Genomic DNA, 96,174 nt, shown 5'->3' on the forward strand with positions numbered 1-96,174 from the left:
CTGGCAGGCTTAATTGCGTATACCTATCAGGAGAAAAAACCCTCCTTGAACTTGGAGTGCAAAGGCTTGCCTGCACTGCCTCCGGTTGTCTTCTAACCCCGTCGAACTCACGTTCTATTAAAAGCGAGAGTGTAACTACTGTATAAGGCGTTACGGTTTTGGCAAATGACCGTAATTAAACGGATTCTACAAGTAGAGGAAAATCTCATGATCTACTTAATCCCGCCACCAGTCACCCTGGATTTTACCCATGCCTGCTCAAACTACTTCGTTGTCGGCTCTCTCCACGGCTGATTCTGCTCTTTCGATACCCTTGTTGCTTCAGCCTGAGGTCGGTGGGTTAGTTGACCCGCTAGGTGTGAATCGCCCGAATCAGTCAAGCCGATCACTGCTGTTTGTGGATGGCGGGGTCGCAGATTATCAAACCCTGGTAGCAGGAGCGTCTTCGGGCACAGAAGTGCATCTCCTGGACTCTAGCCAGGATGCTGTCACCCAAATTACCAATACGCTTCTAGGGCGAAGCGGCATTTCTAGCCTTCACATCGTCTCCCACGGCGAAGCGGGCGGACTAGACTTTGGCACTGGCAAGCTGAACCTGAGTAATTTGCCAGAATATGCGGCACAGTTGCAGGGTTGGGGCAAAGCACTAACGGACGGTGCTGACATTTTGCTATACGGCTGCAACGTAGCGCAGGGTGAACTGGGCAAAGCATTTACCAGCATCCTCGGCCAGTTGACTGGGGCGGATGTGGCAGCATCCGATGATCTGACAGGAAATGCTAGCAAGAGCGGCGATTGGACGCTGGAGGTGAACACAGGCAAGATTGAGTCGGTTAGCCCGTTCTCCTTCCAAACAACTCAGGCTTACAATGAAGTGCTGGCAATTAACGTGGCAATTGTGTCAGATGTTAGCAGTGGAGACACAACTGGCTTTATCGCAACGGTTAATCAGCTTAATGATGATACCTACTTTGACTTTAATGCAACCCTGGTTTCTTCCTCTCAAGTGGACTCCCTGGCTGAACTAAATGCCTACGATACCGTTATCATCGGTAACAATGGCAATAATGTCGTGATGAATGCTACCTTCGCTTCTGCTTTAAGAAGCTGGGTTGAAGCTGGAGGGGGGTTAGTTTCTACAGGCTGGATCATTTATGGTAGTCTCGGAAATACTGATATTGATGCAGTTGTTCCAGTCAACACTGCTGGATACCAGTACCTGACAAACACTACCGTAGTTCCTAATGGAAACTTTCACCCTATTACAACGGGAGTAAGCTCTTTTGCTTCTGCATACACTGAGGCTCCTTCAGGTGGCATTGATCCTGGAGCCACTACCCTGGCAACAGTAAGCAGTTCACCTGTGGTGGTGGTTGGTAATAAAGGTTTAGGAAAGTCGGTTTATCTCGGTCCAGACTACTCAGGTAGTTCGAATTACCCTAATCCTGGTTTACGTTCTGGCGATGCTGACCGCCTCTTGGAACAAGCCGTAAACTGGGTCGCTGCTACACAATCTGCATTCAACAATCTGCCCAGCAGTGTCACTTTCACTGAGAATAATGCTGCTCTGACGCTTGCACCGTCTCTAGCAGCGAATATGTCACCCAGTGTGGCGGCTTACTCTACAGATGGAGCTAGCATTCAATTTAATAGCGGGTTTAGCGTCGGTGACAGCCTTAGTGTTGGTGGTTCCGGGGCAACGAATGGCAGTATTAGTGGAACTTCGATTAACTGGAGCTACAACACAGGCACAGGTGCTCTGAGTTTCAGCGGCACCGATACTATTGCTAATTACATCACTGCTCTCCAACAAGTCACCTATATCCACACTGGTGAGGCTCCCAGCACAACGCCCCGCCAACTGACCTATACCATCAACCGTCAGAACAAATACTACGAATATGTCTCGACTCCATTAACTTGGACTCAAGCGCAGCAAGCTGCTGGGAGCCGAAGTTTTCTGGGATTAAAGGGTTATTTAGCAACCGTTACCTCTGCCGCTGAAAATACAACCGTTGATGCTCTCACTACTGATAGTGGCTGGATTGGAGCCAGTGATGCAGCAGTAGAAGGGCAGTGGCGTTGGGCTACAGGACCAGAAGCAAATACCCAGTTCTGGCAGGGTGGATCAGCGGGAAGTGGAGGAACGACCGTTGGTGGGCAGTATGCAAACTGGGTTTCCGTTGAGCCGAATAACTTTGGTGGAGTCGAACATTACGCGGGGCTTGATAATGCAGGGCAATGGGTTGATTTCTCCGCAAGCTCCACAAGTGGCTATTTCGTCGAGTACGGTGGGTTATCAAGTGATGCAGCCGCAACCGGTACGCTGACGATTAACCTTACGCCAGTGAATGACCTGCCCAGTGTCACTCTATCCAGTGCGGCAGTGGCTTACACAGAAAATCAACTTGCTGTGATCATCGACCCCAGTGCGACTGTTAGCGATGTGGACTCTGCCGATTTCAACATGGGTCGTCTGACCGTTAATTTTCAAGCAGGGGGGACAGCAGCCGACAGACTTGCTATCCGCAATGAAGGGGCTGGAGGTGGACAAATTGGAGTCTCTGGTAGCAATGTCGTCACCTTTGGCGGCACCACCATTGGGACGTTTACAGGTGGAGTAGGCACCACTCCTTTGGTCGTCACCTTTAACAGCAATTCTAGCCCTGCTGCTGCTCAGGCATTACTCCGCAACCTCACCTACAGCAACGCTTCAGATGCACCTTCAACTGTCGATCGCACGGTGAGCCTGGTACTTACCGACGGAGATGGTGGCACCAGCGCAATTGCTAACAAGACTATTACGGTTGTAGCCGTTAATGACGCACCCACTGTTACGGCTCCGGCTACGATCGCCGTGGCTGAAGATATCACTACCACTCTTTCAGGCATTTCGTTCGTTGATCCAGATGCTGGCAGCGGCATCGTCACTGCGACCTTAACCGTTGGGGCTGGCACTCTAAGAGCAACCACTGGTGGTGGGGTGACAGTCGGCGGTACAGCCACCGATCGCACACTCAGCGGCATTCTTGCAGCCATTAACAGCTTTATTACCGGTAACAACCTCACCTACATCACAGACCCGAATGCTACTGCCTCCCAAACACTCAGTGTCAGCATCAATGACAACGGCAGTACTGGCGGTGGGGCACTGTCTTCGGCTGTGACTAACGTGGCATTGAATGTAACAGCGGTAAACGATGCACCTACTGTTACGGCTCCGGCGGCGATCACTGTCATTGAAGACACCGTTAGCCTCCTGACAGGCATTGCGTTTGCTGATGTTGATGCGGATAGCAGTACTGTCACCGCCACCTTCACTGTTGGTGCAGGCACTCTGGCTGCGACTTCGGGAGGTGGAGTTACTGTGGGTGGCACTGCCACAAGCCGCACCCTCAGCGGCACCATCACCGCTATCAACAGCTTCATTGCAGCTAACAGTCTCACTTACATTCCAGTCCCCGACTCTGTAGCGACTCAAACGCTGAGTGTCAGCATCAATGACAACGGTAATACAGGCACAGGTGGCTCCCTGCCTTCAGGCACGACAAACATTAGTCTCAACATAACTGCTGTAAATGATGCACCCTCATTTACCAAAGGCTCTGACCAGACCATTACAGCCGGTGCGGGTGTTCAAACAATCTCCAACTGGGCAACAGGCTTCAACCCCGGACCTGCTGACGAAGTGAGTCAAACCGTGCAGGCGTATGTCGTGACCGTAGACAACACGGCGATCTTTGCCGTCCCGCCGACGATCGACAACGCTGGCAACCTCATCTACACACCTGCTACTAACCTCGCTACTGCCACGACTGCGACGATCAGCGTCAGTGTGCGTGACAGCGGTGGCACTACAAACGAGGGTACTGACACCTCCGTTGTGCAAACCTTCACGATTACCGTCAAGCCCCAGCCCACCATTAGCATTGCGGCTGTCAGTCAGAGCGAAGATACCACCCCAGGCCCCACTCCTCCTTATATCTTCACCGTCAGCCTGAACGACACCAGCACCCAGGAAGTGCGCGTGAACTATGCCACGGCTGACCGCACCGCAACGCTTGCAGATAATGACTATACAGCCGCATCCGGCACGCTCATCTTTGCCGCAGGTGAGACCAGCAAAACCTTCACTGTCAACGTCAACCCTGATGACAAGTATGAGAACACCGAAGCCTTCTTGGTGAATCTCTCAGATGCCATCAACGGCGTGATCGGTGCTGGCAGTAACAGCGTCAGCGGCACGATCGTTAACGATGACAGCATACCTGTGGCGAACATCACACCTACGCTCACCCAGGCTGAAGGCAACAGCGGTGCTACCGCTTATGGGTTCACAGTCACGCTCTCGAACTCCAGTTTTGAGGCGATCAACATCAACTACACGACTCAGGATGGCACGGCGACTGTTGCTGATGGCGACTACACCGCCGCTACGGGCACCCTCAGCTTTGCCCCTGGTGAATATAGCAAAACCATCACGGTTAATGCCACGGGTGACACTAAATTTGAGCCTGATGAAACCTTCCAACTCTCTCTAACGGGCGCGGCGACTATTTCTGGTGCCGTTAATCTTGGCAGTACATCCACTGCTAGCGGCACCATCACCAATGATGACAGCCAGCCGACCATTAGTATTGGCAACGTCAGCCAGACCGAAGGCAACAGCGGTACGAGTGCCTATAGCTTCACAGTCAGCCTTTCCAATGCCAGTACCCAAACCGTTGCCGTCAACTACACTACCGCTGATGGCACAGCTACAGTGGCTGACAGTGACTATGTTGCTGTTACTGGGACCCTCAGCTTTGCCCCTGGTGAAACCAGCAAAACCATTACCGTACTAGTCAATGGTGACACCAAGTTTGAAGCCGATCAGTCCTTTAGCGTCGCATTAAGTAATGCCAGCAATGGCACCCTTGCCAGCAATGGCGGTAGCCTTGGCAATAACATTGGCACTGGCACGATCGTCAATGACGACACCCGCCCCACGATCAGCATCAACAGCGTTAGTCAAACTGAAGGCAACATTGGCACCACACCGTATGCCTTTACTGCCAGCCTTTCTCATGCCAGCGATGAGACGGTCACCATCAACTATGCCACTGCCAACGGCACCGCAACACTTGCAGACAATGACTATACAGCCACGTCTGGCACTCTCACCTTTGCCCCCGGTACAACGAGCCAAACCATCACTGTGCTAGGCAAGGGCGACAGTCTCATTGAAGCCAACGAAACCTTCCTGGTCAATCTTACGGCTCCAACCAGTGGGACGATCGCTACAGGTACAGGCACAGGCACGATTAACAATGATGATGCTGCAAACCTGCTGTGGCGTAATGGCACCACGGGCACAGCTCCCACTGGCACAGGTGAAAATGCGATCTGGCAGCTCAATAATTTCACCCTCCAGAGCGGCTACTACATTCCCACTCTGGCTGATCTGAACTGGCAGATCATCAGCACTGCCGACTTCGATCGCGACGGCAACGCTGACCTCCTCTGGCGCAATCGCTCCACAGGCGAGAACGCGATCTGGCAAATGAACAGCACCGGACTCCAAAGCGGCTACTACCTCGCCACGATCGCCGACCTGAACTGGCGACTCCTGGGCACCGACGACTTTAACGGCGACGGTACCGCCGACCTCCTGTGGCGCAACCGGGCGACTGGCGAAAATGCCATCTGGCAGATGAGCGGCTTTAGCACCCAAACGGCTGCCCTCATTACGACCGTGGCTGATGTCAATTGGCAGATCGTCAGTACCGCCGACTTTGACAACGATGGGAAGGCTGACCTGCTGTGGCGCAACCAGGTGACGGGTGAGAACGCCATCTGGCAAATGAACGGCTTGGCCACCAAGAGTACCTTCTATATCAATGCCGCGGCCGACACCAACTGGCAGGTGGCAGGCACAGCTGATTTTGATAACGATGGTATTGCCGACATCGTGTGGCGTAATCGCGCCACAGGCGAGAACGCGATCTGGCAAATGAACAGCACGGGTTTACAAAGCGGCTACTTCGTCACAGCGGCACCAGATGTGAACTGGCAGTTAGTAGGTGTCGCTGATTTAGGCGGGGACCGGACACCCGACTTCCTCTGGCGTAATGCGACGATGGGGCAAACGGGGCTTTGGCAACTGAGTGGTTTCAGCTATGTGCAAGCGTATCAACTCCCTAACACATCCAGTGAGTGGAATGTGCGACCGTTCACGATCGCATAAAACCAACACCCCCTCAGCTAACCGATTAACCAGTGTTCTATTAACTCGGCAATCTTGCTTCCTACAGGTTTAGCCATCGTGTTTCGACTACATTCAACACACGATGGTGCAGATGCTGAGTAGCTTTTAACACTACTCAGCGTCTGCTGTTAAGGTCTCTGGCTGCCAGGTTAATAGAAGCTTGTCAGTAGCTAAGAGGTTACGACCAGTAACTAAGCGGCAAGCTAACAAAGCCTGAGTCAGAGTAAGGTAACTCTGCCTAACGAATCAACATATCTAGAAGCGATGAAAACAGTTATGCCCTACTGAAAGACTTGGTGACATAAGTAGCAGCTGGGCGTAATTATTTAGTAAGCTGCATTTCGACTATGCTCAATGCCCTTAGCCCTGTAGGTAGGCGGGTTGAGCGCAGTCGAAATCCGGTCTCTAGGTGGTGCTTAATTTAGCCTTCCTACTTAGCAGTTAGCGCTTAGGAACAATTTGAGCTGACACCAGATGCTGCTGTCATAAAGATGCAAAATGCAACCTTACTAAAAAAACTGCATCTTTACCTGTCCTAAAGATGCCTGGAGTCTAATCGTCCAACTTGTTCCGTAATAGTACTGAAGAGGTTAATTAGTCCTAAATTGTTCAGTCACTTTTTTAAGTACCAGCACGGAGTACTAGCCTTTTGTGAAAAATTATTTTGAGGGGTTTAAATGTGATCGTTAGTCTGCTTGCAAGGTAGGGCACAATCTTAGAGAACAAATTAAAGTGCAGGCATACCGGATGATCTCTGTAAGCAAGTACGACTGCCTCGCTGCCGTCTAGCCTATATCAGAGTCTGGTATTATCTTGCACTCCATCTCTGGAGCGAAAAACGATGACCTTTGAGCTTCCTCGGTTGACAACAGCTTCTGCTGATGTGCTGTCTACCGCTAATCTTGCACCAGCGTTAGCTACAACCAGTTTGACAACTGTATTGCCAGCGTTAGGACAATCCAGCCAATCTCTCTTGTTTGTTGATGGGGCGGTAGCTGACTATCAGCAGTTGATAGCGGGGGTATCTCCGGGCACCGAAGTCTATGTATTAAACTCTACCCAGGATGCCGTTACTCAAATTACTAATACACTGCTGGAACGCAGCAACGTCTCTAGCCTACAGATTGTTTCTCATGGTGAAGTAGGTGGACTAAACTTTGGCAGTGGCGTACTGAATTTGACAGACTTGCCTCAGTACGCGGCGCAGATTCAATCGTGGAGTCAGGCGCTGACAAATGATGCTGATATTTTGCTCTATGGCTGCAATACGGCGCAGGGCGAACTGGGCGAGGCGTTTGTCTCCATTCTGAGCCAGTTAACTGGAGCAGATGTTGCGGCATCAAATGACTTGACTGGAAGTAGCACCCTAGGCGGTAATTGGAGCCTGGAAGTGTCCACAGGGGAAATTGAATCTTCTTTTGCCTTACAGAGTACAGCCCTAGAAAGCTACGAGAACGTTCTAGCCCTGATTGTTGATACAACTTCAGCCTGGAATCCTCGTACTTCAGTCAATCCTTTTGGGGAGGATGGTTCAGCCACCTATGGGCAGGTCTTCGCTGTACCCATTGGAGAGACAACTGTAACCTCTTTCACCTTTTACTTGAACGATACAACTGCAGCGCCAATCAAATTCGGTGCTTACATCATGGCTTGGGACGGAGCAGGAGCAAGACCAACAGGACCCGTACTTTACGAAAGTCCTCAGCGAGCCACTACAGGACAACCTGATTTTGAGGAGTTCAAATTTACCACCGGTGGTACTAATGTCGTTGCAGGTTCGCAATATGTTGTTTTTCTAAGTGTTACAGAATACTTGGATGCTACACCTGACTTTGATTCTGGTAGCATGGGCAGTGTTGCACCCACTACTTACCCTGGTGGAGATCTTGTTTACAGCAACAGCAGAAATTTTAATGAATTAATCACAACGGCACCTTGGCTGACAACCCTTAACGTAGATGCTGCTTTCAATCTTCAATTTGGTATTTTCAGCGATCCTCCCATCGTTACTGTTTCTGACACCCCCCTCGCCTACACTGAAAATAGCCCTGCGACGCTGATCGACCCCACCGCTACTGTAACGGACGGTGATTCTCCCAACCTCAACACAGGTACTCTGACAGCAAACCTTTCCAACACAGGAACGGCTGACGATCGCCTTACCATTGTGAATCAGGGCATTGCAGCCGATCAAATTGGTGTTTCCGGTACTACCGTGACTTACGGAGGCACAGCTATTGGCACCTTTACTGGTGGTGTAGGCACAACCCCATTAGTCATCACCTTTAATAACAACTCTACCCCCACTGCAGCCCAAGCATTACTCCGAAACCTCGCCTATAGCAACGTCTCGGATGTGCCTTCAACCACCAATCGTACAGTGAGTTTTGTGCTGTCGGATGGTGCGAATGGCATCAGTACGGCTGTTAACAGAACGATTACGGTCGCTGCGGTTAACGACGCACCCACCATCGTCGCTCCTACTAGCGCCACCGTCCTAAGAAATACCCCCTCTGTCATTACAGGCATTACCTTTGCTGATGATGCAGCGGCGAATGCTGTCGTCACTGCCACCCTTAGCGTTGCGGCAGGAACCCTCACTGCTACCACTGGTAGCGGAGTTACTGTTGGTGGTACAGCCACAGCCCGCACTCTGACAGGCACCCTGGCAGCCATCAATAGCTTTATTGTCGGTAGCAACCTTACCTACACTAGCAGTCCGAATAACACCGCTGCCCAGACGTTGAGTATCAGTATCAATGACAACGGTAATACTGGCACTGGTGGACCACTGGCTTCGGCTGTGACAACCGTGACACTGAACGTAGCAGATGCAAATCTGCTGTGGCGCAGTGGAACTACAAGCGCTACTCCCGTTGGCACTGGTGAAAATGTCGTCTGGCAGTTAAAAGACTTCACTCTCCAGAACAGCTACTTCATTCCTACTGTTGATCTAAACTGGCAGATTATCAGTTCCGCTGACTTCAATCGCGATGGCAATGCCGATATTCTCTGGCGTAACCGGGCAACGGGTGAGAACGCCATCTGGCAGATGAATAGCACAGGGTTCCAAAGCGGCTACTACCTTGCTACAATTGCCGACCAGAACTGGCGACTCTTGGGCACCGACGACTTCAACGGCGACGGTACGGCTGATCTTGTGTGGCGCAACCAAGCAACGGGTCAGAATGCCATCTGGCAGATGAATGGCTTTGCCACCCAAACCGCCGCTCTCATTAACACCGTCGCGGATTTGAACTGGCAGATTGTCAGCACTGCTGACTTTGACAATGATGGTAGGGCTGACCTGCTCTGGCGCAACCGGGCAACGGGCGAGAATGCCATCTGGCAGATGAACAGCTTCACCATCAAGAGCGCGTTTCTCTTCAATCAGGTGGCAGACACTAACTGGGAAGTGGCAGGCACAGCTGATTTTAATAATGATGGGGTTGCCGACATCGTATGGCGTAACCGGGCAACGGGCGAGAATGCGCTCTGGCAAATGAACAGCACCGGCTTACAAAGTGGTACCCTATTTACTACTGTACCGGATCTGAATTGGCAGATTGCGGGTGTGTCTGACCTGGGTGGTGATAGCTCACCTGACCTCCTCTGGCGCAATACGACGACTGGGCAAGCTGGGATCTGGCAGTTCAGCGGCTTTAGCTACCTGCAAGCGTATCAGCTCCCTACTGCACCCAGTGAGTGGAGTGTGAGACCGTTCGCAGTCGCGTAAAACCAACATTGCTCAGTTAATTGGCATTTAAGTGCTGTGTCTCTGAGTGCCATACAACGGATTAAGGTGGGTGTGACGATCGCGATCGCTGCACCTACCTTATTTTTTACCCTGTAGCCAACAAGCGACAGTAGGAAAATGTACTGGGTTTGAGAAGTCAGTCAGTAGCTTTCATATTTTGTAAAGCGAGGGGTGAACTGCCACCACTCCAAAATGGCCTCTAAACCTTGCTGCTACCCATCAGGTAGAGTAGCGCCATCCGTACTGCGACACCGCTAGTGACTTGTTGTGAAATGAGGCTGAACTGGGGATCATCCATCAAGTCAGAGCTGATTTCGACACCACGATTAACGGGACCGGGATGGAGCAGTTTCACATTAGGGTGACAGAGCTTCAGACGATCGCGCGTAATGCCAAACTGCTGGTGATATTCCCGTAAGCTAGGCAACAAATGGCTAGTCATGCGCTCTTTTTGTAGCCGCAGCGTCATTACAAAATCAGCATTACGGAGAGCGGGTTCTAACGACCAATGGAGGAAGAGCTTGCGAGGAAAAGCTAAAGGATTAAGGTTGGAAGATGAATCAGGTTGCTTACTGCTAGCCTTAAGCCTTCCTTTATCCTTGTTCTCCTTGACAAAATCTGCAAAGAGCTGTGGCACTAATGTCGGTGGTCCTGCTAAATGCACTTCGGCACCGCTAGCAGTAAGACTCCAAAGGTTAGAGCGGGCAACGCGGGAGTGCAGAATATCGCCAACGATCGCAATTTTCTTATCTTTTAGCAAGGACAACTGCGGTTGATTCGGGTCTAGAAGTGTGGTGATGGTAAAGAGGTCTAAAAGCGCTTGTGATGGATGCTCATGCTGACCATCACCCGCATTAAGTACGCCAACTTTAACGCCGAGACGATCCATTTCGTTGGCGATCGCCTGAGGTACTCCAGCTTCGCGGTGACGAATCACCATCATATCGGTGCCCATTGCCAGATAGGTTTTGGCAGTATCCAGAATCGTTTCGCCTTTTGTGAGGGACGAGGAGCCGGGCGCAAAGTTGAGGGTATCGGCAGAAAGACGCTTGGCGGCTAGCTCAAAGCTGCTCCGCGTGCGGGTAGACGATTCAAAAAACAGATTGGCAACGACTTGTCCTTGCAGCGTGGGCACCTTTTTTGTCCGGCGCGACAGCACCTCGCGAAAGCTGTTGGCAGTTTGCAGTACAGTATCGTACTCGTCGGGAGTAAAATCTGCCAGAGAGAGAACGTGATGCCGATTCCAGGTGTCAGTCATAAGCGGGAACAGAGGATGTGACGGCGATCGTACTTTTGATCGCCCAAATGGGTTGAAGCCTTGCACCCGTCATTGTGGTACATCCACAGCACTTCGGTAAGCAAGGCACTCACCTTAAATTACATCCTTTAGACTTCTCACTCGATCGCAGCCATCAGGTTAAACTTGCGGTCGCTTGAGTTTTTAGCAGGACTACGGCTCATAAACCCGCTCAAGCGCTCCGATTTCTGCATGATGTAGCAGTTTCTAGGCGTTTGCCTGAAGCTCATCGAGTTTTGCCAGCACCTCAGTACTGTGAATCGCTGGATTGACCCCAGTGAACGTTGCACGGAGAATGCCTTCTGGATCAATGACATACGTGTGACGCAGGGCAACGATGCCCATCCATGACCCATAGCGTTTACTGACAGAGCCATCTGTATCAGCCAGGAGCGGAAATTTTAGCCCTTCAGAATCGCAGAATTCGGCGTGAGAATCAACTGAGTCGGCACTGATGCCAAGAATTTGGGTATTGCGATCGTCATATTTTGGCAAATCTTGCTGAAACCGACGTGCTTCCAGTGTGCAGCCAGAGGTGAAATCTTTGGGATAAAAATAGACCACAACCCATTTACCCTTATAGTCAGCCAGAGAAACCGTGCCATCGCCTGTATTGGTAGAGAGGGTAAAGGCGGGCGCGGCTTCATTAAGAGGAGGCTGTGAACCACCCATTGCAGACGCTGCCATCGCTGAACTAAAGGTGGCAAAAACAGCTAGACAAACTGTAAGCATCAGCTTGAGAAAACCACGACGAGACATGAGCGTTTTGCCTGAATCACTGCTTCATAAGAGTTTACAATAGTTGCACCAATGGCGATCGACCTACTGCCTAAGCTTTTGCAAGAAGTAAACATTCGACCAAGCAGCCCGAATGCTTAAAGAATCCGGAGCCTTTAAACTCTTTAAGGGAGTAACGTTTAACTGACGTTTGACTAATCGATGCAGTACATCAAACCACTGTTAGGGATAGGACTGATCGCGATCGCTCTCTATGTAGGCTTTGTGGGCATCTCACCCTGGATAATTCTGCTTGTAGGAATAGTATTTACAGCCGCTTACATTCAAGACAAATGGTTTCTGTGGCATGACCTGTTTCAACGGCGCGATCGAGCCTTCTATCAATCGCTGCTGATCACGTACTTGATCCAAGTTGTAGTGGTCGCCATTCTCTACCTGTTAGGTCTTGGCATCGGACGTTTGATAGGGCTGTAGTTTACCGCCTAAAAAAGGACATACCTTCAATAGTCAGCCCCATCAGCCCTAAGTGTGATTCATAGCCTCAAGCTTGGGAAGCTTTGGCACCGGGTAATAACGTTAGATAAACACCAGATTCAAGTAAGTCGATCGCCCGTTCAGCCAGCGCTGTTAAACACTTAATCAATGTTGATGGCATTGGGTGTTCGCGCCGAAGACGAGGAGCCAACAAGCGGCTTGCGGTACTCAGCGTACAGACGATCGCGCCAACTAAAGAATGGCTCAAACGTACCAACATCAGCAATACCTGGTACACCTTTGCCTTTCAAAGCGTCAGGAATTTCGAGAAAGTCTCCCGTCGGAAACTTCAGGTACATACTCATCCCAGCTACAGCAAAATCTGCAAGCGTGGGGTGGTCAGTTACCAGATAAGGCTGGTCGTGCAAAAGAAAGCAGAGCGATGTCAAATCACGTTTGATCGCTTCAGTTGCGGCTTTGATTGCATCGGGTCCAAACCCAACGCCCTGTCCCAAAATACTTAAGAACTCTCCTGGAAGCGCACCAACCAAACTCCTGACTACATCAGGGACGGAGCTAGGTAAAAAGGCAGCGCGAAAGCTCTGATCCTGGTTCAGCGCGCCAATCAACACTTTGCGAGCATTCAAGCCGATCGACTCGTCTGCCCATTGCTCCATTAATAGCGTTAAGCCACGAAGTTTGGGTTCGGTAGGAATGATCGGGCGATCAGGGTACTGCCGTTCTAAATACTCGGCGATCGCGGTTGAATCAGCAATAATCTGGCTACCGTCTTGCAATACAGGTACTTGCCGCTGCCCAGACAGACGGTATAGATCAATCTGACCAATGCCGGGTGTGACTTCCACCTTGCGGTATGCCAACCCCTTATAGTCGAGGATTAGCCGCACCTTCTCAACATAGTGGGATAGTTCAAACTGGTGTAGCTCTAACATTGCGGATCTCCTGTGGGGCTTTCGAGAAGCAGCTTGCGGTTTCAGCGACGAAACACTTGGGCTGGTTAACAGCTTTGTAAAGCTATCGTAATTTTCTTCCAAAGCCCAGGACAATACAATCTGCTGAAGGTCTCATCTAGTAGCTGGTCAAGCCCTTTAAAGGCTCTAGAGTCTGTACCGTTCACAGAGCGATCGCAATTTTATCTCTAAGCGGTTTTGCAGACTCTCTGGACTAGAGGCAATTGTCTCAGTTGGTGCACAAGCACCAGACAGCCTTGGGAATTCGATCACGCAGTTCCAGTTGTGCTGCAATGCTGGCTACCAATCGTTGATAAGGCTTCCTAGGGCTGTGACATCTAGTTGGTCGCTTGCAAACGCTCGACGCAGGAGATCGGTCGGTATGAATTCGTCATATTTTTGCAGTTTGGGTGCCTCTTCTTCGCCTAGTAGCTCGATCGCGCTGAGCCGACGATCGTTCAGAGATTTAAGTTCGTGATACAGGCTAACGGTGCTGCATTTGCCCATATTGACGACCAGAAAATAGGGCGATCGTCCCACTACACCTTTGATCTTGAGTGCATCGCGGCAATGGAGACGCAAAAAACGTTCTAGGGTGCGAACTGCGATCGTGCCAGCCCAGGGCAAAATGCAGCAGGCATTCCCTTCCAGAGGAAAGAGGTAACTACTCTCTAGTCCTTCTTTCTGAGCGAGTTTGCGTGCTGCGGCTAACCGCGCTTTGGCACCGGGCTGAAGATAGAGGTATTCAGTCTCTTCTAGTAACGCCTGTCGCATTCGTTGCAGCACACGGGTATGGATGTTGCCACTGCTGCCGCGCCAGGAAACGGTAGAAATGTCGATCGCAGGCTTCACCTGAAGCACTTTACGGCTGCTGTTTACTTCAGTCACTTCCCAGGTGCGTCCAGCAAGGGAGAGGCGATCGCCAACGGCGGGCGGCACAACAACAGTGCCCAGTTCAATGCCGTCACTCCACACGGCGTAATCTTCCGTGTCGGGGAAGATGGCGTAAAACTTGAAGCTTTTCACAATCCGTTCGGCGGTTAGCCCGATGATCAATCCGTTTTCCTTAGTGCGCTGGATGTGGTCAAGCTCGATCAGATGGCGTAGCACCTGGCGAAAATCATCCTGAGTGATGGCACGAAAGGGCGGCAAAGTAAGGACGCGCTGTGCCAGGGCTGCGGGAGAGAGTTCACCTAACGCGACTAGCGTGCTCATCGTTTGCTGATACAGAAGGCTAAAGGGATAGTGCAGTGGGGCGATCGGCTCAATCCACTTCTCTTCTAAGTAAAGCTGAATGACTGCGATGCACTGAAGCAACTGCCAGGGAATGAGTTCGGGGAGTGATTCACCACCCGTCAGCTTGTCTTCAGCGCAAACAAACCGCATATCGGCAGGGCTACCCCGCCGACCTGAGCGCCCCAATCGTTGTAGAAAACTGGCAACCGAGGGTGGTGCTTCAAGTTGAATCACGCGATCGAGTTGCCCCAAATCAATCCCCATCTCAAAGGTGACGGTTGCCGCTGTCACGGTAGGACTAGTCACATCGCGCATGGCGTTTTCTGCTGCTTCCCGTAGCGGTGCCGCAATGCTGCCGTGATGAACGTGATAGATGTCGGGAGATCCTTTTGCCTGGGCAATTTGTCGCAGTGAGGCGATGACGTTTTCGGTTTCAGACCGTCCGTTAGCAAAGATCAGGCATTTGCGACCCTGGCTTTGCTCAAAAAGGTGACGCTGATACGGGCTAAAAGCTTCATCTCGTGTATCACCGCGTGCTCGCACAACAAGGCTGGCTGTGTGGAAGTGCTCTAGCGCCAGTTGAATTTTACGTGGCACTGCTGGCAGATGGGGTGTGGTGACAAGACGATCGGTGCCTGCTCGCAACCAGTCTTCTGCCATACCGTAATCGCCTAACGTGGCAGATAGCCCAATCCGTCGTGGCTGGTTTTGCGTAATCTGAGCCAGACGAGACAACTGGCAAAGAATTTGCGCTCCGCGATCGGAGCCGATAAACGCATGAATTTCGTCAATAATGATAAAGCGCAAGTCACCAAACAGCCGATCGAGTTCGGTACTCTTGTTGATTAACAAGCTTTCTAATGATTCGGGCGTAATTTGAAGAATGCCTCTAGGCTGCCTAAGCACTTGCTTTTTCCGGCTTTGGGCAATATCACCATGCCATGCCGAAACCGGAATATCCGCTTGCTTCAAGAGATCGGAGAGGCGATCGAACTGATCGTTAATCAGCGCTTTGATCGGTCCAATGTAAATGGCACCAATACTGGTCGGTGGGTCATTATGCAACAGCGTCAGCACAGGCAAAAAGGCGGCTTCGGTCTTGCCAGAAGCGGTACCGGCTGCAATCAACAGGTGCGCGTCAGTTTCAAAGATGACGCGACACGCCTCAAGCTGCACGGGGCGCAGATCTGCCCAGCCCTGATTGTAAATATAGGCTTGAATAAAGGGCGCAAGACGGTCATAGGAGGAAGACATAGCAATTACAAGAAAGGCTCTGGTTTAAAAAGCTCATTCTAAGCTCAGAGTCTTATGACTAAGCCTGGTTATGACTAAGCCCGAGCCTCTTTACGCGCAAAGCGTCTTGAGTTTGCACGCTTTAAACTGTAAATTCAGCAAACTCACTGGTTTCGTCGATCGACGCATCTTTATGCGCTTTCGATGGCTGAAAACTGGCACTGTGTACAATCTGACTGAGTGTCATTTGCGGGTTTTGCTGCAAAATGTTTAACACCCCAATGAAATCGCGCACGACTTCGCCTGGTGTCAGGAGAGTCTCTGCACCCACGCGGTTAGTGACGGCTCCTAGAAAATCCTGAAGCTCTCGTTGGGTAAGCTGCGGCTGGCTGGTATGATGAGCCGCATAAATTTCCGTCAGGCGTTGCAGTAGTTGTAAAATATCTTCTTGCGTGAGCGGTTCTAGCCAAATAGCAGGACCAGACACATCCTCAACGCCCGCTTTGACAAAACGACTTTTGGCAGTACGACGCTGCCAAGCTGGATCGCTGTACAGCCCTCGACGTGGATCTTCCAGCAATTGCGGTGTGCCGCCGATCACTGTGCCCAGATGACCAACTCGCCCCTGCATGGCATCGTTAAACATTGCCAGCAGCTTGTCGTAGTTATTCTGGCGGGCGATCGTTGTGTTGATTTTGTACAAATGAATGGCCTCATCTAGAAAGATGAGCAAGCCTTTGTAGCCCAAATCTGACACAAAGCGAGCCACTAGCTTGATGTAGTCGTACCAGGTTTCGTCATCAATAATCACCCGTACGCCTAAAGCCGCCCGTGCTTCCGTTTTGGTTGCAAACTCGCCCCGCAACCAACGGAGTGCCGCTGTTTTCTTGCTGTCATCATCCGTGCGATAGCCCGACCAGTAGGCAATAATGACGTTGGCGAATTCAAAGCCATTCACTAAATCAGCGACATCTTTGACCACTTCGCGAATTTTTGCTTCGACCTGCCCGTCAAACCCATCATCATTTGGTTTTTTGCCCGTTTCTTGAGCTACCTGGGTCTGTATACCGGCAATCCAACGCTCTAGAATAATCGTCAGTGCGCCACCATCGGGTCTACTTTTCGTCGCCAGGTTGTGCATCAGCTCACGGTACGTAGCAAGACTGGCACCATTGCTGCCTGCTAAACGACGTTCTGGAGTAAGGTCCGCATCGGCAACGACAAAGCCTTGCTCCATCGCGTGATTGCGAAGCAACTGGAGAGTGAAGCTCTTGCCTGCACCATAGCGCCCTACCACAAAACGAAAGGCTGCTCCACCCCCTGCAATGTTGTCAAGGTCTTGCAAAAGTGCCTGTATCTCCCGCTCGCGCCCCACAGCGATGTGTTCTAGCCCAACCCGTGGCACAACACCAGCACTGAGGGCATTAATCAGCGCAGTCGAGACTCGTTTGGAAAGTTTGGGGGGTGACATGGGCGTTTATTTAGTTCATTCGTACCCGGTTCATGTGTACCAGGGCGATCGCATTATTCACCATAGTAAGACTTGAATGGCGATACGCTGCGTCTGTCTAAGCGATTCATCAGCTTGATGCCATCCTACAGGGGCGTAGAAGCTGTACCGAACTGGGAGCTACACAGTAATTTCACGGAGTTTTGTGTCTAATGTTAGCGACGGTTTGTTAACCTGTAGTGAATTGGTAGCTTTGCAAGCAATTGCTGTCCTACTTGTTGCAATAGCCTAGAGGCATTGAAGGCAGACCAGCTTTATGGGATGTCTACTTTTACGTTAAGGAGATTCCTGAGAAAGAATGTACCGCTTTTAGGGGGCAGGTTCTGCCAGAAGCTTTGCGAATAGCCGATCACGTTGGTATCAAACCTGCCCCTACGGGTATTTTGCTTGCTAGAAATCTCTTGAGCAGTGATGAGGTCTTGGGTCAATGCAGTTGCGTGTTTTAGCGTTACGCCCCTACGTTCTATCGTCTGCTAACCCGTCTTATCGTTTAAGAACGCTTTTTTGCAGTCCGTCCCTTTCTGTGCCGCCAGCCATCTTGTTACAGCGCGTATTTCCTAAGATTCGATCAGCAGTCCTAATGCCGTCAGGCGAATCGATCGCCCACTGCATTAGGTGTACCTGCTCAAGCTATGTAGAACATTGGGCATCTAAGAGATTGGCTGCTTGTAGCACCGGGATCGCAGAAGCTTCACTTTCTTTGCCCTCTTCGATTTCATTGCCTTACCTTGAGAGTCTTGCTTGCCGACTGCTCGTCGGCTAATTGTTAGGAGAGCTATGCTTCAGCCTTCAGATGTGCCGGAACAGGATGGTAAGGGCGCACCATCTCCTCCAATAACGGTGGCTCCCACAACACCAGAAGCAGCGAGGACAGGGCAGCAGCTAGCGGTAGAACTGCAAGCTGAACGATGCTTGAACCAATTAGGGCTGAAACTAAATGCCTGCGTTTCAGCCTTCCTTGCTGCTGTTACTTCCTCTCTAGAGATGATCGACTCTACTAGAGTGCATTTAGCACAGATTTTGGTGAATGAGCTGAGTGCAGCACTGGGAGAATGGTGTGCCCTTACGTTGCAGCCTACAGAAGTTTTGAGCGATCGACCGGCACCCAGCGAACCACCAGCGGCAACATTTACCGTGTGGGCGATCGCCTCTGGTGACTCTCATACAACTGCCCCACTGCCAATTGCCGTTGGTCAAACCCTGAGCGATCGCGACCTTCAGCACTGGCAAGCACAGTCTTCTGCTAGCAGTTGGCAGGTTCGCCACGGTCAGGTTGCCGTGGGCTGGCTGCTCTTAGCTCCGGTTGCTACGGCTCCTCACGAGCGCCTTAGTGAAGCAGAGTCCCATCTGGTGCAGTTGAGACCCTGGCTGCTTGAACAAAGCTGCGATCGCTTCTGTTCTGCCCTGCTCCAGGTCGAGCTAATCCAGACTCAGCGGCAGCAGCAGCAAGAATTAGTCGCTCGCAACCGAGAGCTGAACCAAACCAGCCAGCTCAAAAGCGATTTTTTGGCAAACACTAGCCATGAGATTCGTACCCCGCTTAGCTCGATTCTGGGTTTTACTCATCTCATGCGCGAACAGGGCTTTAACGCCAGTAGCAAGCGGCATCAAGAGTATCTCAATATTATTTTGAGCAGTGGTCAGCATTTACTGGCGCTGATTAACGACATTTTGGATCTCTCAAAAATTGAAGCGAATCAGCTCGATCTATTTTGCGAATCCACTGCCGTGAAAGCGGTTTGTGAAACGGCGATCACATTAGTGCGGGAGAAAGCAAGCGATAAGGGGCTAACGCTGAAACTAGAGATTGCACCACAAGTTGATACCCTCGTCGTCGACGCGCTGCGGCTGAAGCAAATGTTGTTCAATCTGTTGTCAAACGCGCTTAAGTTTACCTCTAAAGGCAGTGTGGGGCTGCAAGTCAGCGCGATCGATAGCGGTCTTTGCTTCACTGTTTGGGATACTGGCACAGGCATTTCAGAAGACCAGCAGCAACTATTGTTTCGCCCTTACTCTCAGCTCGTTAACGCTGAGGCTAATCGTGATGAGGGTACGGGTTTGGGGCTGGCGCTGACTCAAAAACTAGCGGAACTCCACGGTGGTTCGGTTGAAGTCAGTTCGACTTTGGGGTTTGGTTCACGCTTTACGATCGTCTTGCCACTGGTGCCTCCCATGCTGGCATCCGGTGAAGATAAGTCCGGTGAAGATAAGTCCGGTGAAGATAAACGCGATGAAGATAAACGCGATGAAGATAAGTCCGGTGAAGATAAACGCGATGAAGAGAAGGCAGTGGAGCGAGCGATCGCCCAGTCAAGCTCAGAAATTCATCTTGCAGTACCAGCAGCAGTGACAGGTAAAGGCTCGAAGGCGGTAGAGCGACTACAGGCTGGCAACACTTCCCAGAGCAATACTTCTCAGATCAGCTCTAAAACAACTAAAACACCGTCCCGATCGAATCATCTTCTGCTCGTCGAAGACAACTACTACAATGCCAAATTAGTGTTGACCTACCTCAGCCGTTTGGGCTATGAGGTGACATGGGTCAAGGACGGCTACGAGATGCGACAAGCCTTATTGCGTGCGCTGCCAGCATTGATTTTGATGGATGTCAACTTGCCCCATGAAGACGGGTTAGCTCTGACGCAAGAACTCAAGCGCGACGCTCGCTATCGATCGATTCCCGTTATTGCTCAAACCGCTATGGCGATGACCGGCGATCGTGACCTTTGTCTAGAAGCTGGCTCCACTGCCTACATTTCTAAGCCGATTGATTTGAAAGCCTTAGCGCAACTCCTAACCCAGCACGTCAAATTGGCTAGAGATTGATTCGTTGTGAATTGATGTGGGACGAGCAGGCATTCACCTTTTATGGGTCTCAGCCGAAGCTGTATTAATCAGGAAGCCTTTGGCTAAAGGGCACGATCGCGCTCATTTTTTGCCAATCGTGATTTCTGTCGATCGTTAGATGCTGGGCAACTGCCACTCTGCCACTTTGAAGGGAATAGATTTAACCATCCCTACAACCAGGAGAGTTTCGTGGAAATCAATCGACGCGATTTGCTGAAGGCTGTTTCGACTTCGAGCGTCGCTGCCGCAGGTGTGGTAGTAGCTGGGGGTTTGTTAAAGCCACTTTTGGCTCAAACGACTGCTACTCCCAGTTCAACGAAACAGGGCGAAATGCTGTATCGCACCCTTGGTCGCACCAACGAAAAAGTCTCGTTAATTGGTTTGGGTGGTCATCACATTGGTAGACCCAAAGAGGAGCAGGAGGGCATCAAGCTCATTCAGAGTGCGATCGATCGCGGTATTAACTTCATGGATAACTGCTGGGATTATCACAACGGTGGCAGCGAAATCCGTATGGGTAAAGCACTTCAGAATGGTTACCGCGAAAAAGTCTTTTTGATGAGCAAAATTGACGGTCGGACGAAGAAGGCGGCTGCCCAGCAAATTGATGAGTCGCTCAAACGACTGCAAACCGATCGCATTGATTTGATGCAGCATCACGAAATTATTCGGATGGAAGACCCCGATCGCATTTTTGCAGTGGGTGGTGCTCAAGAAGCAATGCTAGAGGCACAAAAAGCAGGCAAGATTCGTTATATCGGTTTTACAGGTCACAAAGACCCGGTTGTCCATCTGCGAATGCTTGAAATTGCCGCTCAGAACAACTTCCGCTTTGATGCTGTGCAAATGCCGCTTAACGTGATGGACGCTCACTTCCGCAGCTTTGAGAAGCAGGTTTTGCCCGTTTTGCTCAAGGATGGCATTGGTGTTTTGGGGATGAAAGCGCTCGGCGCTAACAGTATTCTTCAGAGTAAGACGGTAACGCCGATCGAGTGTCTGCATTACGCCATGAATCTACCCGTTTCAACGGTCATTACAGGCTTTGAAAAAATGGACATTCTCGCTCAGGCATTGGAAGCTGCGCGGACATTTAAGCCGTTAAGCCAGGAACAAGTAGCTGCATTGCGTCAGCGTACAGCCCAGGCAGCCGCTAAGGGAGAATACGAAAAATTCAAAACCAGTAGTCAGTTTGACGGCACGGCCCAAAATCCGGAGTGGTTAGGCTGACGATCGATCGCTGGCTTTAACCAAACGACTAGCCAACGAAAGGCATCAGTGTCAGCAGTAGAGAGCAGCACGGTTTTGCTAAATGCTCAGACGGTTGCCGGTTGCTCAATTTCCTTTTTCTGTCGCAGCATTTGAACTGGTATTAGACTAAAACGATCGTTGTTTACAGACGTTAAGGTAGTAATGGGGTGCTCCCTGCTGCTGTAGCGAAGGAATTTTAGCAATGTCGATCGACAAACTTGAACCACTCAAGCGCCTGTTTGCAGAAATGGAACGGGCGCTAATTGCTTACTCTGGCGGCATTGACAGTACCCTGGTCGCCAAAGTGGCTTACGATGTGCTGGGCGATCGTGCCCTTGCCATTACCGCTGTTTCACCGTCTCTCTTGCCAGAAGATCTCGAAGATGCCCGTGTGCAGGCTGCCGAGATTGGCATTGCCCATGAACTGGTGCAAACCCACGAAATGGATAATCCTAACTACACGGCGAATCCGGTCAATCGCTGCTATTTCTGCAAGAGTGAACTGCACGACACGCTAAAACCGCTGGCACTGGAGCGCGGCTATCCCTATGTGGTGGATGGTGTTAATGCCGATGACCTCACTGACTATCGACCCGGCATTCAGGCAGCCAAGGAAAGGGGTGCCCGATCGCCCCTAGCGGAACTGGGCATTACCAAAGCAGACGTGCGTGCCCTTGCCAAACATCTGGGGCTTGCCTGCTGGGATAAGCCTGCCCAACCGTGCCTCAGTTCGCGCTTTCCTTATGGCGAGGAAATTACGATCGCCAAACTACAGCGTGTGGGTCGAGCCGAAGCCTCATTGCGACGAATGGGGTTGAGCACCTTCCGAGTACGATCTGAAGGCGATACCGCTCGGATTGAGCTTCCTGCCGAGCAGCTTAAAGAGTTTGTCCTGACTACAGATTTGCCCACACTGGTCACGACCTTTCAATCCTTTGGCTTCCTCTATGTCACCCTCGACCTGGAGGGTTTTCGGAGTGGTAAGTTAAATCAGGTGCTTCCATTTGCTGTTGCCAACACGCACGGATAAGCTGCCATGACACGATCGCCTACACTCAACCAAGACAGCAGCTATCCCGACAGCGATGGGCAACCAATGGCTGACAAGACGAAGCAGTTTAACTGGATTGTTTACATTAAGCTGGGCTGTGAAGCTCTGTTCAAGCATGATCCTAACGTCTTCGTAGCAGGCGACTTACTCTGGTATCCCGTAGAGGGAAGCAAGACGATCAAAGCGGCTCCCGATACGATGGTGATTTTTGGTCATCTGAAAGGCGAATCGCCAGAGACGACGCTTTGCGAACGTGGTTCTTACCAACAATAGAAAGAAGGAAACATACCGCCCCAAGTCGCGTTTGAAATTCTTTCCCCTGGAAATACGCTCGTAGAAATGGCAAAGAAGTTCCGCTTTTACGAACGCTATGGCGTTGAGGAATATTACCTCTACGATTCAGATAAAGGTGATTTCAGCGGTTGGCTGCGTGCTGGCGATTTCCTCGAAGTGATCGAAAACCCGATCAGCTGGATCAGTCCCCGTTTGAACGTCCGCTTTGAACTGGTAGATGGCGAACTAGAAATTTATCGCCCTGATGGGAAGAAATTTGCGACCTATCTAGAACTGATAGAACAGAACCAGCAGGCTCAACAGCAGCTAGAACAGGAACGGCAACGATCGGATAAGCTATCTGCCAAGCTGAAAGAATTGGGCATCAATCCAGAGGAACTGTAACCGTTCGTTGTAGTGCATGATGCTGACCCAAGTGTTGCAGCATTCAGGCTTCTGCGAGTTCGGCTTGCTTCGTTTGATACACTGTAGAGTGCAGCACTTCAACGTTCGTCTCGCTATTGAGTAAGCGCACGGCATTTACCCTAATGCCACCATCCACATTCTCCCGCTGAAAGTCGATCGCATACTCTAGAATTGGCAGAGGCGCACAGAGCATGGCGCGGATTGCTCGATCGCTCAATTCAAAGCGAAGGCAGATTGGCATGGCAAGCGTCTGCTTAAACCGAAAATCTTTGTAGCCATAGACAACGGTGGCATCAGAGCCTAGCGGCGCGAACCGAGTGGCATCAGTATAGATATCTTGTGAATGGGGGTGGCGCTCCAGCACTTTGAGTCCAGCTTTTAAGCTTAAAACGTACAGTAGACCAGAAAGCTGGCAAAGCCCACCACCCACGTCTGCTTTGAGCTGATTTTGAATAATCGTCCGTCCTTCGAGATAGCCTTTAGCGCGGTTCGGTTCCCCGACCAAATGCCAGAAGGAAAAGATAGCTCCAGGCTGCACGACGACGTTTTGAAGACGCTGTATTGCCAACGCCAAATTATGCTTTTTATTTTCGGAAAGGGTCGTGGCAGGAATAGGTTGGGCGATCGTCACCTGTGGCGTGAATTGCTGTAACTGGCTGCCATCCATCGGGCTGAAGGGCACTAATCTTGAACGCTGCCCGGTGAAGACATCAGCGGTTGATCGCTGGATCACCTTATACTGCACTCGCCAACGGGCTGGAATCAACTGCTTCATCATAGAACGGCTTTCTAAGAGCGCTTTTTCCTCTATACAACGTTTTCGCGACTCATTTCGCAACCCGATCGCCCATTCGTCTTAACAAACGGGTGTTGTGCCAGAGGGCTTGCAGTAGCCGTTCAGGCTTGTGGTAGGAAAAAGGCAGTGACAAACAAAACCGTCATAACCAAACTCAAAATTGCCAGTAAGCCTGCAGGCATAAACTTACCAGTGGCACGAAAGCGGAGGGCAAAGACGACCAGCAACGCAAGTGCAATGACGGCTGCCAGCGCCAAACCAACTGTAGGATTTTGGAGACTGATGTACCAGGCGATTACCAGTGCAACCCCGCTACCTAAACCTGAAAGCAACGATTGCTTACTCTTTGCTTTGACGTAACCGAGCATGCCACCGATCGCCACCAGCAGTGCGTAGACTAAAATAAGCCAAATAATAGATGCCAAAGGTGTGTCTCCTTCTTGCGACATTTCACACCCTACACCCTATTCTGGTTGTTCGCTTCTCGTCGTTATAATGCTTCTTACACAGACTATTCCCGTCCTGGATTTACGCGACTTTTACGCAGACGCTCAGAAAAACGATCGTCGCCAAGCCTTTATCCACCAACTGGGCAGTGCCCTGGAAGACATCGGCTTTTTTGCTGTAACCCATCATGGGGTTGACTCAACGCTCATCCAGTCCGCTTACGAAGCCGCTCAAGCATTTTTTACGTTGCCGGAGTCTGCAAAACGTTGCTATGAAGAGCCAGCCTTGCAGGGGCAGCGTGGCTTTACAGCCTTTGGACGCGAACACGCTAAAGATCATCCTGTTCCTGATCTCAAAGAGTTTTGGCACGTTGGTCGATCGCTACCACCCGACCATCCCTTAGCGGCTCGTTATCCAGCTAATCTTTCGCCGCTGGAAGTACCGCAGTTTGCCACTGTGATGAATCAGCTTTATGCCCAACTAGAGGCGTGTGCAATGGCGTTACTGAAAGCTTGCGCCCTATATCTAGGAGAGCCAGAGTCTCTGTTGAGTGACATGATGCGAGACAGTGATACCATTCTCCGCGTAATTCACTATCCCCCGATCGCCCCAGATGCTCATCCAGCAAGCCTGCGTGCAGCAGCGCATGAAGATATTAATTTACTGACGCTCTTGTGCGAAGCAACCGACGACGGGCTGGAGTTATTGCAGCGCGATGGCACCTGGCGATCAATTCGGGCACTACCAGGACAGATCATTGTCGATAGCGGCGATATGCTCCAGCAGATTACCAACGGACGGCTCAAAAGCACGACTCATCGTGTCGTCAATCCAGTGGACGATCGACGACGGCGCTTCTCTATGCCGTTTTTCGCGCATCCACGCCCCGACGTTGACCTGACGCCACTTTCCAGTTGTATTGCTAACGGAGCACAACTATTTCCAAGCATCACTGCCGGAGCATATTTACAGCAGCGGTTACGAGAAATTGGTTTGGCGGGGTAAAGAAAGGGAAGCCAGTGGTCAGAAGGCGGAGGGAGATAGAAGGAATAGGGGAAGCAGTGGAGCAGAAGACGGACAGAAAACTCAGAACTTTCAGCCTGCATCCTTTAACCTTTATCCCTCGTTCCTCTCCTCCTCAGCCTCCAGCAGCAAACATTCCCATGACAGCAACGGAGAGAAGAATGCCGGGACTCAGCATCAGCACTAGCATCAGAAGATCATGAGTAGTCATTGTTTTTCTTTAGTAGTTGGTACAACGTGGCGATCGCAGCCACTGAGGGCTAGTGCTTTTGTGGCTGCGATCGTGACTTTAGCTTTATCCTAGTCAACCTGGCTCAACGCTCAATCACAAAAGCATTGAGAAAAGCTGAAGATTGTACTCAGCGATCGCTACTTTTCGTCTCAAGGCAGTAGTAGTGACAGCAGGGGATGCTGGTACTGTATGACAAAAATCCTACACTTGTAGAACGCTGTACACTCTTCTATGTAATCCACATAAAGGCGCTCAGTTTGTGTAGAAAGCGATTTCTGAAGTATCTTGCTTCTATGCTTGCATCAACCTTGGGTCACTTATGAGCAACTTTTCTTTTGACGACCTGTGGCGGAAAGACTTTATGAGGGGCTTCGTCCTCTGGATCGTAATTGAGGTGTTTAGTTTTTTGATCTTGCCAGGGATTGGAGCCATTCAACCGGGCGATCGACTGAAGTATTGGTTTGGTCTCAGCATTCCGCTAGGGATCGGTGGTGCGTTTTTGCTGGGTGGCAGTTCCCGCTTTGTAGCGGTGATGAATGAACGTGCTGCTAGCAGCAGCAAAACTCTGCTCAGCCTGTTGGGGCAGTTTGGCGGTTCGATTGGGATGGCAGGGATTGTTTTTCCATTTGTGATGGTGGCAGGAGAATTTCTTGCCAAGATTTTTGTGAAATAGGACTGAACTTAAGGGGTACGGAGTAGGAAATTGAGCGGGCGATGAAGGAGGGTGGCATGACGATCGCAAAGCAAAGCCTGCCAACAGTGACGTATGGGCTGAAGGAGTGGCAGGTAGCAGTGGCGGCACTGGAGCAGGGCGAGACGATTGTCCTGTTACGTAAGGGCGGGCTGCGTGAGGCGAAAGGGCAGTTTACGATCGCGCATCAACACATCTTGCTGTACCCCACCTATGAGCATCAGCAACCGCACCTAGTGAAGGCGCAGTACGCGAATGCTATCGTTCCTGTTGCATCAGGTTGGCATCCTGAAACGGTTCGGCTTGGCTCTTGGGCAACGATTACTGATAGTATTCAAGTCAGCGAAGCGGCTCCATTAGCAGCCTTGCTCCCCTTCCACATCTGGAACGAAGCCTTTGCGTCAGAACGGCTCAAGTGGAAGCCTAGCCAGCCGATCGAGGTACTGCTGCTACGAGTCTATCGGCTAGGTCAGCCGCAGATTATTCCTTACAACCCTGTCTATGGTGGTTGCAAGTCTTGGCTTGACTTGAGTGAGGCGATCGCACAGACAGACGGTTTTGCTAGTGCGTTGGCTGACAGCACGCCTGTGTTAGAGACAGCGGACTACCGCGATCAATGTGCCCATGTGCTAGCGCTTGTACAGCAGGGTTAGTTGTAATAAAATTTAACGCTTAAAATATGCAAACCCTATATCTGGTGGCATCATGAGATGCAGTAATGGGTGTCATCCCTAAATAGGTATACAGTCAGTCGTGTATGCCTGCTTGCCTAGATTCAGCTTCAGCTTCGAGCCAAGCCTATCAGCCAAATTTGTTAGATGCGTTCAGCACTAAAGTGATGCAAAGTCAGATTAAGCCGGAATTTCAGCCTTCGGAATCTCAGCTACAAGTAAGGCAACCTGCCGCGCCGCCGTTGGGTATGCCACGGTTACTTTTGGGGACTATTGTTGCTTTAAGTACGATCGTAGGAGACGCGGTTCTTTGCTCAGTGCAGGCAGCGTCGCTCACAAACTGGAGCTTTGACCCAACCGTCAATCAGCTTGAAATCACGGTCAAAGATGGCACAACGCCCCGTTACTTCCTGATGGCTCAGCCCGCCCGTATTGTGGTTGACCTGCCTGACACTGCGATCGGCAACGTGAGTGCTCAAAAAACCTATGCAGGTCCAGTACGCCAGATTCGGGTCTCTCAGTTTGAGCCAGGGCTAACCCGCATTGTGATGGAAATCTCGCCAGGGGTTTCGTTAGCACCGGGGCAGGTAGAGCTGCAAAAAGTTGGCGATCGCACGACGCAGGCAGGCAACTCGCGCTGGGTGGTGCGTCCTCTCGTCAGTAAATCGCTTTCTGCCAATGTAGCAACAGCGGTTAACCCGTCTGCTGTGAAGCCTCTGCAACCCGTTGCGCCGATTGTGCCTACGAAGCCAACGACTGTAGCACCGTCTGCTTCTGTGCCGATTGGCAATGAACCAATCCGCCAACAGCCAGCCGCGCTCGGGAGTAATCTTCCTTCGCCGCCACCCTTAGAAACCGCCAATCAATCCGCAACAACTAATGCGGCAGCGGATGGCAATGCGGCAGCAGACGCTAAGAGTGATGCTAACGACAGCAGACCTGCTGGCTTAATGAGTGCTGCACCAGCGGCTCCCATCGCTCTAGCTCCTGCGTTACCCGCTGCACCGACTCAAAACGCAGCAAAAAGAACACCTGCTTCGCTGAACCCTCTTGACTCTAATGTGGGCGTTGATACTAGCAGTGGTGTGGCGATCGCAGTGCCATCGCCTGTTGCCGATCCTTCAACAACTGTGGCACCAACAACAGCCACGCCTCAAACAGTCGCATCACCAAGTTCACCTTTAGCAGCCACATCGCCAGCTACACCAAAACCAGTAGCGAATGTCCCTACAAAGCCTGCTGCCCCAACACCACGATCGACCACCAGTATGGCATCGCGCATTCAGCCTGCTAACACCGCTCGTCCTCTGACAACTGCAAAACCAGCCCCAACTGCTACGTCAGACACAGCAGCTAATATACCCCTATCCCTAGCAGCACGACCCTTAACAGCCGTTCCTAGTGTGAGCGTTCCGCCACTGGATCGTAGGCAGAGTGATCGAATCCCGACTAATCAGAGTGTTAGACCAGCGCCGCCTTCTAATTCGATCGCGCCACCCTCTCCAACTACAACCGCTCCGGAGATGGTATCTGCCATGCCAGCTATTGCTCCAAACCAACCAAGCATCAGCGTACCTCCGCCTATTCAAGTTGGCACGCCTGCTCTAGGCTCTTCCAATGGTAGACCACGTATTGAAGCAGCGCCCTACACGCCACCTTTAAGCGCAGCGTCATCTGCCGTCAGTGTGCCACCCCTACAAAGTTCGCCTCCCCAGCAACAGCCAGTAACCCCATCTACGCCTTTACCACCAGAAGCAGGTGCGTCGTACGATGCAAATACTATCAGGCAGGCACCAACTACGCCACTACCAGGGGTGAGTCCTGCGTATGATGCCAACACAGTCAGGCAGCAACCCTCAGCTAACCTGGCACCGCCACTGGAGCTTGCACCCTTACAAGCACCTGCTATGCCAGCGATCGCCGCGCCGACTTATGATGCCAGTACCGTCAGACAGGCTCCAACAAAGCCTGCACCAACTCCGATCGTCAAATTTGGGCAACCACTGCCAGTGACCTCTAGCACCGCGAGAGTTAGCGGTCAACCGTTGGCATTGGTTAATCAATCGCCAGGGATTCGTCAGGCGCTTAGCCCTACAGCACCCAATGTTTTGCTGCCTGCTGGCACACCCTTAAACCTGCGTTATCCCGGCAAGTCAGCGCTGAGTTTGCGTACCGACAGCCCGCAGCAAGAAGTGCTGGTACTGCAAGCAGATTTGCGCGACGTCTCTGGCAATGTTCTAGCACCCGCAGGCAGTCTGGTGACAGGACGCTTTGAAACAACAACCGCAGGCAGCCAATTTGTTACGCAGGCGATCGCTTTGGCAGGTCGTACTCTGCCGCTGATAGCGCAGTCTGAAGCGTTAAATGGTAGCCGTCAGGTTGCAGGCACCGACCTAGCACGCAATTCTGGCATTGGTGTTTTAGCGGGCGGTGTGCTGGGTGCCATTAGTGGTTCAACTGGCTTGGGCGCACTCGGTGGTGCGGCAGCGGGTGCGGCAGCTACATTAATTACTGCACCTAAACCTGCCATGATCCAGCCCGATCAGTTGATTCAGGTGCGTTTGACGCAAGATCTGAGCCTCTAAGCCGCACAACATTTTGAGGCGATTTCTATAAAAAACCCGTAGGGACAGTTTCAGCGATCTGTTTAGCGGCTGAAGGTAAAAACTTTGGCAAAAGCTGCCCTTACAAAACGGTAGCTTCTTGCTTAGAATCTATTGGCTCCCAAAGTATGCAACGTAAAAAGGGACGGTAAAAGTAGACTTTAGCAGTCCAACTTCTACCGTCCCTTTCACTTTAAAGCTAGCCTTTACCCTTAAGTTTAGTACTTCTCATTTTCTGGCATAGCGGCACCGCCAGAACCAGGACTGTTCAAGAAGAAGTTTTTGGCAGCGTCGTTCTGGTAGATGCAATCAATCCGAGGTGTTCGTTCGAGTGCATCAATGAAGCCAAAAGTATTCATACGGTTTTTGCAGTCCCGCACCTGATCAGGTTTAACTAAACCCTTTTGCTCCAAAATTGACCAGTTGTTTGTACGCAAAACACAACCTGGTTGAGTGCTTGGCTGAGAGACATAAACATTCAACGGATCAAGTGTTACAAAAACACGGGTATCCATTGTAATGGCAGCGGAACCGAACTGAGCACAGAGTTCAGGGCTAGGTGCTCGCTGGCTCAAGTCAAGGGCAGTCACGATCTTACCGGAAGCCGAGCTGGAAACAGAGCTGAAGCCAAGCCCAATCCCAATGCCCAGGATAAAAACACCTGCCAGCACTGCAAGAGCAGTGGCGTTAAAGAGTGCCGCAATCGATGATTTGGCTGGTTTCTGCTTTGAGGAATCGAAATCGTCGTAGTCGCGATCGTAATCGCGGTCAACATCCCGGTCATAGCCGGAGTTCCTGGATTTACGTTTCATACTCGTCTGACCCGGTTTGGAAAGCGTTAAAAAGAGGTGTCCTTCTTCCTCAGTATGCCGCTAATTGGGAGCAGACTGCACAGATCCAACCGCTGTTCTTCCTACGGCACTCCTAGACCTTTCCTATACAGGAAATAGTTTAGTTGCCGCCTGTAGTGATGGCTTTGTTGTGGATGCCTGTGTCTGACGCTTGTTTAAAGTGCCATTTACCATCAGCATCTTGCTCGTAATTGGGCTTGAGCGAGTTCCAGGCAACCTCAGTGGCCGCATCTTCACTTAAACCATCACTGACAGCACTGTTAAAAGCGGTGACAAAAATCTGTTGTGCACCATCCACTAAGTTTTGTTGAATCTCTTGTGGAAAATCTTCAATTTTTTTAGTCATAACCATCTCCTTATCTATTACTGAAACCAGCATAAAAACACGGCAGTAAAGGTTCCTCTTCCTAGGGGCAGAGCCAGTAAACCTTTGCAGCAGCGACGCAAACTCAGGGACACTTGCTTGAAAGTGGCAGGATCAAACGTTTATGTTGGAGGGTTCTATGTTTTATAAGGGCGATCGTGTATTCTTGGACACGCATTCAAGGTGTCACAATAGACGAGTGCTATCAATCCGTTAAACTTGTGAGTCTTCAAACCCGCGTACCCTTCGGCAAGCCTACGTCCTACTCAACGCTACAGACGCTTTGGAACGACTGCATCACTGTTTTTTGGGGCGATTGGCTCGACTTGCGCGTGCGGTTAGTGCAGGTCATTGCTTCTGGGTTGGTGTCGCCTCTGATCTATATTGTGGGCTTTGGGTTGGGGCTAGGCAGTACGCTTGATTCTGCCATGAAGCCATCGGCAGGGGATAATTACTTGCAGTTTATTCTGCCAGGAATGGTGGCGCTGTCATCAATGGTGATTAGCTTCGGCGGCACAACGTTTTCTATTTGCGGCGATCGCCTCTTTACCAAAACCTTTGAGGAAATGCTGTTGATGCCGGTGCATCCGCTGGCGCTGCACGTTGGCAAGATGATGGCAGGCATTGTACGAGGGATGCTAACCGCAGGCTCGGTCATTCTGGTTGCCATTGTCTGTACGGGCAAGGTCTGGAGTTTCCTGAATCCCCTGTTTTTGCTAGTACTGGTGCTAAACTGCGCGGTCTTTTCAGCTCTGGGCGTGATTGTGGGGTTAAATGTCAAGTCGCTAGAGAGCGTCGGCATCTATAACAACTTTGTGATTGTGCCAATGTCGTTTTTGGGTGCCACGTTTTTTGACCCTACAACGCTACCGATCGCCCTCAAAGCCGTTGTGTACCTACTTCCTCTTACCTACACAAGCTTGGGGCTACGAGCGGCTGCTTACTTACCATTTGCTCAATTCCCCTGGTATGTGGTTCCCGTGCTGCTGTTCTCAGCGATCGTGCTCTCGGCGATCGGCGCACGTCAGTTTTCCCACCAGCAAGATTGAGGAGGAGCAGTCAACTGTCAGCTATCAGCGTTCAGCTTGAGAGCTAGCACTGAACACGGATGGTCAGCATGATTCCTACTCTAATCGCTGGTCGCTGATGGCTATTTCACTTCCGCATTTGGCTGGTGTGGTTGATGCGATCGCCCAGTTGCCGTAACGTTTGCGCCATGCTGGGATCACTCTCTTTAAGCTGAGAAATTTTGTCGCAGCTATACATAACAGTGGTGTGGTCTTTACCGCCGAACTCCTCACCAATCTTGGGCAGACTCAAGTCGGTGTGGTGCCGCATCAGATACATCCCAATCTGACGAGCAACGCTAATTTCTCGACGACGAGAGCTGCCTTTCAAATCTTCGACAGACACATCAAAGGTTTCGGCGATCGCCAAAATCACCGCTTCTGGCGAGGCTTCTACCTTCTCTACAGGCGGATTCAGCACTGGGGTAATATTTTCCACGGTCATAGGCAGCCCAGAGATGGAAATATACGCAACGGCTCGAATGAGCGCCCCTTCTAGTTCGCGAATGTTGTTGGTGTAGCTAGAGGCGATGTACTCAATCACATCGCGGGGCAGGCGCATATTCTCGTACTCTGCTTTTTTTTGCAGAATCGCCATCCGCGTTTCCAGATCGGGGGGTTGAATGTCGGCAATCAAGCCCATCGAAAAGCGAGAGCAGAGTCGCTCCTGAAGGCGGGGAATCTGGTTGGGTGGACGATCGGATGCCAGCACAACCTGCTTACCGGTCTCGTGCAGCGTGTTGAAGGTGTGAAAAAACTCTTCCTGTGTGTATTCTTTGCCTTCAATAAACTGAATGTCATCCACTAGCAGCACATCAACGGCACGATAACGCTCCTGAAAGCTCTGTCGACTATCTTTACGGATGGCAGTAATCAAGTCATTGGTAAATTGCTCGGTGGAGACGTAGACGATGCGCGACGAGGGGCAGATTTCCAGCCGATAGTGCCCGATCGCCTGCATGAGGTGAGTTTTGCCCAGCCCTACACCACCACAGAGAAAGAGCGGGTTAAATTCGCGTCCGGGTGATTCTGCTACTGCTAAGGACGCTGCATGTGCCATGCGGTTATTAGCACCAACGACCAGTCGCGAAAAGACATATTTGGAATTGAGAGCGCTGCGCGCACCGTTGTTTGCTGCTGCCGAGTCCGGCGGAGATGGTTCGGTAACGTTTTCGTGGGAGGGGAGGGGCCAGAACATCTCTGGGTTCTCAGAGGCATCATCGCCCTGCGTGATCGTGATGTGGATGTCAATTGGATGCCCCATCACTTCCTGCACTACTTCGGCGATCGTTTTGATGTAGTACTTTTGAAGCCAGTTACGGGCAAAGGGATTCGGTGTACGAATAACCAGACAGTTGTCATCCAACTGTTCCGCGATCGCTGTTTTGATCCAGGTTTCAAAGGTAGGGCGGCTAAGCTGAAGCTGCAAGCGTTCCAGCACCTGTATCCAAAGCGTTTCAAGCGTAATTTCGACCACGAATCGTTACCCCTTACCAGTAAATGGCGACATGAAGCAGAGTGAGCCGAGGCGATCGACTCTCTTGCTTTGGGCTGCAATCATTGCACTGCCCTACAAAGATGCACCGAAGTTAGCTTGATTGCAAGTCCAGAATGAGCAAATCAGGATGAATAAGCACAAGCAAATTTAGCAATCTGGCTCTACATATGGAGTTGAGTTCATCTAACTAGTCTACAGATAGCGTATCAGATCTCGTCCGAACGATCGTTCCAGGCTAGCACTGAACTACCTAACCCTACTTCCTAAATGTAGGCTCTCAAACCATGACGATCGTCACCTGCTAGAGGAACACTAGCTACAACATCCCTGCCAAGGCAGTAGAGAAGTAGTCTACCTGATTTTCCCTAGGCAACGGCTTGCACTTAGACCATCTTTAGATTTGAGGCGAGACGTAAGGCTTGAGAGCTGCTGCCTTAAGACTAATCACTAGCGCTTCTAAGCAACTAACAACTGTGTCTGCCTTTTGCCCTTTATCTTTTGCCTTTCCCTAGCGACTAGACAGACTCCGGTAAGCTCGCTTCCATCTTCAGGCAATTCAACCCATCGACCTGAAGCTGATATTCAACGCGATCCATTAGTCGATTAAGGATAAGCCAGCCGTAGCCCCCTTCTTGCATCAGCTCTGGCGTGGGTTCTGTATAGGTCGCCACATCATAGCCTGTCCCATGATCCCAAAGTTCAAGGGCAATATCACGCTCTTGCAATTCCAGTCGAATAAGTACAGGTAGCGCTGGCTGATCTTTATGGGCATGACGGACGACATTGGAATATGCCTCTACTAGCACCAGACGTAGACGATTGGATTGACGGGTCCAGTCAACATGATCGCCAAGTTCGACCTCCAAGCTGCCCAAGAGCCAATTTTCGACAATTGACAAAAACTTTAGGTCGCTGGGTACGTGAAGCTCAGTTCTCATTAACTACAGAACCTCCAGAGAAAGTATGGTTTGGTCGTCTTCTTGAATTGTATTGTGCGATCGAATCCGCGAAAGCAGGTGGCTCAAATCAAGGGGGGCGTGTTCTTGCATCAGCATTTGCCATAATCCAGACTGTTGCAGCATAGCAGTGACCGTCTGAGGTGTACCGACGTTACCACCTGCTGTTGCCACAGTTGCCTCTGTAATGCCATCGCTGGTCAGCAGCATCACCTCACCAGGATTGAGCGCCACATTACCGGATGCTGCCTTCCAATTGGGTAAAATGCCCAACGGCACGCCTCGGACTTTAAGGTAGAGCGGTTCGACAGCGGATGCTTCCCCAGCAGCAAGCTGTGCAGCAACATTGCGACTAGACCACACTAAGGGGTAAATATGTCCTGCGTTTGCGTAAACAAGCTGGCAGGTCGAAGGGCTGTAGCGAGCCAGCACCATCGTAATAAAACAGTTGGTACTAACCAGATCTTCAGACAAGCTGCGATTTAAGTTTTGCATGACGAGATGCGGCTCTGGTGGTGATTCTTGCGATAGCTCTCGCCGCAACACCGAGATTGCACTTGCCATAAACAGTGCTGCTGGTACACCCTTGCCAGAGACATCGCCCACTGCCAGCCAGATATCGCCCTGCGGATGAGCATATACCTCAAAAAAGTCGCCGCCAACTTCACGGGCAGGGAAGCAACACGCCTGGACTTTCATGCCATCGAGATCAGGTAGACTCTGGCGTAAGAGGTTGCCTTGAATTTGACGGGCAACGGCGAGTTCTGCCCGCATTTGTTCGGCTTGTTCTTGGGTACGCTGGTAAAGCTTTGCTTGTGAAAGAGCGAGTGCTGCCTGTTCTGCTACGCCTTGAATAAGTTCGATATCTTCAGGCGACCAGGGCTGATCGATCGCTCGACGATACAGTGACAGCACTGCCAGAGCTTCTTGCTGATAGGTGAGAGGCACCACAAGTTGAAATCCCTCTCCAGAAGGCAGAGGTGCTGTCTGAATCTGACGTTGCACAACAGCCTGCATTAAGAAATCGTCAGTGGGGTGGGGCAGAGGTGACTGCAACGCCTGGTCTTGCGTTTCCTGGTCTTGCGTTTCCTGAACACCTTGACTGCCTTCCTGATAAATGAATGCTTCTGGTAAGAGGCGATCGTCTGTTACAGGGTGCAGTGTACAACAACTGGCAGCAAACGTTCGCCCCAACGTATCGGCAGTAGTTTGCAGCATACTGTGATAATCCAGCGATTCACGAATAGCTGTGGTCATTGTGTTGAACAACGACTCTCGTCGAAGTGCCCGTCGCAGCTCGTTTGTGCGCTGTTTCAAAACCTTGTACGTTTCAGCAGCTTGCTGGATAACTCCCTTCAGTTGATCAGGGTTCCAGGGCTTTGTGATGTACTTAAACACCTTTCCTGTATTGATGGCTTCGACTAGATCCTCAACATCGGTATAGCCAGTCAGCACGATCCGAATCGTATCGGGGTAGCGATCGACCGTCTTGCTCAAAAATTCTGTTCCCAGCATTTCAGGCATCCGTTGGTCTGAAATGATGATTGCCATTTCTCCCTGTTCTTCAAGCATTTGCAGCGCTGCGATCGCGCTCTCTGCTTGCAGAACCTCAAAATCACGTCGAAACGTCCGATACAGCAGATCTAGGTTGTCGGGTTCATCATCAACAACCATCAATCTGAGTTTAGTTCCTATTCCTTGAGCCATACGAACACTCCACTGTTAAGCACAAGGTGCCCACGCTAAACCCTACGAAGTAGCCGTACGTGATTAAGCACAATCCCTGTAATTCCCCTTGCTATCAAAAACAGTGATAGCCAGAGAATCAGGTAATTGTTCACGTCTGAGTACTTAACGCCATTACTCTCCCTAGCGTAAAGTACCCTAGATACTTAGGTTGATAACATTGGGTTGATAACAAGGGAACGCTAACAAGTCAGCACCAGCAAGCGAGAGGTAAACGGTAAACGGCAGTAAAAAGCAAACACTATCAGCAAAACTGAGGACGTTTTCCTTGCTTGCCTGTCTTTATAACCCGTTCTGCTTTTCCTGATTACTTACTCTCTGCGCCGAAACTGATAAGACTCTGCCGTTGCGCCCCAGACCTGCTTACCAGCAGCATCAAAGCCACGATCCCAGGTATCCATGCCGATTGTCTGCAGTACGATATGGTTTTTGATTCTGACTGCGCCTCGAATATTAGCAGGGCAGCCATCTGCCGGAGTATTGCCAACGTAAGCATCCCCTGAAGGCTTGAGAAAGACACTACAAACGGCAGTACCAAGGTCGCGGAGCTGAATGGTGCGATCGCCCTCTGGTTTACTACAGAAATTGATCCAGGCAGTTGGTGTTGCAGGCTTGAAGGAGAGCGAGCGCACACTCTGACTATGAGCACTGGGGCTAATCTGCAAAAAGCGCTGCCGATAGGGGCTTGCCAGATTTTTTGTTAACGCCTGCTCTTGATAAAGAAAAATTGAGTTGGGTTGCTTTTCCGCCTCAGTTGCTGACAAGCGGACACGACAAGTGGTCATTCTGACATTAGGAGCTTTGGCGTTGAGGAGGGCTTGAGCCGATGTATCCATCACTCCCTCAAGGCGTGAGGCAACAGCCTCAGCCTGCTGCTCTAGCGCTAGTTGAGCCGTGTCACCAAAGGCAGGTCGGACGATCGTTATGAGGCAAAACGTTCCAACCAACGCGATCGCAGATTGATACTTCACAGCAGTGTATGAGTTAAACAGAACACGATTAATTGTGAAGATACTAGCGCGATCGTGAGATAGCAGCTAACGCCTATGCTCAAAAGCTTGGCTGCTTACCCTCCCCGTGCCAGCCGTGTATCTGCCTGGGCAAGGGCTGACTGCCAGGTTTGATAGCCAGTCGCATTCAGGTGTAGCCCATCAGTCGTCAAGTCATCGCGCAAACTGCCGTCTACATCTGCAAAAGCGGTATACAAATCAAGGAAAGTGGCACCGTCCTGTTGCGCGATCGTCGCTAAACGTTGATTAAGCCAGCCAACACGATTGCCGGGAACAGCAGCCGTACGGGTTGGTAAAATCGACTGCACTACGATCTGAGCCTGCGGATGTGCCCGTTTCAAACGACGGACAATCTGACGCAAATTCCAAAGAATTTCGTTATCGGTTGCACCTTGCTTAAGATCGTTCACACCTGCCATGACGTAAATTGCTTGGGGACGGGCACTAGCAAAGGTTGATAGTCGCCGCAGGATAGCGCTAGTATTTTCGCCAGAAATTGCCTGGTTGAGCCAGAGTTGGTTGGCGGGTAGGCGATCGCTAGGAAACCAAAGGCTGAGTGAATCTCCCACCATAATGGAGAGACGATGATCGCCCTGTCCCCTAGTTGCGGCTCTGGCTTCCATTGCAAGCAGTTGCCGCCATTGTCGATCGGTCGGGTTGCTAGTGGTCTGCTGCCAGATCTCTCGGAAACTATCGATCGGCAGGCGCGTGTAAAGACGACCCGAGCGAATGGCGGCAAAACGTTGCCAGTAGAGTTGTCCTCCCGATCGAGGCAGCACAGAAGCTGGTTGAGCAAACTCTGTAACGCTCTGGTTAGAATCAGGGCGTACGCTCGGTTTCAAAAGCGCCTTGTTTTGAGAGGTTTGCTTGGTAGCATCTGCCTCACGTAAGCGGATGGTCTGCCAATCAAAGGCGGTCAAAGATGCATTTGGCGGTGGTGGAGTCTTGAGGGCCTGTTCGGACGAAGCTTTTGCCATCACCGCAGCCAACAGGGAAAGATCAGTCATTGTCGCTGTAAGAAACCTATGCTTTCTTAGTCGCGATCGACAGGCTTCATCAGGAAAATTTTGCTCAAAATTTGTGCTACTAAATAAAATTTTCTCCCCGTTCAAGCTGCCTGAGCAACGTTAGGGGCTTTGGAACGAGCGATTAAGCTATTTGACAAACTGATCAACACTCTACCTGTAGACAAGTGATGTTGAAAGGCATCAAGGTAAAATAGAAAATGGAAAAGTTGCTGGTATCAAAGTACAAGAGTGCTGGCATTAGGCTTACGAACCCTTAAGTAGTCATAGTCAGAAACATTTTATTTTTGAGTTGGAGCAAAAAATGGCAATTAATTGTGCTGAAGCCTGTATTAATGGGTGTGTTTTGGGTGACAAATGTCCCAACCTTGAATACAAAGCCAAAGCAGCTAAGTTTATTAGCGAAACGTCGTTAGACCAGATGCTCGAGATGGCAGATAATGCCATTCGGAAGAAGCGGATGGAGCCGCCTCAGTGGGTTTTACCTGAAGAGTAAAGTACTTCGTAGCTAAACACCATTTACGCTCTGAGAATGACCTTAGGTTCTGGTAGTCTAAGGCTTGAGTCTTGCTAGTAATACAAGCTACCTAAGGTCATATCGCTCCTGTATAAAAATGGCAGCGTCATATTCTATAAATTGTTAAGCTTTGGGTTATTAACTCTCGATTCTTACAGTGTTTCCTTAATGCTTAAGGTTAAACCCAAGCAGAGCCAAGGCAGGCTTTAGGACTCTCCCCCTTGTCGCTCTTATTGCAACCAGAAACGCTATGCCAATAATTTAAAGTCGGCTAAGGCAGACATTAATGGTTACACCACTAAAGAAAGGTTAACCAAATTAAAACAGGTTCAGTCAAAGCGCGTATCACGCTTAACTAAACCTGTATGTTACTTGCAAAATCAAAATTTTAGAGAAGAATTCAGGCTAGTGGCTTCAACGTTTAAGTTCCACTTATAGCTACTAGCTAGTAACCCTTGCTTTGTCGATCGCCCCTGCTCTAGTAATCGTTAGTGTTTGTAGTCCGTGCGCTTTCAACTGCTGCTAGCTTAAGCTGCGCGGCGGGTGACCAAACCCCAGAGGAAGATAGCAATGATAGCGCCAATGACAGCAACAAAAATACCAGGAATGCTCAGACTTGCAGCAGCTAAATTAAGTGAGCCAGTATTTAGCAAGCTAAACAGAGAACCACCAACAAATGCGCCAACAATACCCAGGATCATCGTGCCGAGAATACCGCCACCTTGAGAACCAGGATAAATTGCCTTTGCGATTGCACCAGCAATCAGACCTAAAACGATCCAAGCGATAATGTTCATGTTTGTTTACCCAAAGTTTTTTGCTGACAAGTAAACAATATCAAGATGGCTTTCATTAACCAATCTGTCGAAGGATACAACACTCAATAACCGTAAGGCATAGACAAAGTTCGTAAGTCTAAAAGCGGTGACTTGTACAACTGTAAGAACTGCTACACAAAGCGAACAGACATTTGTGTTTAGGCTCGTGGCTCAACTAACGCCAAGATTTCACCTGCGTAGGTGCGGTTTACTCTATGCTTTCGTCAGCTGGCTAAGTCAATGGGAAAGAAGCTACAGCACAAGCTACGGTAAATACTTTTGAGGTAAGGGAAAGAGTTTTGCTGAAAGCTGCGCCGCTACAAAGGCTCAAACTGCTTTTGTGCTTGATCCTTAGCTGTCAATGTTGTTGCCTGGTTCGATCGTTTCACGGATGCGATAGATGGGTCGTCCTTGCGATTCGTGATAGGTACGCATCAACAGTTCTGCCAGCAAGCCGACGCTGAAAAGCTGCACACCAGCTAAGACTAGAACAACTGCCAGAATAAGTAGTGGGCGATTGCCAATGCTAACGCCATAGCCAATTTTAAGTACGGTGAGATAAAGCCCGATCGCTGTGCCGATGGCGATTGAACCGACACCAAAAAGACCAAAAACGTGCATTGGTTTCGTTAAAAACTTACGCATAAACCAAACGGTGAGCAGATCCATAATGACGCGGAAGGTGCGGTCTAACCCATATTTACTTTTACCAAAACGACGCGCATGATGACGCACAGGCAACTCAGTAATCCTGGCTCCTTCAATAAAGGCTAGCGCTGGTAGAAACCGATGTAATTCGCCATAGAGATTCATATCAGCTACCAATTCAGCCCGATATGCCTTGAGCGAACAACCATAATCATTCAGCTTGACACCTGTGACCAATCCAATAAGCCAATTCGCAATTTTTGAGGGTAATAGGCGAGTGAGAGCTGCATCCTGACGGTTTTTTCGCCAACCACTGACTAGGTCGTAGCCGTCCTCTAACTTTGCAAGCATAACGGGAATATCAGCAGGATCATTTTGCAAGTCACCGTCTAGCGTGACAATAACCTGCCCTCTAGCACAGCTAAATCCCGCTGCCATTGCTGCCGTCTGACCATAGTTACGACGCAAGATCACAGCACGTAGGTCGCTACGAGACTGGGCAAGCTGTTTCAGCAACACGGCAGAGTCATCCGTCGAACCGTCATCTACGCAAATAATTTCGTAGTGGAGGTGCGCTGCATTGAGGCTGACGGCGATCGCCTCCACTAAATGGGGTAAACTCTCGTATTCGTTATGAATCGGCACTACAACCGAAACTTCAGGTTTAATGGCAAGTCGGGACGCACTCGCCAATCCTTCAGGGTGCAATGACGTACTCATAGTCAATACCGCTAGATGTAGTAAGAGAAGACTGACAGCACTGTATCAAAAAAAGTCAGCGCAATGAGCCACAGCGAGATTGATAGCTTGCAACGACTCGCCCTGCCCCGCGCAGTTGAGCGTAGTAGGTCTGACTAACACGATCGCCTTGAGCCGACAAGCAATCAATGCCAATGCCGTTGCGTCCCTGATCTTTGCCAGAGCTGTGAAGGTAGCAGCTATCCCCTAAATACAGCCCAACATGAGTCGCTTTTTCAGGGGAACCGAAAAACACCAAGTCGCCAGGACGTAAATCTGGTAGCGCGATCGCGTGTGTAAACGCCTCTTGCTGGTATGCATCTCTGGGTAGCCAGATGCCGACTGCCGCAAAGGCTGCCTGCATTAAACCAGAACAGTCATAATTGGGTGCCACAGTGCCGCCCCAGAGATAGTGGTTGGGCTGTGCCATCGCAGCCTGAGCAAAGGCGATCGCGCCCTGCACTCTACTGCTAATGTCCCTTTCGGCAAGGACAATCGCCTGATAGGGAGTAGCAGCAAGATCCAGATGCTCTAAGTCAGCGATCGTCAGCCAGCCCGGATAATCGTCCTCACATAAACAGACTTCTACGGCACCCTGACTTGTTCCTGCTGACGCATCCGGCAACGATACAACGCGCAAATATCGTCCTGCTGCTGCCTGCGTCACTAGCCCTCGCATGGAAGCGTTGTAGAGGTTGAGATTTTGGCGACAGTAGTAGTGAGCGCGATCGCCATCAGGTAACGTTTGGTGTGCTTGCAGTTGTAGGAGAGAAACCACGGCAGGAGGTTGTTAGTTGCTAGAAAGGAATAATAAGCAGAGGTGAGAGGTGAGGCGGAGGCAGCAGGGGGAGCAGCGTGACAGGGGAAGCAGCGAAGATCACCCAAAACACTAGCCAAGAGTCAGACAGAATTAAACCTTTTAGTCTTCATCCTTTATCCTTCATCCCTTATCCCTTCTTCCCATTCTCCAATTCCCTCCGGATTTTGTGGAGCAATTCGGTATAGAGGAGTGGTAGATGCACCCTGATCATGCCCCTGGCTTCTGGCTGGGGGCATTTATTTTTTGAGGGCAGAAGCAGGCATTGTAGACGAGCGCTGGAATAAGCCGATCTGGATTAAAAGCGCTACAGAGTCCAGAATACAGGAGTTGTGCAGTTTGCTAAATGTGTGAATAACGGTTGGACGTATCGAGAGCAGATCGATCAATCAGCGCAAGGCTTAACCGTGCTCGATTACTATACTCAGCGCTATCGTCACTCTAGTCGGGCTGAGTGGGCAGACCGCATTCAGTCGGGACAAGTCTTGCTAGATGAGGTAGCAATCACGGCAGAGACTCGTCTGCTAGCAGGTCAACAACTGAGCTATCGCCGTTCTCCCTGGCAAGAGCCGGACGTGCCGCTGACGTTTGAAGTGCTTTACGAAGACGCAGATTTGATGGTGGTAGCAAAGCCGTCTGGGTTACCCGTGTTGCCAGGAGGGGGCTTTTTAGAGCATACGCTACTCTGGCAGTTGCAGCAGCGTTATCCAGCAGAGACACCACTGCCGATTCATCGGCTGGGACGGGGCACCTCTGGGCTACTGTTGCTGGCACGATCGCCTGCTGCCCGTGCTCATCTCAGTCAGCAATTGCGTGAGAACACATTGAAGCCGTTACACGATCGCCCAATGCACAAAATTTACCGAGCGCTCGTACAGGGCAACCCACCAGACGATCGCTTTACCATCACTAAGCCAATCGGCAAGCAGCCTCATCCCGTTCTGGGCTATGTCTATGCTGCGTCGCCACAAGGTGCTTTTGCTCAAAGTGATTGTCAGGTCTTGCGGCGCGACACCCAAACAGCAGTGGTTGAAGTCAGCATTTTGACAGGCAGACCGCACCAGATTCGGATTCATCTCGCTGCTGCTGGTTATCCACTGGTGGGCGATCCGCTATATGCGATCGGTGGGCAGCCCATTACCTGTACGCCATCCGACAGTGGTGTTTTGCCAGTTCCGGGCGATTGTGGCTATCATCTGCACGCACTGCACCTTACATTCGTGCATCCTCAAGGTCACTCTATGACGTTTACTTGCCCACCACCAGCACTGCTGAATGTTGAGGAAAGCTGACATTGTGGAACCATAAAGCAACATTTATACAGATTGGTGCAGGATGAATGAGTTAATAACCTAGCTGAAAAGCCGTTCTACCAAGAAGTTATGAGTTTGGGGTTCCGAATGCCACGATCGCTACACAAGCTGCAAAAATTCTGTAGCCTTGAAGATGGCTAGTCAGCACCAAAACACTAGCTCTTAACCTAGACCAAGCATTCTAACTGACCTTGGAGTGGTTTCCTGCCCGTTGTCCCACGTCTCAGCTTTGCCCAATCGCCTCAGTACGCTCAAAAACGCGCTTGAGCACTGTCCCCCCACCCCTTACCCTGTTACCCGAAACCTGTGGATCGAATGACAATAGACACTCTTGAATTGATTGAACTCGACGGTCGTACGTTTGCCCCCGCTGACCAACTACCCGCTATTGAATGGCCCCCCTGTGTCCTTAGTGAACGTCCTCACACGACTCTGACCCTGAAAGACGATGACCTGTTTTTGCTGACCGATACTCTGGGCAACATTGGCGGCTGCATGGAGAACGATCGCAGCTCCAGCATGGGCTTGTTTTGCTGCGATACTCGCTTTCTCAGCCGTCTAGAGCTACAAATTGAGGGTCGATCGCCCATTCTTTTGAGCAGTACAGCCGATAAAGGCTTTTTTCTGTCAGTCTTGTGTGCCAACCCGCAGATTGACGATCGCATCCGTGCTGAATCGATCGGCATCAAGCGTGAACTGGTACTTAATGGAGGCTTGTTTGAAGAAATTGAGGTCTCTAACTACACCACAAACACAGTCAGCTTTGAAATCAGCCTGAGCTTTGATGCCGACTTTAAAGACCTGTTTGATATTCGAGGCTACGGACGCGAAAAACACGGTCAACTATTACGGCTTCTCCCGCCTGATTTTGCAGCAACTGACCAATCAGAGGCGGCTGTAATGGATAGCTTACTTAAACCAGCAGCGAAGCCTTCAGAACTAACGCTTGCCTATAAAGGGTTAGACAGTTCATTGATGGAGTCACGCATCTATTTTGTGCATCAACAGCCCGACGTGGTGAAAGGCTTTACGGCAATTTGGCAGTTAACGATCGGCTCTCACGAAACGCTGAAGTTGGGCTATCGCCTCCAAATGTTCAACAACAACAACGCGATTTCGGTCGTCAGTGCCCCCGTGACGCTCTCACAGGCAAAAGCGGCTGAACTGATGGAAGAGCAAACCTGGCAGCAACAGGTAACGCGGATTCGCTCAGACAAAAGCACCTTTAACCAGATTATTGAACGGGCAGAACAAGACATTTATTTGCTGCGGCAATCCTTTGGTAAAGGGAAGGCGCTCTCGGCTGGCGTGCCCTGGTTCTCGACACTCTTTGGGCGGGACTCCATCATTGCCGCGTCTCAGGTGCTGATGCTCGATCCGCAGATTGCGCGCGAAACGCTCATTATTCTGGCGCAATATCAAGGCAAGCGGGACGATGAATGGCGCGATGAGCAGCCAGGGAAAATTCTGCACGAAATCCGCTTTGGTGAAATGGCACGCTGTCAGGAAATTCCGCACACACCTTATTACGGCACTGTGGATGCTACGCCTCTCTGGCTGATGCTCTACGCCGAATACTTTGCCTGGACTGCCGATCGCGAAACTCGCGACCAACTGTGGTCAAATGCGCTGGCAGCGATGGATTGGATCGATCGCAACTGCAAAGAAACAGGCTACCTCAGCTATCTCCGCACCTCTAAACGTGGGCTGGCAAACCAGGGTTGGAAAGATTCTGGCGACTGCATCATCAACCGACGCGGACAGCTTGCTGAAGGCGCAATCGCCCTTTGCGAAGTGCAGGCATACGTCTACGCTGCCAAAATACGTCTAGCGCAAATCGCCCGGATGAAGAAGCGCATTGACCTTGCTGACCGCTGGGAAGAGGAAGCAAGAGACCTCAAAAACCGCTTCAACGACGATTTTTGGATGGAAGACCAGGACTTTTGCGCGTTGGCATTAGATGGTGACGGCAAGCCTGTCGATAGCATTACCTCGAATCCGGGGCACTGCCTCAACTTAGGTATTCTCACACCCGAAAAAGCCTATAGCGTTGCCGAACGCCTACGAGCACCTGATATGTTTAACGGCTGGGGTATCCGCACTCTCAGCAGCCTGTCGCCTGCCTATAACCCAATGGGGTACCATATTGGCTCTGTATGGCCCCATGACAATGCGCTGACCGCGATCGGGCTGCGATCGCTGGGTTTGATCGATCAGGCGCTTGAAGTGGCGAAGGGCATTCTAGATATGACCAAACGCCAGCCATATCAGCGTCCTCCAGAACTGTTCTGCGGCTACGATCGCATTGAGGATAATGCTCCTGTTCAGTATCCAGTAGCTTGTTCGCCCCAGGCATGGGCAACGGGCAGTGTTTTCCAACTTATTCAGATGATTGTGAACCTTGTCCCGGATGCGCCAGGTAACTACCTCCGCATCATCGATCCTGCCCTGCCAGAATCGATTAACTACCTCTCGCTCCAAAACCTTCGGGTTGGACCCACATTGCTGGATCTAGAGTTTGAGCGATCGGGTTCTAGCACTGCCTGCCGTGTCTCTAAAAAACGCGGCAACCTGCGTGTGGTGATTGAAGCGTAAAGGAGTAACTGCGATCGACCTCAAGTTGAGTTGGTGAAATCTGCCTGCCAACTCAGCTTGAAAGCCGAAACTTTAAACTCCGTGAAGTAAAGCCTGGACTACAAGAGCTAAAAAACTACTGGACAGGTCGCGATTTTGATGGTACAAGTGTTCTAAGTACTGCGATCGCTTAATTATGGCTATGGAAACCCTTACCGAGCCCCAACAAGAGCTTTACGACTGGTTGGTGGGCTACATCCGTGAATATCAGCATTCGCCTTCGATTCGGCAGATGATGAAGGCAATGGGCTTAAAGTCTCCGGCTCCTGTCCAGAGCCGTCTAGAACACTTAAGGACAAAGGGCTATATCGACTGGAACGAGGGCAAAGCCCGCACAATTCGCCTTACTCAGGCATCCTCTCCGGGTGTGCCCATTTTGGGTGCAATTGCGGCAGGTGGCTTGGTAGAGGCTTTTGTCGAAACAGACGTTGAGCATCTCGATTTTTCTAATCTGCTGTTTAATCCCCGCTTTTTTGCACTGCGAGTGCGTGGGCAGAGCATGATTGAAGCACTCATCGATGATGGAGACGTGGTGATTATGCAGCCAGTTCCTGACCCCAAAGCACTGAAGAATGGCACGATCGTCGCTGCTAGAGTAGAAGGGCAAACAACGCTCAAGTACTTCCATCGCAAGGGTAGCAGAGTTGTATTGCAACCTGGCAATCCTGATACCGAGGCGTATCCAGCGATTGAAGTGCCTGCAAAGGATATTGATGTTCAGGGTAGTCTAGTCGGCGTGTGGCGCGAAAAAATGTAGCTACCTGTGGGACACAGTTGATTACCTACAGAACTACTTTACAGATTATTGCCTACAGAACTGCTTTAGAGAGCGCTGTGATGCAATGCGGCTATGGCATGATGGCTGAATGCTAGAGGTACACTCAATTGCCCAAGTTGCCAGATGCCGCCGCAAAACCTGATCAGTCGTTCCTGCAAGTCTTCCAAAGCCGCAAGATAGCAGCAATTTTGCTGCTGGGCTTTGCGTCTGGGTTGCCGTTTGCGCTGACAGACGATGCCTTTCGTGCCTGGATGACTAAAGCAGGGTTAGATCTCCGCACGATCGGCTGGTTTGGTTTAGTTAGCTTGCCCTACTCGCTCAAATTTATCTGGTCGCCACTGCTCGATCGTTTCGTGCCACCGTTTTTGGGACGCAGGCGTGGCTGGATGGTACTGGCGCAGGTAGGGCTGATTATAGGAATTGTGGCACTTGCTCTACAAATGGGCATGATTGCAACGCTGAATCCAGACCAGCGATCGTTCAGCCTGCAACTGCTGGCTCTAACAGCTTTGGGAATAGCGCTGCTGAGTGCCACACAAGACATTGCGATCGATGCGTACCGCGCTGATGTACTGACGGAGCGAGAGGTTGGGGCAGGTGCCTCAATGACAATTTTGGGCTACCGGATTGCCCTTCTACTAACTGGATGGATTGCCTTTAACCTGGCAGATCGCCTTACCTGGCCCTGGGTTTATGGGTTGATGGCGCTGCTAATGGTTGCAGGACTCCTCACCTCCTTTGGGGCACCAGAACCAGTAGAGCGCGACCGTCCCCCTGAATCGCTTCAGCAGGCAGTTGTGCTGCCATTTGCAGAGTTCCTCCGTCGTCTCGGTTGGCAGCAGGCGCTCTTTACATTGATTTTTATCATCGTCTTTAAGCTAGGCGATGCAATGGTTGTCAAAATGGCGGTACCGTTCCTGGGTGGGAAGGGACTCGGCTTTGCTGATGCTGATATTGGTAATATTCGGCAGGGAATGGGGCTGATTGCGACGATCGTCGGCACCCTGGCAGGTGGAGCTGTGCTGAGCAAAATTGGCATCAACCGATCACTCTGGGTTTTTGGTGCGCTGCAAGCCATCAGCAATGTGGGCTACTACGTTCTGGCAGTCGTGGGCAAAAACTATCCGACGATGGTAGTGGCAATTAACGTTGAGAATTTCTGTGGCGGGTTGGGTACGGCTGGTTTTCTGGGCTTTTTGATGAGCCTTTGCAATCCACGTTTCTCAGCAACTCAGTTTGCGTTGTTATCTAGCCTAATGGCAGTTGGCAGAGATTTATTGGCGAGTCCGGCAAGTGGTGAGCTAGCGCAACGGCTGAAGCCGTTCATTCAGTCAAACCCAGCACTCCTAAATAACTCTTACCTGGCAGGCGCAACGCAGGAAGGCTGGGCACTGTTCTTTTTGCTGACGCTTGCAGCTTCGCTCCCTGGTCTTTTGCTACTACCCCTATTTGCGCCTTGGAACGGTACACGATCGCATTTTGTAAATTTGCCTGATGATAATTAACAATGTCGCGTTACGATAAATGAGAGGAACTTCACAAATCTTGAGTGAAGTCTCAGAATTTTCAGACTGAATTAAATACTATTCATACGGCTACTGTCATGGCGTTTTTTAGGCAATACATTGCTCCACTCTTTATTTTTCTGATCTTTTTTGTGGCGCTAGCAGCCGTTAGTGCCCGCATTTTTCTGCCATCTGACATGGCAGCACCGGCTCCTGTTAGTGAAGTCAGCCAGCCGAAGGCTGCAATGCTTGGTGCTGAGTCTCTCGCTGGACTGCCACCATCACTTTCAGCTTTGGTCAAAGGTTTGCCGGATGATCCAGCTTTATTTCAATAAGGACAAGTTGGTTGTTTAAGTTTTGACTCAAACAACTTGAAGCCTACTACGGCAGGGTGAGCGCGTTGGTTGTCGCTTTTGGATGGCAATGCTTGTGTCAAATCTCATGCCAGTTGGTTATGACCTGCGTTTGGGTTCCAGTCTCGATCGTGCTCGGCTGGTACAGTTTATGCAGCGCACCTATCAAGAGATGGATGCATCCGATAGCTATGCCCATCTGGCACAGACTGTTGATCAGTACTTGTCGCGCGAGACGCCCCTTTGGTGGGTGGTTCTTACATCTGAGCCTGGCGCAGATACCCTGTCCAACTTGGGCTTAAAGCGCTCGCAACAGCCGATCGCTTGCTTGTGGCTGGGAACGGCGATCGACCAGCTACATGGCGATCGTCATGCTCACATTTTTTTACTCTATGTCCTTCCAGAGCATCGGCGCAAAGGGCTTGGTAGAGCCTTAATGCTTGAGGCAGAAGCATGGGCAGCAGCAAGGGGTGATCGTCAAATCGGGCTGCAAGTGTTTCAATCGAATCATGCTGCCCTAAGTCTTTACAACACGCTTGGCTTTCAAGTGCAGTCTGTCTGGATGGTGAAGCCATTGCGCTAGAAAGTGCTCACGTTTGCTTGTGCCTATGCTTCCAGTGCCTTTAACAGTGCTGCTTCAAGGGCTGTGGTGATTGCTTGAGCGGTTTGCTTATCCGTGCTCTGATGATAGTCAGCCGTATGGAGCGGTGGACTAATGGTGATAGTGATGCGCGATCGCCAACCTGGAGCGGGTTGATACTGGATGGCGATCGGCACGATTGGAATCTGTAGAGGCTCTAGAGCAGAGGCTTCGGCTTGAAGGACAAGACGGGCTAAACCAGGTTTTAGTGGACGCACGGGCTGGTCGCGAACGATGCCGCCTTCGGGAAACAGCATCAGTTTTTTTCGGGCTTGCAGCAGCGCAATTGCATGACGAAAACTAGCAACTTTTGGGTGGTTCACATCTACTGGAAAGGCACCCAGTCGCCACAAAAACCAGCCTTGTACGCCAGAGAATTGATTGGAGTTGGTCATAAACCAGAGCGGTTCGGTGCTCAGTAGTGCCAACACAAACGGGTCCCAACGGCTATAGTGTTTGGGTGCTAACACAACTGGTCCTTGTGTTGGCAAATGTCTGGTGCCGTGAATGACGATCGAGCCGAAATAGAGGCTCAAAAACAATCGGTGAATGGGTAAGAGCAGCCAGTAGAGCCAGGGCGAAACTGAAGCGCGATCGATGTGCGCCACTGGATCTTGAGAACTTGTAAGCATACAGGAGAAAGCCGAACATCAAAGCGTCTAACCAAAGCCTTACGCGCATAAACTATAAAAGCAGAGGAGCGATCGTTCCTCTGCTTTTACAATGCCACTATTACTACACGATTGCCAGCAGGTTAGGCGCTTTCACTTGACGCTGCCTCTGGTGTATCCGCTGCTGCAACGTCTTCAGCAACAACTTCCTCAGATGCCTCTGGTAGCACTTCTTCGACTTCTGGCGCTGGCGGCTTGGGCTTTGTTGGCTTGGGTCCGCGCAGCAGCGCTGGGCTAACCACCTGCTTCGGCTCCTCATCACGCCCTTTGCCTCTGCCTCTGCCCTTGCCGCGATCGTTCTCTTTGCCGCCGCCGCTTTCCTTGTCTTTAGTTTTGTCTTTATCTTTGTTAAGCGTTGGGCGCTCGACATTCCGTGTTGGCAACGCCACTGGCAACACAGTTGGCAATGCTTGAGCAACGCTCTCGCTGCTTTCGCCTTCAGGTTTTGCCTGACGCTCAGACTTTTTAATTGGACGCTCAACCATCACTAGAATTCCTTTCTACCTACCGTTATCCTAGCCTGCATCGGTCACAGCACGCGCATTTATCGACAAATGGGGACATAGACTCACGCAATGCTGAGAGACATCAGCTCATCCGTCATCTCAAAATTAGCGGTGACGCTCTGCACATCATCCAGATCTTCTAGCGCATCCATCAGTTTCAAGAGCGATCGTGCCTGGTCAGGATCGGTGACATCCAGCGTGTTGTTGGGAATCCAGCGCAGCTCAATACGGCTCACCGCGTACTGCTTCTCCTTCAGCGTTTGGCTCAAGGTTTCTAAATTACTGACTTCGGTTAAAGCCTCAGCGGCAGCACCCTGTTCCGCTTCAATTAGTTCATAGGTGTCTGCGCCACCGTCTAGGAAGGCTTCCAGCAATGCATCTTCCTGGATGACAACAGTATCCGATCGCCGTTTGCGTCCAGTTTCTATGGGAACCAAGGAAACTTCCACGACTCCTTTTTGCTCAAACATCCAACCCACACAGCCAGTTTCACCCAGGTTGCCACCGTTTTTGCTAAAGGCAACCCGCAGGTCTGCGGCTGTGCGGTTCCGGTTATCAGTCAGCGCTTCAATAAGGATGGCAACGCCACCAGGACCATAGCCTTCGTAGCGAATTGCCTCTAGCGCAGCATTATCTGCACCTAGTTTGCCAGCGCCCTTAGCGATCGCCCGATCAATGTTGTCATTAGGAATCCCTGCGGCTTTGGCTTTGTCGATCGCCGTCCGCAGTTGAAAGTTACCCTCTGGATCAGGCACTCCACTCCGTGCCGCCACAATGATTTCCCGCGAAATTTTCGTAAACACCTTCCCCTTTACTGCATCAACTCTGGCTTTCTGCCGCTTGATGTTTGCCCACTTGCTGTGACCTGCCATAGCGTACTGCGACGTTTCAACGCGATCGAACTAACTCCATTCAATAGGATAGACAAAAGATTGGGTAATGGTGAGGCAGAAGGGCAAAGGCAGCAAAATTAGTTCAAAGCTTCAGCCCTTATCATTCATCCTCTAGCCTTTTCCACCTGTAAATGCCACGCCTTGAATAAAGTAGCGGTTAAAGAATGCATAAACGACTAGAGCAGGTAGCGTGAAAATCATTGAAGCAGCCATGATGTAGTTCCAATAGCTAATGTATTGTCCCTTGAAGGCATTTAAACCAAGCGGCAATGTGAACATTTCGGGATCAGAAAGAATCACTAACGGCATCAAAAATTCGTTCCAGGAACCCATAAAAACAAAAATTGTTTGTGCGGCTAGAGCGGGTTTTGCTAGCGGTAGAACAATTTGAAAAAAAGTGCCAAAGCGTCCTAGCCCATCCAATGCCGCTGCTTCTTCTAACTCTTTGGGAAAGTTAAGAAAAAACTGGCGCATCATAAAAATAAACGTAGCGTTGACGGCTGATGGCACAATCAAGCCTTGGTAGGTATTGAGCCAGCCAAACGACTTTAGTATTAAAAATTTGGGCAAGAGTGTCACTTGTCCTGGCACCATAAGAATGGCAAGGATCAGAAAAAACCAAACTTGATTGCCTGGAAATTGAATCCTAGCCAGAGCATAGCCTGCCATTGAGTTGAACAAGAGGTTGAGCAAGGTAATGCAAACAGCGACGATCGCGCTATTCATGAGCCATCGACCAAAAAGCGGTTCTTGTACAAAAATAGTTTGATAATTTGCCAGCGTAAAGTTCTTGGGCATCAAACTCAATCCGCCCGCCGAAATTTCTGCTAGTGACTTAAACGAGGTAGCGAATGCCCAGGCAAAAGGAAGTAATGTGATTAGCGTATAGGTGATAAGGACAAGATATAAGAGGCTGATTAACCAACGGTTACTTTTCATCCGTTCTCCTAGTCCAATCGTTCTTCTTTAAACAAAGCCCGCTGAATAATAGTTGAAAGCATTAAGATTACTGCCAGTACTAAGGTTAGCGCTAGAGCATAACCCATATCTAGATTTTTGAAAGCGTATTGATAAATGAGCAGGACGATCGTCAAAGTTGAATTATTAGGACCACCAGAACCAGCGGAAAAAATGTAGGACTGATCAAAAAGCTGAAAGGTGCCAATAATACCCATCACAATCACGAAAAACGTGACAGGCTGTAAAAATGGCAATGTGATGTGCAGAAGTTTCTCCCAACGGTTCGCTCCATCCAACATAGCGGCTTCATAAAGTGTCTCTGGAATATCCTGTAGTGCTGCCAGATAAATCACCATAAATAATGGTGCCGTTGACCAAATGTTCATAATCATAATGCCTTTTAAGGCAATGGCTGGATCGCCTAACCAGTTATAGGTTGGTAACTGCAAAAAGCCCAGGATATTGTTGAGCAAGCCGTTGCGATTATAGATCCACATAAAGATGAGCGTTAGAACAGCCGAGGATGTCACTGTTGGTAGAAAGAACGCAACTCGAAACCACGATCGCCCTTTAATTTGACTATTGAGAATCAGGGCAAGCACCAGAGCAAGCACAGTTTGTAACGGCACCACGATCGCTACATATTCAGCCGTGTTTTTGAGTGCAATCCAAACGCGCTCGTCTTGCGCCATGCGGGCAAAGTTTTTCAGTCCGATAAACCGATAGCTTACCTCACCCAAAAGCTGCACTTTCTGAAAGGCTAAGGCAACAGCGTAACCGATCGGTAGAAGCAAAAAAATGCCCGCAATCAGGATCGTTGGAGCCATAAACAGATACCCTGCAATGTGTTCACTGACCTTCTGCTTTTTCCAGCGCTCTTTGATTACTGTACTCATAACGTTCAATTTCTCTTGAATTTCAGATTTCTTTCAGTTGCCTGAATCTGGGTAGTTCTATTTAAGAAAAGATGTAGAAAAGAAGAAATAGACTTGTAGGCAGACGTTAGCTGACTATGTATTAAAAGCTTGACTGAAAAACTGTAGCTACTAGAATTGGCAAATAGTGGGCGATTGTAGTGGACAGATTTTGTTGGCGATCGGATTTCCTTGAAGAGCTACAAAATCTAGGTCGGGAAGCGATCGCAGTGGACGAAGATCACTTACCTGATTTTGCACAAGATTAAGCATTCCTAACTTTAGTAGTGATTGTAAAGGAAGGAGATCGCTAACTTGGTTGTAGCCAAGATTAAGTATGCCTAACTCAAGTAACGATTTGAGTGGAGTGAGATCCCTCACTTTGTTCTGTTGAAGAGCAAGTAGCCCCAAGTTCACTAATGGTTGTAAAGGTCGAAGATCGCTAATTTGATTTTGGCTAAGATCAAGCATACTTAAATTAGTCAAGAATTTTAGCGGGCTAATATCGCTCACTCGATTCTGCTGAAGGCTAAAAGTTTTTAGAAGAATTAATGTTTGCAAAGGCTTAATATCACTAATCAGGTTGCTTCTAAGGGTGAGAAATTCTAATTTGGTTAACATTTTCAAAGGACTAACATTAATAATTTGATTGTTGTCAAGATTCAGATCACTTAGGTTTATTAACGACTGCAATGGCTTGAGATCGTCAATCTCATTGTTATCAAGATGGAGCATCTCTAGATTAATCAATGATTGTAGTGGTCTAAGATCACTGAGTTTTTTGCCGCTGAGGTTAATTCCTACTTGTTTGACAAGTTGATTATTCGCTTGTTTGCAATCAGTTTCGCGAACTCGTTCTAACAAAACTTCAACGGTATGTTTTGCAGCAGGTGATATCTTTTCTCGGTTGAGGCACCAACTGGTAAACGTCTTGAAATCAGGAGCGGGTGAAGCTGTTGCAACGGCTGACCTACAAGCGACCAGAGCCAGACTCAAAGCAATTCCTGCAATGCCAAACTTCAAAGCCATCTTGCTTAACCTCTAACAAGCATTAACTTCTATAGATTTCCCGCCGATACCTGATTTTGATCAGGAGCACAATTAGAAAAACATCCTAGTTATATGCAAAGCGTGATCATTACTGCTGCGAACCAATCAGCGGCTATTAAGCTTAATGTTTACACGAGCGGTTTGAATGGCTACCAAATTTGCTTCAGTAAGTTTATAGTTTTCTTCAATCGCTAAGTTGGCATCATCAATCTTTAAGATGAACTGATGAGTACTCAGGGCTTTATATAACGGGTAAGTATGGCAAGTCTCGCAGGTTTTTACGTTAGCGTTTTCTGGCGCTTTGATGAAGTTGACGGGTTTCTTCAAGCAGGGTTTCGACATCAACTTCTGCCGATCGTTTCACATAGTTCAATTTCAATTCTTCGAGAAGATCATTGACTAGGCTTTTCAATTCATCGGTGACGTGTTGTTGTTGCACTTCATCACCCAATGTTTGCCCAAAGTTTTGTACCAGGCGTTTGGTTAATTCGGCTCCGATCGGGTCTTCCAGTGCTGTTGTTAGAGTGCTATAAGTCGCTTGCACCACTTCGGTAATAAGGCGATCAATCAATTGAGTCGGCACTTCACTCAATCCCGGCACTGTTTTAAGCGTTTGATAGGCAGGAGCTTGGTTAAGTACGGCTTCAATGTTATGTCGCAGTAGTGCCTCGACATCGGGCTGCACTTTGGGCAACACTTGATAGACCGTCAGCTTGATGAAAAGGGAAATGAGTTCAGCAATTTCATCGACATTATTGACGGTGATTTGATTGGGTTTGGGCTGTAGCAGCCAGCGCACAATTTCGCCCTGACGAATTGCTTGCTGCACTTGGCTGAGTACCTGCACCACGACAACCTCGGTTAACTCTTCGGCAATACCGCCCACAAAGCCCTGAGTTGCTTGCTCTCTGAGCCGCTCCAAATCAACGAGGCGCGCTTGATGGAGGCGAATAGCAACGGGAATAATGCGTAACCATGCCCAAGAGTAGAACAAGATGCCAAACGGAAAGAACAGCAAGACATCGTACCAACGCCAGAAGATAGCATCACGCCAACTGACGCTTTTAAACTGACGGCTGATATACCAGGTACGGGCAAGAAATTCGATCGCAAACAGAATGACGAACGGTGCATCCAGCAGCCAGAATTGATTCGTAAACTCACCGTTTTCTTCAATCGAACGGTAATAGTTGGTTTGAATCAAATGACGAATGTGAGTATCAAACCAGTCAAGTTCTTGCTGCGCGCCTGCTTGAGCTAGATACTCTGGACTCCAAAAGATGTTGAAAGCAGTTTGTGTTGATCGCTTCGTCTTGCGCTGCACACCCTCCTCAAACGTAGCCCTTTGGGCTAGATTATTGCCAACTACGCGAGCCGCAACTGAGGCATTTTCCACGTAGATATGATCGCGCAGACGGTCTTTAACCTTCTCCAGAGTGCCGCTTTTTTCGGCAACAGTGAACCAGTTTTCGGAAACCATGAGTGTGCTCTGCTCTCGCAGGCTTCTCAACGTTTGGGTAACCGCAGCAGACTGCAACCCGTTTTGCTGAAGCTGCTGTTTCAATTGGTTGACGGTATCGAGATATGCCTGCGTGTCGCGGTATGCCTCAATGCCTTTGGTGCGATCGTAGCAAGCCGTAATGAGCGTTGCCCGATCGGGTTTTTCGCCCAGAGGTTTGCAGATGTCTGGCGCAGGCGGCAACGGTAAGGTAAGCGTCGGCAATAGCGGTAGCTTAATTTTTCCTAGCAGCCAAAAGTTGCGGAGTGGAATATAGGTGAGGTCAAAGAATACCAACCCCAGATTTGCTAGTGCGACGATCGCCATCATCCGCTCGAACCATAAATTCTGACGGCGCTTCAACGGTTTACGTGCAGGCGGCAACTGGGGGGAAAGCATGGGAAGGTAAGCCGGTGAAAGATCGGGGCTGGAACGTGAAGAGCAGCATTAACCCAAAAGGCAAAGCTTCTACTTCTGGCACTGTTGAAGCAAGGGTTGATCGGCGATCGTCCCTAGCTGGACAGATTGCAACAACACTGCCCAACTCTTGGTTAGTGCAGCATCTTTAGGGTTGGTGCATCGCTGGTCTGCCAACGTTGTCACCGTATCCAACCAGATGCCATTGCTGGCATAAAGTCGGACGCGATCGCTGGGTTTTGCGGCTGCCAGTTGCTTCGCCAAATCAGTTTTGACTGCAACTCGCTGTACCCAACCGTCCACGGTGATATCCTTAGAGCGATCGGAGGCGCTACATACCAGGCTTACAGACCAACGATAATCCTTACCGACAACCAACGGGGGGAGCGTCGCATTACTAGGCAGCGACAGGCTGGCAACTCCAGCCGTACCATCAATGCTGAAAGTGGTTTTGTAGAGCGACGTGCGGTCTTCACCGCGTTCATCCACCTCAAACAGGGTAAACTCAGCAAGTTTTGCCTTGCTTTTGGGCATAAACCAAAAAAAGCGGGGGTATGCGGCAGTTGTCAGCCCCAGGTTAGTCGCTGGCTGCAGGGCAATCAGTTGTGACGGGCTACCCTGAATGCAGGCAAACGGGTTACGGGTGCCACCACCTTCTCGCCGCCCTGGTACGCCGCGTTGAGGTGGGTGAAATTCTGCTGCCATTGCTACTACTGGCAGACCGCAAACCATTAGCCCTAGTAGTACGCCTACCCAGGGAGCCGCGATCGCAGAACGATTAACCGAACGCATACTTCACCATCCTTTCCTATACAGTCACATTAAGCTTGTCGTACCAATTTAGCCTGTCTTGTGCGCCCAACCTCGTAAAATGGGGCAGCAAAAACAAATGATGTCTGTCAATTATTTTCGGTCAGTTTGCATCATTGCTCGATGAATCGGTTAAGTTTGTGCGGTTAAGAGTTTCTCTCTAGACATTAAAATTCTGCTTTTTCAAAGACGAGTGACCTATGCAACGATGGCTTTTCGGTTCTGAGTGTGGAGTGGCGATCGCCGGTAGTCTTTTCTGTTTTCTGCCACAGGCGCTAGCTGTCACGCCAGAGGGTATTCCCGGGGAAGTAGTAAACCCTGAAACACTGGTGGCACAGGTACCTAGCCCAAGTCAGGTTCCGCTGCCACAACTTCCTGACCCAAGCCAGCTTGCGCCAGATCCAAACCGCGATCGCCTGATTCAACCCGCTCCCACGCCAACAGCACCAGAGCCAAGCCAGCCTGTTTTGCCGCCTACGCCTACACCGACTCCATCGCCAGAACCATCCCCTAACCCACAAGCGCCAACTATCACTGTCACTAGCATTAAGGTCACTGGCAGCACGATTCTTGGCGCAACGGAACTTAGCCCGCTTACGCAACCGCTGGAAGGGCAAACCGTTACCCTGGAGCAACTTAGACAGGTAGCTGATGCTATTACCCAGCTTTACCTCGATCGTGGTTACATTACGTCACGGGCAATTCTGACTGACCAGACCATCACAGATGGCGTTGTGCAGATTCAAGTAGTAGAAGGGTCGCTCGAACGCATTGAGGTTGAAGGAACACAGCGGTTAAGCCAGTCCTATGTGCGGAACCGGATTCAGCTTGGCACAAATCCGCCTCTTAGCCGCGACAAGTTGGAAGACCAGCTTCGTTTACTAAAAGCCGATCCCTTGTTTACCAATGTGGAGGCTAGTCTACGAGCGGGCACTCAGTTGGGGCAGAGCATCCTGATTGTGCGGGTGACAGAGGCAAAGGCGATCGACGGGCTGTTGCAAACCGACAATTTCTCACCACCTAGTGTCGGTGCGGTGCGTCTGGGTGGAGCCATCAGCTATCGCAATTTGACAGGTATTGGTGACCAGCTATCTGCCTCGTACTTTGGCACCACTCGCGGCGGATCAGATGCCTTTGATTTCAACTACAGCGTGCCCGTCAATGCCATGAATGGCACGGTGCAGCTACGCATTGCGCCCAGCAAAAACCGCATTGTTGATCCTGCCTTTCGAGCGCTAGATATTCGCGGTGAGACATCGCTGTATGAATTGAGCTACCGTCAACCGCTACTCCGTACGCCACGCGAAGAGTTGGCGCTCTCGTTAGGGTTTGCGCTTCAGGACGGGCAGACGTTTTTGTTTAATGATTTGGGCTTCCCGTTTGGGGTGGGTCCGGATGCAGAGGGCAATAGCAAAACGCGCGTCCTCAAGTTTGGGCAAGATTACGTTAAGCGCGATCCGCAGGGTGCCTGGGCATTGCGATCGCAGTTCAGTTTGGGGCTAGGCATTCTTAACGCGACCGAAAACGATGCTCCGATTCCGGATGGGCGCTTTTTAAGCTGGCTGGCGCAGATGCAACGGGTGCAGCGGCTTGGCAATAGCAATTTGCTCATTGCTCAACTGGATTTGCAGCTTACGCCTAATAGCCTGCTGCCATCACAACAGTTTGTCATCGGTGGTGGGCAATCGCTACGCGGCTATCGCCAAAATGTCCGTTCGGGTGACAATGGCTTTCGTTTTTCGATCGAAGACCGGATTACCGTGCTGCGTGACGAAGCAGGTTTGCCGACCATTCAGCTTGCACCGTTTTTTGACATGGGTGCCGTCTGGAATCGTGCAGGCAACCCAAACCCACTACCTTCGCAAACGTTTTTAGCAGCGATCGGTCTGGGGCTACTCTGGCAACCAATACCCCGTTTGAATCTTCGGCTTAACTATGCCATCCCGTTTGTAGATATCAGCGATCGCGGCAACGATGCTCAGGATGAAGGGTTTACTTTCAGCCTTAGCTACGAGTTCTAGGCATTGAGCCGAGAGACTTGATTCTATTGTTCACTGGTAGCTTGTTTCAGAGCATTCATCGCACTGACAACTTGCTGAATTGCGATCGCCTGCTGCCTAGCCGTAAAAGAAATTTGTTGGCTATTGATGGTAATTGTTTGTACAGCGACGACAATTTCTTCGACTGTTTTGTGACCTTGAGCCGATACAGTAACGGTTGCCTTTGTTGCTTTTTGAATACCTAAGACCAGTTCACTAATTTGCTCGGCTGCTTTGTGGCTTCTATCGGCTAGTTTCCGAATCTCAGCAGCAACAACTGCAAAACCTTTACCGTTTTCACCTGCCCGCACCGCTTCTACAGCAGCATTAAGCGCCAACATATTGGTCTGAGTTGCTAAGTCGCTGACCAAGTTTGAAATCGTATTGATCTGAGTTGTTTGTTCTTCAAAATGCAAAATTTGCTTACTGATTTGTTCGACCTTCGCTTTGAGGCTAGATGCATTTCTGGAATTCTGTTCTTGCTCATCCCCGTCAATCAACATGAGAACCTGTCGTGCTCCTGTGGCAGACGCTTCGGCTTGGGCAACGGCTTGACGAGCAGAGGCATCTAACTCATCCATCGTGGCAGTCGTTTGATTAACTGAAATAGACTGTCGCTCTAAAGTCCTCTGCAATTCTGCGGTTCTAGCGGCTACCTCTTGTGCCATCGTGTTAAAGGCTTGAGCCAACTGCCCTAACTCATCTTGGTTACTGCCATCAAGCATGATCTGAAAATCTCCCGTTGCAACGCGATTGGTTGCAGCCGTGATTTCCTTTAAAGGATCTGAAATGCGCCGACGTAGAACCCAAAAGACGATCGCTACAACAACTAAGAGAGAACCAATGCCCAAAAGCAAGGTAAAGCGAGCAAGTGCGAGTGCTTCTTCGGCTAAAAGTGACTTTGGTAAAACGGTAACAAAATACCACTCAGGGCCCTGTAGTGTCGTGACAGCCAGATAGTCACTCTCTTGTGGATTGTCGATAATTACTTGATCAGCCGCTTTATTTTTGACTGATTCAAAGATACGTTTTAGCTGAGCATCGCCTGATTCCGAAATGTTAAAAGCACCCTTTCGTTCCTGAATCTCCTTCATTAATTTCGGATGAGCAATCAAACGACCATCTTTGCGAAAGATCAGGTTATACCCTCCCTCAACATGCTTCTCGATCGTTCGCTTAAACAAATCACTTAGCAACACATCTTGCCCAAGCGTACCGATAATTTTGTCGTTGACATAGATTGGAGTCACGCAAGAAAGAATCCAGATTTTAGCAACGCCATCAAGTTGTGCGCCTGACCAAACTGTTTTTCTGTCTGGATTATTTTTCTCATCGCCTACCCATACATATTCCTCTTTTGATAAGTCAAACCCAGCCGGGGCATCCTGTGCCCAAGTTGGATAGTCAGGCCAGTAGATAACAGCAATGTTCTCCGGCATGTTTAAATAAAGGTCTGGAAAGCGGTTATGCCAGGGAGGACCGTAAGCATTAATTAAATCGTAGGAAGTAACGACACGGCGGCGAATATCATCATTGATTAAAACTGACTTGTCAATAAATACCCCAGCTTGCCGTTTGCCATCAAAAAGGTTTGGTCGATTGCGGGTGACATCATCAGGAAACCGCATAAATAATTGATCAAAACGGGCGGTTAAATTCGAGCGATCGACACTTTGCAGTCGTCGCAGCCACTCGTCCTTAAAGATAGTGTGGTTATCTTCTGCCATTAAGAAAATGCTTTGTTCTCGTTGACCTCGCTCGATCACTTGAGCTTTAAGTTGCTCTAAAGTTTGAGACTTAAGAGTAGAAACACTTTGAAAGTAGCTAACAGCTGTAGAACCTACAATGACAGTCGTAACACAGACCGCAATTTGAATAAGTGTGCGCCGAGCAAGTGAGCTTTTCGTTTTAACAGTGGTTTGTAGTTTCTGATTCTGCAATTCTTCTTTGAATAGTGGTTGAGGAGCAAACATTTTTTAGTTGTGCAGGTGTTCTATAGAACTAAGTTGCCCATCCCCTATCGCTAACCAACAAATACTTACACTTTGAAATAAGGCAGCATCTATGTGATTGTGTCAAAATCAACAGAACCAAAAACCCCAATGACGATCGCAATTTAGTTTGGGGCTATAGCAGTCGAAGAGAGCGTCAGAACAGACGTAAACCTTGAAGCTTTCTTTGAGCAAAGGCTTCTATTCATCCCTTATCCTTCATCCTTTTGTTATAGGCATTCTCAGCGTGACCGAAGATGCTCCGATTTCAGCTGGGCGCTTTTTAAGCTGGCTGGCGCAGATCAACAGGTGCAGCGGCTCGGCGATAGCAATCTGCTCATCGCTCAACTGGATTTGCAGCTCACGCCTATGCTCAGGATAACGGGTTTAATTTCAGCCTGAGCTACTAGTTTTAGAAGGCAGAAGGCTAAGGGCAGAGGGCAGAAGGCTAAGGGCTAAAGGAGCTATACAGGAGGAGTACAACGAATCGCAATTTCAGCCCTGCGAGGCTGTGCGTTCAGCAATGAGAAAAAGGTGGTATCGCTAAAGCTGCGGGGATCGATGCGCGATCGTGAGCGATCGACTGCTTTATGCGTTGTAATTCTCTCGTCAGCAACCCCTGTTTTGGCAACTAACCAGCTAAGAGCTTGATACTGGGCTAGCGTATAACCACTGTGAGAATAACCGTTATTGCTGCCGTCATAGGGCGTTTCGAGAGAGATATGGTAAGCAAAATTATTGACCGATCCAGGAAACTTGGCATTGGTTTTTACCGTTTCAGCCCCAGACGTACCCATAAAAACAGAATTACCTGCGCCATATGCCCGTTTGTCGGGTGGCACCAGATAAACAACCGTGCCATCCAGCTTGATTAAAGCGTGATAGCTGACCTGATCATTATCATTCGGATGGAACGCCCGAAAAAGGTTGAGGGCACTGCTGGCAGAGCCAACAGTTTCGTGTAGAACAACGATCGGCTCTAGAGTGGCAGGGTTACCATTGACATCAGCGAGATAGCGATCGCCATAGTTTGTCGGATCAACAAAGGCAATTTCCTCACGGGGCGCATAGCCGTTAGAGACTGGATCAGTTCCTGGCATTGCTTTATCGTTCACCAAAGATGCGCTGTTAAACTCTTGCCGAAAGCGTGACAGAGGGAAAGAGCCGCTGGCAAGCAGTTGCGCCCGACGCTGCAACATTTCTTGTCTCCGTGCGCGTGCCGTTCCTTTTGTCGGCTGTATGAGGCAAGCAGTGGAGGCGTACCCCGATCGCAATGCTGCTGGAGCCAACGTGGATGTAGGCGTACCATCTTGAGCCGTTGCCAACTGGCGGCGATCGTTAACAGCCAGGATAAAGGTCGTCAGGCACAATGCAATCAATGCGATCGTCAGCAAAAGTCTTCGTTTCATTGTCGTTCGTTGTAGACAGTCATTGAGTCAGGAAGGGAGTCAGTGATGCCGCGATCAGGTAACGGGTTAACGGTATGGGGCATTGCTGCCAAGAGGTTCTGGTGCAGCAGCATGGTCGATCGCTCCTAGTAGCTTTAACGTCTCTTTCTGAGCGGCAGTCAACCCTGTCGCCCCTGTAATATCAGCCTTTTCATACGGTCTCTCCACCCTCAATGTTTCTAAACACGTTGCCGTTTGCTCATCCCATAGTTTTACTGTGCCATCCTGACTACAGCTTGCCAGCACACCAGCAGGGCTGTAAGCAAGAAAACGTACCCAGTTTTGATGTCCGTAGAAAGTTTGGAGCAAGGGAGGTGCGGGGAGAGGCGTGCAGGGAGAGGCATGAGGAGTATTTTGAGTTAATGCTGGCGGCTGGTGGTTGATGTCTGAAAGATCCCAGCACTTGATGATGCCATCACCACCACTACTGGCAAGTACGCGATCGTCCGGACTAAAGGTCACAGCCAGCACCAGATTCGAGTGTGCCTGAAAGGTTTGCAGACGATCGCCCGTTGCGATTTCCCACACAATGACGATGCCGTTAGAATCACCACTTGCTAACAGCGTGCCATTGGCATTAAACGCAATACAGCGAATCCAACCTGTATGACCATGCAGTGTGTTGAGAGGCAGCACGGCAACGCTAGCTGATCCGGTTACTGCATCCAGCACAGGCGCTTGAGTTGTTACTGCCCAGAGGCGAATGGTCTGGTCTTGGCTGCCACTAGCCAGAAGTTGGCGATCGTGCCTTGCCACAGCAGCTTTTTTAGATGCCATTACAGGGAACGCAGGCGCAAAAGCAACCGCGCAGACTCCGCTCTCGTGTCCCTTTAAACTGTGATGACAAGCGCCAAACGGTTGATACCAGAGGCGAATCGTACCATCCAGGCTACCGCTAGCGACACTTTGACCATCAGCGCTAAAGGCAACCGACCAGACCGCGTGAGTATGTCCGGTAAGGGTAAGGGGTGAGGAGTAAGGCGGTGAAGGGATAAGGGAGTGAAGAGACAAGTTCTTCCTGGTTACTTGTTGGCTGCCAAGCTGAGAAACATCCCACAAGCGCACCGTGCCATCTTCGCTGCCGCTAGCAATGGCTTGACCATCTGGGCTAAAGGCAACTGACCAGACCCAACTGGTATGTCCGGTGAGAGTATGAGGCGAGTGGGTAGGTTGCGCCCTTGCTCCCTCCGCCGCCTCTGCTCCCTGCCTCCTGATTCCTGCCAGATTCCAAAGTCGAATCAGCCGATCTTGCCCACCACTGACTAGGGTTTGACCATTGGGGCTGAAGGCGATCGACCAAACGCCGCTGTTATAACCTTGCAGCAACCGTAAGCATTGGTTCGTCTGGCTGTCCCAAAGCCGCACGGACTGATCCTCGCTACCACTAGCTAGAAGGCAACCATCAGGGCTAAACGCGACGGCAGAAATCCAACTGGTGTGCCCTTGCAAGACCCGCAGACAATCGCCGCTATGGTTCCATAAGCGGATGGTGCGATCGTCGCTCCCGCTAACTAGCCAAGTACCCGCCCGATCACTAGTGGGGGCAGCAAAGGCAAGCGATCGTACGGCTGCTGCATGCCCAACGAGTGTTTTGTAGCAGTGTTGTGTTTGGACATCCCACAGTTTGATGGTGCGATCGCTGCTGCTGCTTGCCAACACTTGACCATCTGGGCTGAAGGCGATCGACCAGATCCAGTCAGTGTGTCCAGTAAGGGTAAAGAGCGAGGGGTGAAGGGGCGCAACGGTGAGGGGATTATTACTGCGTGGTAAAGGCTCTGCTGGGTCTTGATTTCCCTGACTACTGAGCGTTGATGGCTGATGGCTGACCGCTGACCATTGATTACCCAACGCTGAGACATCCCATAATTTGATGGTGCGATCGTAGCTGCCGCTAGCAAGTAGGCGACCATCGGGGCTAAAGGCAACGGAATGCACTTCGTCGGTGTGGTCTGAGAGAACAGCAGTGAGTGTGCCAGTGGCTACGTGCCAAATGTGGATCTGTGGATCTTCATTACCGCTGGCAAGATGGGTGCCAGTGGGGCTAAACGCTAGAGAAAAGACGCGGCTGGTGTAACCTTTAAGCGTCTGCACGCATTCGCCTGTTTGCAGATCCCACAGGTGAATCGTGCCGTTAGCGCTACTGGCAAGCAGACAGTTGTCGGGACTAAAAGCAACCGACCATGCCCATCCGTCTTTAGCTTTACAAGTCAGGAGCTTTTTGCCATCTGCAACTCGCCAGATATGGACTTCATAGCTAATATCACTCGCTGCCAGCAGTTTGCCATCAGGGCTAAAGGCAACCGCTAGAATTTGGCTGAAGGTTTCGGTAAAAACAGACTGACTGAGATCAGAGTAAGAAAAATTGGTGCCATGCAGGTTTACTTTTTGCAGGTAGGCTTGCCAGAGGGTGAGATGGGAAAAGTCACGATCGCGCAAGGTCTTGCCGGGTTGAGCGCCATCCTTTTGCACAGTCTGGAGCTGGCAGAGCAGATTGATGACATTGCCACCGATATAGCCGATTGTTTGGGGTGGTTTGCCTCGCATTTTCTCTATGAGCTGCATCAGGCAATGGTCTAGCTCCAGTCGAGTGCTGGTAGTAAGGAAACGATCGACGATCGGCTTGAGCAGCAAGCGTATCTGCGTTTCACGCACGTAATCTTTCGCCTGTGCTTTGATCAACGCATGAGAGCGGAGTAAGGGTGTGGCGGGAAGTTTTGAGTTTTGCTTGCGACCTGAGCTTGAGCCGAAGGGATGTTTGAGTTGATTTTCGGTTCCTGTCTCTCTTTCTCTAAGGTGATTAGCGCCTACTTCACCGATGGAGCCAATCACTTCAACTCCCCAGGACCCAGTTTCTATCCCTTTAATCTCCTCATACACGCCCTCGATCAGTCGCTCAGTCATATACTCCATCACGACTGGTTGCAGTGTGAAGCGATTACCGTTTTTCTCAATTAAAGAGCGGCGTTCTAGCGCAGTGAGGGTATCAAGCAGGTGAGAAGGAGAACTAAGGGACAAGCAGTCTGACTGGAGTTCGGCAAAAAGCACGGGTTCACGGTTGATGGTGAGCCAGAGCATGACCTGCTGCTCGAGGTCTGACAGGCGACCGATTTGGCGTGCTAGCAAGTCTCGAATATCGCCAAACACAGAGCTGCCTTGCTGAGAAAAATCTAGAAACTGCGTGAGATTGCCATCAAAAAAATCGGCGATCGCCGTTGCTACAATTTTCAGCGCTAAGGGATTACCTGCATAGTGGTTGACCAGCGTTTGCCATTCGACCGCAGAACCAGAAAATGTACCTTTGACGCTTAAAAGTTCGCGTCCAATGGCGGGGGGTAAACCAGAAAGCTGAAGCGATCGCACTGGCAAGCTATCACCTTCTCTAGGAGCAAACCCCTTCGGTTTTTCGCGGCTAGTAATTAGCAGACAGCTTTGATGTGGGGTTTCGCCAACGCAGCGCAAAAGCTGACCATAGCCTTCGTACCCTGGCTGATAGCCACCCTCGCGATCGCCCGCTTGCATGACCGTTTCGGCATTATCCAAAACCAATAGGCAGCGATGCACCCTTAAAGACTGCAAGAGCCGCAAGATCTGCTGATCTAGCGTTTCGGTGTCCGTCAAGAGGGCTTGCACTGCTTGATTGGCAACAAGCTGAAGGAGATCGTTAAGCAAACTGCGAATAGGTGGGGCATTGCGGAGCGATCGCCAAATCACATACTCAAACTCATCCTGAATTTGCGTTGCCAACCGTACAGACAAGGACGTTTTGCCGATACCGCCCATCCCAAACAAGCCAATTAGACGGCATCGATCAGTCATTACCCACCGTTCTAGCGTCGTCAGCTCAGTCGATCGCCCATAAAAAACCGAGACATCGCTGGCTTCGCCCCAGTCAGTGTGAGGAAGTGGGGAGTGGGGAGTAGAGAGTGGGAAGAGTTCTGAGTTTTGAGTCGCGCTTTGCGCCGCTGCGCTAGAGCGTTCTGAGTTGATGCTAACCGCTGACCGCTGACCGCTGACCGCTAAAGACTGACCGATGCCTTCTGCCTTTTGCCTTCTGCCTCCTGCCTCCTGCCCCACATATCGTTTTAAAGTGACGTGAAGATTACTCTTGCTAACCTTCTCTCCTAACGCGTTTGAGAGCGATCGCCAGAGGTGGGAGCCAGTTTGTTTAATATAGCCAACTTCGTAGCCTGCATCTTTGGCAATCTCTTGATACGACAGCTCGTCCCACGTTTGTCGAAGCACGATCGCCTGCAAGCGGCTCAAACCTTCGTCGCTTAAAATGTCTTCGACAAGTCTGAGTGCTTCATCAGCAGTCATAGCTGAACAAACGCCCCCAAAACAAACAATTTTTCAATGTCTTACCGTTTGGTAAACAACTCTTGAGCTGTTAGCAGGTGCGTCAGTGCAATTGCAAAGAAAGCGATCGTGGTTCAAAAACGGTTCTGAGCTGGTTTCTCAACTGTTTGTTACAGGTGGTCCCAGCAGTCGTTCTGGCTGTTAAAGTGCTGGCAGACTAAACCGAAAGACCACTTAAATCTCTAGTGTCGTTGCTTTTCGCTTCCACATCCTATGAGCTTCCGGCTCTCCGCTTTGTCATACTAATGACATTCTTCTCACTTTATACACACCTTTAACGAACCCTGCTGGAACCGCTAACTGTAAAATCTGGCACATATCGAGGTTTTTTTTTCTCATAGGCTGACAAACAACTTCACTACTATTAGCTGATTAATTGCTGCTACAGCCTTCCTGATCGCCCCTTCACTAAACTTTGTTTGTTGCGCCTTCATAGCCCCCACCACCACTGTTTCTCAGGAGAATTCAGAACGTGACCACGAAAAGACCTTTATATGTTCCCCGTCGCCAGGTGATTCGGGGTTTGATGGCAACTGCTGCCTTTGGTGCTACATCTAAGTTATGGACTGGATGCTCCTCCGAAACGCCTCAAACGCAAGCAAGTAGCGGTGGTACAGCCAGCCCCGTTGCCGACAAGCCGATCGTGATTGGCTTTATCTACAACGCGCCTAAAGATGACTACGGCTGGAATCAGGCGCAGGCAAAGGGTGCCGCTGCGATCGCCAGCATCCCTGGCATCAAAATTGTGGAGCAGGAAAGCGTACCTGAAACCAAAGAAGTTCAGGAAGTCATGCGGAACATGATTGACCAGAATGGAGCAACCGTCGTTGTTCCTACCTCGTTTGGCTATTTCGATCCCCATGTCTTAGCTGTCGCTAAAGACTATCCAGAAGTGCAGTTTCTCCACTCTGGTACGCTCTGGAAAGAAGGTTTGCCAAACAACGTTGGCAGCTATTTTGCGTTGCTCGACGAGGGGCAATACCTCGCTGGACGCATCGCTGCCCAAGCGACTAAGACAGGCAAACTGGGTTTCGTTGGCGCGAAACCCATCAATCCGGTTTTGCGGAACATTAACAGCTTTATCCTGGGTGCCCGCAGCATCAAGCCCGATCTCAAGTTGCAAGTGATCTTTACAGGCGATTGGTCACTGCCAGTGAAAGAAGCAGAAGCCACTAACTCTCTAGCAGACCAGGGTGTGGATGTTGTCGGCGTACACGTAGACAGCCCTAAAGTAGTCATCGAAACGGCTGAGAAACGCGGCATTTTTTCGACCGGTCTCCACTCTGATCAATCAGCGCTGGCTCCTAAGGGCTATCTGACTGGCACGATGTACAACTGGGCAACAATCCATAAGCAATATGTTGAGTTGCTCAAAGCAGGCAAAACTTTGATGAATGGCGGCATTCCGCATCAGGTTATTGGTGGTTTGAAGGAAGATTTCATTAGTCTGGCAACGTTTGGTCCAGCCGTGTCAGCCGCCATCAAAACGGATGTTGACGCGACGAAAGCGAAGATTGTCGATGAATCCCTCGCAGTCTACAAAGGCTCGATCAAGGACAACACGGGTGCAGTGAAGATTCCAGCAGGCACCTCTTACAAAGTCACGGATGTGGCACCGACTGAAATCAATTGGTTGGCTGAAGGTGTTATTGGGAAGGTAAGTTAACTGATGGCACTGAGTCGTTCTAATTGGCGATCGACCGCTGAGTCGATTTGCATCCCCGTGGGTGCGTTGGTAGTGGCACTGGTTCTGTTTGGGGTCTTTTGTGCCATCTGTGGCAAAAATCCTTTTCTCGTTTATGGCGCAATTTACAAGTCAGCGTTTGGCAACTGGCGTTCTTTTCAGGGCACATTGTTACGCGCTGCACCATTGATGCTGACTGCCCTTTGTACGGCTTTGCCTGCTCGTCTAGGGCTGATGGTGATCGGCAACGAGGGTGCCTTAGTGATGGGTGGGATTGGCGCTGCCATCTTCGGGCTTTTGTTGTCCTACGGTACTGTGCTGCCGTCACCCGATCAGGTGCAGAACCTTCTGGGCTTGCCGCCGCTTGTGGTGCAGCTTGGGATGGCACTAGGTGGCATTCTCTTTGGTGGCATATGGATTGCGATCGTCGGTGCGTTGCGCCACTACCGAGCCGTCAACGAAACCATCAGCAGCCTGTTGATGAATTACATCGCGATCGCCCTGCTCAACCACCTAGTCGAGGGTCCGATGAAAGACCCGGCATCGCTGAACAAGCCCTCTAGCTTTCCCATTCCAGAGCTTTACCAGATTGGGAATATTTTCTCAACTCGGATTCACTACGGCTTGATTTACGGCATCATTGCGTGCGCGATCGCCTACTTCTTGATACAACACACAACCTTTGGGTTTGCTGCCCGTACTGCCGGTGGCAACGTCAAAGCCGCTCGTATTGCTGGGCTACCTGTTGGCAAGCTCACCATTATCATCTGCTTTCTGGCAGGCTCCTGCGCGGGCTTGGCTGGCATGGTTGAGGTTGCAGCCGTTCAGGGTCAGGCAAATGCCTCGATCGTCGCAGGCTACGGCTATGCAGGCATTCTGGTTGCCTTTGTTTCCCGTTACAATCCCCTGGCGGCTGGTCTGGTCGCGGTTTTGTTAGGTGGCATCATCGCTAGCGGCGGCGCACTCCAGCGATCGTTCAACATGCCCGATGCCACCGTTTTGGTCTTTCAAGGCATCGTGTTCATCATCGTTCTTTACAGCGAGTCGCTCTACGGACGGCTGAAGCTTTTCAAAGAGCCAGAGTTAAAAGGCACGCCACCCGCGACGGCAACAGCGGCAACGCTTTAGGAGCAAAGGATGAAAGCTAAAAGCTAAAAATTTTAGCCTTCATACTTTAGCCTTCATCCTTTTCTCATTTCATCAACCTTGTTCGGAGTACTGTCATGGCAACGGAAGCATTAGGCGCATGGGGTGTAGTACTGGGGGTTTTTGCAGGTACGCTGCGGGGTAGTGCCCCCTTCCTGTTTGTGAGTCTGGGCGAGTGTCTGACTGAAAAGAGCGGCAAGATCAACCTGGGACTGGAAGGAACACTGCTGACAGGAGCAATGAGCGCCTATGCTGTCTCCTACCTGCTAGAAGATAAGGTGGGTGCTGCGCTGTCTCCCTGGATTGGCGTTTTAGTGGCAGGTCTTGCTGGTATGGGGCTGGGCTTCATTCATGCCTGGCTATCGCAACAGCCAAAGGTAAATGACATCGCAGTTGGTATCGCCATGATTATTTTTGGCAGTGGGATTGCGTTCTTTTTAGGCAAGCCGTTTATTCAGCCCAAAGCCCCACCGCTGCCCACGATCGACCTCGGTAACTGGAGTAATATTCCCGCCGTGCAGTCTGCTCTCAAAATCAGCCCGCTGTTTGTCCTGGGTGTGGCGATCGCTCCCCTCATGTTTTGGTTTTTCAAGTCTACGCGCTGGGGGCTGTTCATTCGTGCGGTTGGCGATAGTCCCGATGCAGCGCTGGCGATGGGAATGTCCATTTCTAAGGTGCGGATGCTCTGCATTGTAGCGGGCAGCTTTCTCGCCGGTATTGGGGGTGCATCGCTCTCCCTTTACTATCCGGGTTTGTGGTCTGAAAGTATTTCTAGCGGTCAGGGGTTGATGGCAGTGGCACTCGTGATCTTTGCCCGCTGGAACCCCATTCAGTGCCTCTGGGCATCTCTCTTTTTTGGCGGTGCTCAAGCGGTGGGTCCCGCATTGCAATCAGTCGGTATTGAGCAAGGACGTTACCTGTTTAACGCAGCACCGTATGTTTTGACGTTGCTGATTATGATCATCACCTGCTCCCCTAAGAAGACGCTGTCTGGGGCACCAGGCGCTCTGGGCACTATTAATGGCTAAGGCGATTAGTACTTAAGGCGATCGTGCCCCACTAAGTTATTCATCATCCATCCAGCATCAGCAAGCTTACATCTCCAGGAGGCAGCATGACAGAAGTTGCAGACCCTTTGACCCGTACTTCAACGAACAACGCCCATGCCCTAATGAGTCCGCCTGACCTGGAAGTAGTCAGTATGACCAAACGGTTCGGCTCGTTCACAGCGTTGGAAGCTGTTTCGATGAAGTTGAAGCCTGGAACCTTTCATGCGCTGCTGGGAGAAAACGGTGCCGGCAAAAGTACGCTCGTTAAGTGCATTATGGGCTTCTACACTCCAACCACGGGTGAAGTGCGGATTGATGGTCAAGCGCGGACAATCAGTAGCCCGCGTGATGCTCATACTTATGGCATTGGCATGGTGTATCAGCACTTTACGTCCGTTCCTGCTATGACGGTGGCTGAGAACCTGGTCTTATCTCGTTTTGACCACACCAACATCATTAACTGGAAGAAAGAGTTTGAAGCGCTGACCGCGTTTATGGAAACTGCACCCTTCAAAGTGCCCCTTGAAATGACGATCGCTCAGCTTGCAGCAGGGCAGAAGCAGAAACTCGAAATCCTTAAGCAACTGTATCTTCAAAGCAAGATTCTCATTCTGGACGAACCAACGTCTGTCCTTACGCCTGCCGAAGCCGATGAAGTGCTGGGTTTGATTCGAGAACAGGTGACGGACGGCAAATTGAGCGTTTTAATGATCAGCCACAAATTCCGCGAAGTCACTGCGTTTGCAGATGAAATTACAGTGCTTCGCAAGGGCAAATTTGCAGGTAATGGCAGAGTAAAAGACATGACCGTCTCTGAAATGGCGGAGATGATGATGGGTGAAAAACGAGAACCACAAAAGGTTGAGAAAACCATTCATAGTGATCCTGCTGTGGTACTTCAGATCAAAAATCTTCATGCAAACAAAGACAATGGTTTAGAAGCTGTTGGTGGCGTGAATTTGACCGTCCACAGTGGTGAAGTAGTGGGGATCGCAGGGATTTCTGGTAACGGTCAGCGCGAACTCGTAGAGGTGCTGGCAGGTCAGCGTCCGGCGACTGCTGGTGAAGTGCTGGTCGATGGCAAAATCTACAAGATGACTCGCGCTGAAATGTTCAAGAATCGCGTGTTTGTTTTGCCGGAAGAACCTCTCCGTAATGCCTGTGTAGCCCATATGAGCGTGGCTGAGAACCTGGCGCTGCGTACCTTCGATCGCCCACCCCAGGCAAAAGGCATCCTGCTTATCTTTAAAAAAATCCGCGAGATGGCGGTGGGCTTAATCGGTTCCTTCAAAATCAAAACACCTTCGCCAGATACGCCTGTCGGCAACCTTTCTGGTGGTAACGTTCAAAGAACTGTCCTGGCACGCGAACTGTCCGAAGATCACATCAAGTTACTCATTGCCGCTAACCCCTGCTTTGGTCTGGACTTTGCCATGGTGGACTACATTCACGGACAAATTCTCGAAGCCCGTAATCGAGGTGTTGCTGTGTTGCTAGTGAGTGAAGATTTGGATGAATTGCTGAAGCTCTCCGATCGCATTTTTGTCATCAGCGGCGGCACCTTTGCCTATGAAAGTAAGATCGAGGATGCTGATTTTGCGTCGATCGGTCAAAGTATGGCAGGGCACTAGAAGCATTCAGCGTTTAGCTGTCAGCAATTAGCTGAAAAAATTGTTAATTGTTGGCTTTTAGTTGTTAGAAGAACTAAGAACTTAAAGTCAACGGATGTCGATCGCAGATTGTTGCCCAACAACTAACAACCAAGAACTAACAACTATGGTTACAATTTCTGCCCAACCTTACGATTACGAATTGCCTGCTTCTGGAAATGTTGCGCTCATTGTCATTGATATGCAACGAGACTTTATGGAACTAGGTGGTTTTGGCGATATTTTAGGAAACGATGTTAGCTTGCTACGGACAATCGTCCCCACGCTTAAACAATTGATTGAAGGGTTTCGTGCCTTAGAACTACCGATTTTTCACACAATCGAATGTCATCAATCTGATCTTTCTGACTGTCCGCCATCCAAAATCAAGCGTGGTAAAGGTGAGCTAACGATCGGCAGCAAAGGACCGATGGGGCGCATTTTAGTCAAAGGCGAACCTGGTAATGGCATTATTCCCGAACTCGCTCCACTGCCCAACGAAACAGTCATCTACAAGCCGGGGAAAGGGGCTTTCTACGCCACTGATCTGGAGTCCATGCTGAAAGCGCAAGGCATTACCCATCTATTCATCACAGGCGTGACGACAGAAGTGTGTGTACAAACAACCATGCGCGAAGCCAACGATCGCGGCTACGAGTGCCTTATGGTCGAAGACTGCACCGAAAGCTACTTCCCTGAATTTAAGCAAGCCACGCTAGAAATGGTGCGCGCTCAAGGCGGCATCGTCGGTTGGACAGCTACTGCTGCTGACGTTCTCAAAGGTTTAGAAGCCTGGAAGCCTCTGGAGGCATTGGTTTAGTGCGGAAAAGGAAGCAGAAGCCAGTAGCAAGGGCGGCAGGGGAAGCAAGGGCGGCAGGGGAAGCAAAGGAAGCAGGGGAAGCAGTACAGCATCAACTCAAATTTCAAAACTTCCCTATTTTTGCCTTTTACCTTTTGCCTTTCCCCACTCCCTACTCCCCACTCCCCATTCCCCTTATGATGAGCTAGACCTGCTTATCGTTTGCCACTCACGCCGCAATGCCCAAATGGATGCTGAAGGATCGGAGCCTACTGTTACAGCGGCTCACGCCTTACCTTTTTTTGCTGCCTGCTCTGGTGGTTCTCAGCCTGACCGTGTTTTATCCAGCGCTACAGGCGTTCTACCTTAGTTTTACGCGCTACGACTTTGATTTGACGCAGCCACCTCTATGGATTGGGCTGAAGAATTTTCGTCGTCTGTGGGGCGATCGCGTCTTTTGGGAGACTTTTCACAACACGGTGCTGTATCTGGTGGGCGTAGTTCCCATTCTGGTGATGCTACCGTTGGGCTTGGCAATTTTAGTGAACCAAAAGCTACGCGGCATCCGCTGGTTTCGGGTGGCATATTATACCCCCGTCGTGATTTCAATGGTTGTAGCGGGTATCGCCTGGAAATGGCTCTATGCTGACAACGGCTTGCTCAATCAACTACTAAAGCTACTGGGTCTCTCAGCAGGCATTCCCTGGCTTACTAGCCCCAAATGGGCAATCTTCAGCGTGATGGTTGTAACTATTTGGAAAGGCTTGGGCTACTACATGGTGATTTACCTAGCGGGCTTGCAGGCAATCCCTGAAGATTTGTATGAGGCGGCGGCGATCGACGGTTCCGATGGCATCAAAAAACATTGGGACATTACCGTCCCGTTGATGCAGCCATACCTATTACTGGTGGCGGTCATTTCTGCTATTTCTGCCACTAAAGTCTTTGAAGAAGTCTACATCATGACGCAGGGTGGTCCGCGCAACAGTTCTAAGACGATCGTGTATTACGTCTATGAGCAAGCGTTTCAGAGCCTGGAAATGAGTTACGCCTGCACAATCGGTTTAGTGATGTTCTTGATCATCCTGGGTTTGTCAGTGTTGCGACTCGGCGTAGAGCGGCTAACTGTAAGCGATCGCTAAATTGATCAACACTAAACTAGCAGACGGCTACACCCGATCTAAACCGAATGCTCATCGCCCGACGGGTCTTCCAGGCAGTCATCCGACTTTTGGAAAAACCACCGCTTGGCAAGTTTGGGAGCGGGTAACCCATGCGTTTTGTGAAAGTCTTCTAGCACCTTGCGAGTGAGACGATTGGACACCTGACGCACGATTTGGCGGAGTAAGCGATCGCCGGTACTTTGAACCAACGACTTGGGCAATGCCTGAATAAACCGTGGAAACTGAATCGACACGGTTAGATCTAACTGCCATTCAACGCGCGTCACTGGGGTAGAAAGTTTGCTAGTGCGATCGCTTGTAGGAGAAGACGCATCTGCCCCTGCTTCGATCAGTTTCATCGCTGCTTGAAAATCAACGTCATAGCCCGGGGTGACATAGCCAGGAATAGGAATGGTTTCAATCCGGTAGACTCGATGATCTTCAGGCAGCAAGTGCAGTCCGATTTTTGGCTCCACCTGATAACCATGTGAACCAAAACGACCAATCACCAGGGCATAGCCATTATCACCTAGTGGTTCTGCAACCATTGGTTGAGCACAGTTACGAAACCAATCGGAATGAGCATCAAAATACTCAGTTACCGTTTGCATTTCGGCGGGCATCTCCATGCAATCCACAAAATGGGTGCGAAACTGGGTCGGTTCAGTGAGATGTTGAGTAGAGTCCTCTGTCATCTGGTAATGCGTCTCTGGGATGACCGATGTAGTGTGGAGTGAGCCATCAGAGATCTTAGCGGATGAGAATCCAGTAGAGTGTGACTGCATGATAATCGGCTCGACGTTGATTGCTGTATGCCTTGGGTCTATACTGCCCCTTTAGCCCTCACGCTCTCACCGAGGTTTTACGGATTTCTCAAAAAGTTTATCGAATATCAATCAGTGTATAAAGTAGACCCTTGTAGAAGTGAAAGCTACGCTCGACGATTAATAACGGCTCTGGCTAACCAATACAGCTATTACGCCATGTACCAGAGGGGCAAAAACGCTTCACATTCTTTAACATAGCACTACTATAGAGACAGCCTGCCATCAGTTTACGGTAATGAGTCTCTTTGTACGCTAGCTTTATCGGCATAGAGCGATCGATAACTCTTGTATGGAGCCTGATGCAAAGCGAACGTAGGGGAGACTCTTGAAGCGCTCACTACATGATTCAAAAGGCAGGGCGATCGTCCTAAATTTGCCTTGAACAGGTCTTAGACTAAATTAGCAGCAGTGAAGCGGCTTTAACTTTGGTTGCCGTTGTGGGACTGAGGTGCTTACCTAGGAAGCGGCGTGCTGGATTTCATACCAGACATAGATGAAATCCGAGTTCTCTAGCCCCTATTCTGTGGTTTCTCAGGTCATAGTCCTTTTTTAGACTGCACACGTTGACGACTACAAGGAGCAAGAGCATGAAAGCATTTGTCGCTGGAGCTACAGGGCAGACAGGACAACGTATTGTGACAGAGTTGGTAGCGCGAGGTATCCCAGTGCGTGCTCTGGTGCGTGATTTAACCGCTGCCCGCTCCATCTTGCCAACAGAAGCCGAATTGGTCGTAGGTGATGTTTTAGACCCTACAACGTTAGCTAGTGCCATAGGGGATAGCACTGTTGTTCTTTGCGCTACTGGAGCAAAGCCAGGGTTTGATCCGACCGCCCCATACAAAGTTGACTATGAAGGCACAAAAAATTTAGTCGAGGCTGCTAAGCAAAAACAAATTGAGCAGTTTGTGTTTGTTTCCTCTCTCTGTACATCGAAACTGCTGCATCCCTTGAACCTCTTTTTTCTCATTTTGGTTTGGAAGAAACAGGCAGAGGAATATCTACAAAAAAGCGGCTTAACTTACACGATCGTCCGTCCCGGTGGGTTAAAGAATGAAGACAACACGGATGCTGTCGTAATGTCCTCTGCTGACACCCTATTTGATGGCAGCATTCCTCGTACCAAAGTAGCTAAGACCTGTGTGGAGGCACTTTTCTCACCATCTGCACGCAACAAAATTGTCGAGATTGTGGCTAAAGCGGATGCGCCTGCTAAGAGTTTTGATGACCTATTTGTGGGCGTTAGTTAAGTCCGTTGCGTGGGCTGATGGCAGTCTCGAGCAGTAGGCTCACTAACTAAAAACTAGCAATGAGCCGCTAGTATGCTCCTATTGGTGCTATCTCTACCGATGTTGCTTCTAAAACAGGTATTAACTTCAACCCAAATTCGGTTTCAAAGCTACCTTTTTTATAGTCGAGGCTCCAGAGTTCTAGGGCGCAATCATCATCGGGCTTCGTTGGCTGAATGAGCAGCCAGAATTCCTGCGTTTCGGAATGGGGTTGGCAGACGACACGTTTAATAGCACCAATCTGGCGACGATCGAGCGCGACAGCAAGACGCAGCAAGGCGCTAAGTTGATCAACCACGCGACGATACCGTTTGCTGGTCAGGTTGCGGTAACTTTCGTGCTTTTTCTTGGGCGCACTTTTGCGATGATAGCGAGCAAGGTTGGCGATCGTCTCGATTTCGGTTTCGGTATAGCCAAGCAGGTCACTATTACGAACCAGGTAGTAGGAGTGTTTGTGATGAGAGGAGTGGCTTACATGGTGCCCGCAGTTATGCAGAATAGCGGCTGCCCACAGCAGTTCCCGTTCTTCTTGTCCCCAACTGTGCAGGCTGCCCTGAGTTTGGTCGAATAGGCTCAACGCAAAGTCTGCTACCTGTTCGCCGTAGTCTAGCTTCACCTGGTATTTGATGGCAGTTTCGAGCACGCTGCGCTGGCGGACAGAACCTTGATAGCGCAAGCGATCCTCGATCAGTCCATGAGTCAGCATCCAATCAACAATGACACCTTCTCGCAACGATCGCTCACAAATGACGATCGACTCCATCCCCAACAGCGTCATCGCTTCTTGAAGAATAAGTGCCCCTGCCAAGATAATTTCGGCACGGCGCTCATTGATGCCCGGAATTTCAGCCCGCTCTGCAACTGATAGACGACGCAAGCGATCGACAATCTCTCGTAAGTCTCTAAGGCTAAACTCATAGCCATTCAGTGGTGATGGCACAGCACCCGTTTTTTCGCGGGCATGGATCATTGCCAGGGTTTCGATCGTACCTGATGTGCCGACGAGCCGAGGATGTTCACCGACTTCTAGACCAGCTTGCAGTTCTTCGATCGGACGTTCTAGCATCCCGCGAATATAGGCTTGGAGCGACTGAAACTCGCTGTTACTAATCGGGTCAGTGGTGATTTGTTCAGCCGTAAGCCGCACTGCACCAATTTTGGTACTGCTGAGGGTGCGGGGTTCGTGCCCATCACCTAGAATCAACTCAGTCGAGCCACCGCCAATATCAATGATGGCATGAGGTTGACCGCTAAACTCCATGCCCGACAGCACGCCCAGATAGATCCGACGCGCTTCTTCAGGACCCGAAATGAGGTTAATCCACAGCCCTAATTCGGCTTCGATCTGCTGCAAAAAGCTGCGCCCGTTGGGTGCTTCACGCATAGCGCTAGTAGCGACCGCGATCGTTTGCTCAGCGTTCAGGCTTTTGGAAATCTCCTGACAGCGCTTAAGGGCATCCATTGCCCGTGCCATCGCAGCGTCGGTGAGATTGCCTGTTTGCTTGTCACGAGCGCCCAGTCGTACCGTTGTTTTCTCCCGCGCAATAATCGTAAACGCAGGTAGAGCAGGCTGAATGCGTACCACAACCATGTGAATGGAATTCGTACCTACATCGATCGCAGCGAGAATACGCTCATGCTCGGCGTTCATGGCAGAAAGGCTCACCAGTTGTTGCTTGATCTTATGAACTGAGCTAACCATCTTGATATATCCAACGATTCAATCAACCAGACTGAAAGGATTGATCTAACAATCTCTTTAATTTGTGAACAGTACCCTCTAGTCGCTTTCAGCCTTGAGCCTCTCCTGAGCCTGGTGTCTGACCGCTGACCGCTTCAAGAGCAGCGTACTATGCATAAATGCTTAAAGCCTGCTATGTACACTAATTTTGTCTACGCTTTGAAAACAAATTGATCAGGACACGTAGCCACATTTGACACCCTACTTAGAGCCATCCCGGTTCATTTAATCACTTTTTCACCCCATTCCGATATTGCTAGAAGACTTTTTAAACTTCCTTGAGTATGACAATCTTTTCTACCGTTCACACGTCACGCTGTACGCTCCCAAGCGGGAAAGCACGGTCTGGTTTTAGAGCGGTTACGGCTGTGTAGAAGCGCGTTACGTAACATAATGTTAAGATAGTTGCAGTGTCAGGTGTTAGTTTTGTGCTTCACTTACTAATCTTTCGCTTGCTGACTGTTGACCGACACTCAATATTGCTATGGCTCAAAGTTGCTCCAGCTCAAGCTGACCTATGCCTTCATCTTTAGACAACCAACCGTTTTTCTCGTCGAGCCAGCCAGACACTGTTGCGTCACAGTCGATCGATGAGCGTTTGGTGCAAGCGCAGGTTGAGCAGCAAATGCTGAAAGAGCAGATTGCACAGCAAACGCAGCTCCTGCACTTACTAACGCATCAATTAGCAACGCCATTGACCGCTCTGGGTGGCTCTTTACCATTATTGGCAGAAAACAATCTAGACGCAGCGCACCGCGAAGAATTTTTGGATGTTGTGCAGCAGCAGGTCTACCGCTTGAAGCATTTGCTGCATGATTTGATGGCGCTACGCAATCTGGAAACTGGCGCACTGGAAACTCAGGTTGTAAGCCTCTGTTTGCCAAGCCTGCTAGAAGCGGTGGTGAAAGATTTCCAGACAAACCAGGTCATTTTTCAACTTAGCCCAGACCTACCCCTTGTGCGGGGCGATCGCTGGCAAGTGTCGCAGGTGTTGGTTAATCTACTGTCGAATGCACTGAAGTACTCTCCTGCTGGCAGCCCGATCAAAGTTGGTGCAGCCGTGCATGACTCTAATTGGGTCGAAGTTTGGGTGCACGATCGCGGGCTGGGTATCCCCGCTGCTGACCAGTCGCATCTCTTTGAGCGCTTCTATCGGGTGCAGCACCGCGATCGCGCTGACATCAAAGGTACTGGGCTGGGCTTGTCTCTCTGCCAACTACTGGTTGAAAACCAGGGTGGACAGCTTCGGTTTGAATCCACTCATGGTGAAGGTAGCTGCTTTTTCTTTACCCTACCAACAGCCACAGCACCATAAGGTTCTAAAAGGCAATTAAGGTTAAGAGCGTCTACGCAGTGATCGAAATGTCTAGAAGTGCAGCCGCCACTTCTTTCGCAGAGGCGTAACGTTCCTCTGGCTGTGGGCTGGTAAGGCGACGGACGATCGTTACAAACTCTGCCCCTAAACCAGGCACATACTCCGGGTAAAAGCGGAACCCTTGCTCTCGCTGGGCGTAGAACGCACTGGGCGACTCCCCAGTCAGCAAATAGACCAGGATTGGTCCCAGGGCGAATAAATCAACTGCAACCGTTTTTTGTCCCTGCCGCTGTTCAGGTGCCGTGTAGGGTGAAGCGGCAGTTTGTTCGCCTATCGCTAAAGACTTGAGGGAGACAAAGCCAACGATCGTAGGGTTGCCTACCGCTGCGTTTTGAATTAGATTTTCGGGTTTTAAATCCTCATGCACCAATGAGGGAGACTGCTGATGCAGATAGTCTAGGGTGTCACACACTTGTACGATCGACGCGATTACCTCTGCTTGCGTCGGCGTACCTCGCTGACTCACCCGTTGCTGTAAGCTTTGTCCGTGAACTCGACTTCGCACAAGATACGGCTTGCCTTCAATAACGAAAAAATCACTAAAGTGCGGTAACCCTGGATGCTCCAGCGCCAGCAGTTGTTTTGCTTGCTGTGTAAAGGCTTCGACCGTTTCGGGCTGTTGCCATTCTGGCTTAAGTGTTCTCAGAACGACGTTCTGACCATTGCGCCAAGCTAATTGAGTCACGCCGATCGCATCCTGGCGTACAGTTTTGACCACTTGATAATCACCAACTGTTTGCATTACCTGCAATGGTTGCCCACAGTCGGGGCAAAACAGCGTATTTCCCTGAGCGCGTGGATGCGTACAGTTGGCTGAGCTAATTGGTGACAAACTATCCTGATCTGGCTCGTTTTCAACATCCATCGCTGTAGAACGCTGCGTTAAAACTCCAGACTGCGGTTCCTCCTCTTCAGGTTGGCTTGTCACAGGGATCGGAAGATTGGTCAGTGGTACTTCACCGGATTGGGTTGGTTCACCTGCCTCATCAGTAGCAATGCCGCCAAGGGGAGGCTTCATCTTTTGTGCTGGCAGATTGCTTTGCAGCTTGGCAGCCGTAGCAGGCAAAGCGCCAACGTGAACCTGAATGTTGGGTCCCGATCGGGCAAGTCGAAACACGATACTGCCATCGATCGGCATTTGCGTAATGCGCTTGCCATCAACATAGGTGCCATTCGCACCCAGGCTCACGACTTCCCACTGCGAATCGCCTCGGCGCAATTCGACATGGTGACGGGAAACCACGGCGCTATAGAGAATGACATGGTTATCGGTCGATCGTCCGATCCGAATCACAGGTTCATGCTCAAACGTCCAGTGCTGAACCGGAATCGACTGAATCGGATGCAAAAGGGTCAGAGTAATCACACTAGCAGTATAAAGTCTGAGTAATGACCTGTGGCAAGAAGTGCGACCAAAGAATGTAACTGCTCCGCCATGCGCCTTAAGCAGACTCGGCGTTTACCGTGGCGAAAGCAAAGACTTCGCGATCGATAGCAAGTTTCTCTAACGATACACGACTATCTGAAGTAAAGCGTGAACGTTCTGTTGAATGGACAATCAAGGCAGTGACGATAAGCAGACAACACGTGCATGCAGCGAACCAGCAACACTAATCACTTAAATTAGCGTATAACACCAGGCATCAAGAAAGTTGAAACATTAGGAAAGCTGAAAGAGAAATGTCACCTTGTCGCCTTTGCCAAGTGAAATGCGATCGCCCGGTCGCAGTCGATGCCGATTGCCCATTGGCAGCGGCACATTGTTAATGTAAGTGCCATTGGAGCTACCAACATCCTCAATATAGTAGGCATCACCCTCAACCCGAATATCAGCATGGATGCGAGACACAATCTCCGAATCCGGAAACCCAGACACGTCAATATCAGGCGGAATCCGCTCGTTGGGTTTGCCAATATGAACGACGGTAAGGCTTTGCGGCAGTTCTAACGAGGCACTGGTTTGCAGATGCAAAAGGCGTGCTGTTTGCTGCTGTAGCTGGGTCGTCGAGACGTATCCACCAGCGTTAGATACTGCTGGCGTTGACGAGGCTACTTCATAGCTGGACGGCTCAGCGGCTGAGATCGCGCTTGGCGGTGGTAATTCAGCAGGTGCAGCCTGCACCGGTTCTGTCATGGCTGGGGGACTGGAGTTAGGAAGAGGCAGCGGTGGAGCGACTAAGGGATCGGGTGGTACCAGAGGATCAAGCGGCAGCAGGCTAGGTATTGATGACGAAGTGTCTGAAGCCAGCGATGGACTAGCAATGGCGGCAGACTGTTGGCTGGCAGCAGTGCGGAGGTCGTTACCACACTGACCACAAAAACTAGCATCAGCTTGCACCGTTGTACCGCAGTTAGGACAACTCATGGTTGCAGGTAACGGCGTATAGCAGGCTTCACACTGAACTGCGCCATCAGGATTTTGATGATTGCAATTCGGACAAACAATCATGACCTCTTTCCCCTTTATCAATTTCCATCCTCAGAACACCCAATTGAATCAGCTTTTAGCTTTAACCCCTATGCTGACTAGCGATCGACGATCGCTACGCGCCATCTCGTTATTCTAGTTCTACTGTGGAACAGGGCTAATGTCATCTAGTTTTTGTGACTGAATCAACTCCTGCGGAGGTCTTGCCCTGCGGCTTGATCCAGCAGCCACCAAAGTTCTCCTTCTGGCTGAATTAACCGTGCCGGATAGATATTGTCATCAGCAACAGGGGCAAAGATTTGTGCCAGTGCAGGGCGTTTGCTGGCTTCTGCCACCACAAATAGGACAGTACGAGCGTGGTTGATCAGCGGTGCAGTAAAGGTAATGCGAGGCTGCCCGTCTTTGTTGCCTACAGTAACGAGACGGTCACGAACCTGCAACGCTTCTGTATGAGGAAAGAGTGACGCGGTATGTCCGTCATCCCCAATGCCCAGCAGGATAATGTCGAACCGGGGAAACTCACCAGGCTGAAGCTGAAAGAATTGCTGCAACTCTGACTCATGCTGACTCGCGGAAACAGCAGGATCAGGGTTAGCTGTGGGCATTGGGTGAAGGTTTGCAGGCGGAAACGCTACCTGATCTAACCAGGCGTGACGTGCCATACCTTCGTTACTGTCAGGATGGTCGGCTGGCACATAACGTTCATCACCCCAAAAGATGTGGATGTTGTCCCAAGCAAGATCGTGTGTGGCAAGCTGTTCATAGAGTGGTTTGGGTGTGCCGCCGCCTGCAAGGGCGATCGTGCAGCGTCCCCGTTCCGCGATCGCCGCCTGGATTTTGTCGAGCACGATCGCCAGCGATCGCTGAATGAGTGCGTCCTTATCGGGTAGCACTTCTACAATTTTGTTCATGGTTTTAGCTACTCAAGGTTTTACCCACTCAGACCCATCGAGAGATCCAGTTCCGTAGTCTACTATAAGAGGTTGCCAGGGCAGTTTTAGCCTACTGCCGATCAAATCTATAGAAGCCGATGAAAACATCTAACGCCTCCCCTCTTACTGCCCTCATTCTTAAAAGCGTCGGTATTGTCCTGATTGTGCTTTACTTGCTCGACTGTGCAGTCGTGCTCTCATCGACCAGATTTCAGGACAGCCAATGGCTGTTTACCACGACGACTCAACTGATCGATCGCGGCTTTGTACCAATGATGGGTTTTGGCTTTCTGTTTATCGGCTTCTGGGTCGAAAGTGCGTTAGAGCCTGCTCTTGCTGGAGAGCGGTCTCGTGGCTTGAAGCTTGGTGTTGCCTTACTGTCTAGCTTATTAGCCTTACTCTTTTTGCTGTTTATCCCCCTCAGCGTTAATGCCACTAATGCAGCAGCCGACGATCAGATGAAACAGATTACGCAAGATGCTAGCCGGGCCGAAAGCCAGATTGATGGACAGGTACAGCAACTTAGAGCCCAGATTGATGCTCAGTCGAGTCAAATCGATCAGCTGATTCAGAGCGGTCAGCTTCAGGGCACGCAGTTAGAGCAAGCAAAACAAAAATTAGCAGAGCTTCAGAAATTCAAATCTGATCCCAAAGCACTGGAAGCCCAAATCGCACCTGAGCGCGATCAGAAATTGACGCAGATCCGCGACAATAAGCGCAAACTCGAAACCCAGATCAACGACAACAAGCTGCGATCGGGAATACGGAGCGGCATTGCTAGCCTGGTACTAGCACTCGGCTATGCTGTCATCGGTTGGACTGGATTACGGTATCTCCTCTCTGCCCAAAATCAACGCAGCCAATTACCCTAACTGCATAGAGCCAGATCCCTGATTTATCAAAGAAATTGGGGATCAGAATAGCTAACACTATTTGTCATGTGCGATACCGAATCACGTAGGGTATTCTGTTGATGTGAGACCGTTTGCATGGCTAATTGCAAGCCAGTGATTGCAAGCTATTGGGCATGGTTAGAAGACAGCATCAGCACTCTGGCACTGCAATGTTTCTTTACAGAATTCGTTACAATTCTTGGTAAGGTGTGCAGGCAGTTGCTTCACAGTCGTCCATCCTCTGTTTTGCGTTGAGCTTAGTCTCTCTGTTCTACAAATCTAGTTAATGGAGCCGTTCCAGCCCCTTCGCTGATGCTGATCCCATCACAATAGTTGCGTGTTCGTTTAGTTTGTCCGACTTGTTACGATCGTTTTCACGGCTAATCGCAGGAGAATGGGTGACTTGTGCTCCAACACCTCAAGCAAGACTTCAAAAATGACCTGATTGCCGGGTTGCTGGTGGTGATTCCCCTGGCGACTACAATCTGGCTCACGCTCACGATCGCAAACTGGGTGATCAACTTCCTCACCCGCATTCCCAAGCAACTCAACCCTTTTGATGGGTTGAACCCACTTTTGGTTAATGTCTTAAATTTGACCGTGGGCTTGATGGTGCCCTTGCTTTGCATCCTGCTCATTGGCTTGATGGCGCGCAACATTGCTGGACGCTGGCTCCTGGATTTAGGCGAACGGGTGCTACAAGCAATTCCACTGGCAGGCTCCGTTTACAAAACGCTGAAGCAGCTTCTAGAGACACTTTTAAAGGACTCTGGCAACAAATTTCGACGGGTTGTGCTGGTGGAGTATCCCCGTGAGGGAGTCTGGGCACTCGGCTTTGTCACAGGTGTGCTCACAGGCGAGTTTCAATCCCATTTTTCGAGCCCGATGCTGGGAGTGTTTATTCCCACGACACCCAATCCGACGACAGGTTGGTATGCAGTGGTGCCCGAAGATGCTGTGATCAACCTCTCTATGCCGATCGAAGATGCATTCAAAGTCGTAATTTCTGGCGGCATTGTTTCTCCAGAGGCGGCAAAAATGGCATCGCTGCCTGCGTCGAAACAGCATCCACTTGATCCGTTTCTAGACAAAAATCGGCAGGCGCTCACCTTAGAAGAAGACCTGTGGGAGGGGTAAAAGATAAAGTATGAAGGGCGCGAGCGAGGCAGAGAATCCCTTGTCCCGTTGCTAATGCAGGGTTGAAATGCCTTTATTCCGACTTCTCTTAGGGCAAGTGGGGACGAAAACGCTTGTTCCCTTTGCTCTCCAGTGTCCTGAATCACGTTATCCTTAAGCCTTGATCCTTAAGCCTCCCTTATGCAAGCTCGTCGAATTGCCCGTGAACTGGCACTGTTAAGCGTCAGCCAGTTGCCATCTAATCCAGAGCGCCTGGAGATGCAGCAGCTTCAGAATGTCGTCGTTGCGGCAGTGCGGACACTCACCAGCGAGGCGCAGGATGCTCTGGAAACAGCATCGGCTGAGCTACAGCAAGGCAGTGCTCGCTTACTGACGAGTGAAACTCGTGCTGTTGACGTTGAGAGCGCCAGAGCTATGGTGAATGAAGCGATCGCCCTCACCCAAACTGCCATTAACCGTCTGGGCGTAGCGATGGATGTGCCAGAGTTTATTCAATTAGCAAACCAACAGGATGTGCGCCACTACGCGCTCGAAATTATTAGCAAGCTAAAAGCCAACCGAGAACAGATTGACCAGATTCTTTCTACGGCGCTTGTCGATTGGCAACTTTCGCGGCTGGCATGGATTGATCGTGATATCCTTCGCATTGCAGTAACGGAGATTGTCTTTTTAGGCATTCCCGACCGTGTTGCCGCTAATGAAGCTGTAGAGCTGGCAAAACGCTACAGCGGCGAAGATGGGCACCGCTTTATTAACGGTGTGCTGCGTCGAGTGGTGGAGCAGCTTAAAACAGAGAAGAAGGTTATGTAAGGCGAGTGAGACGTAGGGCATAGGGAGTAAGGAGTGGGGTTAAGAGGAAACGGCAATGACTTTTGATTGGTTTCGGCGGCGATACGCTAACAAGGCTGAAGATGGTTCAACGGTAGAATCTGAGCCAGTGTCGTCAGAGGCAGAGGTGACGGCAGAGCCTGTTGTAGCAGAGACAACGGCAGAATCGGAGCCTGCTGTAGCTGACGACTACCTTAACTGGGCGAAGGCAGCCTATCAAAACATTCAGAAGCGGCAGCAAGCCGAAGCACCCCCAGCGGAAGTGGTGGCTTCACCAGAGGCAACGATCGCCGCCGAACCCGCGATCGCCCCTGAAGCAACTCCTGATGCCGATGCAACCATTGCAGACTCTGCAACCATTCCAGACGAACCTATTGCAGAGACAATGGTGGCTACTGAGCCTGTTGTAGATCAGCCTCTAGAGCCAGAGACATCTGCACCACTGCCATTTTGGGCGCAATCTGAAGCAGACCGACAAGAGCGATTGGAGCGCCTGAAGCAAAGCGCGATCGTCGAACCAGAGCCTGCGATCGCGCCTGTAAGTGCAGTAACGGCACCTGTTGAGCCGTTGCTAGATGAAACAGTGCTGGATGAAGGCTTCCTTTGGTCATCCGAAATTCTAGCTGCCCAGGGACGACGACCTGACCAGATTTCACTTGAAGAAATCACCTGGCTCAAACGGCTGCGCCAAGGGTTAGATAAGACGCGGCGGAGCCTGATCAATCAACTGCGCTCTATTGTGGGTCAGGGTCCGCTTAATGAAGATGCTGTCATCGAGATTGAGTCGGTGCTGCTGCAAGCAGATGTAGGCGTTGCCGCAACGGATGCCATCATCGCTGCTCTGCAAAGTAAGCTCCGTCAAGATGTGCTGCCGCCCGATGCTGCCATTACGTACCTGAAGCAAATCTTGCGAGAGATGCTGGATACGCCACTAGAGAATGCAAAAACTCGCTTCTTTGCGCCAGAAGACGATGTACTCAATATCTGGTTAATTACAGGCGTGAACGGTGCCGGAAAAACAACCACGATCGGCAAACTAGCCCATATTGCCCAAAAGTCTGGCTACAAGTGCCTGATTGCCGCTGCGGATACCTTCAGGGCTGCTGCCGTTGAGCAAGTCAAAGTCTGGGGCGGGCGTAGTGGCGTTGAAGTCATTGCTAATCCAGGGCAGAATACTGACCCGGCAGCAGTCGTTTTTGACGCGATCGCCGCTGCCCAGTCGCGTGGTACAGACTTACTGCTTGTTGATACTGCTGGACGCTTGCAAAACAAAAAAAATCTGATGGACGAACTCAGCAAGATTCGTCGCATCATTGACAAAAAATCTGCTAATGCAGTCGTCGAGTCACTGCTGGTACTCGATGCCACTCTGGGACAAAACGGACTGCGGCAAGCAGAAGTCTTTGCCGAGGCTGCCCAACTCAGTGGTGTCATTCTGACCAAGCTCGACGGTACGGCAAAAGGCGGCATTGCGCTGGCGATCGTCCAGCAGCTTGGTTTACCCATCCGCTTCATTGGTGCCGGAGAAGGCATCGAAGACCTACGACCCTTTTCAAGCTACGAATTCGTCGAAGCGTTGCTGAATGGCTGAGTGGCTGGATGTCATTAATGAAGAATAGTTTTACGGTTGAAGAGAAGTAATTTTCTTGCCTGAGACAACGCTTCCAAACTTTCGTCTTACTAAACATGAGGATTATCTGTTTGCTAAGACGGAAATGGTAAGGATGTTAACAAGGTCACTATCTGGGGAAAGATAGCTACGCAAACGCGATCATATTTTGCTATATCTTGCCCTTGCATCAAAGCAGTTTTAGTGATACGAAAACCGTTGTTTTCCTTGAGAAGACCATGACAGAGTGAGTAACCTATCAACGATTAGGTGCTAAGAGCAACTTCTAGCAAAGAACGTACCTCGATCAACATCGTAGGTGACGCTACGCATTGCTTAAATGCCAAACGTTTTACACCTTTCTCAATCGTTAGTAGTTTTTGTGCGGTAGCACGCTTCTGCTCACTTTTAAAGTGTTTAGCAACACATCATATCAGGGGTAGACGGCGAGTCTCTACGAGTGATCAGTGGGACGCCAAAAACCTAAAGTCGTATTGTTCCCTTTCCCTACTCATAAGCCGCCTTGAGGTCATTTATGAACGCGACAGCGCCAGAGCAAGAGGTGCAGAGACTTGCCAAACTGCTTAGTTACAAAATCCTCGATACTGAGCCAGAGACGGGTTACGATGATCTCGTGGAACTGGCAGCCCACATTTGTCAAACGCCGATCGCCCTTGTGAGTCTGGTTGATGCCAAGCGACAGTGGTTCAAAGCAAAAGTGGGGCTGGAGATCAGTGAAACGCCGCGTGAGCTAGCTTTTTGCGCCCATGCCATTTTGCAACAAGATCCCTTCGTTGTGCCCGATACTAAAGCGGATGTCCGCTTTGCCAATCATCTGCTTGTTATCGGAGCACCGTACATCCGCTTCTACGCAGGTATCCCTCTCCATACTGCTGATGGTTTAGCGCTCGGTACACTCTGCGTCATTGATAACCAACCCCGCACACTCTCCAATGTGCAAATCAATGCCCTGAAGGCGCTCGGTCGGCAGGTGATGAGCCAGCTTGAGCTACGGTCAAGCAACCAGAAGCTTCAGCAAGAGATTGCAGAGCATCAGCAGGTGGAGGCTGTGCGTCAACAGGTCACAGCGCACTTGCAGAAAGAGCAAGAATGCCTCAAAGCCATGCTGGACAGCTTGACGGATGGCATCGTTGCTTGCGACGACAAGGGCGATTTGATGCTATTTAACCATGCCACCCGCACATTTCACGGTTTACCCGAAGTCGCTTTGCCAGCAGACCAGTGGGCACAGCACTTTGACCTTTATCTGGCAGATGGCATTACGCCTATGCCAACGCATGCGATCCCCTTATTCCGAGCGTTTCAGGGAGAGCAGGTTCACGAGGCTGAGATGGTCATTGTGCCCAAGCACGGCACCCCCCGCACCTTGCTGGCAAGTGGGCGAGCGTTTTTTGATGAGGCTGGCAATAAATTGGGCGCAGTGGTTGCCATGCATAACATTACCGAGCGCAAACACGCTGCGATCGAACATCAGGACATGGAAACTGCCCTATACCAAAGCGAGAGCCGCTTCCACAACTTAGCTGCTAATCTGCCGGGTACAGTCTACCAATTTCGTCTGGATGCCAATGGTGTTGGGAGTTTTCCATACATGAGTGCCTTCTGCAAAGAATTCTATGAAGTAGAACCAGAAGCCGTCCAGCAAAATGCTGGTGTCATTTTGGAGCGAATCCACCCCGACGATCGCGATTCGTTTTTTGCCTCCGTTGCAACCTCTCAGCAAACTCTACAACCCTGGGATTGGGTTGGGCGCTTGATCATGCCGTCTGGTCAGGTCAAGTGGTTGCACGCTATCTCTCGCCCAGAGCGTCAAGCTGACGGTTCTACCGTTTGGGATGGCTTACAACTGGACATAAGCGATCGCAAACAAGCCGAACTTGCATTGCAAGCACTGCAAGAAACTGAATACCAATCTCGCCTCTTGCGAACGGTACTTGACTCGACCCAGGATTGGATTTTTGCCAAAGACCACAATTTCCGTTACATCCTTGTTAATCGCAGTTTTGCAGAGGCACTCGGTCAAGATGTAGAAGCAGTTCTGGGTAAGGACGATCTAGAGCTAGGCTTCTCGCCAGAGCTAATCTTCGGCACGCCTGAAACAAACATTCGGGGCTTCCGGGTAGATGATCAGGCAGCGCTGGCGGGAGAAAAGATTCATCATCACTATGAGCCAATCACCACCGCTGATGGCTTACTACGCATCTTGGATACCCGCAAAACGCCGCTCTATGACTCAGACGGAACCGTTTTTGCAATGCTTGGCTATAGCCGTGATATCACTAAGCAGCACTATGCAGAAAAGGCGCTACGGCACTCTGAAGCACAACTTAAAGAGAAAGCAGACGAGCTAGAGCAAACGCTGCGGGAACTACGTCAAACGCAAACGCAAATGATTCAGGCTGAGAAAATGTCTGGTCTAGGTCAGCTTGTAGCAGGCATCGCTCACGAAATCAATAATCCGGTAAACTTCATTCATGGCAACCTCAACCCAGCGCAGGAGTATACGCAAGACCTGTTGAGCCTACTGAATCTCTATCAAGCTCAAGTGCCTAACCCTAGTCTAGAGATTGAGGCAACGATTGAAACGATCGATCTGGACTTTCTCCGAAAGGATCTGCCTAAATTGTTGAGTTCCATGAAAATGGGCACAGACCGCATTCGTGAAATTGTGCTCTCGCTACGCAACTTTTCTCGTTTGGATGAAGCCGATCGCAAAGCTGTTAATCTCCATGAAGGCATTGAAAACACGCTGATTATTCTGGGCAATCGCCTGAAAGCACAGGGCAAGGAGCCTGAAATTAACATCGCGAAACAGTACGGCGACCTACCGCTGGTGGAGTGTTATGCCGGACAGTTGAACCAGGTTTTTATGAATCTTTTGAGCAACGCGATCGATGCTCTTAGGGAGGAAAGCGAAAACCAGGACAGACAAGCTGGAAACGCATTGGCAAGCACTACTCCTACCATTACCATTCGGACTCAATTAATTGATCCTCAGTACGTCCAAATTTGCATCGCCGATAATGGAACGGGTATGACCCCCAATGTGCAGCAAAAATTGTTTGAGCCGTTTTTTACCACCAAAGCCGTTGGCAAAGGCACTGGTATGGGACTGGCAATCTGTTATCAAATTGTTGTCGAAAAGCACGAAGGCACTATTGAGGTTAGTTCTACGCCTGATAAGGGCACTGAATTTTGTCTTACATTGCCTGTCTAACGCTTACCAATGCTGGCACTATCTACCGCCGCGTATAGACGAGGACTTAGCTGCAAGAGGCGTACTTGTGTGGTAAAACCGGAAGGCGTGTCATCGTGCTAGATCTTCATGACGGAGTTAATTCAAGCGGTTACTGCCAGCGTTGCCGCTTTTGCTGCTACTAACATTGATGACATCGTGATTCTCATGGTGTTCTTTTCCCGCATTAGTCCAACGTTTCGTCCTCATCATGTAGTGGTGGGTCAATATCTTGGCTTTTTGCTGCTGCTGCTTGCCAGCCTCCCTGGCTTTCTTACCGGCTTAATTATCCCGCCCGTTTGGTTGGGCTTACTGGGCTTTCTACCCATTGCTATTGGTATCCATCAACTGTTTGCAGGTGAAGCTGATGCTACAGATGTGCAAACGGTAACTGAAGAAAGCAGCGCCAAAAATGGTTTGCTAGGGCGATCGCGATCGTTCCTTAATATACCTCCTCAGACGTTTCAAGTGGCAGCGGTGACGGTTGCTAACGGTGGAGACAACATTAGTATTTATGTGCCGCTGTTTGCTAATAGTACGTTGGCAGCGATGGGAGCCATTCTGAGTGTTTTTCTCATAATGGTTGCTGTTTGGTGTGGCATTGCCTACTATCTCACCCGTCACGCTGTGATAGCCCACTACTTGACCCACTATGGGCATCGCGTTGTGCCGTTCGTTTTGATTGGGTTAGGAGTCTTTATTTTGCTGGAAAGCCGCGTCTACCAGCTTTTGATCTCATCCTGACCGTATTGGTTTTGCTTGCTTGGCAATCGTTGTTGTTGAACGAGTCGTTGCCACTTACCGCTCCTGCTAAAGAGCCTCTTCCTCTAGCAAAACCGCCCGCACTCACAAAACTTTAAAACTCATTAAACTGAAGTGGGTAACACCAATGCTTTTTGCAACGGCACAGAAGCAATCACAGCCGATCGTATCCTCTGGCTCTAGTGCTGCGGCACAACCGCATAAGGACGATGACAGCTACGTGATTAACTACGTGTGACTTCGTAGCAAACTGGTATGAAAATTGCCGCCTTTTGCCCCCACTTGAGAAAAGAGCTGAGTAACGCATATGGCACGCAACGATACAATTTTCGAGCGCTTTCTTGCTCCCTTTGTCAAGACCTTCCTAATCGATGAAGACAAGCTGCGGCGCTTTCACGAAAGCATTGACTGGCAAGCTGCTAGCACCCGCTTGAGCGATCGTACTCTCACTTATCCCACCTATTACAGCAGCCAAAACTTCCACGGTATTGAAGGCGGCTACCTTAATGTCAGTGCGGCTGTTTCTTATGATCCTATTACGCAATATGCGTTGCCCCCTGGTGAAGCTCTGGTACGCCAGAGTTTGCTTGATGCCATTCAATCGCAGCCACGCCGCATTCTAGATTTGGGCTGTGGCACTGGTTCCACCACGTTGTTGCTTAAGCAAGCGTTTCCTGAAGCTGAGGTTATTGGGCTAGATTTGTCACCCCAGATGCTAGTCGTTGCCGAACACAAAGCAGAACAAGCCAACCTCGCTATTCAATGGCGCCACGGTAACGCTGAACACACACACTTCCCAGATGCTTCGTTTGATCTGGTGACGGCATCGCTACTCTTCCACGAAACGCCTCCTACTGTTTCTCAAGCGATTCTGCGTGAGTGCTATCGCTTGCTTACTGTGGGTGGTGAAGTGGTGATTCTTGATGGTAATCAAAAGGTGCTACGCCAGACAGAATGGCTGACCCAAATTTTTGAAGAGCCTTACATTCAAGCTTTTGCAAGCGGCAGTGTCGATGCGTGGATGGGTGCAGCGCAGTTTGAGGCAGTCCAAACGCACGATCGCTGGCTCATCCATCAGGTAACACGCGGTGTCAAACCTTTGCCCTATAAGGCAGTGGAGTTTTCGCTCCCTACGTATGCGGCAGCAGCAGGCGATCGCCCCTGGGTTTCAAGCTGAGGCATTTTGGTAATTCGTTGCTAGTTGTTAGAGAATAGATTTTCGAGCGCTGCAAGCTTTTGCTAAAAAGCAGGATGAATGGAGAGCAACCTATTTGTCTGTTGCTTCTACGTCCCCAATATCAGCCACACCTGCTCTAAAACGCCTTAACCTTCACTGTCCACGCAATGCTGAAAGCGGTTCTTTTTGACTTTAACGGTATTATCATCAACGATGAACCACTCCACGAAAAGCTGATCGATGAGCTTTTGTTGGAAGAAAACTTGCGACCGAAGCCAGGTGAATTTCGTCAGTTTTGCCTGGGACGGAGCGATCGCGCCTGCCTTATCGATCTGCTGCAACACCGAGGGCGAGTAATCACTGAGGAGTATGCCAGCAAGCTAATTGTGCGTAAGTCTACGACGTATCAAAGCGCGATCGAAAACCTCGAAACGCTACCCATCTATCCAGATTTACAGGATTTTATCTTCAAATTGCGAGTTGCCAAAGTCAAAATGGCGATCGTTAGCGGTGCCTTACTAGCCGAAATTGAACTAGTGCTGAAGCGTGCCCAACTGAGCGACCATTTTTCAGTCATTATTGCTGCTGATCAACGCCTTCCCAGTAAGCCAGAACCCAATAGCTATTTACTAGCGGTCGATCGTCTTAACCAAGCCGATGCGACACTCAACCTCAAACCCTCAGAATGTTTGGCGATTGAGGACACTTTTGCAGGTATTGAAGCGGCTAAACGAGCGCGCATTCCGGTCGTAGGCGTTGCCAATACTTACCCGTTTCATATGCTGCAACGCCGAGCGAACTGGACGGTAGACCGTCTCTCTGATCTGGAGTTCGATCGCGTCCAGCGGGCTTACGACTCAGTAGCAGCGAAAGCAGGATAGAGCCAGCGAATGGTACGATAGCAAAGCGAATTTAATCGCGTCCTGGGGAGTTAGCTCAGTTGGTAGAGCGCTGCGATCGCACCGCAGAGGTCAGGGTTTCGATTACCCTACTCTCCATTCCTGTCCATTAAAGAGCTATTTGTCAGCTTTAAATGGCTACTGCCAAGAAATTTTATTCTTCCTGGTGTTTTCAGGGGTTTCAGGCAACACCCTCCAATCCAGGTCGTTTTTAATCCTAAAAAACCAGTTTTAATTAGCTCTTTCCGTAGGATATTCGTAAGCATAACCCTAATTCTGTAAAGCCATGCTCATGTGGCATAAGTTATGCAATCTTGCGAGCAACGTTAGTGCGATCGCAGCGCTCCTTTCTACCCACTTTTAATTTTCAAAGACTTGATGACTGTTCACAAATCAGGTAGCTCCCTCGTATAAAGAGTAACCGATTTTAGTTGGAGCAAAGCCTCTCTATCCAGTAACAGCTAGGAGGACAACAGCGACGTTCGGCTGTCATTGTTGACGGCTGGGATTCCTGCTCTCTATCCAGTAACGGCTAGGAAGACAACAGCAACCTAGCGCTCTTAAACCCTTTCCTAGCGTAGTCTTCTCACATGGTTTTGGCGAAGGTCTTAAGGTGGTTCAAAATCAAGGTCTCAATTTCAAGCATAGACCTCACCTTCTTTGACTTAAAGCCGCTGTAAGCTTTTGCTGTCAAGGGTTTTAAGATTCTGGCAGACCGACTGGGGAATTTGCTTCCACTATGACTTGCCAGAACCAGAAAATGAAGGATTTTGTGGATACCCACCCAGGGTTTAGATAAGCCAAGCTCTGAGGGGCGGTTCAGTTGCTGCGTGGTGACAGCACTTACCAAGTAAGTACGACACCGAAGAAGAGGTCTCCGCCCTTATTACCAAAGAAGCTTTAGTAACAAGAGTCTACCCTTCAGCATGGGAGCGACCTGTGTCATACTTCATAGAGGGATTAACTCTACACGTATAACTTCCCGCTTGCTACTAGGAGGACCTATCTGCAAGGGCAGCTTAAAGGGTATGCAGCAACCAAGGGTCGGAAAGAACCCACCTTGCGGTGGTAAAACTCACCCATTTCCTCCACTCAGAGGTTCCTTCAAACATGAAGAGGAGGCGCTGTAAAAATATTTTACTGTCAAGGTTCAGATTTCATCAATGCGGTCTGCTGTTTCCGGTGATGGAACGCTGACATCGCAACAGCCTTGGCTTGATCAATAAATTGACCAGCCACAAGCTGATAGCCAAACTCAATGGCAATTTCTGTTTGTGCCGCTTTACCTCGAATGTAATCAGAGAGCCTGCTATAGCTCCAGTTGTGAACGTTGATTTTGTATTGCTTCGTATAAGCCTCCTGCTTTGCCACGTCACCTGGGAACTTTTCTTCTGCTCTAGCTTCGATCGCGCTCGTCAATCGTTCTCTCAACCCTTTCAACTTTGGCAGAACGATGCTACCTGCCTGATATTCTTTCGCCAGCGCAACAACAGCTTTTGTAAGCAGGTGATCTAAATATTTTCCTTGTTCTGACTCCGAAATCTGTTGCACCTGTCCCTTCACCTGATCCTTTTGACGTTGGCGAGCATTCTGTCTCTGCTTGAGCCGATAAGCACTAAGTAGGGGGTAATCCTCTCCCAGCAACTGACGAGTATTGCGACCAGTAATGAGCTTGCCTGTCGTTGTATCGATCACTACTGCGGTGACAGGTTCTTCACGGCTAAAGCCAAGACCGACAAGAATATTTGACTTTTCCTTATATAGCCGCCTTTGGGGGCGAGGAAAAGGGTTTTCAAGACGCTTGAGTTGGTTATGTAACCTGTCATAATCCTTTTGCTGTTCCTTGTCCAACTCTTGGACTTTCTTCATCTCCTCATAGCTTTCAATTGAGCATTGTTTGTCTTCAACTACCTCTGCAACCACAAGTTCCGTTCCTTCAGCAGTAAGGCAACGATGATCAATTGCACAGTGGAGGTAGAGTTCATATTGCTCCCACGGCTGTTGTTTTTGTTGTGGTTGCTGTTCTGAATTTGGCTTCTCGCCGTTTTGCGAGACTTCGTGATTGAATGCCTTGTCTTCTCGCTTTTCCCAGATTAAGGTGGCTGAGCAAAGGAGAAACTGACTGGCAGAGTATCGCTTTCGATCAGACTCAACCACTTCCTGATCCCTAAGGAATTGCTGAAAGAACGGCAATTGGCGACGATCGCAACAAATTTCAAACACATACTTCCCTTCCATACCCTGGAAGTGAACAAAAATCCGCTCCTCAATTTTCTGAGTGACTGGATGTCTGCGTTTGAGCAAAGACCAGTTCAAATCAGTACTGCTGTGAAATATCAAGGGGTAAGGCGCAGTTTTAGGTCTTCTCAATAGGTTCGCTTGCCAGACTCGAAGTTCGTTGTCGTCAGCAGGAACCTGCCGACTCGCTGTTTCCAGAGCTTCAAGAAATTTTGCCCCAGTTAGATCCCGCCCCTTTGGTAAAGAACCAGCCAACTGTACTTCCAGTCGTTCAAGCTGCTTCTTTCGCTTATTAAACTTCTCAGTAAAGCGTCCTGAATTTTCTCGTCGCTGTGCAACCTTGCCGTCATTCTTGATAATGTGGGCGATCGCACACTGACTGAGAAGATCACTTCCTTCAAACGCAGTGTATTTCTCAAATAATGCATCAGTAAGCGTATCAATAGTACCCCTGGTAGATTTTTTGGTTCCTTTTTTCGCTTTTTTCCTAGACTGCTGATTCGAGTTCGTTGAAGTCTGTCTCTGCTGTTTCTCTTCTACAGGTTTTTGCTGGGGTCTCTTCTGAGAAACTGTTTGTAAATGTATGTGAAGTAGAAGACAACTACGGTCACAAAGGCGCGATACCAGAAGAGTGACATCTACATGGCTTGAGGATATGAGTCAGCCTTACTACGACAGTGACCTGACCGATGAG

70 protein-coding genes, 1 tRNA gene and 1 pseudogene are annotated in these 96,174 nt (G+C 50.1%); 38 read left to right on the forward strand and 34 right to left on the reverse strand.

Features of this window, described 5'->3' with window-relative positions:
• Positions 1-250 precede the first annotated feature (250 nt).
• Both H6F86_RS03480 and H6F86_RS03485 read left to right on the forward strand, forming a co-directional pair.
• Positions 251-6,226 (forward strand): DUF4347 domain-containing protein, encoded by a 5,976-nt coding sequence (locus H6F86_RS03480; RefSeq protein WP_190446721.1) that lies wholly within the window; start codon positions 251-253, stop codon positions 6,224-6,226.
• A gap of 862 nt (positions 6,227-7,088) precedes the next feature.
• Positions 7,089-9,983, forward strand: coding sequence for a DUF4347 domain-containing protein (locus H6F86_RS03485; RefSeq protein ID WP_190446722.1), 2,895 nt, complete (start codon positions 7,089-7,091; stop codon positions 9,981-9,983).
• A gap of 220 nt (positions 9,984-10,203) precedes the next feature.
• Here the strand turns inward: H6F86_RS03485 and H6F86_RS03490 are convergent, their stop codons facing one another.
• The gene (locus H6F86_RS03490) at positions 10,204-11,262 is read right to left on the reverse strand and encodes an aspartate carbamoyltransferase catalytic subunit (RefSeq protein WP_190446723.1); all 1,059 of its coding nucleotides are present in this window, start codon (positions 11,260-11,262) and stop codon (positions 10,204-10,206) included.
• Positions 11,263-11,508: 246 nt separating this feature from the next.
• Positions 11,509-12,060 (reverse strand): peroxiredoxin, encoded by a 552-nt coding sequence (locus tag H6F86_RS03495; RefSeq protein WP_190446724.1) that lies wholly within the window; start codon positions 12,058-12,060, stop codon positions 11,509-11,511.
• 180 nt (positions 12,061-12,240) lie between these two features.
• Between H6F86_RS03495 and H6F86_RS03500 the strand changes: the two genes are divergently transcribed.
• Positions 12,241-12,513: a hypothetical protein gene (locus tag H6F86_RS03500; protein WP_190446725.1), complete on the forward strand. Its 273-nt coding sequence runs from the start codon at positions 12,241-12,243 to the stop codon at positions 12,511-12,513.
• Positions 12,514-12,674: 161 nt separating this feature from the next.
• Here H6F86_RS03500 and H6F86_RS03505 read toward each other — a convergent pair whose 3' ends face one another.
• From H6F86_RS03505 to H6F86_RS03515, 3 genes are all read right to left on the reverse strand, one after another.
• Positions 12,675-13,466, reverse strand: a complete 792-nt coding sequence (locus H6F86_RS03505; protein WP_190446726.1) for a glutathione S-transferase family protein — start codon at positions 13,464-13,466, stop codon at positions 12,675-12,677.
• Positions 13,467-13,784: 318 nt separating this feature from the next.
• Positions 13,785-15,974, reverse strand: a complete 2,190-nt coding sequence (locus tag H6F86_RS03510) for a DEAD/DEAH box helicase (RefSeq protein WP_190446727.1) — start codon at positions 15,972-15,974, stop codon at positions 13,785-13,787.
• A 121-nt stretch (positions 15,975-16,095) separates the two neighbouring features.
• Positions 16,096-17,424, reverse strand: a complete 1,329-nt coding sequence (locus H6F86_RS03515; protein WP_190446728.1) for an ATP-binding protein — start codon at positions 17,422-17,424, stop codon at positions 16,096-16,098.
• A gap of 816 nt (positions 17,425-18,240) precedes the next feature.
• Between H6F86_RS03515 and H6F86_RS03520 the strand changes: the two genes are divergently transcribed.
• The 4 genes and pseudogenes from H6F86_RS03520 to H6F86_RS03535 all read left to right on the forward strand — a co-directional run bounded on the left by H6F86_RS03520 (position 18,241) and on the right by H6F86_RS03535 (position 23,287).
• Positions 18,241-20,289: an ATP-binding protein gene (locus tag H6F86_RS03520; RefSeq protein ID WP_190446729.1), complete on the forward strand. Its 2,049-nt coding sequence runs from the start codon at positions 18,241-18,243 to the stop codon at positions 20,287-20,289.
• A 210-nt stretch (positions 20,290-20,499) separates the two neighbouring features.
• Positions 20,500-21,537, forward strand: coding sequence for an aldo/keto reductase (locus H6F86_RS03525; RefSeq protein WP_190446730.1), 1,038 nt, complete (start codon positions 20,500-20,502; stop codon positions 21,535-21,537).
• A 223-nt stretch (positions 21,538-21,760) separates the two neighbouring features.
• A complete protein-coding gene (gene larE, locus H6F86_RS03530) occupies positions 21,761-22,588 on the forward strand; it encodes an ATP-dependent sacrificial sulfur transferase LarE (RefSeq protein WP_190446731.1) in 828 nt (275 codons plus the stop codon).
• Between the two features lie 6 nt (positions 22,589-22,594).
• Positions 22,595-23,287, forward strand: a pseudogene (locus H6F86_RS03535) (Uma2 family endonuclease).
• A gap of 43 nt (positions 23,288-23,330) precedes the next feature.
• On the opposite strand, the gene H6F86_RS03540 reads toward H6F86_RS03535, so the two are convergent.
• A complete protein-coding gene (locus tag H6F86_RS03540; RefSeq protein ID WP_242033343.1) occupies positions 23,331-24,086 on the reverse strand; it encodes a VanW family protein in 756 nt (251 codons plus the stop codon).
• Between the two features lie 119 nt (positions 24,087-24,205).
• Positions 24,206-24,529, reverse strand: a complete 324-nt coding sequence (locus H6F86_RS03545; RefSeq protein ID WP_242033344.1) for a TMEM14 family protein — start codon at positions 24,527-24,529, stop codon at positions 24,206-24,208.
• 70 nt (positions 24,530-24,599) lie between these two features.
• Here H6F86_RS03545 and H6F86_RS03550 point away from each other — a divergent pair, with 70 nt between their 5' ends.
• From H6F86_RS03550 to H6F86_RS03565, 4 genes are all read left to right on the forward strand, one after another.
• Positions 24,600-25,556, forward strand: a complete 957-nt coding sequence (locus tag H6F86_RS03550; RefSeq protein ID WP_190446733.1) for an isopenicillin N synthase family oxygenase — start codon at positions 24,600-24,602, stop codon at positions 25,554-25,556.
• Positions 25,557-26,125: 569 nt separating this feature from the next.
• Positions 26,126-26,479 (forward strand): hypothetical protein, encoded by a 354-nt coding sequence (locus H6F86_RS03555; protein WP_190446734.1) that lies wholly within the window; start codon positions 26,126-26,128, stop codon positions 26,477-26,479.
• Between the two features lie 56 nt (positions 26,480-26,535).
• Positions 26,536-27,150, forward strand: coding sequence for a DUF1802 family protein (locus tag H6F86_RS03560; RefSeq protein WP_190446735.1), 615 nt, complete (start codon positions 26,536-26,538; stop codon positions 27,148-27,150).
• 185 nt (positions 27,151-27,335) lie between these two features.
• The gene (locus H6F86_RS03565) at positions 27,336-29,753 is read left to right on the forward strand and encodes an AMIN domain-containing protein (protein WP_206756001.1); all 2,418 of its coding nucleotides are present in this window, start codon (positions 27,336-27,338) and stop codon (positions 29,751-29,753) included.
• Between the two features lie 236 nt (positions 29,754-29,989).
• Here H6F86_RS03565 and H6F86_RS03570 read toward each other — a convergent pair whose 3' ends face one another.
• Positions 29,990-30,583, reverse strand: a complete 594-nt coding sequence (locus H6F86_RS03570; RefSeq protein ID WP_190446737.1) for a DUF3172 domain-containing protein — start codon at positions 30,581-30,583, stop codon at positions 29,990-29,992.
• A 139-nt stretch (positions 30,584-30,722) separates the two neighbouring features.
• Positions 30,723-30,968 carry a ChaB family protein gene (locus H6F86_RS03575; protein WP_199322130.1) on the reverse strand — a complete coding sequence of 82 codons (246 nt, stop codon included), beginning with the start codon at positions 30,966-30,968 and terminating at the stop codon, positions 30,723-30,725.
• Positions 30,969-31,207: 239 nt separating this feature from the next.
• On the opposite strand from H6F86_RS03575, the gene H6F86_RS03580 reads away from it, so the two are divergent.
• Positions 31,208-32,035 (forward strand): ABC transporter permease, encoded by an 828-nt coding sequence (locus tag H6F86_RS03580; RefSeq protein ID WP_190446739.1) that lies wholly within the window; start codon positions 31,208-31,210, stop codon positions 32,033-32,035.
• A gap of 106 nt (positions 32,036-32,141) precedes the next feature.
• On the opposite strand, the gene dnaA is transcribed toward H6F86_RS03580, so the two are convergent.
• From dnaA to H6F86_RS03605, 5 genes are all read right to left on the reverse strand, one after another.
• On the reverse strand, positions 32,142-33,521 hold the full coding sequence (gene dnaA / locus H6F86_RS03585) for a chromosomal replication initiator protein DnaA (protein ID WP_347240080.1): 1,380 nt from the start codon (positions 33,519-33,521) through the stop codon (positions 32,142-32,144).
• Positions 33,522-34,066: 545 nt separating this feature from the next.
• Positions 34,067-34,489 carry an anti-sigma regulatory factor gene (locus H6F86_RS03590; RefSeq protein ID WP_190446741.1) on the reverse strand — a complete coding sequence of 141 codons (423 nt, stop codon included), beginning with the start codon at positions 34,487-34,489 and terminating at the stop codon, positions 34,067-34,069.
• 3 nt (positions 34,490-34,492) lie between these two features.
• A complete protein-coding gene (locus H6F86_RS03595) occupies positions 34,493-36,214 on the reverse strand; it encodes a SpoIIE family protein phosphatase (RefSeq protein WP_190446742.1) in 1,722 nt (573 codons plus the stop codon).
• A gap of 350 nt (positions 36,215-36,564) precedes the next feature.
• A complete protein-coding gene (locus H6F86_RS03600; RefSeq protein WP_190446743.1) occupies positions 36,565-37,224 on the reverse strand; it encodes a chromophore lyase CpcT/CpeT in 660 nt (219 codons plus the stop codon).
• Positions 37,225-37,319: 95 nt separating this feature from the next.
• On the reverse strand, positions 37,320-38,270 hold the full coding sequence (locus tag H6F86_RS03605; RefSeq protein WP_190446744.1) for a GDSL-type esterase/lipase family protein: 951 nt from the start codon (positions 38,268-38,270) through the stop codon (positions 37,320-37,322).
• Positions 38,271-38,592: 322 nt separating this feature from the next.
• Between H6F86_RS03605 and H6F86_RS03610 the strand changes: the two genes are divergently transcribed.
• A complete protein-coding gene (locus tag H6F86_RS03610) occupies positions 38,593-38,784 on the forward strand; it encodes a hypothetical protein (RefSeq protein WP_199305012.1) in 192 nt (63 codons plus the stop codon).
• 548 nt (positions 38,785-39,332) lie between these two features.
• Here the strand turns inward: H6F86_RS03610 and H6F86_RS03615 are convergent.
• The 3 genes from H6F86_RS03615 to H6F86_RS03625 form a co-directional block, all read right to left on the reverse strand.
• Positions 39,333-39,602 carry a GlsB/YeaQ/YmgE family stress response membrane protein gene (locus H6F86_RS03615; RefSeq protein ID WP_190446746.1) on the reverse strand — a complete coding sequence of 90 codons (270 nt, stop codon included), beginning with the start codon at positions 39,600-39,602 and terminating at the stop codon, positions 39,333-39,335.
• Between the two features lie 372 nt (positions 39,603-39,974).
• Positions 39,975-40,991, reverse strand: a complete 1,017-nt coding sequence (locus H6F86_RS03620; protein WP_190446747.1) for a glycosyltransferase family 2 protein — start codon at positions 40,989-40,991, stop codon at positions 39,975-39,977.
• Between the two features lie 55 nt (positions 40,992-41,046).
• The gene (locus H6F86_RS03625) at positions 41,047-41,787 is read right to left on the reverse strand and encodes a C40 family peptidase (protein ID WP_347240077.1); all 741 of its coding nucleotides are present in this window, start codon (positions 41,785-41,787) and stop codon (positions 41,047-41,049) included.
• 371 nt (positions 41,788-42,158) lie between these two features.
• On the opposite strand from H6F86_RS03625, the gene H6F86_RS03630 reads away from it, so the two are divergent.
• The 6 genes from H6F86_RS03630 (at position 42,159) to H6F86_RS03655 (ending at position 48,992) form a co-directional block, all read left to right on the forward strand.
• Entirely contained in the window at positions 42,159-43,118 is a 960-nt protein-coding gene (locus tag H6F86_RS03630; protein ID WP_347240078.1) for an RluA family pseudouridine synthase, read from the forward strand.
• A gap of 336 nt (positions 43,119-43,454) precedes the next feature.
• On the forward strand, positions 43,455-45,734 hold the full coding sequence (locus tag H6F86_RS03635; protein ID WP_190446748.1) for an amylo-alpha-1,6-glucosidase: 2,280 nt from the start codon (positions 43,455-43,457) through the stop codon (positions 45,732-45,734).
• 181 nt (positions 45,735-45,915) lie between these two features.
• Positions 45,916-46,530 carry a transcriptional repressor LexA gene (gene lexA / locus H6F86_RS03640; protein WP_190446749.1) on the forward strand — a complete coding sequence of 205 codons (615 nt, stop codon included), beginning with the start codon at positions 45,916-45,918 and terminating at the stop codon, positions 46,528-46,530.
• 128 nt (positions 46,531-46,658) lie between these two features.
• Positions 46,659-48,056, forward strand: coding sequence for an AmpG family muropeptide MFS transporter (locus H6F86_RS03645; protein ID WP_242033345.1), 1,398 nt, complete (start codon positions 46,659-46,661; stop codon positions 48,054-48,056).
• Between the two features lie 98 nt (positions 48,057-48,154).
• Positions 48,155-48,391 (forward strand): hypothetical protein, encoded by a 237-nt coding sequence (locus H6F86_RS03650; RefSeq protein ID WP_190446750.1) that lies wholly within the window; start codon positions 48,155-48,157, stop codon positions 48,389-48,391.
• 88 nt (positions 48,392-48,479) lie between these two features.
• A complete protein-coding gene (locus tag H6F86_RS03655; protein WP_242033346.1) occupies positions 48,480-48,992 on the forward strand; it encodes a GNAT family N-acetyltransferase in 513 nt (170 codons plus the stop codon).
• A 23-nt stretch (positions 48,993-49,015) separates the two neighbouring features.
• Here H6F86_RS03655 and H6F86_RS03660 read toward each other — a convergent pair whose 3' ends face one another.
• The 8 genes from H6F86_RS03660 to H6F86_RS03695 form a co-directional block, all read right to left on the reverse strand.
• Positions 49,016-49,681, reverse strand: coding sequence for a lysophospholipid acyltransferase family protein (locus tag H6F86_RS03660; RefSeq protein WP_190446752.1), 666 nt, complete (start codon positions 49,679-49,681; stop codon positions 49,016-49,018).
• A gap of 122 nt (positions 49,682-49,803) precedes the next feature.
• Positions 49,804-50,205, reverse strand: a complete 402-nt coding sequence (locus H6F86_RS03665) for a hypothetical protein (protein ID WP_190446753.1) — start codon at positions 50,203-50,205, stop codon at positions 49,804-49,806.
• Between the two features lie 83 nt (positions 50,206-50,288).
• On the reverse strand, positions 50,289-51,098 hold the full coding sequence (locus H6F86_RS03670) for a YebC/PmpR family DNA-binding transcriptional regulator (protein ID WP_190446754.1): 810 nt from the start codon (positions 51,096-51,098) through the stop codon (positions 50,289-50,291).
• 132 nt (positions 51,099-51,230) lie between these two features.
• Complete coding sequence (locus tag H6F86_RS03675) at positions 51,231-52,058, reverse strand: carbohydrate ABC transporter permease (RefSeq protein WP_190446755.1); 828 nt, start codon at positions 52,056-52,058, stop codon at positions 51,231-51,233.
• An 8-nt stretch (positions 52,059-52,066) separates the two neighbouring features.
• Positions 52,067-52,975 (reverse strand): sugar ABC transporter permease, encoded by a 909-nt coding sequence (locus H6F86_RS03680; protein ID WP_190446756.1) that lies wholly within the window; start codon positions 52,973-52,975, stop codon positions 52,067-52,069.
• A 150-nt stretch (positions 52,976-53,125) separates the two neighbouring features.
• Positions 53,126-54,022 (reverse strand): leucine-rich repeat domain-containing protein, encoded by an 897-nt coding sequence (locus H6F86_RS03685; protein ID WP_190446757.1) that lies wholly within the window; start codon positions 54,020-54,022, stop codon positions 53,126-53,128.
• Positions 54,023-54,326: 304 nt separating this feature from the next.
• Complete coding sequence (locus tag H6F86_RS03690) at positions 54,327-55,940, reverse strand: hypothetical protein (protein WP_190446758.1); 1,614 nt, start codon at positions 55,938-55,940, stop codon at positions 54,327-54,329.
• 69 nt (positions 55,941-56,009) lie between these two features.
• Positions 56,010-56,750 carry a DUF928 domain-containing protein gene (locus H6F86_RS03695; protein WP_190446759.1) on the reverse strand — a complete coding sequence of 247 codons (741 nt, stop codon included), beginning with the start codon at positions 56,748-56,750 and terminating at the stop codon, positions 56,010-56,012.
• 218 nt (positions 56,751-56,968) lie between these two features.
• On the opposite strand from H6F86_RS03695, the gene H6F86_RS03700 reads away from it, so the two are divergent.
• Positions 56,969-58,789 (forward strand): ShlB/FhaC/HecB family hemolysin secretion/activation protein, encoded by a 1,821-nt coding sequence (locus tag H6F86_RS03700; protein ID WP_190446760.1) that lies wholly within the window; start codon positions 56,969-56,971, stop codon positions 58,787-58,789.
• 23 nt (positions 58,790-58,812) lie between these two features.
• On the opposite strand, the gene H6F86_RS03705 is transcribed toward H6F86_RS03700, so the two are convergent.
• From H6F86_RS03705 to H6F86_RS03715, 3 genes are all read right to left on the reverse strand, one after another.
• A complete protein-coding gene (locus H6F86_RS03705) occupies positions 58,813-60,780 on the reverse strand; it encodes a methyl-accepting chemotaxis protein (RefSeq protein ID WP_190446761.1) in 1,968 nt (655 codons plus the stop codon).
• 482 nt (positions 60,781-61,262) lie between these two features.
• Positions 61,263-62,207 carry a peptidoglycan recognition family protein gene (locus tag H6F86_RS03710; protein WP_242033347.1) on the reverse strand — a complete coding sequence of 315 codons (945 nt, stop codon included), beginning with the start codon at positions 62,205-62,207 and terminating at the stop codon, positions 61,263-61,265.
• Positions 62,208-62,273: 66 nt separating this feature from the next.
• Positions 62,274-66,563: an NB-ARC domain-containing protein gene (locus H6F86_RS03715; protein WP_190446762.1), complete on the reverse strand. Its 4,290-nt coding sequence runs from the start codon at positions 66,561-66,563 to the stop codon at positions 62,274-62,276.
• 511 nt (positions 66,564-67,074) lie between these two features.
• Between H6F86_RS03715 and H6F86_RS03720 the strand changes: the two genes are divergently transcribed.
• The 7 genes from H6F86_RS03720 to H6F86_RS03750 all read left to right on the forward strand — a co-directional run bounded on the left by H6F86_RS03720 (position 67,075) and on the right by H6F86_RS03750 (position 74,071).
• Positions 67,075-68,268 (forward strand): BMP family ABC transporter substrate-binding protein, encoded by a 1,194-nt coding sequence (locus tag H6F86_RS03720; protein ID WP_347240079.1) that lies wholly within the window; start codon positions 67,075-67,077, stop codon positions 68,266-68,268.
• A gap of 3 nt (positions 68,269-68,271) precedes the next feature.
• Positions 68,272-69,414 (forward strand): ABC transporter permease, encoded by a 1,143-nt coding sequence (locus H6F86_RS03725; protein WP_190446763.1) that lies wholly within the window; start codon positions 68,272-68,274, stop codon positions 69,412-69,414.
• A gap of 95 nt (positions 69,415-69,509) precedes the next feature.
• Complete coding sequence (locus H6F86_RS03730; RefSeq protein WP_190446764.1) at positions 69,510-70,460, forward strand: ABC transporter permease; 951 nt, start codon at positions 69,510-69,512, stop codon at positions 70,458-70,460.
• 86 nt (positions 70,461-70,546) lie between these two features.
• Positions 70,547-72,112, forward strand: a complete 1,566-nt coding sequence (locus H6F86_RS03735) for an ABC transporter ATP-binding protein (RefSeq protein WP_190446765.1) — start codon at positions 70,547-70,549, stop codon at positions 72,110-72,112.
• Between the two features lie 145 nt (positions 72,113-72,257).
• On the forward strand, positions 72,258-72,950 hold the full coding sequence (locus tag H6F86_RS03740) for an isochorismatase family cysteine hydrolase (RefSeq protein WP_190446766.1): 693 nt from the start codon (positions 72,258-72,260) through the stop codon (positions 72,948-72,950).
• Positions 72,950-73,138: a hypothetical protein gene (locus H6F86_RS03745; protein ID WP_190446767.1), complete on the forward strand. Its 189-nt coding sequence runs from the start codon at positions 72,950-72,952 to the stop codon at positions 73,136-73,138. Before H6F86_RS03740 ends, H6F86_RS03745 begins: the two co-directional genes overlap by 1 nt.
• A 30-nt stretch (positions 73,139-73,168) precedes the next feature.
• Positions 73,169-74,071, forward strand: coding sequence for a sugar ABC transporter permease (locus tag H6F86_RS03750; protein ID WP_199322126.1), 903 nt, complete (start codon positions 73,169-73,171; stop codon positions 74,069-74,071).
• 38 nt (positions 74,072-74,109) lie between these two features.
• Here the strand turns inward: H6F86_RS03750 and H6F86_RS03755 are convergent, their stop codons facing one another.
• Positions 74,110-74,877 (reverse strand): DUF1997 domain-containing protein, encoded by a 768-nt coding sequence (locus H6F86_RS03755; RefSeq protein ID WP_190446768.1) that lies wholly within the window; start codon positions 74,875-74,877, stop codon positions 74,110-74,112.
• 629 nt (positions 74,878-75,506) lie between these two features.
• Between H6F86_RS03755 and H6F86_RS03760 the strand changes: the two genes are divergently transcribed.
• Positions 75,507-76,166: an NAD(P)H-binding protein gene (locus H6F86_RS03760; RefSeq protein WP_190446769.1), complete on the forward strand. Its 660-nt coding sequence runs from the start codon at positions 75,507-75,509 to the stop codon at positions 76,164-76,166.
• 67 nt (positions 76,167-76,233) lie between these two features.
• Here H6F86_RS03760 and H6F86_RS03765 read toward each other — a convergent pair whose 3' ends face one another.
• Positions 76,234-77,907, reverse strand: coding sequence for a Ppx/GppA phosphatase family protein (locus H6F86_RS03765; RefSeq protein ID WP_190446770.1), 1,674 nt, complete (start codon positions 77,905-77,907; stop codon positions 76,234-76,236).
• A 556-nt stretch (positions 77,908-78,463) separates the two neighbouring features.
• Between H6F86_RS03765 and H6F86_RS03770 the strand changes: the two genes are divergently transcribed.
• The gene (locus H6F86_RS03770; RefSeq protein WP_190446771.1) at positions 78,464-79,261 is read left to right on the forward strand and encodes an ATP-binding protein; all 798 of its coding nucleotides are present in this window, start codon (positions 78,464-78,466) and stop codon (positions 79,259-79,261) included.
• A 31-nt stretch (positions 79,262-79,292) separates the two neighbouring features.
• Here H6F86_RS03770 and H6F86_RS33075 read toward each other — a convergent pair whose 3' ends face one another.
• The 3 genes from H6F86_RS33075 to pgl all read right to left on the reverse strand — a co-directional run bounded on the left by H6F86_RS33075 (position 79,293) and on the right by pgl (position 82,660).
• Positions 79,293-80,687 carry an FHA domain-containing protein gene (locus tag H6F86_RS33075; RefSeq protein WP_190446772.1) on the reverse strand — a complete coding sequence of 465 codons (1,395 nt, stop codon included), beginning with the start codon at positions 80,685-80,687 and terminating at the stop codon, positions 79,293-79,295.
• A 294-nt stretch (positions 80,688-80,981) separates the two neighbouring features.
• Positions 80,982-81,770, reverse strand: coding sequence for an FHA domain-containing protein (locus tag H6F86_RS03780; RefSeq protein ID WP_190446773.1), 789 nt, complete (start codon positions 81,768-81,770; stop codon positions 80,982-80,984).
• A gap of 164 nt (positions 81,771-81,934) precedes the next feature.
• Entirely contained in the window at positions 81,935-82,660 is a 726-nt protein-coding gene (pgl, locus tag H6F86_RS03785; protein WP_190446774.1) for a 6-phosphogluconolactonase, read from the reverse strand.
• 119 nt (positions 82,661-82,779) lie between these two features.
• On the opposite strand from pgl, the gene H6F86_RS03790 reads away from it, so the two are divergent.
• From H6F86_RS03790 to H6F86_RS03830, 9 genes are all read left to right on the forward strand, one after another.
• A complete protein-coding gene (locus H6F86_RS03790; RefSeq protein ID WP_190446775.1) occupies positions 82,780-83,553 on the forward strand; it encodes an HpsJ family protein in 774 nt (257 codons plus the stop codon).
• 426 nt (positions 83,554-83,979) lie between these two features.
• On the forward strand, positions 83,980-84,711 hold the full coding sequence (locus tag H6F86_RS03795) for a DUF502 domain-containing protein (protein WP_190446776.1): 732 nt from the start codon (positions 83,980-83,982) through the stop codon (positions 84,709-84,711).
• Between the two features lie 180 nt (positions 84,712-84,891).
• Positions 84,892-85,521, forward strand: coding sequence for a transcription antitermination factor NusB (gene nusB / locus H6F86_RS03800; RefSeq protein WP_190446777.1), 630 nt, complete (start codon positions 84,892-84,894; stop codon positions 85,519-85,521).
• A 55-nt stretch (positions 85,522-85,576) separates the two neighbouring features.
• A complete protein-coding gene (ftsY, locus tag H6F86_RS03805; RefSeq protein ID WP_190446778.1) occupies positions 85,577-87,130 on the forward strand; it encodes a signal recognition particle-docking protein FtsY in 1,554 nt (517 codons plus the stop codon).
• A gap of 553 nt (positions 87,131-87,683) precedes the next feature.
• Complete coding sequence (locus H6F86_RS03810) at positions 87,684-90,386, forward strand: ATP-binding protein (protein ID WP_190446779.1); 2,703 nt, start codon at positions 87,684-87,686, stop codon at positions 90,384-90,386.
• Between the two features lie 108 nt (positions 90,387-90,494).
• On the forward strand, positions 90,495-91,148 hold the full coding sequence (locus H6F86_RS03815; protein WP_190446780.1) for a cadmium resistance transporter: 654 nt from the start codon (positions 90,495-90,497) through the stop codon (positions 91,146-91,148).
• A gap of 325 nt (positions 91,149-91,473) precedes the next feature.
• Positions 91,474-92,343 (forward strand): class I SAM-dependent methyltransferase, encoded by an 870-nt coding sequence (locus H6F86_RS03820; protein WP_190446781.1) that lies wholly within the window; start codon positions 91,474-91,476, stop codon positions 92,341-92,343.
• Between the two features lie 167 nt (positions 92,344-92,510).
• Positions 92,511-93,224, forward strand: a complete 714-nt coding sequence (locus tag H6F86_RS03825; protein WP_190446782.1) for an HAD family phosphatase — start codon at positions 92,511-92,513, stop codon at positions 93,222-93,224.
• Positions 93,225-93,268: 44 nt separating this feature from the next.
• Positions 93,269-93,341: transfer RNA gene (locus H6F86_RS03830), tRNA-Ala, on the forward strand.
• A 1,044-nt stretch (positions 93,342-94,385) separates the two neighbouring features.
• On the opposite strand, the gene cas12k is transcribed toward H6F86_RS03830, so the two are convergent.
• Positions 94,386-96,137, reverse strand: coding sequence for a type V CRISPR-associated protein Cas12k (cas12k, locus tag H6F86_RS03835; RefSeq protein ID WP_347240081.1), 1,752 nt, complete (start codon positions 96,135-96,137; stop codon positions 94,386-94,388).
• Positions 96,138-96,174 lie beyond the last annotated feature (37 nt).

Origin of the sequence: Phormidium sp. FACHB-592, from assembly GCF_014695795.1 — a bacterium.
GTDB lineage: Bacteria > Cyanobacteriota > Cyanobacteriia > Leptolyngbyales > Leptolyngbyaceae > Stenomitos.

Coding starts and splice junctions, on each gene's coding strand:
- H6F86_RS03790 (WP_190446775.1), top strand. CDS start 82,780: ATGAAAACATCTAACGCCTCCCCTCTTACTGCCCTCATTCTTAAAAGC.
- H6F86_RS03650 (WP_190446750.1), top strand. CDS start 48,155: ATGGCGTTTTTTAGGCAATACATTGCTCCACTCTTTATTTTTCTGATC.
- H6F86_RS03495 (WP_190446724.1), bottom strand. CDS start 12,060: ATGTCTCGTCGTGGTTTTCTCAAGCTGATGCTTACAGTTTGTCTAGCT.
- H6F86_RS03555 (WP_190446734.1), top strand. CDS start 26,126: ATGAGCAACTTTTCTTTTGACGACCTGTGGCGGAAAGACTTTATGAGG.
- H6F86_RS03605 (WP_190446744.1), bottom strand. CDS start 38,270: ATGACTGATCTTTCCCTGTTGGCTGCGGTGATGGCAAAAGCTTCGTCC.
- H6F86_RS03610 (WP_199305012.1), top strand. CDS start 38,593: ATGGCAATTAATTGTGCTGAAGCCTGTATTAATGGGTGTGTTTTGGGT.
- pgl (WP_190446774.1), bottom strand. CDS start 82,660: ATGAACAAAATTGTAGAAGTGCTACCCGATAAGGACGCACTCATTCAG.
- H6F86_RS03595 (WP_190446742.1), bottom strand. CDS start 36,214: ATGGCTCAAGGAATAGGAACTAAACTCAGATTGATGGTTGTTGATGAT.
- H6F86_RS03505 (WP_190446726.1), bottom strand. CDS start 13,466: ATGTTAGAGCTACACCAGTTTGAACTATCCCACTATGTTGAGAAGGTG.
- H6F86_RS03760 (WP_190446769.1), top strand. CDS start 75,507: ATGAAAGCATTTGTCGCTGGAGCTACAGGGCAGACAGGACAACGTATT.
- H6F86_RS03490 (WP_190446723.1), bottom strand. CDS start 11,262: ATGACTGACACCTGGAATCGGCATCACGTTCTCTCTCTGGCAGATTTT.
- H6F86_RS03565 (WP_206756001.1), top strand. CDS start 27,336: ATGCAAAGTCAGATTAAGCCGGAATTTCAGCCTTCGGAATCTCAGCTA.
- nusB (WP_190446777.1), top strand. CDS start 84,892: ATGCAAGCTCGTCGAATTGCCCGTGAACTGGCACTGTTAAGCGTCAGC.
- H6F86_RS03695 (WP_190446759.1), bottom strand. CDS start 56,750: ATGCGTTCGGTTAATCGTTCTGCGATCGCGGCTCCCTGGGTAGGCGTA.
- H6F86_RS03750 (WP_199322126.1), top strand. CDS start 73,169: ATGCCCAAATGGATGCTGAAGGATCGGAGCCTACTGTTACAGCGGCTC.
- lexA (WP_190446749.1), top strand. CDS start 45,916: ATGGAAACCCTTACCGAGCCCCAACAAGAGCTTTACGACTGGTTGGTG.
- H6F86_RS03560 (WP_190446735.1), top strand. CDS start 26,536: ATGACGATCGCAAAGCAAAGCCTGCCAACAGTGACGTATGGGCTGAAG.
- H6F86_RS03660 (WP_190446752.1), bottom strand. CDS start 49,681: ATGCTTACAAGTTCTCAAGATCCAGTGGCGCACATCGATCGCGCTTCA.
- H6F86_RS03755 (WP_190446768.1), bottom strand. CDS start 74,877: ATGCAGTCACACTCTACTGGATTCTCATCCGCTAAGATCTCTGATGGC.
- H6F86_RS03550 (WP_190446733.1), top strand. CDS start 24,600: ATGCTTCTTACACAGACTATTCCCGTCCTGGATTTACGCGACTTTTAC.
- H6F86_RS03670 (WP_190446754.1), bottom strand. CDS start 51,098: ATGGCAGGTCACAGCAAGTGGGCAAACATCAAGCGGCAGAAAGCCAGA.
- H6F86_RS03500 (WP_190446725.1), top strand. CDS start 12,241: ATGCAGTACATCAAACCACTGTTAGGGATAGGACTGATCGCGATCGCT.
- H6F86_RS03480 (WP_190446721.1), top strand. CDS start 251: ATGCCTGCTCAAACTACTTCGTTGTCGGCTCTCTCCACGGCTGATTCT.
- H6F86_RS03690 (WP_190446758.1), bottom strand. CDS start 55,940: ATGCTTTCCCCCCAGTTGCCGCCTGCACGTAAACCGTTGAAGCGCCGT.
- H6F86_RS03700 (WP_190446760.1), top strand. CDS start 56,969: ATGCAACGATGGCTTTTCGGTTCTGAGTGTGGAGTGGCGATCGCCGGT.
- H6F86_RS03735 (WP_190446765.1), top strand. CDS start 70,547: ATGACAGAAGTTGCAGACCCTTTGACCCGTACTTCAACGAACAACGCC.
- H6F86_RS03635 (WP_190446748.1), top strand. CDS start 43,455: ATGACAATAGACACTCTTGAATTGATTGAACTCGACGGTCGTACGTTT.
- H6F86_RS03570 (WP_190446737.1), bottom strand. CDS start 30,583: ATGAAACGTAAATCCAGGAACTCCGGCTATGACCGGGATGTTGACCGC.
- H6F86_RS03730 (WP_190446764.1), top strand. CDS start 69,510: ATGGCAACGGAAGCATTAGGCGCATGGGGTGTAGTACTGGGGGTTTTT.
- H6F86_RS03825 (WP_190446782.1), top strand. CDS start 92,511: ATGCTGAAAGCGGTTCTTTTTGACTTTAACGGTATTATCATCAACGAT.
- H6F86_RS03705 (WP_190446761.1), bottom strand. CDS start 60,780: ATGTTTGCTCCTCAACCACTATTCAAAGAAGAATTGCAGAATCAGAAA.
- H6F86_RS03510 (WP_190446727.1), bottom strand. CDS start 15,974: ATGTCTTCCTCCTATGACCGTCTTGCGCCCTTTATTCAAGCCTATATT.
- H6F86_RS03540 (WP_242033343.1), bottom strand. CDS start 24,086: ATGATGAAGCAGTTGATTCCAGCCCGTTGGCGAGTGCAGTATAAGGTG.
- ftsY (WP_190446778.1), top strand. CDS start 85,577: ATGACTTTTGATTGGTTTCGGCGGCGATACGCTAACAAGGCTGAAGAT.
- H6F86_RS03685 (WP_190446757.1), bottom strand. CDS start 54,022: ATGGCTTTGAAGTTTGGCATTGCAGGAATTGCTTTGAGTCTGGCTCTG.
- H6F86_RS03675 (WP_190446755.1), bottom strand. CDS start 52,058: ATGAAAAGTAACCGTTGGTTAATCAGCCTCTTATATCTTGTCCTTATC.
- H6F86_RS03715 (WP_190446762.1), bottom strand. CDS start 66,563: ATGACTGCTGATGAAGCACTCAGACTTGTCGAAGACATTTTAAGCGAC.
- H6F86_RS03765 (WP_190446770.1), bottom strand. CDS start 77,907: ATGGTTAGCTCAGTTCATAAGATCAAGCAACAACTGGTGAGCCTTTCT.
- H6F86_RS03620 (WP_190446747.1), bottom strand. CDS start 40,991: ATGAGTACGTCATTGCACCCTGAAGGATTGGCGAGTGCGTCCCGACTT.
- H6F86_RS03575 (WP_199322130.1), bottom strand. CDS start 30,968: ATGACTAAAAAAATTGAAGATTTTCCACAAGAGATTCAACAAAACTTA.
- H6F86_RS03740 (WP_190446766.1), top strand. CDS start 72,258: ATGGTTACAATTTCTGCCCAACCTTACGATTACGAATTGCCTGCTTCT.
- H6F86_RS03615 (WP_190446746.1), bottom strand. CDS start 39,602: ATGAACATTATCGCTTGGATCGTTTTAGGTCTGATTGCTGGTGCAATC.
- H6F86_RS03485 (WP_190446722.1), top strand. CDS start 7,089: ATGACCTTTGAGCTTCCTCGGTTGACAACAGCTTCTGCTGATGTGCTG.
- H6F86_RS03710 (WP_242033347.1), bottom strand. CDS start 62,207: ATGAAACGAAGACTTTTGCTGACGATCGCATTGATTGCATTGTGCCTG.
- H6F86_RS03515 (WP_190446728.1), bottom strand. CDS start 17,424: ATGTCACCCCCCAAACTTTCCAAACGAGTCTCGACTGCGCTGATTAAT.
- H6F86_RS03520 (WP_190446729.1), top strand. CDS start 18,241: ATGCTTCAGCCTTCAGATGTGCCGGAACAGGATGGTAAGGGCGCACCA.
- H6F86_RS03665 (WP_190446753.1), bottom strand. CDS start 50,205: ATGGTTGAGCGTCCAATTAAAAAGTCTGAGCGTCAGGCAAAACCTGAA.
- larE (WP_190446731.1), top strand. CDS start 21,761: ATGTCGATCGACAAACTTGAACCACTCAAGCGCCTGTTTGCAGAAATG.
- H6F86_RS03810 (WP_190446779.1), top strand. CDS start 87,684: ATGAACGCGACAGCGCCAGAGCAAGAGGTGCAGAGACTTGCCAAACTG.
- H6F86_RS03770 (WP_190446771.1), top strand. CDS start 78,464: ATGCCTTCATCTTTAGACAACCAACCGTTTTTCTCGTCGAGCCAGCCA.
- H6F86_RS03680 (WP_190446756.1), bottom strand. CDS start 52,975: ATGAGTACAGTAATCAAAGAGCGCTGGAAAAAGCAGAAGGTCAGTGAA.
- H6F86_RS03780 (WP_190446773.1), bottom strand. CDS start 81,770: ATGATTGTTTGTCCGAATTGCAATCATCAAAATCCTGATGGCGCAGTT.
- H6F86_RS03820 (WP_190446781.1), top strand. CDS start 91,474: ATGGCACGCAACGATACAATTTTCGAGCGCTTTCTTGCTCCCTTTGTC.
- H6F86_RS03725 (WP_190446763.1), top strand. CDS start 68,272: ATGGCACTGAGTCGTTCTAATTGGCGATCGACCGCTGAGTCGATTTGC.
- H6F86_RS03815 (WP_190446780.1), top strand. CDS start 90,495: ATGACGGAGTTAATTCAAGCGGTTACTGCCAGCGTTGCCGCTTTTGCT.
- H6F86_RS03590 (WP_190446741.1), bottom strand. CDS start 34,489: ATGAGAACTGAGCTTCACGTACCCAGCGACCTAAAGTTTTTGTCAATT.
- H6F86_RS03655 (WP_242033346.1), top strand. CDS start 48,480: ATGCTTGTGTCAAATCTCATGCCAGTTGGTTATGACCTGCGTTTGGGT.